At 53.0% G+C, this 82,863-nt stretch carries 80 protein-coding genes and 1 riboswitch; of the genes, 31 read left to right on the plus strand and 49 right to left on the minus strand.

Translation table 11 applies throughout. The features are described from left to right. Positions 1-443: 443 nt before the first annotated feature. A complete protein-coding gene (locus IFO68_RS20295) occupies positions 444-998 on the plus strand; it encodes a gamma carbonic anhydrase family protein (protein ID WP_192017611.1) in 555 nt (184 codons plus the stop codon). Here the strand turns inward: IFO68_RS20295 and IFO68_RS20300 are convergent. The 4 genes from IFO68_RS20300 to tsaC are packed head-to-tail and all read right to left on the minus strand — an operon-like array spanning position 985 to position 3,620. Next, positions 985-1,248: a DUF1488 family protein gene (locus tag IFO68_RS20300; RefSeq protein ID WP_192017612.1), complete on the minus strand. Its 264-nt coding sequence runs from the start codon at positions 1,246-1,248 to the stop codon at positions 985-987. The two genes, IFO68_RS20295 and IFO68_RS20300, sit on opposite strands and share 14 nt — an antisense overlap. A gap of 8 nt (positions 1,249-1,256) precedes the next feature. Beyond that, entirely contained in the window at positions 1,257-2,096 is an 840-nt protein-coding gene (aroE, locus tag IFO68_RS20305; protein WP_192017613.1) for a shikimate dehydrogenase, read from the minus strand. Between the two features lie 56 nt (positions 2,097-2,152). Further along, complete coding sequence (gene hemF, locus IFO68_RS20310; RefSeq protein ID WP_192017614.1) at positions 2,153-3,055, minus strand: oxygen-dependent coproporphyrinogen oxidase; 903 nt, start codon at positions 3,053-3,055, stop codon at positions 2,153-2,155. 7 nt (positions 3,056-3,062) lie between these two features. After that, complete coding sequence (gene tsaC / locus IFO68_RS20315; RefSeq protein ID WP_192017615.1) at positions 3,063-3,620, minus strand: L-threonylcarbamoyladenylate synthase type 1 TsaC; 558 nt, start codon at positions 3,618-3,620, stop codon at positions 3,063-3,065. Positions 3,621-3,819: 199 nt separating this feature from the next. On the opposite strand from tsaC, the gene purE reads away from it, so the two are divergent. Further along, positions 3,820-4,308 carry a 5-(carboxyamino)imidazole ribonucleotide mutase gene (gene purE / locus IFO68_RS20320; RefSeq protein ID WP_027251702.1) on the plus strand — a complete coding sequence of 163 codons (489 nt, stop codon included), beginning with the start codon at positions 3,820-3,822 and terminating at the stop codon, positions 4,306-4,308. Between the two features lie 2 nt (positions 4,309-4,310). After that, on the plus strand, positions 4,311-5,435 hold the full coding sequence (locus IFO68_RS20325; protein ID WP_192017616.1) for a 5-(carboxyamino)imidazole ribonucleotide synthase: 1,125 nt from the start codon (positions 4,311-4,313) through the stop codon (positions 5,433-5,435). A 91-nt stretch (positions 5,436-5,526) separates the two neighbouring features. Here the strand turns inward: IFO68_RS20325 and IFO68_RS20330 are convergent, their stop codons facing one another. The 4 genes from IFO68_RS20330 to IFO68_RS20345 are packed head-to-tail and all read right to left on the minus strand — an operon-like array spanning position 5,527 to position 8,365. Next, positions 5,527-6,087 (minus strand): DNA topoisomerase family protein, encoded by a 561-nt coding sequence (locus tag IFO68_RS20330; protein WP_192017617.1) that lies wholly within the window; start codon positions 6,085-6,087, stop codon positions 5,527-5,529. 31 nt (positions 6,088-6,118) lie between these two features. Further along, positions 6,119-6,592, minus strand: a complete 474-nt coding sequence (locus IFO68_RS20335; protein WP_027251705.1) for a DUF494 family protein — start codon at positions 6,590-6,592, stop codon at positions 6,119-6,121. Positions 6,593-6,594: 2 nt separating this feature from the next. Further along, entirely contained in the window at positions 6,595-7,689 is a 1,095-nt protein-coding gene (gene dprA, locus IFO68_RS20340; protein ID WP_192017618.1) for a DNA-processing protein DprA, read from the minus strand. Beyond that, the gene (locus tag IFO68_RS20345) at positions 7,682-8,365 is read right to left on the minus strand and encodes a hypothetical protein (RefSeq protein ID WP_192017619.1); all 684 of its coding nucleotides are present in this window, start codon (positions 8,363-8,365) and stop codon (positions 7,682-7,684) included. Before IFO68_RS20345 ends, dprA begins: the two co-directional genes overlap by 8 nt. Positions 8,366-8,629: 264 nt before the next feature. On the opposite strand from IFO68_RS20345, the gene def reads away from it, so the two are divergent. The 5 genes from def to IFO68_RS20370 all read left to right on the plus strand — a co-directional run bounded on the left by def (position 8,630) and on the right by IFO68_RS20370 (position 14,510). Beyond that, positions 8,630-9,139, plus strand: a complete 510-nt coding sequence (def, locus tag IFO68_RS20350; protein WP_046222118.1) for a peptide deformylase — start codon at positions 8,630-8,632, stop codon at positions 9,137-9,139. Between the two features lie 15 nt (positions 9,140-9,154). Next, positions 9,155-10,099 (plus strand): methionyl-tRNA formyltransferase, encoded by a 945-nt coding sequence (gene fmt / locus IFO68_RS20355; protein WP_192017620.1) that lies wholly within the window; start codon positions 9,155-9,157, stop codon positions 10,097-10,099. Between the two features lie 137 nt (positions 10,100-10,236). Continuing rightward, a complete protein-coding gene (gene rsmB, locus IFO68_RS20360) occupies positions 10,237-11,535 on the plus strand; it encodes a 16S rRNA (cytosine(967)-C(5))-methyltransferase RsmB (RefSeq protein ID WP_192017621.1) in 1,299 nt (432 codons plus the stop codon). A 146-nt stretch (positions 11,536-11,681) separates the two neighbouring features. Beyond that, the gene (gene trkA, locus IFO68_RS20365; protein WP_027251711.1) at positions 11,682-13,058 is read left to right on the plus strand and encodes a Trk system potassium transporter TrkA; all 1,377 of its coding nucleotides are present in this window, start codon (positions 11,682-11,684) and stop codon (positions 13,056-13,058) included. Positions 13,059-13,064: 6 nt separating this feature from the next. Then, entirely contained in the window at positions 13,065-14,510 is a 1,446-nt protein-coding gene (locus tag IFO68_RS20370) for a TrkH family potassium uptake protein (protein WP_192017622.1), read from the plus strand. 20 nt (positions 14,511-14,530) lie between these two features. Here IFO68_RS20370 and trhA read toward each other — a convergent pair whose 3' ends face one another. Beyond that, positions 14,531-15,199: a PAQR family membrane homeostasis protein TrhA gene (gene trhA / locus IFO68_RS20375; RefSeq protein WP_192017623.1), complete on the minus strand. Its 669-nt coding sequence runs from the start codon at positions 15,197-15,199 to the stop codon at positions 14,531-14,533. Between the two features lie 119 nt (positions 15,200-15,318). Continuing rightward, a complete protein-coding gene (locus IFO68_RS20380; protein WP_192017624.1) occupies positions 15,319-16,113 on the minus strand; it encodes a sporulation protein in 795 nt (264 codons plus the stop codon). Positions 16,114-16,276: 163 nt separating this feature from the next. Here IFO68_RS20380 and IFO68_RS20385 point away from each other — a divergent pair, with 163 nt between their 5' ends. The 4 genes from IFO68_RS20385 to IFO68_RS20400 all read left to right on the plus strand — a co-directional run bounded on the left by IFO68_RS20385 (position 16,277) and on the right by IFO68_RS20400 (position 19,912). Then, on the plus strand, positions 16,277-16,543 hold the full coding sequence (locus tag IFO68_RS20385; RefSeq protein WP_192017625.1) for a YihD family protein: 267 nt from the start codon (positions 16,277-16,279) through the stop codon (positions 16,541-16,543). Positions 16,544-16,721: 178 nt separating this feature from the next. Then, positions 16,722-18,152, plus strand: a complete 1,431-nt coding sequence (gene ccoG / locus IFO68_RS20390) for a cytochrome c oxidase accessory protein CcoG (RefSeq protein WP_192017626.1) — start codon at positions 16,722-16,724, stop codon at positions 18,150-18,152. Positions 18,153-18,247: 95 nt separating this feature from the next. Continuing rightward, the gene (locus IFO68_RS20395) at positions 18,248-19,237 is read left to right on the plus strand and encodes a serine/threonine protein kinase (protein ID WP_192017627.1); all 990 of its coding nucleotides are present in this window, start codon (positions 18,248-18,250) and stop codon (positions 19,235-19,237) included. A gap of 72 nt (positions 19,238-19,309) precedes the next feature. Next, positions 19,310-19,912, plus strand: coding sequence for a thiol:disulfide interchange protein DsbA/DsbL (locus tag IFO68_RS20400; RefSeq protein ID WP_192017628.1), 603 nt, complete (start codon positions 19,310-19,312; stop codon positions 19,910-19,912). 73 nt (positions 19,913-19,985) lie between these two features. On the opposite strand, the gene IFO68_RS20405 is transcribed toward IFO68_RS20400, so the two are convergent. From IFO68_RS20405 to IFO68_RS20420, 4 genes are all read right to left on the minus strand, one after another. Then, the gene (locus IFO68_RS20405; protein ID WP_192017629.1) at positions 19,986-20,297 is read right to left on the minus strand and encodes a hypothetical protein; all 312 of its coding nucleotides are present in this window, start codon (positions 20,295-20,297) and stop codon (positions 19,986-19,988) included. Positions 20,298-20,341: 44 nt separating this feature from the next. Then, positions 20,342-20,575, minus strand: a complete 234-nt coding sequence (locus IFO68_RS20410) for a DUF2059 domain-containing protein (protein WP_192017630.1) — start codon at positions 20,573-20,575, stop codon at positions 20,342-20,344. Further along, on the minus strand, positions 20,575-20,832 hold the full coding sequence (locus IFO68_RS20415) for a hypothetical protein (protein ID WP_192017631.1): 258 nt from the start codon (positions 20,830-20,832) through the stop codon (positions 20,575-20,577). Before IFO68_RS20415 ends, IFO68_RS20410 begins: the two co-directional genes overlap by 1 nt. A 99-nt stretch (positions 20,833-20,931) precedes the next feature. Next, positions 20,932-22,458 carry a YifB family Mg chelatase-like AAA ATPase gene (locus tag IFO68_RS20420; RefSeq protein ID WP_192017632.1) on the minus strand — a complete coding sequence of 509 codons (1,527 nt, stop codon included), beginning with the start codon at positions 22,456-22,458 and terminating at the stop codon, positions 20,932-20,934. Positions 22,459-22,871: 413 nt separating this feature from the next. Here IFO68_RS20420 and ilvG point away from each other — a divergent pair, with 413 nt between their 5' ends. The 5 genes from ilvG to ilvA all read left to right on the plus strand — a co-directional run bounded on the left by ilvG (position 22,872) and on the right by ilvA (position 29,205). Continuing rightward, a complete protein-coding gene (gene ilvG, locus IFO68_RS20425) occupies positions 22,872-24,521 on the plus strand; it encodes an acetolactate synthase 2 catalytic subunit (RefSeq protein WP_192017670.1) in 1,650 nt (549 codons plus the stop codon). Continuing rightward, complete coding sequence (ilvM, locus tag IFO68_RS20430) at positions 24,518-24,778, plus strand: acetolactate synthase 2 small subunit (protein ID WP_027251721.1); 261 nt, start codon at positions 24,518-24,520, stop codon at positions 24,776-24,778. Before ilvG ends, ilvM begins: the two co-directional genes overlap by 4 nt. A 15-nt stretch (positions 24,779-24,793) precedes the next feature. Beyond that, entirely contained in the window at positions 24,794-25,726 is a 933-nt protein-coding gene (locus tag IFO68_RS20435; RefSeq protein ID WP_120513865.1) for a branched-chain amino acid transaminase, read from the plus strand. Positions 25,727-25,804: 78 nt separating this feature from the next. Next, a complete protein-coding gene (ilvD, locus tag IFO68_RS20440) occupies positions 25,805-27,646 on the plus strand; it encodes a dihydroxy-acid dehydratase (protein ID WP_192017633.1) in 1,842 nt (613 codons plus the stop codon). A gap of 5 nt (positions 27,647-27,651) precedes the next feature. After that, a complete protein-coding gene (gene ilvA, locus IFO68_RS20445) occupies positions 27,652-29,205 on the plus strand; it encodes a threonine ammonia-lyase, biosynthetic (protein WP_192017671.1) in 1,554 nt (517 codons plus the stop codon). A gap of 108 nt (positions 29,206-29,313) precedes the next feature. Here the strand turns inward: ilvA and IFO68_RS20450 are convergent, their stop codons facing one another. From IFO68_RS20450 to IFO68_RS20575, 26 genes are all read right to left on the minus strand, one after another. Further along, complete coding sequence (locus IFO68_RS20450; protein ID WP_027251725.1) at positions 29,314-29,694, minus strand: helix-turn-helix transcriptional regulator; 381 nt, start codon at positions 29,692-29,694, stop codon at positions 29,314-29,316. Between the two features lie 286 nt (positions 29,695-29,980). Then, positions 29,981-31,813: a glutamine--fructose-6-phosphate transaminase (isomerizing) gene (gene glmS, locus IFO68_RS20455; protein ID WP_192017634.1), complete on the minus strand. Its 1,833-nt coding sequence runs from the start codon at positions 31,811-31,813 to the stop codon at positions 29,981-29,983. A gap of 27 nt (positions 31,814-31,840) precedes the next feature. After that, positions 31,841-32,614: a DeoR/GlpR family DNA-binding transcription regulator gene (locus IFO68_RS20460; RefSeq protein ID WP_192017635.1), complete on the minus strand. Its 774-nt coding sequence runs from the start codon at positions 32,612-32,614 to the stop codon at positions 31,841-31,843. Positions 32,615-32,782: 168 nt separating this feature from the next. Next, a complete protein-coding gene (gene glmU, locus IFO68_RS20465) occupies positions 32,783-34,144 on the minus strand; it encodes a bifunctional UDP-N-acetylglucosamine diphosphorylase/glucosamine-1-phosphate N-acetyltransferase GlmU (RefSeq protein ID WP_192017636.1) in 1,362 nt (453 codons plus the stop codon). A 224-nt stretch (positions 34,145-34,368) separates the two neighbouring features. After that, complete coding sequence (locus tag IFO68_RS20470; protein WP_192017637.1) at positions 34,369-34,791, minus strand: F0F1 ATP synthase subunit epsilon; 423 nt, start codon at positions 34,789-34,791, stop codon at positions 34,369-34,371. 17 nt (positions 34,792-34,808) lie between these two features. Beyond that, a complete protein-coding gene (gene atpD, locus IFO68_RS20475; RefSeq protein ID WP_192017638.1) occupies positions 34,809-36,215 on the minus strand; it encodes a F0F1 ATP synthase subunit beta in 1,407 nt (468 codons plus the stop codon). A gap of 32 nt (positions 36,216-36,247) precedes the next feature. Beyond that, positions 36,248-37,114 carry a F0F1 ATP synthase subunit gamma gene (atpG, locus tag IFO68_RS20480; RefSeq protein WP_192017639.1) on the minus strand — a complete coding sequence of 289 codons (867 nt, stop codon included), beginning with the start codon at positions 37,112-37,114 and terminating at the stop codon, positions 36,248-36,250. A 44-nt stretch (positions 37,115-37,158) separates the two neighbouring features. Continuing rightward, positions 37,159-38,700: a F0F1 ATP synthase subunit alpha gene (gene atpA, locus IFO68_RS20485; protein ID WP_027251732.1), complete on the minus strand. Its 1,542-nt coding sequence runs from the start codon at positions 38,698-38,700 to the stop codon at positions 37,159-37,161. Between the two features lie 16 nt (positions 38,701-38,716). Further along, entirely contained in the window at positions 38,717-39,250 is a 534-nt protein-coding gene (gene atpH / locus IFO68_RS20490) for a F0F1 ATP synthase subunit delta (protein WP_192017640.1), read from the minus strand. Positions 39,251-39,267: 17 nt separating this feature from the next. Further along, a complete protein-coding gene (gene atpF, locus IFO68_RS20495; RefSeq protein WP_192017641.1) occupies positions 39,268-39,738 on the minus strand; it encodes a F0F1 ATP synthase subunit B in 471 nt (156 codons plus the stop codon). A 49-nt stretch (positions 39,739-39,787) separates the two neighbouring features. Beyond that, positions 39,788-40,045 (minus strand): F0F1 ATP synthase subunit C, encoded by a 258-nt coding sequence (gene atpE / locus IFO68_RS20500; RefSeq protein ID WP_005302247.1) that lies wholly within the window; start codon positions 40,043-40,045, stop codon positions 39,788-39,790. 65 nt (positions 40,046-40,110) lie between these two features. Then, complete coding sequence (gene atpB, locus IFO68_RS20505) at positions 40,111-40,917, minus strand: F0F1 ATP synthase subunit A (protein ID WP_192017642.1); 807 nt, start codon at positions 40,915-40,917, stop codon at positions 40,111-40,113. An 8-nt stretch (positions 40,918-40,925) separates the two neighbouring features. Further along, positions 40,926-41,315 (minus strand): F0F1 ATP synthase subunit I, encoded by a 390-nt coding sequence (locus IFO68_RS20510; RefSeq protein ID WP_027251736.1) that lies wholly within the window; start codon positions 41,313-41,315, stop codon positions 40,926-40,928. Positions 41,316-41,492: 177 nt separating this feature from the next. Next, positions 41,493-42,389 (minus strand): ParB/RepB/Spo0J family partition protein, encoded by an 897-nt coding sequence (locus tag IFO68_RS20515; RefSeq protein ID WP_192017643.1) that lies wholly within the window; start codon positions 42,387-42,389, stop codon positions 41,493-41,495. A 12-nt stretch (positions 42,390-42,401) separates the two neighbouring features. Beyond that, on the minus strand, positions 42,402-43,196 hold the full coding sequence (locus IFO68_RS20520; protein ID WP_027251738.1) for a ParA family protein: 795 nt from the start codon (positions 43,194-43,196) through the stop codon (positions 42,402-42,404). 17 nt (positions 43,197-43,213) lie between these two features. Further along, positions 43,214-43,837, minus strand: coding sequence for a 16S rRNA (guanine(527)-N(7))-methyltransferase RsmG (gene rsmG, locus IFO68_RS20525; protein ID WP_120513851.1), 624 nt, complete (start codon positions 43,835-43,837; stop codon positions 43,214-43,216). Further along, entirely contained in the window at positions 43,834-45,738 is a 1,905-nt protein-coding gene (gene mnmG, locus IFO68_RS20530) for a tRNA uridine-5-carboxymethylaminomethyl(34) synthesis enzyme MnmG (protein ID WP_192017644.1), read from the minus strand. The genes rsmG and mnmG overlap by 4 nt, the downstream gene beginning before the upstream one ends. A 432-nt stretch (positions 45,739-46,170) precedes the next feature. Then, on the minus strand, positions 46,171-46,611 hold the full coding sequence (gene mioC / locus IFO68_RS20535) for an FMN-binding protein MioC (protein ID WP_192017645.1): 441 nt from the start codon (positions 46,609-46,611) through the stop codon (positions 46,171-46,173). Positions 46,612-47,006: 395 nt separating this feature from the next. Then, positions 47,007-48,374, minus strand: coding sequence for a tRNA uridine-5-carboxymethylaminomethyl(34) synthesis GTPase MnmE (mnmE, locus tag IFO68_RS20540; protein WP_192017672.1), 1,368 nt, complete (start codon positions 48,372-48,374; stop codon positions 47,007-47,009). A 130-nt stretch (positions 48,375-48,504) separates the two neighbouring features. Beyond that, positions 48,505-50,124, minus strand: coding sequence for a membrane protein insertase YidC (yidC, locus tag IFO68_RS20545; RefSeq protein ID WP_192017646.1), 1,620 nt, complete (start codon positions 50,122-50,124; stop codon positions 48,505-48,507). A 2-nt stretch (positions 50,125-50,126) separates the two neighbouring features. After that, complete coding sequence (gene yidD, locus IFO68_RS20550; RefSeq protein WP_081669217.1) at positions 50,127-50,384, minus strand: membrane protein insertion efficiency factor YidD; 258 nt, start codon at positions 50,382-50,384, stop codon at positions 50,127-50,129. Then, the gene (rnpA, locus tag IFO68_RS20555) at positions 50,351-50,707 is read right to left on the minus strand and encodes a ribonuclease P protein component (protein ID WP_027251744.1); all 357 of its coding nucleotides are present in this window, start codon (positions 50,705-50,707) and stop codon (positions 50,351-50,353) included. The genes yidD and rnpA overlap by 34 nt, the downstream gene beginning before the upstream one ends. 14 nt (positions 50,708-50,721) lie before the next feature. Then, on the minus strand, positions 50,722-50,856 hold the full coding sequence (rpmH, locus tag IFO68_RS20560) for a 50S ribosomal protein L34 (protein ID WP_075762025.1): 135 nt from the start codon (positions 50,854-50,856) through the stop codon (positions 50,722-50,724). A 235-nt stretch (positions 50,857-51,091) separates the two neighbouring features. After that, positions 51,092-51,829, minus strand: coding sequence for an amino acid ABC transporter ATP-binding protein (locus IFO68_RS20565; protein ID WP_192017647.1), 738 nt, complete (start codon positions 51,827-51,829; stop codon positions 51,092-51,094). After that, positions 51,826-52,497 carry an amino acid ABC transporter permease gene (locus IFO68_RS20570; protein WP_192017648.1) on the minus strand — a complete coding sequence of 224 codons (672 nt, stop codon included), beginning with the start codon at positions 52,495-52,497 and terminating at the stop codon, positions 51,826-51,828. The genes IFO68_RS20565 and IFO68_RS20570 overlap by 4 nt, the downstream gene beginning before the upstream one ends. Positions 52,498-52,620: 123 nt before the next feature. Continuing rightward, the gene (locus tag IFO68_RS20575; protein ID WP_192017649.1) at positions 52,621-53,376 is read right to left on the minus strand and encodes an amino acid ABC transporter substrate-binding protein; all 756 of its coding nucleotides are present in this window, start codon (positions 53,374-53,376) and stop codon (positions 52,621-52,623) included. A 411-nt stretch (positions 53,377-53,787) separates the two neighbouring features. Here IFO68_RS20575 and dnaA point away from each other — a divergent pair, with 411 nt between their 5' ends. The 4 genes from dnaA to gyrB are packed head-to-tail and all read left to right on the plus strand — an operon-like array spanning position 53,788 to position 59,798. Further along, positions 53,788-55,170, plus strand: coding sequence for a chromosomal replication initiator protein DnaA (gene dnaA, locus IFO68_RS20580; protein ID WP_192017650.1), 1,383 nt, complete (start codon positions 53,788-53,790; stop codon positions 55,168-55,170). 1 nt (position 55,171) lies between these two features. Continuing rightward, complete coding sequence (gene dnaN, locus IFO68_RS20585) at positions 55,172-56,272, plus strand: DNA polymerase III subunit beta (RefSeq protein ID WP_192017651.1); 1,101 nt, start codon at positions 55,172-55,174, stop codon at positions 56,270-56,272. Positions 56,273-56,275: 3 nt separating this feature from the next. Further along, positions 56,276-57,367 carry a DNA replication/repair protein RecF gene (recF, locus tag IFO68_RS20590; protein WP_192017652.1) on the plus strand — a complete coding sequence of 364 codons (1,092 nt, stop codon included), beginning with the start codon at positions 56,276-56,278 and terminating at the stop codon, positions 57,365-57,367. A gap of 19 nt (positions 57,368-57,386) precedes the next feature. Then, entirely contained in the window at positions 57,387-59,798 is a 2,412-nt protein-coding gene (gene gyrB / locus IFO68_RS20595; protein ID WP_192017653.1) for a DNA topoisomerase (ATP-hydrolyzing) subunit B, read from the plus strand. Positions 59,799-59,892: 94 nt separating this feature from the next. Here gyrB and IFO68_RS20600 read toward each other — a convergent pair whose 3' ends face one another. Together IFO68_RS20600 and IFO68_RS20605 are read right to left on the minus strand one after the other, a co-directional pair. Next, on the minus strand, positions 59,893-61,461 hold the full coding sequence (locus tag IFO68_RS20600) for an AMP-binding protein (RefSeq protein WP_192017654.1): 1,569 nt from the start codon (positions 61,459-61,461) through the stop codon (positions 59,893-59,895). A 76-nt stretch (positions 61,462-61,537) separates the two neighbouring features. Next, positions 61,538-63,196, minus strand: coding sequence for an acyl-CoA dehydrogenase family protein (locus IFO68_RS20605; RefSeq protein WP_192017655.1), 1,659 nt, complete (start codon positions 63,194-63,196; stop codon positions 61,538-61,540). Positions 63,197-63,430: 234 nt separating this feature from the next. Between IFO68_RS20605 and IFO68_RS20610 the strand changes: the two genes are divergently transcribed. The 3 genes from IFO68_RS20610 to IFO68_RS20620 all read left to right on the plus strand — a co-directional run bounded on the left by IFO68_RS20610 (position 63,431) and on the right by IFO68_RS20620 (position 65,940). Then, positions 63,431-64,456, plus strand: a complete 1,026-nt coding sequence (locus IFO68_RS20610) for an AraC family transcriptional regulator (protein ID WP_192017656.1) — start codon at positions 63,431-63,433, stop codon at positions 64,454-64,456. Between the two features lie 222 nt (positions 64,457-64,678). Next, a complete protein-coding gene (gene ibpA / locus IFO68_RS20615) occupies positions 64,679-65,152 on the plus strand; it encodes a small heat shock chaperone IbpA (protein ID WP_192017657.1) in 474 nt (157 codons plus the stop codon). 203 nt (positions 65,153-65,355) lie between these two features. Beyond that, entirely contained in the window at positions 65,356-65,940 is a 585-nt protein-coding gene (locus IFO68_RS20620; protein WP_336510292.1) for a GNAT family N-acetyltransferase, read from the plus strand. Between the two features lie 121 nt (positions 65,941-66,061). Here IFO68_RS20620 and IFO68_RS20625 read toward each other — a convergent pair whose 3' ends face one another. Then, on the minus strand, positions 66,062-67,312 hold the full coding sequence (locus IFO68_RS20625) for a valine--pyruvate transaminase (protein WP_192017658.1): 1,251 nt from the start codon (positions 67,310-67,312) through the stop codon (positions 66,062-66,064). 467 nt (positions 67,313-67,779) lie between these two features. Between IFO68_RS20625 and IFO68_RS20630 the strand changes: the two genes are divergently transcribed. Continuing rightward, positions 67,780-69,060 carry a DUF1835 domain-containing protein gene (locus IFO68_RS20630; protein WP_192017659.1) on the plus strand — a complete coding sequence of 427 codons (1,281 nt, stop codon included), beginning with the start codon at positions 67,780-67,782 and terminating at the stop codon, positions 69,058-69,060. 191 nt (positions 69,061-69,251) lie between these two features. On the opposite strand, the gene glyS is transcribed toward IFO68_RS20630, so the two are convergent. Then, a complete protein-coding gene (gene glyS, locus IFO68_RS20635) occupies positions 69,252-71,324 on the minus strand; it encodes a glycine--tRNA ligase subunit beta (RefSeq protein WP_192017660.1) in 2,073 nt (690 codons plus the stop codon). A 9-nt stretch (positions 71,325-71,333) separates the two neighbouring features. Next, on the minus strand, positions 71,334-72,245 hold the full coding sequence (glyQ, locus tag IFO68_RS20640; RefSeq protein WP_027251759.1) for a glycine--tRNA ligase subunit alpha: 912 nt from the start codon (positions 72,243-72,245) through the stop codon (positions 71,334-71,336). Positions 72,246-72,521: 276 nt separating this feature from the next. Between glyQ and IFO68_RS20645 the strand changes: the two genes are divergently transcribed. Next, positions 72,522-73,214 carry a YiaD family glycine zipper/OmpA-like lipoprotein gene (locus IFO68_RS20645; RefSeq protein ID WP_192017661.1) on the plus strand — a complete coding sequence of 231 codons (693 nt, stop codon included), beginning with the start codon at positions 72,522-72,524 and terminating at the stop codon, positions 73,212-73,214. A 94-nt stretch (positions 73,215-73,308) separates the two neighbouring features. After that, positions 73,309-73,457, plus strand: a riboswitch (yybP-ykoY riboswitch). Between the two features lie 42 nt (positions 73,458-73,499). Then, entirely contained in the window at positions 73,500-74,057 is a 558-nt protein-coding gene (locus tag IFO68_RS20650; protein WP_192017662.1) for a TMEM165/GDT1 family protein, read from the plus strand. A gap of 97 nt (positions 74,058-74,154) precedes the next feature. Here the strand turns inward: IFO68_RS20650 and tusA are convergent, their stop codons facing one another. Further along, positions 74,155-74,403, minus strand: coding sequence for a sulfurtransferase TusA (tusA, locus tag IFO68_RS20655; protein ID WP_192017663.1), 249 nt, complete (start codon positions 74,401-74,403; stop codon positions 74,155-74,157). Between the two features lie 136 nt (positions 74,404-74,539). Between tusA and IFO68_RS20660 the strand changes: the two genes are divergently transcribed. Beyond that, positions 74,540-74,722 carry a hypothetical protein gene (locus IFO68_RS20660; RefSeq protein WP_027251764.1) on the plus strand — a complete coding sequence of 61 codons (183 nt, stop codon included), beginning with the start codon at positions 74,540-74,542 and terminating at the stop codon, positions 74,720-74,722. Positions 74,723-74,849: 127 nt separating this feature from the next. Here the strand turns inward: IFO68_RS20660 and acuI are convergent, their stop codons facing one another. The 3 genes from acuI to fadB all read right to left on the minus strand — a co-directional run bounded on the left by acuI (position 74,850) and on the right by fadB (position 79,332). After that, entirely contained in the window at positions 74,850-75,833 is a 984-nt protein-coding gene (gene acuI / locus IFO68_RS20665; RefSeq protein ID WP_192017664.1) for an acrylyl-CoA reductase (NADPH), read from the minus strand. 149 nt (positions 75,834-75,982) lie between these two features. Further along, positions 75,983-77,152: an acetyl-CoA C-acyltransferase FadA gene (gene fadA / locus IFO68_RS20670; RefSeq protein ID WP_192017665.1), complete on the minus strand. Its 1,170-nt coding sequence runs from the start codon at positions 77,150-77,152 to the stop codon at positions 75,983-75,985. Between the two features lie 17 nt (positions 77,153-77,169). Beyond that, the gene (fadB, locus tag IFO68_RS20675) at positions 77,170-79,332 is read right to left on the minus strand and encodes a fatty acid oxidation complex subunit alpha FadB (RefSeq protein ID WP_192017666.1); all 2,163 of its coding nucleotides are present in this window, start codon (positions 79,330-79,332) and stop codon (positions 77,170-77,172) included. Positions 79,333-79,826: 494 nt separating this feature from the next. Here fadB and IFO68_RS20680 point away from each other — a divergent pair, with 494 nt between their 5' ends. Genes IFO68_RS20680 through hemG form a run of 3 tightly spaced genes read left to right on the plus strand, consistent with a single transcriptional unit; the run spans position 79,827 to position 82,472 of the window. Continuing rightward, positions 79,827-80,459 (plus strand): YigZ family protein, encoded by a 633-nt coding sequence (locus IFO68_RS20680; RefSeq protein WP_192017667.1) that lies wholly within the window; start codon positions 79,827-79,829, stop codon positions 80,457-80,459. Between the two features lie 20 nt (positions 80,460-80,479). After that, a complete protein-coding gene (locus IFO68_RS20685; protein WP_192017668.1) occupies positions 80,480-81,937 on the plus strand; it encodes a TrkH family potassium uptake protein in 1,458 nt (485 codons plus the stop codon). Between the two features lie 10 nt (positions 81,938-81,947). After that, on the plus strand, positions 81,948-82,472 hold the full coding sequence (gene hemG / locus IFO68_RS20690) for a menaquinone-dependent protoporphyrinogen IX dehydrogenase (RefSeq protein WP_192017669.1): 525 nt from the start codon (positions 81,948-81,950) through the stop codon (positions 82,470-82,472). Positions 82,473-82,863: the final 391 nt, after the last annotated feature.

Here is an 82,863-nt window from a genome sequence, read left to right on the forward strand (position 1 = left end):
CTGTGCCGGTAACTCTTTTATAAAAAGTGCTACCAATTGGTCACTCAGTTCACTGATAAATCTTTTATGACTGTATCATTGTCGAGTGCCCACACAGATTGCATGGTCAAATTGTTAAAGAGCTTGTTTCGATATAAATCTTTGTGATTAATCTCTCGAAACGGGCGGCCATTCTAACCAATCGAAGTGAAGTGTCAAACACTTTTTTCAATTTGTTTTTCTAACCGCTTACACTGCCTAGCGTTTCAGTTTTGCTGCTCTGCCGTGTCAGTGAGGCGGCATTATAGAGAGTTCGATCACGTTGGCAATAGCTAAGTTGAAATAATTTTGTCATTTTCGCCCAAGCGACCAAGATTCACACAACCCCCTGTGGTTTTGGTGGTATAAACACCGGAGAAGTTCCGAGACTCAGTAATCCTGCTCCAGATAATCGAGGTAACCAGATGCAAAACTCACTCCGGTCATATAAAGGAATCACTCCCACAATAGGCGAAGAAGTCTATATCGACCCATCAGCCGTACTGGTAGGAGATATTCACTTGGCCGACCACAGCAGTATCTGGCCATTGGTGGCAGCACGGGGTGACGTAAACCATATCAAGATAGGAGAGCGTACCAACGTACAGGATGGGACTGTCTTGCACGTCACCCGAAAAAGCAACAGCAACCCTGATGGCCATCCTCTTATTATTGGCGATGATGTGACAATTGGCCACAAAGCTATGCTCCATGGCTGCAGGGTGGGTAACCGGATCCTGATAGGGATGGGCGCTATTCTTCTTGATGGGGCAGTGATCGAAGATGATGTGATTATCGGGGCAGGGACTTTAGTGCCGCCAGGCAAGGTATTGCAAAGCGGTTATTTGTATGTCGGCAGCCCCGCCAAACAGGCGAGGCCATTAACCGATGCTGAATTAGCATTTCTTCCGCAATCAGCCGATAACTATGTCCGACTAAAAGACGAGTATCTGGAAGAGAATAAGATCAGCCAATTATGATTTCGCCGTCTTGATTGAAGTTTTCTTCGTCAATCGAAGATTCGGCGAGCTCTTCAAGATCAAAACGGTACTCGGCAAAGGCGGCTAAAATGGCCGCCTCATCGGTCAGTGCCATCTCGGCTTTCTTTTCTAACCAGTCCAACCTGACCCAGCAACGAATTAACGCTCCGGCCTGCTGTGCAGGGAAACACACCGCCTGGCGCTCACTGTCCCAGCTCTGCAAGTCGGCAAATAAAATATCTTGATTCATAGAATTCTCTACTTTGCCTGTAAAGTACGACGCAACTCGCGCAGTACCTGTTCGGTACCGGGCCGCATGCCTCGCCACAGCATAAAGCTCTCGGCAGCCTGACCCACCAGCATACCCAAGCCATCAATCACCTGGCGGGCTCCTAATGTCTCTGCCCACTGATTAAATGTCGTTTGCTCCTGGCCATAAACCATGTCGTAGCACACTACTTCAGGATGAATAAGGGAAGAAGGAATCCCCGGCAGCGACTGGCTCAGGCTGGCAGAGGTCGAATTGATGATCACATCGAAGTGCGGCGCATCAGCCAGATCACCCAATGCCATACCCGCAACCTCGCCATAAGCGGCAAACATGGCGACCAATTCTTCTGCTTTGGTAAAGGTTCGGTTGGTAATCACCAGATTGGCAGGGGCCTGTGCCAGCAAAGGCAGAATGACACCACGAGCCGCACCTCCTGCTCCTATAAGAAGGATGCGCTTCCCCTGGATTGCAACCTGATTTCGCAGTAAATCCTGCACCAGACCTTCACCATCCGTGTTATCCCCGAGAATACCGCCATCATCCAGTTTCTTCAGCGTATTCACGGCGCCGGCCAATTGCGCCCGTTCTGTCAGTTGTGTGGCATAGGTAAAAGCCAGCTCTTTAAAAGGCACAGTAATATTACAACCACGCCCTCCGGCAGAGAAAAACTGATCCGCGGCAGCCTGAAAACCCTCCACAGGTGCCAGCCGGGCTTCATACACCATGTCTTGTGCTGTTTGACGCGCAAACAGGGTATGAATCAACGGTGACTTGCTCTGAGCAATCGGATTACCGAATACGACATATTTATCCTTGGCCTGATTCATGGCTGCTGTGTCTTCCTTATCACTTAATCACTTACTTAATATTCACCGGCGCCGGACTACCAGTCTCGGGGAGTCAGGTAATCGCACAAGCGGGCTTCCTGTGAATCTGGCTCTGGCTGAAAGCAATACTCCCACCGTGCCAGAGGAGGCATAGACATCAAAATAGACTCAGTGCGCCCGCCACTTTGCAGGCCGAATAAGGTACCACGGTCATACACCAGGTTAAATTCGACATAACGGCCACGGCGATATAGCTGAAATTGACGTTCACGCTCACCGTAAGGGGTAGGGCAGCGTTTGTCCACTATAGGCAGATAAGCATCCAGAAAACCCATACCCACCGACTGCATATAAGCAAAGGACTTTTCAAATCCCCACTGATTGAGATCATCAAAGAATAAGCCGCCGACACCTCGGGTTTCCTGACGATGTGGCAGAAAGAAGTATTTATCACACCAGGCTTTATGATCGGCATAGACAGTATCGCCGAAAGGCGCACATATGTTTTTGGCCACCTGATGCCAGTGACGGCAGTCTTCGTCAAACGGATAAAAGGGAGTGAGGTCAAAGCCGCCGCCAAACCACCAGACCGGATCTTCGCCCTCTTTTTCGGCAATGAAGAAGCGGACATTGGCATGAGACGTCGGGATATAGGGATTCTTGGGATGGATCACCAGAGAAACTCCCATCGCCTCAAAGCGGCGTCCTGCCAATTCAGGCCGGTGAGCCGTTGCCGAAGCCGGCATCTGGGCGCCAAAAACATGGGAGAAATTGACGCCGCCTTGCTCAAAAACTGCACCATCACGCAACACCCGGCTGCGGCCGCCACCACCTTCTTCTCTTTCCCAGCTGTCTTCGACAAAGCTGGCCTGACCATCCTGCGCTTCAAGTGCCCGGCAGATGGTATCTTGCAGCTCCAGTAAGAACGCCTTCACGGCGTGTTTGTTAACGTCTTGCATGCGTAAGTTATCCCTGTCGAAAAATGTGCCCTGTGGCAGCATCGCGAATTTCAGACGGATTGTCACGGCCGCCCGTTTCACCGTGCAGGATGGTACTCAGGTGATCGCCCAACTGGGATACCACCTCATCAACTGTCCGGCAAGGCGGTTCGCCAGTCAGATTCGCACTGGTCGAGGTCAGCGGTTTACCAAATTCACGGCACAGCTGCTGCACCAGCGGATGGTCCGTCACCCGAACCGCAATGGTGGTGAATTGCCCGGTCAGAAAGGCCGGTACCTGGGGTTTGGTTGGCATAACCCAGGTCACCGGACCCGGCCAGGTGGCCAATATGCGCGCTTTCTGCTCATCGGTAAGCTGGCTGTCATCTATATAGGGCGCCAGCTGGGCATAATCGGCTGCGATCAAAATAAGCCCTTTTTCTATCGGCCGTTGCTTCAGAGCCAGCAGCCTGGCAACCGCTTCCGGATTATCGGGATCGCAGCCCACCCCAAAAACGGCTTCTGTCGGATAGGCTATCACTTCACCTTGCTGTAACGCGGTGACCACTTGGCTTAAATTATCCACACTGTCCTCAATGGCTTGATACCGCACCAGACCCGCTGGCGACGGCTGTTATTCTCTGGGTCGTTATTTTAACTCAATCTCAGCGAACTGCATCAATTACGCCCCAGACCGCGACGCAAACGTTTTCCTTAAGGAAAAATCTCCGTATAATGCGCGGCAAACCCTCTTGCCTGATTAACATAACCCTAAGGAGTTCGGGATGAAAGTCGGTATTATCATGGGCTCAAAATCTGACTGGCCAACCATGCAACATGCAGCTGAGATGCTGGATCGCTTCAATATTGCCTACGAAACCAGAGTTGTTTCCGCACACCGGACTCCGCACCTGTTGGCCGAATACGCCGAAACCGCTCACCAGCGAGGCATTTCAGTGATTATTGCAGGGGCTGGCGGTGCCGCCCACCTTCCGGGCATGACCGCCGCTTTCACCAGCCTGCCGGTGCTTGGCGTACCTGTGCAGTCACGTGCGCTGAAAGGCATGGACTCGCTGCTGTCGATTGTTCAGATGCCAAAAGGTGTTGCGGTAGGAACACTGGCCATTGGTGAAGCGGGCGCGGCCAATGCCGGTTTACTGGCAGCACAAATCATAGGCACTCAGGATGCCGGCGTGATGGCAGCGATAGATGCCTTCCGCAAAGAGCAGACTGACACAGTGCTGAGCCAGCCAGATCCGTCTGAGGACGCATGATAATGAAAAAGGTTCTGGTTTTAGGTGCCGGGCAGCTGGCCCGCATGATGTCACTGGCTGGTGCCCCGTTAAATATTGATGTTATCGCCTACGACGTAAACAGTGAAAACATAATGCACCCGCTGACGCAAACCGTGCTCGGCCACGGACTGGATAGCGCGATTGCCCAGTGCGACGTCATCACCGCAGAGTTCGAGCATATCCCGCATGATATCCTGGATACTTGCGAGAAAAGCGGAAAGTTCCTGCCGGCGACAGCGGCGATCAAAGCCGGTGGTGATCGACGCATTGAGAAAGCCTTGCTGGATAAGGCCGGCGTAAAAAATGCCCTATACACTGTGATTCAAAGCCGCGACGACTTAAACACCGCCATTGCACATGTCGGTGTCCCTATGGTGCTGAAAAGTGCCCTGGGCGGCTACGACGGCAAAGGCCAGTGGCGGCTGAAAGATTCCGCCGATGCTGATCTTATCTGGCCGGAAATGGCACAATGCATCGCCTCCACCCCGACTCAGGCAATTGTGGCTGAACAGTTCGTGCCTTTTGATCGCGAAGTCTCTTTAGTGGGTGTCCGTGGCAAAAACGGGGACATTGCTGTCTATCCGTTAGCAGAAAATGTGCACACCGATGGTGTACTGAGCCTGTCTACCGCAATCCATTGCCCTGAGCTGCAACAACAAGCCAAAGAGATGTTCACCGCAGTTGCGGACAGTCTGGATTATGTCGGCGTACTGGCGCTGGAGTTCTTTGATGTACAAGGCCAACTGCTGGTGAATGAAATTGCTCCCCGGGTGCACAATTCAGGACACTGGACCCAGCAGGGCGCGGAAACCTGTCAGTTCGAAAACCATTTACGGGCGGTGTGCGGCTTGCCACTGGGCAGCACGGATTTTATTCGTCACACTGCTATGATCAATATTCTGGGGGAAGACACCCTGCCTGAAGACCTGCTGGCCATGGCGGGCTGCCATATTCACTGGTATGGCAAGGAAAAACGCGCGGGGCGCAAGATGGGGCATATCAATGTCTGCGCCAACAACAACAGCCTGCTGGAATCGCGCCTTGCTTCGCTGGCAGAGATCTTAAACCCTCACACTTTCCCGGCCCTGCAGCAATACCGCAACTAAACCTTTATACGCAGGCGGCATGAGCTGTCTGCGTCCTTTCAACGAGTCATCCAGACTTAACAGCAGCTGTTCCAAAGGAAAGGCCGCCAGATCAGGACGACTGGATATGCTGGCACTTACGGTTAGCACACTGGTGTTTCTCACCGTTGGCGAGCTTTTTTTGTACCAGCAACGGATAGCCACAGGCTTCACATTCTCCGGCAACGGGCTGCGCATTGACGGCAAATTTACACTTGGGATAGCAATCACAGCCATAAAACGCCTTGCCGTAACGACTGTTACGCTTCACCAGATGGCCAGTGCCGCATTCAGGACATAACCAAGTATGCTGTTGCGGTTCTGCAGGTGGCGCATTTTGCGTTTCTATATGGTGACATTCTGGGTAATTGCTGCAGCCGATGAACATACCGTAGCGTCCCTGGCGCAGGACCAGCTCATGCTGACACTCGGGGCAAGGTACGCCCAGCTCTTTAACTATATGACCATCATTCTGATGCAGCGGTTTGATGTAATCGCAGACCGGATAGGCGCTGCAACCTAAAAAGGGACCGTGTTTTCCATGGCGCATTAACAGAGCCGCCCCGCATTGAGGGCAGGGCGTCTCTTGGTGAACCTGGTGGGAAAACAGCTCAGGGTTAATTTTACTGGCCATACCTCAGGCCTTCGCTTCTGTTATGTCGCAATTAATGAAGATAGCCGTCCTCTGCACCATAAAGTAGTTCTTCCATCTGGCTGTAAGCACTTTCATTGCCTGGCGCATTAAACAGCACCATCAGGATAATCCACTTCAGATCATCGAGTATAAATTCTGTCGTTTCCAGTTCCATAACTCTGTCTATCACCATCTCCCGAGTGTCAGAACTCAGTACATGGATCTGTTCCAGATAAGTCAGAAAACCACGACAAGTAACGTCCAGACGATTCATCTCATCCTGTGTATAAACACGGATCGAGGTTACCGCACTGGTGTTCATATAAGGGGTGTGGTCGGTATCTTGCAGCGCTGCAAGTTTCTCTAGCCAGTTCAGAGCCTTATAAATATCTTCTTGGTGAAATCCTGCGCGTAGCAATTCTTCGGACAGTTCGTCCTGATCTACCATTAATTCAGCGTCACTGTGAATATAGGTTTCAAACAGGTACATGAGTATATCCATCATGACTAGCCCCTCCTCGATCTGATATAGCCACCGGGCACTGAAGTGATAACCCCTTGCAATTCTAACTCCAGCAATTGCGTCATTACTTCATGGACAGGTTGATCACAACGTTCAGCAACCACATCTACGGGTGTTGCTTCATTGCCTACGTTAGCCAACACCGCATTAAATGGCAATTGCTCATTTTCAGGATGTGGCAGCGATACGCTCATTTGACTACTTTTTGCGCAGTGGGTGAGTGCGCCAACCTCCTCAAAGATGTCGACCGGGCTTTCCACCAGTTTAGCACCGGATTTGATCAGCGCGTTACAGCCTTTGCTGCCTGGTGCATAAATAGAGCCGGGGAGTGCAAACACATCGCGATCTTGCTCCAGCGCATAGCGTGCTGTGATAAGCGAGCCGCTCTTGAGTGCGGCCTCCACCACGAGAACGCCGACGGACAGTCCGCTGATAATGCGGTTGCGGCGGGGAAAATGCTGCGGTCTGGGGGATTCTGACGGCCAGAACTCGGAGACCAGGGCTCCCTGCTCCGCAATCAGACCCGCCAGTTCCCGATGGGCCGCGGGGTAGATGCGTCCCAGGCCAGAGCCCAGCACCGCCACAGTCGCACCGCCATTTTTCAGTGCGCTGTCATGGGCGTGACCATCGACCCCCAGCGCCAGGCCACTGGTCACCACATAATCCGCTGCCACCATAGCTGCGGCAAACTCCCGTGCCGCCTCACGGCCGTCAAGACTGGCATGCCGACTGCCGACAATCGCCAGTTGCGGTTCACAGAGCCAATGTGGTTCTCCACGAATAAAAAGGACAGGCGGCGGTGAGCTGATTTCCTTGAGCAAGCGAGGATAAGCCGGGTCACTTAATACTAATAGTTGTTGATTATCCTGCTCGCACCAGCGCAGAGCTTCTTGCAAGCGCTTGCTGTCCGGCTGGCGCAACAGGGAGATTTGCGACCCTTTGAGCCCCATTGCCATCAGGTGCGATTCGGGCATTTTGCGAATCTCAGTCACTGTGGCCTGATCTAACAATTGCTGGATCCGCTGTCCGCCCAAGCCGGGCACTGCCGCCAGTGCCAGCCAGTCTTCCCTGTCACTCATGTTCGCGATCAATGCGTTTAGCGATATCGCCGATTTTTATCGGACCCTGACTGCTAATGACCTGAGCGAGGCTGAACTGGTCAAGGGTGTCGCCAATTTCCACATCGGCCACCAGCCGCTGTCCCAGCAATTGATGCTCAATCCGCCAGCGCTGACCGGGCTCCAGACCGTGCTCCGCGCCGTGATCCAGCACCAGCCAGTCCTGCATATAATGGTGGTCCTGCAAACCTCCCAGCACTCTGACAGCCTTCGGAGGGACATCGGACTGCTCGGCTGAATGGGGAGCCGTGGGCCTGAGCAGGCGATCACCCGGGCGGATTTCCTGCATCCCTGCGGTAACGGCCAGCCGGCTGCCCTGATCATCATTGGTCACCACTGTGACGCTGGCCACCGGCAGCATACCCCACACATCGGCGGCGGAATGATAGGAAGGTTCAGTCGTGCTAAATGCCCGCGTCGGACGATAGATATGCCAGGTACTGCCATTCTCGAGCACTTCTTTGACCAGGAGTTCATCTTCGTGGGTCAAGTATTGACGCCCGTTCATCACAGGTATCACTCTCGGGGCTAATCCCAGTTGCTCGGCGGTTACTAAACGCCCCGGCAACCCGAATCCGGCAACGGCCGGCGTTAGCGTCGACAGCCACAACACACTCAGCCATACACACATACGCATCGTCAATAATCCCTTCTCGCTACACTCATACTGCAGCTTGTCAGGCAAAGACGTCTGTTACTATTTGATGATTGGATCTTTGCGGCAGAATTCTCGCTTTCAGATTCGGGTTTCATCGTACCGGTAATGGTACTGACGGCCGGTATCACAGCCGGTTGTCCGGCAGACAAAGGCGTCGAAAGCTGTTCTTTGATGATGAAAATGACTAGAATTAGAGCAAATAAGCTATTGTCCTTTTTTATACGTCAATATTTACGGGAATCTATGTCTGTTTTAAACGTGTTAACTTTCCCTGATGATCGCCTGCGTACTGTCGCCAAGCCAGTCGAAGCGGTCACGCCTGAAATCCAGAAAATCGTCGATGACATGCTGGACACTATGTATGACGAAGATGGTATCGGCCTGGCGGCCACACAGGTTGATATTCATCAGCGAATCGTTGTCATTGATATCTCGGAAGAACGCAACCAGCCCATGGTGCTGATCAACCCGGAAATCCTGGAAAAACGCGGCGAAGACGGCATCGAAGAAGGTTGCCTGTCGGTACCTGGCGCCCGTGCGCTGGTTCCCCGCGCCGCGGAAGTCACAGTGCGCGCACTGGACCGTGACGGCAAGGAATACACTTTTGAAGCCGACGATCTGCTGGCTATCTGTGTACAGCACGAGCTGGACCATCTGGCCGGTAAACTTTTCGTTGATTACCTGTCACCTCTCAAGCGCCAGCGTATCCAGAAAAAGCTGGAAAAAATGAAGCGCTACCAAGAGCAAGTCTAAGAAGCCGAGGTTATCTTGAGCCAACCTTTACGTATCGTATTTGCTGGTACGCCTGATTTCGCCGCCCGTCATCTGGCGGCGTTATTATCTTCACAGCACGAGGTTATAGCCGTTTACACCCGTCAGGATCAGCCTGCCGGTCGCGGTAAGAAACTCACCGCCAGCCCGGTCAAACACCTGGCGCTGGAACAGCATATCCCGGTTTACCAGCCGAAAACCCTGCGCGATGAAACCGCCCAGCAGGAACTGGCCGCCCTGAATGCCGACCTCATGGTAGTGGTGGCCTACGGCCTGATCCTGCCCAAAGTGGTACTGGATACCCCGCGTCTGGGCTGTATTAATGTCCATGGCTCGATTCTGCCGCGCTGGCGGGGAGCAGCGCCAATCCAGCGCTCTATCTGGGCGGGGGATGCCGAAACCGGTGTCACCATCATGCAGATGGATGAAGGTCTGGATACCGGCGACATGCTGAAAATCGCCTCACTGCCGATTGCCGCAACAGATACCAGCGCCAGCCTGTACGACAAACTGGCCGAACTGGGACCGGACACCCTGCTGAGCTGTCTGGACGATATCGCCGCAGGCCGCGCCGTGGCGGAAAAACAAAATGACGAGCGTGCCAATTACGCAGAAAAACTCAGCAAAGAAGAAGCGAAAATCGACTGGGCCATGGACGCCGAAACGATTGAGCGCTGTGTTCGCGCCTTCAATCCATGGCCGATGAGCTTTTTTACCGTGGCAGAGCAAAACGTCAAAGTCTGGCAGACCGAAGTGGAAGCCGATAACCAGGGCCAGGCGCCCGGCACCATTTTGTCAGCCGACAAACATGGCATAGTGGTTGCCACCGCAAAAGGCGCGTTGCGTCTGGTACAACTGCAACCGCCGGGCAAGAAAGCCATGGCAGCTCAGGATCTGCTGAACTCACGCCGCGAGTGGTTTACCCCGGGTGCCGTGCTGTAAACAGCCGTGCCCCTGCAAACGTTTTTTAGCCAGTGAACAGCAGATTTGCTGTTGCGCTGGCTTTTTCATTCGCCGCTCACGCGGCAACCATGGCAGTCAGTAAACTGCCATAAGCTCATCTAGTCAGGAATTCAATCATGAATGTAAGAGCTGCTGCGGCCGAGGTGATCTATCAGGTGGTGGATCAGGGCCAATCGCTTGCTACTGCTCTGCCGGCGGCGCAACAGGGTATCAAACCCCGTGACCACGCCCTGCTGCAGGAAATCTGCTACGGCGTGCTGCGCTGGCTACCGCGCCTGGAATCTGTCACTCAATCCTTGATGGACAAGCCGCTGAAGGGCAAACAACGTGTGTTTCATCATTTGATCCTGGTCGGTCTGTACCAGCTCGGGTATATGCGCATACCAGCGCATGCCGCCGTGGCCGAGACAGTCGATGCAACCAAGACACTGAAAAAGCCTCAGCTGCGTGGCCTGATCAACGCTATTTTGCGTAACTATCAGCGTCAGCAAGAAGAGCTGGATCAGCAAGCGATGAGCCATGATGCCGGTAAATACGGCCATCCAGGCTGGTTACTCAAGCTGTTGCGCGAGCACTACCCGACGCAACTGGACGCTGTGACCGCCGCCAACAACACCAAAGCCCCGATGTGGCTGCGGGTGAATCGCCGTCACCACAGCCGGGATCAGTACCTGGCCCTGCTGGACGGCACAGACATCAGAGCGACTGTACATCCACAGGCCGGCGATGCGCTGAAACTGGAGCGCGCCTGCGATGTTCAGCTGCTGCCGGGTTTTGCCGATGGCTGGGTATCAGTGCAGGATGCCGCCGCACAGCTGGCGGTCGATTACCTCAAGCCACAGGCCGGCGAGCTGATCCTTGACTGCTGCGCCGCGCCGGGCGGCAAAACCGCCCATATTCTGGAGCGCGAGCCGGGCGCCAGTGTCGTCGCCATCGACTGTGATGAGCAGCGCCTGCTGAGAATCAAAGACAACCTGCAGCGCTTGCAACTGGACGCAGAAGTATTGTGCGCCGATGCCCGTTACCCGCAGCAATGGTGGCAGGGCAGTGCCTTTGACCGGATTTTGCTCGACGCACCGTGTTCGGCAACCGGGGTGATCCGCCGCCATCCGGACATCAAATGGCTGCGCCGCGCCGACGATATTGCGGCACTGGCGACCCTGCAGGCAGAAATTCTGGATGCCATGTGGCAACAGCTGAAACCGGGCGGCACGCTGGTGTACGCAACCTGCTCCATCCTGCCGCAGGAAAACCGCGAGCAAGTGAAAGCCTTCCTGTCGCGCACGCCAGACGCTGTGCTGGCCGAAGGGACAGAGAACGGCACCGCTGATGCGCCAGGGCGCCAAATCCTGCCAGGTGAAGAGGACATGGACGGCTTCTATTACGCGGTGCTGGAGAAACGCCTGACGGTCTGATCCCGTGGTGAGAGAAGTCTCTGCGTATTCCGCAAAGCAAGGTTAAGTCTTTGTGCAAACGGGTTGAAATTGCTGCTTCTCTCGCCAACTCAGTGTACCCTAACGACAAACAGCAAGGATCTGAGAACACTCATCAGGCATCAGCTATGAAAATTATCATTCTTGGCGCAGGCCAGGTCGGCGGTACGCTGGCAGAAAACCTGGTTGGCGAGAACAATGACATCACTATTGTCGACTCCAACCCTGAACGCTTGCGCGAATTGCAGGACAAATACGATTTGCGGGTAGTGCAGGGGTATGCCAGCCATCCCCGCACCCTCAGGGATGCCGGCGCGCAGGACGCAGACATGCTGGTCGCAGTCACCAATTCTGACGAAACCAACATGATTGCCTGTCAAATCGCCTTTTCTCTGTTCAATACCCCGAACCGGGTGGCCCGTATCCGTTCACCGGAATACCTCAAAGAAAAACATCAGCTGTTCCATACCGACGCAGTGCCGGTCGATCACCTGATTGCGCCGGAAGAATTGGTGACAGGTTATATCGAACGCCTGATTGCCTATCCGGGGGCGCTGCAGGTGGTGGGCTTTGCCGATAATAAAGTTGGGCTGGTGGCGGTAAAAGCCTATTACGGCGGCCCACTGGTCGGTAATGCACTGTCCGCACTGCGTGAGCACATGCCGCACGTCGATACCCGTGTCGCGGCAATTTTCCGTCAGGGCCGGCCTATCCGTCCGCAGGGGACCACCATTATCGAAGCCGATGATGAAGTATTTTTTGTCGCCGCCAGCAACCATATCCGTTCAGTGATGAGTGAGCTGCAGCGACTGGAAAAACCCTACAAGCGGCTGATGATAGTCGGGGGCGGTAACATAGGTGCCGGTCTGGCGAAAAGGCTGGAGAACAGCTACAGCGTGAAGCTGATTGAGCACAACCCGCAGCGGGCGGAAAGCTTATCGGAAATGCTGACCAACACCATAGTCTTCTGTGGTGATGCCTCTGATCAGGAACTGCTGAGCGAAGAGCATATCGAGCAGATAGACGTCTTCATCGCCGTCACCAACGATGACGAAGCCAATATCATGTCGGCCATGCTGGCCAAACGCATGGGTGCCAAGAAGGTGATGGTGCTAATCCAGCGCGGCGCTTACGTCGATCTGGTGCAGGGCGGCACAATCGATATTGCGATTTCGCCGCAGCAGGCCACGATTTCTGCCTTGCTGACCCATGTGCGTAAAGCCGATATCGTCAACGTTTCCTCGCTGAGGCGCGGAGCGGCAGAAGCGATTGAGGCCATAGCGCACGGCGATGCCAGCACCTCGAAAGTGGTTGGCAAAGCCATAGGGGATATCAAGCTGCCGCCGGGCACCACTATTGGCGCCATAGTGCGCGGTGAAGAAGTACTGATTGCTCATGACCGTACCGTGATTGAACAGGACGACCACGTGGTCATGTTCCTGGTCGACAAGAAGTACATCCCGGATGTAGAACGTCTGTTCCAGCCCAGTCCTTTCTTCCTCTGAGCAGCTATGGTTAATCTTCGTCCGATCATCTTTGTCATAGGGCTGGTCTTGTCCAAGATCGCCCTCTTTATGTACCTGCCCACCATTCTGGCATTTTTGACCGGTTCGGGCGGTTTCATTGATTTTGCAACCGCAGTCATCATTACCCATGTCGTGGCATTTGCTTGCCTGACCTTCGGCAAAGTCACAGATTTCAAGCTCGGGGTCAGGGACATGTTCCTGCTGACCACTCTGGTCTGGACTGTCGCCAGTGCGTTTGCCGCGCTGCCCTTTATGCTGATTAACCACATCAGTTTTACCGACGCCTATTTCGAAACCATGTCGGGCATCACCACGACAGGGTCAACGGTACTGAGCGGGCTCGATGACATGGCCCCCAGCATTCTGCTGTGGCGTTCCACCTTACAATGGCTGGGCGGGATCGGCTTTATCGTGATGGGGGTGGCCATTTTGCCAATGCTCAACGTTGGCGGAATGCGCTTGTTCCAGACCGAGTCCTCGGACTGGTCAGAGAAAAGTTCCCCGCGTACCAAAAACGTAGCCTCCAACATAGTGACCGTCTATCTCAGTCTGACAGGGCTGTGTATTCTCGGCTATATGGCAGCGGGCATGAACACCTTCGATGCGGTCAACCATGCTTTCACCACCTTATCAACCGGTGGTTATTCCACCTCAGACGGCTCGATGAACCACTTCTCACCGGCAGCGCACTGGATAGCCGTTGTGTTTATGTTTGCCGGCGGGTTGCCGTTTCTGCTCTTTGTGCAGGTGCTGCGCAAAAAGCAGCCGGCTTCATTGCTGCGGGATGCGCAGGTCCGGGGATATACAGTCACTATACTGATCGTCAGCCTGATGGTCGCGCTCTGGCTGTGCTGGCAAAATGGGTATGATTTCAGTCATGCCATTCGGGTAGCCATGTTCAATATCGTTTCCGTGATCACCACGACAGGGTTCGGGCTGGAAGATTTTACCGCCTGGGGCGCATTTCCGACCGTGGTATTTGCCTTCATGATGCTGGTCGGCGGCTGCTCAGGATCGACTGCCGGCGGCTTCAAAGTGTTCCGTTTTCAGGTTGCCATCGCCTTGCTGCGCAAACAGCTGATGCAGCTGATCCACCCGTCAGGGGTGTTTATTCAGCGGTATAATCAACGGCCGGTCACAGATGCGATTGTCCGCTCTGTGGTGGCCTTCGCCCTGACCTTTATTATGACCATCATCATTATTGCCGCATTACTGGCGTTGCTGGGATTAGATCCGATCACCAGTATCAGCGGCTCAGTCACAGCTGTGGCCAATGTGGGGCCGGGCATGGGCACTATTATTGGCCCGACAGGTAATTTCGCCTCCCTGCCGGATGCCGCCAAATGGATCCTCAGCCTCGGCATGCTGATGGGTCGCCTGGAGATCCTGACGGTACTGGTACTGGCATTCCCGGCTTTCTGGAAAAACTGACCCGTTGCACATTGCCGGGTCTAACCCGGCAGCCCGGCCGTTGGCGCCACATACCAGTAAATAGCCAGAAAATGGCAGACCGTGCCGCCCAGCACAAACAGATGCCAGATGGCGTGATTGTAGGGAATCCGCTGATTGACGTAGAACACCACGCCAAGGGAATACACCACACCGCCTACGGCCAGCCATATCAGTCCGGCCGCCGACATGGCCATCGCCAGCGGATACACAGCCACCAGAGACAACCATCCCATCGCCAGATAGATCACCAGAGATAAACGCTTGAAGTGATAGATAAACACCACTTTGAACATGATCCCCAGCAAGGCTACCGCCCAGATCACGGCCATCAGCGTCACCGCCAGCGGCGTCCGCAGGGTAATCAACAGGAAAGGGGTGTAAGTGCCGGCTATCAGCAGGTAGATCGCACAGTGATCTAAGGTTTTCAGAACGCGCTTTGCCCGCTCAAACGGAATAGCGTGATACAGGGTGGAGGCGAGATACAATAAAATGATGCTGGCGCCATAAATGCTCAGGCTGGCCACACTGAGCGCATCGGCATTCACTTCCACTGCCCGCATCAGCAGCATCACCAGAGCGACTATGCCGAAAATCATCCCGGCGCCGTGACTGAGGCTGTTGGCGATTTCCTCAGCTACCGAGTACGCCATTTTTTGTTGCTTGCCCATCAATGCTATCCGTTGTCTCTGAACTTTCCAGCAGTATGGCACAGTTTAGCTTACACGTGTAAGCTGAATTTTATGACACCGCCGTGACAGCACAGTTAGCTGTATTCATGGTGCGTGACTCAGAGATCGTCGACCTGCTCCAGATACCTTATCACCCGCTCCCCGGCTTCTGACGGAGACAGCCCCAACGGCAAACGCAACTGGCGTTTGAGCTCACTGCTGCCGAGCAGGCCCGACAGCAATCCACCCACCCCGCGCTGACGACGATCAATCGAGAACCACAGCTTCAGGCAGTCATCTTCACGCTGAGTGATCAACTCCAGTTCACGCCAACGGCCATGAAAGGGGCCAGAAACAGGTACAAACTCAAACACCTGCACAAAGGGCAGATCAAAACCGCGCACCGCTTCACATTCCACCTGTAATATACGCAGTCCTGCTTGCTCAAGGGCAGTAAACACACCGTCAAGCAAAGGATCCGGCCGCACGGTCAGGGAGTCTTTATCTTTGGGATCCAAGGCCGATGGCACATCCAGGTGCGTTTCCAGCCACACACCCGAATAACCGATAGTGATTGGGGTGTTGAGCGGCAATTCAAACCGGCAGTCAAACTGGCGATCTTCACCGGCAGCCAGCGTAAAGGCCTGCGGCAAATGCCACTGTGCCAGAGTATGTGTTCGGGTGATTTTTTCCATCCGCCGTTCGCTGTCACCCCGGCTGACAGCCTGCTCATCTTCAAAGCTGCAGCACAGATACAAATGCACATTATCCACCGCCTGCGCAACTTTGCCGCCTTTGACCTCAACACGAACGGGCAGAGCCTGACCCGGGATCAGCACTTCGGTTTCCAATACTGTATCAACTCTGGCACCACCCAAACCGAAACTGGCCAGTGTTTTATGAAAAAGCGACATAATGGCTCCTTGTCCGTATTCATCCGTAACGAAGTATGAAACCAGTTTATATAGCCAATTCTGGTTGAGCAAGGCATGTACTGAAACTGACAGCGTTTGGGTTCAGGCAAAGCCGTCTGGTATAATCCCCACTAAAAGTAAGCTTAAGAAAAGGAGCCAGATAATGGCTGAGCACCGCATTGCTGAACTGCTGGCACTACTCAAGCCTTATTGGCAGCATTTCCCGGATTTAAACCTGGCAGAGATCATGGCACAGCTGGCAAACGAAGCCGGCTTCCAAGGATCACTGAGCGATGTGAGCGATGATATGTTGATTTATCAGCTGAAAATGCGGCAGGAAAAGCGAGAGGCCATGATTCCTGGCCTGGCTAAAGACTGCGAGCCAGATTTCAAAACCGCCATACTCCAAGCCAGAGGGATCATCAAATAACCCCAAAAACCTTAAGCGCATTATTTGAGCGAGGTAGAATATTCAACCAGTTAGATAATGTATAATCCGAGCTTATTACTATCAGGGCCAATAGCACCTGAATTTATGATTGCCCAGGCGATGCACCCGGGCACATCTGCCAGCGTACAGACTGGCTATGCCCAAGGAATGCAATGCCATGAATCAAGAGAGAATCAAAATTAAGGACGTCACTCCCAAAGAGTACAATCCTAAGACCCATAAAGGCGGCGACGACCGCTTCAACCCGAGTAACCGTATTTATGTGCGGGCCATGAAAGGGGTCTATCAGCAGCTGCGCCAGCGTATGGGGTGGTTAATGATGGGCCTGTTCCTGATACTGCCGTGGATCACCTACAATGGCAGGCAAGCAATTTTGCTTGATATCGGCCGCCAGCAGTTCAACATTTTTGGTACCACTTTCTGGCCTCAGGATCTGATGTTACTGGCCAGCCTGCTGATGGTCGCAGCCTTTGCGCTGTTTTTTGTCACTACCTTCCTCGGCCGGGTCTGGTGCGGTTATATGTGCCCGCAAACGGTCTGGACCTTCATTTACATCTGGTTTGAGGAAAAACTGGAAGGGCCGGCCAACAAGCGCCGCTCTCGGGACAACAAGGCACTGACCGCCGATCTTGTCGTGCGTAAAACACTCAAGCACATTGCCTGGCTGCTGGTTGCCCTGATCAGCGGCCTGACCTTCGTCGGCTATTTCCTGCCTATCCGTGAATTAGTCCCCGGCTTCTTCACCTTCAGTGCCAGCTTCCTGGCCGTGTTCTGGGTGCTGTTCTTCACCTTCTGCACCTATGGCAACGCTGGCTGGATGCGTTCAATCGTCTGTATTCACATGTGTCCGTATGCCAGATTCCAGTCTGCCATGTTCGACAAAGACACCTATATCGTCGGCTATGATGCTGCCCGAGGCGAAAAACGCGGCCCGCGCTCACGCAAAACCGATCATAAAGCGCAGGGGCTGGGTGACTGTATCGACTGTAACCTCTGCGTGCAGGTTTGCCCGACCGGGATCGATATCCGGGATGGCCTGCAGTATGAGTGCATTAACTGCGGTGCCTGTGTGGATGCCTGTAACCAAACGATGGACAAAATGGGCTACCCGCGCGATCTGATCACTTACACCACAGAGCACAAGCTGGAAGGCAAGAAAACCCATGTCATGCGGCCAAAACTGATCGGCTATGGCGCTGTGATGCTGGCGATGTTCGGCCTGATGGCCTATCTGGTGGTTTCCGTACAGCCTATGGGACTGGATGTGATCCGCGACCGTAACCAGCTGTTCCGTATCAATACCGAAGGGCTGGTCGAGAATACCTACACCCTGAAAATTCTCAATAAAACCCAGCAGGATGCCACTTATCAGCTGCAGGTTGAAGGTCTGGACAATGCCCAGTGGTATGGCCCTCAGCAGGTTAATGTCAATGCCGGTGAAGTATTTACCCTGCCGATAAGCCTGGGTGTTGACCCTTATGAGCTGGAACGACCAATTGTCGATATCCGGTTTATCATGGAACATCAGGGCAGCGAGGAAACAAAGCGTCTGGTGACCGACAGCCGCTTTATCGGCGAGTTACGATAGCCACCTCACGCCAATCAGGAAATAAAGGGCCGATTACGGCCCTTTTTCATTATGCTGTATACTGATGCGACATTTATAACCATGGCTGTACCACTATGACAGCACTTGATGATTTCAGCTTTGCTGATCTGACACCGGACTTACTGCTCAATGCGCTGGAGAGCACGGGCATCTATGCCTCATCGGGACTGTTGCCCCTCAACAGTTATGAAAACCGGGTCTACCAGTTCAGCAGTGATGACGGCCGCCGCTACGTCGCCAAATTCTACCGTCCGCAGCGATGGAGTGACGCCCAGATCCAGGAAGAACATGACTTCGCCGCCGAGCTGGCTGCGCAGGAAATTCCGCTGGCAGCGCCCCTGGTCATGAACGGCCAAACCCTGCACCACTATGAACACCACCGTTTCGCGCTGTTTCCCAGCGTCGGCGGCCGCCAGTTTGAAGTCGATAATGCAGACCAGCTTGAGCAGGTCGGCCGCTTCCTGGGCCGCATCCACAAAGTCGGTCAGCGCACCCTGTTCAGCCACAGACCGACCATCGGCCTGGAAGAATATCTGGTTCAGCCCCGGCTCGTTCTGGAGCAGTCCGGGTTTATCCCGACGCATCTGGAATCGGCTTTTTTCGGCGATCTGGACCGCCTTATCGCCTTATTGAGCGAACGCTGGCACAGCGACTGGCAGTCGCAACGTATTCACGGTGACTGCCATCCGGGCAACATACTGTGGCGCGACGGCCCACTGTTTGTCGACTTAGACGATGCGCGAAACGGCCCGGCGGTGCAGGATCTATGGATGCTGTTAAACGGCAGCCGCCAGGATCAGCTGATGCAGTTGGATACCCTGCTGGAAGCGTATGGCGAATTTGCCGATTTTGATCCGCGTGAATTGCAACTTATTGAACCATTACGTGGTCTTAGATTGGTGCATTACATGGCATGGCTAGCAAAACGCTGGCAGGATCCGGCTTTCCCGCGTGCATTCCCCTGGTTTGCTGATGCAAAATACTGGGAAGGTCAGGTACTGGCCATTAAAGAACAACTGGCTGCCCTTGAAGAGCCGCCACTGCAGCTGATGCCGCAATGGTAATCAGTCTGACTTGAATCCGAACAGCCGTACCTGTAAAAGGTATTGTATTGATTTTTCAGGGAGAACCCTTACATGTTTAAAACACTTTTTGCGCTGGCAACAGCAGCGCTGCTTTCTTTTTCCGCGCATGCCGCCAAGTTTAGCGAAGGCGATTACTATCAGGTGCTGGAACTGCCAAAATCATCCACACCGGTTGTGAACGAATTTTTCTCGTTTTACTGCCCGCACTGCTTTAACTTTGAACCGCTGATCCAACAGCTGAAAACCAAAATCCCGGACAACGCCAAGTTCCAGAAAAGCCATGTCTCCTTCATGGGCGGCAACATGGGCACCTCCATGAGCAAGGCTTACGCGACCTCGGTCACCCTGGGTATTGATGACAAAATGATCCCGGTACTGTTCAGCCAGATCCATCAGGCGAACAAACCGCCGCGCAACGATGAAGAGCTGCGCCAGATCTTTCTGGATAACGGCGTGAAAGCCGAAGACTTCGACGGCGCCTTCAACAGCTTCGCCGTCAACTCTATGGTCAACCGTTTCAACAAAGGTTTCCGCGACAGCGGCCTGACCGGTGTCCCAGCCGTGGTGGTCAACAACAAATACCTGGTGAAAACCGACAAAGTAAAATCAGCCGACGAATACTTCGAGCTGATCAACTTCCTGCTCAAGCAGTAAGTTTGCTTTCTCTGTGAAAAAGGGCCGAAAGGCCCTTTTTTGTATCTTGATGCATCATCAAAATAAACAACCACTAGATCCTGATTTTTTTGCAGAGCCAGTCACAGGCTCTTAATGAGTAATACATAAAAAAAACAAATCCCACGCCGATTAGTGCAATCAAACCAACCAAAAACCATTTATTTTCCATTTTCATTACTGGAGCATCAATATCAACACCGAACATACTCGGGATAACATTGATAACTATTGCGAGCAGGACACCATCAATCGCAAATGCAATATTCATCAGCGTAAAACGTAGAAAACGATGGAGTTTTGTCCGGCCTTCTGCTATTGAAAATGGGTGATCTTTTAGTTTCGATCTCTTCTCTCTATAAATCATCCACGCCAATATCCTTTATAACCTCAGTGGTTTTTATCACAGCATTAACGGTTACTGTCTCTCATTCTTTGTAATTCTTTCTTAAACTCGATCATAAGGTCATCCGTTACTGGCTGAAGTTGTTTCACTTCAGAAATCATCACTGGCTGCATCTTTTGTTGTATCCGAGGTAGTTCTTGGATTAGTTTTTTACCCGTAGAGGACATATAAAAATCAAAAATCTCATCCAGTTCCTCTTTTGTAAATGCTTCCTTATAAAGCGTAACAATTAAGTTCATTACTTTTTTGAATGATAAAACTCGGATAAAACTTGCTTATGCATATAACTATAACTAACCGCTAACGATGCTTCATCTTCATTATCAACATCAATAAACTGTGCATATTGGCTTAAGGCTACAGATCTGAGACCTTCCACTGTTACATCTATTGATTCATTAATATTCAGCACATCAACTAACTTTTCAGCAGATCTGATATGAGCAGCATCATCCGCCAATGTGGAAAAAGGAAAAAAAAAGAACAACCCATACAAACACGTACTTCATCAAATCAATACCAATATGAAATCAAAACCATATAAATTTAACCATAATTAGTCTGTTTTACACAGCGTTAATTCTCTCCCTGATAGTCACACCACCTGACTGGTGATCTGCTTCAGCAGCCGGTCCATGGCGCGGTAGCCTAAGGCTTCGGCCAGATGGACCCGTTCGATCTCAGGTTTGCCGGCCAGATCTGCGATGGTGCGGGCGACTTTGATGATGCGGTGATAGGCGCGGATCGACAGGCCGAGCTGATGCAGGGCGGTTTCGAGAAACTCGGCGTCGGCTTTGGTCAGCGCACAGTGCTTGTCCAGTTCGCGGGTACCCAGCAGGGCGTTGATCTTGCCGCCGCGGCTGTGCATCCGGCCCCGAGCTTCCTTCACCCGCTCTTTGATCACCCCAGTGGTTTCCCCTCTGTCGCCGCCCTGTGCCAGAGTGCCACGCGGCAGGGCGGGGATCTCAATAGACATATCAAACCGGTCCAGCAACGGGCCGGACAAACGCCCCAGATAACGCAGTATCGCCTGCGGATTGGTACGGGTCTGGCTGCCTTCGTAGTAACCGGTCGGGCTGGGATTGAGCGCGCCAATGAGCTGGAACCGCGCCGGAAAGGTGGTTTTGCTGGTGGCACGAGAAATCACGATCTCGCCAGATTCCAGCGGTTCACGTAAAGAATCCAGCACTTTTCGCTCAAACTCCGGCATTTCATCTAAAAACAGAATCCCGTTATGGGCCAGCGAAATTTCACCGGGGCGGGGGATGGAGCCGCCGCCCACCAGCGCTGCCATCGAGCTGGAATGATGCGGGGCGCGAAACGGACGGTTGCGCCAGTTGCCGGCATGGAGTGACTGCGCGGTCAGGGAAGTAATGGCGGCCGTTTCCAGTGCTTCCTCGACATCCATCTCAGGCAGCAAATCGCACAACCGTGAGGCCAGCATGGTCTTGCCGGTGCCGGGCGGGCCGACAAACAGCAAATTGTGACCGCCTGCCGCGGCGATCTCCAGCGCCCTTTTGCCCTGCTGCTGGCCTATGATGTCCTGCATGTCGCGGCCATTGACCATCGGCACTGCCTGACCGGGCGCGCGACAATGCAGCGACAGCGCTTCCTGACCACACAGGTAGGCACACACGGCCAGTAAGCTGGCCGCTGATTTGTGTATCTCTCTGCCCACCAGCGCCGCCTGATCGCCATTGGCATCGGGCAGCACCAGGCAGCGATTCTTCTGCTTGGCCGCCAGCGCCGCCGGCAGCGCGCCCTTGATGGAACGTAACTCGCCAGACAGGGCCAGTTCGCCCAAAAATTCATGATCGTGCAGCTTAGTGTCGGGGATCTGGCCGGATGCGGCCAAAATGCCCAGCGCGATGGGCAAGTCAAAGCGCCCGCCCTCTTTGGGCAGATCGGCCGGGGCCAGATTGACAGTGATCCGGCGCGACGGAAACTCGAAATTAGCATTCACTATCGCGCTTCTGACTCTGTCTCTGGCCTCCTTCACTGTGGTTTCAGGTAACCCCACCAGATTGACCGCCGGCAGGCCATTACTGAGGTGAACCTCTATCGTAACCGCCGGCGCATCCACCCCGACACAAGCCCTGCTGTGAACTATCGCCAACGTCATTTTCAACCTCTCAATAAATTAATTAACTGCCATATCACTGGATAAATACGTTTTATCAGCATAATGTACGCAAGATATCCAAGGCGGATTGAAAATAACCACAACAAATTTCTTGTCATGCGACGAATGTCTGTGTTAAGACTAAGGACGCACAACATATAAACAAGAATTTTGGACAGACAAGCCAATGCTATTAAACGTCAACCTACTGGTCCTCATTATTAACGTCATCGTGGTGATTATCTCACCGCGACGGGGGCTGGCAGGCGTAAAATAGCACATACGCAAACACACGCTAAAAAAGCCCCCGCACCGAAAGGTCCGGGGGCTTTTTTCATATCTGATGCCAGAAGACTGCACTATTCCAATAAACCGCAGCACTGGCAGAGGTCATCAAGAAACAGGGAGCCATGATGACAGGCGCAGAGTTAGTAGTAGAAGCCTTGAAACAACAGGGGGTGAGCACAGTCTTCGGATATCCGGGCGGTGCCATCATGCCAATTTACGATGCCTTGTACGATGGCGGCGTCAAGCATGTGCTGTGCCGCCACGAACAGGGGGCTGCCATCGCCGCTATCGGCTATGCCAGAGCCAGCAAAGGGATAGGCGTTTGCCTGGCCACCTCAGGGCCGGGGGCCACCAATCTGATCACCGGACTGGCCGACGCCATGCTGGATTCCATCCCGTTAGTGGCTATCACAGGTCAGGTCGCCAGCCCTATGATAGGCACTGACGCGTTTCAGGAAGTCGATGTCCTGGGGATGTCACTGTCGTGCACCAAGCACAGTTTTCTGGTAACAGACCCGGCAGAACTGCCCGCCGTACTGAGCGAGGCCTTTGAAGTGGCACTGAGCGGCCGCCCTGGCCCTGTGCTGGTGGATATCGCCAAAGACGTACAAGTCGCCGCCATCGAACACCCGCTTGCCCCACTGCATGAATTACCTGCGTTACCCGAAACCGACCCTGCACAGTTTGCTCTGGCTCAGCAGCTTATTGCCGACAGCCAGCGTCCTATTCTTTATGTCGGTGGCGGTGTACAGCTGGCAGATGCCGTCGCCAGTGTGCGCGAGTTTCTCGACATCACGCACATGCCGGCAGTGTCGACCCTGAAAGGGCTGGGCTGTGTTGAGAAAAACTATCCGTACCACCTGGGCATGCTGGGGATGCACGGCACCAAAGCCGCCAACCTGGCGGTACAGGAAGCCGATTTACTGATTGCGGTCGGCGCCCGTTTCGACGACAGGGTGACCGGCAAACTGGATACCTTCGCGCCTCATGCCAAAGTGGTCCATCTGGATATCGATACCGCCGAGCTGGGCAAGCTGCGTCAGGCCCATGCCGCTTTGCGCTGCGATATCAATGAGGTGCTGCTGCAACTGGCCCGTCCGATGGCGCTGGCGCCCTGGCAACAACACGTTACCCACCTGATGGCAGACAACGGCTGGCGTTATGACCATCCGGGCGAGCGTATTTTCGCGCCGCTGCTACTGAAACAACTGTCAGACAAAATGGATGACAACACTGTCATCAGCACAGATGTCGGCCAGCACCAGATGTGGGTGGCCCAGCATATGAGCCACAGACAACCGCAGAATCTGCTGACCTCGGCCGGACTCGGCACTATGGGCTTTGGTCTGCCGGCCGCGATCGGCGCCAAGCTGTCGCGCCCGGATGATCAGTCTATTCTGGTCTCGGGCGACGGCTCTTTCATGATGAATGTGCAGGAACTGGGCACCATCCGCCGTCTCGGCCTGCCGGTCAAGATTGTACTGCTGGACAACCAGCGTCTGGGCATGGTGCGTCAGTGGCAGGAGCTGTTCTTTGATGGCCGCTACAGCGAAACCAACCTGTCCGATAACCCGGATTTCGTCACCCTGGCCAGTGCCTTCGGCATCCCGGGCCAGACCATTACGCGCAAAGATCAGGTCGGTCCTGCGCTGGATACCCTGCTGGCGAGCGAGACAGCCTACCTGCTGCACGTTGCCATTTCTGAAGCTGATAACGTCTGGCCGCTGGTTCCACCCGGTGGTGCCAACCACGACATGATGGAGGAACCTGTATGACCCAGCACACCCTGACTATCCAAGCCACCAGCCGTCCGGAATTACTGGAACGTGTTCTAAGAATCACACGCCACCGCGGATTCATGGTAAAACAGTTTTCAATGGCGCATAGTGAAGATTGTCAGTCCGTCGACATTGAAGTCACGGTAGACAGCGAGCGTCCCATCAGTGCCCTCTATCACCAGCTGGACAAACTGTGGGATGTCAACGGCGTCACCATTTTAGAGCAACAACAAAAACAACAAATCAGCGCATAACGAAAGGATTACACAATGGCAAACACAGCAGATTACATTTGGTTTAATGGCGACATGGTGCCTTGGGCAGACGCGAAAGTACACGTACTGACTCACGCGATGCACTACGGTACTTCCGTGTTCGAAGGCATTCGCTGCTACGAGACGCCAAACGGACCTGTGGTCTTCCGTCACCGTGAGCACATGGCCCGACTGAAAGATTCTGCCAAGATCTACCGCTTCCCGATCCCATACACTGTTGATGAGCTGATGGAAGCCTGCCGCGAAACCCTGCGCGCCAACAAACTCAATTCTGCCTATATCCGTCCGCTGGGCTATGTGCCTAACGTGGGTCTGGGTGTCTGTCCGCCGAACGGTACGGAAATGGATCTGATCATCGCGGCGTTCTCCTGGGGCTCTTACCTGGGCGAAGAAGCACTGGCCAACGGGGTCGATGCCATGGTGTCGAGCTGGAACCGCGCCGCGCCGAATACCATTCCGACTGCTGCCAAAGCGGGCGGTAACTACCTGTCTTCGCTGTTAGTCGGTGGTGAAGCCCGTCGTCACGGTTATGCCGAAGGCATTGCGCTGGATGTGCGCGGCTACCTCTCTGAAGGGGCCGGTGAAAACATCTTTGTGATCCGCAACGGGGTGATTTCTACCCCACCGGCCACCAGCGCCATTCTGCCGGGCATTACCCGCGATGCCATAGTGACGCTGGCCAAAGACATGGGTTATGAGATCCGCGAAGAAAACATCGCCCGCGAGGCGCTGTATCTGGCCGATGAAGTCTTCATGACAGGTACCGCGGCGGAAATCGTCCCGGTACGCAGCGTTGATCAGATCACAGTCGGCGAAGGCAAACGCGGCCCGATCACCGAAAAGATTCAAGCGGCTTTCTTTGGCCTGTTCAACGGCCAGACTGAAGACAAGTGGGGCTGGCTGGATCCTGTATATCCGGCAAAATAAGCCACACTTATAAGCAAGAGAAGTAATGTCCCCGCTGGTGCTTTACGGCACCGGCGGCCAAAAAAGGAATTTCACGTTATGCCTAAGTACCGTTCAGCCACCACCACCCACGGCCGTAATATGGCGGGTGCCCGCGCCCTGTGGCGTGCCACCGGCGTCAAAGATGAAGATTTTGGCAAACCTATCATCGCTGTCGTTAACTCCTTCACCCAGTTCGTACCAGGTCATGTTCACCTGAAAGATCTGGGTCAGCTGGTTGCCGCTGAAATTGAAAAAGCCGGTGGGATTGCCAAAGAATTCAACACCATTGCCGTTGATGACGGGATTGCCATGGGCCACGGCGGCATGCTGTATTCCCTGCCGTCGCGCGAGCTGATTGCCGACTCGGTCGAATACATGGTCAATGCCCACTGTGCCGACGCCATGGTCTGTATCTCCAACTGCGATAAGATCACCCCGGGCATGCTGATGGCGTCCATGCGCCTCAATATTCCGGTGATCTTCGTCTCAGGCGGCCCGATGGAAGCCGGTAAGACCAAACTCTCTGATCAGATCCTGAAACTGGATCTGGTCGATGCCATGATCCAGGGCGCCGATCCCAAAGTCTCTGACGAGCAAAGCGAGCAGATCGAGCGTTCAGCCTGCCCGACCTGCGGATCCTGCTCAGGCATGTTCACCGCCAACTCGATGAACTGCCTGACCGAAGCCCTGGGCCTGAGTCAGCCGGGTAACGGTTCATGTCTGGCCACCCATGCCGATCGTAAAGAGCTGTTCATCACCGCCGGTCAGCGCATTGTCGGTCTGACCAAGCGTTATTATGAGCAGGACGACGACAGCGTGTTGCCGCGCAACATTGCCAGCAAGAAAGCCTTCGAAAATGCCATGGCACTGGATATTGCCATGGGCGGCTCAACCAATACCGTGCTCCACCTGCTGGCGGCGGCGCAGGAAGGCGAGATCGATTTCACCATGGAAGACATCGACCGCATGTCACGCCGGGTGCCTCACCTGTGTAAAGTGGCGCCGTCAACGCAGAAATACCACATGGAAGATGTCCACCGCGCCGGGGGCGTGTACGGCATTCTCGGTGAGCTGGACCGTGCCGGCCTGCTGCATTCAGACGTTCCCAACGTGCTGGGCATGACGCTGTCAGAAGCGCTGGCCCGCTACGACATCAAGCAAACCGATTCAGAAGAGGTCGCTTCCTTCTTCCGCGCCGGTCCGGCCGGTATCCGTACCACTCAGGCCTTCTCACAGGACTGCCGCTGGGACACTTTGGATGACGATCGCGAGAACGGCTGTATCCGCAACAAAGCCCACGCTTTCAGTCAGGATGGCGGATTGGCCGTGCTGTCGGGCAACATGGCGGTCGACGGCTGTATCGTGAAAACCGCAGGCGTCGATGAAAGCTGCCTGACCTTCAAAGGCCCGGCCGTGGTGTTCGAGAGCCAGGAAACCGCGGTTGAAGGCATACTCGGCGGTAAGGTCAAAGCCGGTGATGTGGTAGTGATTCGTTATGAAGGCCCTAAAGGCGGCCCGGGCATGCAGGAAATGCTGTATCCGACCACTTACCTCAAATCAATGGGGCTGGGTAAAGAGTGCGCCCTGATCACTGACGGCCGTTTCTCCGGCGGTACCAGCGGCCTGTCTATCGGCCACGTGTCACCGGAAGCAGCCAATGGCGGCACCATAGGCCTGATTGAAAACGGCGATCTGATCACTATCGACATCCCTAACCGCGGTATTGAGCTGAATGTGGACGATGCCACCCTGGCACAGCGCCGTGCCGCCGCCGATCAACGCGGCTGGAAACCGATCGACCGTCAGCGCAGCGTCTCTTTTGCCCTGCGTGCCTACGCCAACCTGGCGACCAGTGCCGATAAAGGCGCGGTCCGCGATAAATCCAAACTGGAAGGGTAAGTATGATGAGTGAGGTGACACAGGCCAGAGCTGCTGAGTTTCTCAGCGGCGCTGACTATTTAAGGGAAACACTGCGCGCCCCCGTATACGAGGTGGCGCAGGTCACCCCGCTTCAGGACATGGAAAGGTTATCCCAGCGTTTGGGTAACCGTATCCAGATCAAGCGCGAAGACCGCCAGCCAGTGCACTCATTCAAACTTCGTGGTGCCTACAACATGATGTCTCAGCTGACCGCAGCACAACGCCAGGCAGGTGTGATTGCCGCGTCAGCGGGCAATCATGCACAGGGTCTGGCATTGTCAGCCCGCCAGCTGGACGTCAAAGCTGTGATTGTCATGCCGCGCACCACCCCGGATATCAAAGTAGAAGCGGTCAAAAGCTTCGGCGGCGAAGTGGTGCTGCATGGCAGCAACTTTGATGAAGCCAAAACGTACGCGATTGAACTGGCTGAAAAGCACCAATTCACCTTTATTCCTCCGTTCGACCACCCGGCGGTGATTGCCGGGCAGGGCACAATCGGCATTGAGCTGGTCCAGCAAAACGGCCATCTCAACTATGTGTTCGTGCCTGTCGGCGGCGGCGGTCTGGCCGCCGGGGTGTCGGTACTGCTCAAACAGCTGATGCCGGAAATCAAGGTAATAGGTGTTGAAGCCGAGGATTCCGCCTGCCTGCGTGCCGCACTGGATGCCGGTGAGCCGGTTACTCTGGATCAGGTTGGCCAGTTTGCCGACGGGGTGGCGGTGAAGCGGATCGGCGACGAGACCTTCCGGCTGTGCCAGCAGTATCTCGATGATGTGATTACGGTCAGCAGTGACGAAATCTGCGCCGCCGTAAAAGACATTTTTGAAGATACCCGCGCGATCGCCGAGCCGTCAGGGGCACTGTCGCTGGCCGGTCTGAAGAAATACAGCGAGCAGCATCAGCTGCAAGGTCAGCAGCTGGCTTCGATTTTGTCGGGTGCCAACCTGAACTTTCACGGCTTGCGCTATGTGTCTGAACGTTGCGAACTGGGTGAAAAGCGCGAGGGTCTGCTGGCCGTCACTGTGCCGGAACGGCCGGGCGCGTTTCTCGATTTCTGTCACCTGCTGGGCGGCAGGGCAGTCACTGAGTTCAACTATCGCTACAACGACGACACACTGGCCAATGTCTTTGTCGGTGTCCGTTTGCTGCAGGGGCAGGAAGAGCTGGAAAGCATCATTACCGATCTGCGAAAAGGCGGCTATCCTGTGGTGGATCTGTCTGATGATGAAATGGCCAAGGTGCATGTGCGCTACATGATTGGCGGCCGCCCGTCCAAGCCGCTGCAGGAGCGCCTGTACAGCTTTGAGTTTCCGGAATATCCGGGGGCATTGCTGAAATTCCTGACCACATTAGGTACCCACTGGAACATCAGCCTGTTCAACTACCGTAACCACGGTGCCGACTACGGTCGTGTGCTATGCGGAATTGAACTCGAAGATCATGACCTGCTGTTCTTCACCAGCCATCTGCGTGAACTGGGTTACCAATGGAAAGACGAGACCGGCAATCCGGCCTACCAGTTCTTCCTCGCCCAGTAAGCAAATAGATCAGTAAACCGGTAGTAAACCGGCCAGAAAAACACAGCCCCGTATAAACGGGGCTGTTTTCTTTCACCTTTATCCTTTTCACTACCCTTATCGCTCCCGTCAGGATTTATCTTTCTGGGTCAGCGCCCGGGTGTATTCCGCCATGAAACCGGCCAGATTGATACTCTGCTGCAAAATCACATTCCGGGCCGAATGGGGCAGACGACTGAAATACTGGAGCAAGCGGTCAATTTCTTCTTTATATTCGCTTTCCAGAATTTCCAATCCTTCATCCCCGTACACGAACCAGGTCAGCGGCCGCTCAGTGATTTCTGAAATCGCCGACAGCAAACGCACTTTAGGCTCGGTTTTTCCTGTCTCCAGGTCCAGATAAGTTTGCCGGGCGACCCCCAGTTGCTGAGCCATATGTACCTGAGTCAGGCCTTTCCACTCTCGCGCTTCCTTGATCCGCGAGGCGATCTTCGCTTTAGGATCTGTCATCAATACCTCCACCACTGCAATATGTTCCGACCAAACAGGCCAGCATAAAATCAGCCAACTCAGGTGTTATTATTTTTATAAAAATATCAATATGTTATAGAAGGCGACATTTCGGGATTGCAAAGCGCAACGCAAAACAGGAAGAATTCAACCAAAGCATCTGATTTCGCAAACAAAAAACGTCACTTCTGTACTAAATCATAGACGCTGGGAGTAGGGGCGAAGGGTAAAACGAACAAAGGCGCCACAATTGACGCCTTTATCTCAGGGCTAAGACAGCCGTGTCTTATTCTACTGTCACCGATTTGGCAAGGTTGCGCGGCTGGTCAACATCCGTGCCTTTGATCAGCGCCACATAGTACGACAGTAACTGCAGCGGCAAGGTGTAGAGGATAGGTGCAATGAACTCGTCGCAATGCGGTACGTTCAGCACTGTCATAGTGTCGTCACTGGCGAAGTGGGCATTCACATCGGCAAACACATACATCAGGCCGCCACGGGCACGCACTTCTTCGACATTCGACTTCAGTTTTTCCAGCAGCTCGTTGTTCGGCGCCACCACTATCACAGGCATGTCGGCATCAATCAGGGCCAGCGGGCCGTGTTTCAGCTCACCCGCAGCATAGGCTTCAGCATGGATATAAGAGATCTCTTTCAGCTTGAGCGCACCTTCCATGGCAATCGGCGACTGCTCGCCGCGGCCCAGGAACAGGGCGTGGTGCTTGTCGGCGAAATCTTCTGCCAGGGCTTCAATGTCGTCCGCCATCGCCAGCGTCTGCTCAATTTTGGCCGGCAGACTTTGCAGTGCCGCCACCAGCTTGGCTTCCAGCGCATCATCGATGGTTTTACCGCGGCCAATCGCCGCCACCAGCATCAGCAAACCGGCCAGCTGCACGGTAAAGGCTTTGGTGGACGCCACACCGATTTCCGCCCCGGCTTTCATCATGTAGGCCAGGTCGGATTCACGCACCAGCGACGAGCCAGGCACGTTGCAGATGGTCAGACTGGCCATGTAACCCATTTCCTTGGCCAGACGCAGCGCGGCCAGGGTATCGGCAGTTTCACCAGACTGAGACAGGGTGACCAGCAGACTGTTCTCATACACATGTGATTTGCGGTAACGGAACTCAGAGGCAATCTCGACATTACAGGATACACCCGCCCATTGCTCCAGCCAGTAACGCGCCACCAGACCGGCGTGATAACTGGTTCCGCACGCAATGATCTGAACATGTTTCACTTTCTGCAGCAGGGCTTCGGCGTTATCACCAAAGGCTGATGCCAGCACTTTACCATTCGCCAGCCGGCCTTCCATGGTACGTTGCAGCGCTACCGGCTGTTCATAGATTTCTTTCAGCATGTAATGACGGTACTGACCTTTGTCACCGGCATCGTGCGACACTTCCGATTCTTTGATCTCGCGCTCAACCGGCTCACCCTGTTTATCGAAGATGTTCACTTCAAAACGGGTCACTTCCGCAACATCCCCTTCTTCCAGGAACGCAAAACGGCGGGTCACCGGCAGCAGGGCCAGCTGATCTGAGGCAACAAAATGCTCATCAACGCCATAGCCGATCACCAGCGGGCTGCCGGAGCGGGCCACCACAATCCGGTTCGGATCACGGCTGTCCATCACCACAGTGCCGTAGGCACCTTCCAGCTGAGACACTGTCTTCTGCACCGCTTGCAGCAGGCTGTCGGCGCTGCGCAGTTCCCAGTCCACCAAGTGAGCAATCACTTCGGTATCTGTCTGAGAAACGAAGGTATAGCCGCGTTCGGTGAGCACAGTACGCAGCGATTCGTGATTCTCAATAATGCCGTTATGAACAATCGCGATGTGCTCGCCGGACACATGGGGGTGAGCATTGGTTTCGGAAGGTTCACCGTGTGTCGCCCAGCGCGTATGGGCAATGCCGGTGCCGCCGGACAGCGGGTTGGTGGCTACGGCGTCAGCCAGCTCCTGCACCTTACCCAGACGGCGAACTCGCTGCAGGGCATTGTCGCTGTCCACCACAGCCACACCGGCAGAGTCGTAACCCCGGTATTCCAGCCGGCGCAAACCTTCAATCAGAATGCCAGCCACATCGCGTTGGGCCACCGCCCCGACGATTCCACACATAGAAAATACTCCTGAAAAAATTAAGATTTATACTTTGACGGCGGCGCAGATCACCTGCACCCCTTGCTGTTCGATTTCTGCCCTGGCAACCGGATCCAGACCTTGATCGGTGATCAGGGTGCTGATGCTGTTCCACGGCAGTTCAAGATTCGGGATTTTGCGTCCGATTTTGCTGGATTCGACCATCACCACCACTTCCCGTGAGACTTCTGCCATCACCCGGCTCAGGCCGATCAGTTCGTTGAAAGTAGTGGTACCGCGAGTGATATCAATGCCGTCGGCACCGATAAACAGCTGGTCAAAATCATAGGAACGCAGCACAGACTCGGCGACCTGGCCCTGAAACGCTTCGGAATGCGGATCCCAGGTGCCCCCCGTCATCAGCAGGGTCGGCTCGTTTTCCAGCTCATTGAGGGCATTAGCGACATTGAGTGAGTTAGTCATCACTATCAGGCCCTGCTTGTCACCCAGCAGGCCAATCAGTGCGGCCGTGGTACTGCCGCTGTCTATGATAATACGGTTATGATCGCGGATACGGGCCGCGGCAGCCTGGGCGATCGCTTGCTTTCGAATCGAAACTTCCGGTTCATGACCCGCCGCCACAATCTCTGAAGGCATGGCAATCGCTCCGCCATAGCGGCGCAGCAGCAGACCGGCTTTTTCCAGCGCAGCCAGATCTTTACGGATAGTCACTTCGGACGTAGCAAATTGCTGAGCCAGCGCATCGACACTGACCTCGCCCTGTTCATTGACCAGAGCGACAATGGCATGGCGTCTCTGCTGGGTGTTTCGTTTCGACATGTAAGTTTTACTTATTATTTAAGTTTCGAACTGAAACCAAATATAGCAAACCAAAAGAAGTAAGATCAAGAAAATACCAAGATGGCAGCCAATAAGCTGTGCGGCAAGCTGAGTTTACGGCAAAAAAAAGCAGCGCCTGAGCGCTGCCTGTCTGTTAGCCGTTCCGGGTTATTTTTGCTTTTCCGGTCGCTTCCAGCCTTTTATTGTCCTGGCCGGGGCGCGAGTGATCACTAACTCACCGTCACCCACATCGCGGTTAATGGTGGCGCCGGCTCCGATAGTGGCACCCTTACCAATTTTCACCGGGGCGATCAGCTGCGTATCTGAACCGACAAAAACATCGTCTTCGATTTCAGTCCGGAACTTATTCGCACCGTCATAATTGCAGGTGATGGTTCCGGCGCCGATATTGACCCGATCACCGATTTGCGCATCGCCCAGGTATGTCAGGTGGCTGGCCTTAGAGCCTTTACCGAGACGGGACTGCTTCATTTCGACAAAGTTACCGACATGGGAATCACCCACCAGCTCAGCGCCCGGGCGCAGGCGGGTAAACGGCCCCACAGTACAGTCTTCACCGACCGTCGCCCCTTCAATAATGCTGTAAGGGCGCACCAGAGTATTATCATCGATTTCGCAGTCAATCAGCACCGAACCCGCACCGATCACCACATTATCACCCAGGGTGACATGGCCTTCGATGATGACATTGACATCAATTTCGACATCCTGGCCACATTGCAGGGTACCGCGCAAGTCAAAACGAGCCGGGTCACGCAGCATTACGCCCTGTACCAGCAAACGCTCAGCCTGAAGGCTCTGGTAAGCACGTTCCAGACGCGCCAGTTGCAGGCGGTTGTTAACGCCTTCCACTTCGACCGCTAAGGCCGGGTGGACCGCCTGGATATAACGGCCTTCAGCATGGGCCATGGCAATCACGTCAGTCAGATAATATTCACCCTGCGCATTGTCGTTTTTCAGCTGGCTCAGCCAGCGCTTGAGATCACCGCCATTGGCGACCATTACACCTGTGTTGATCTCACAAATTTGCTGTTGTGCCTGCGTGGCGTCTTTTTGCTCTACGATGGCGACGACAGCATCATCTTCGCGCACGATGCGGCCATAACCGGTTGGATCATCCAGCACTACAGTCAGCAGACCTATGCCGCCTTCTGGCTGTGCATCCAGTAATTTTTCCAGCGTCTCACCACTGATCAGTGGCACATCGCCATAGAGAATCAGTACCTGCTCATCATCACCAAAATCACCCGATGCCTGATTCACAGCATGACCGGTACCAAGCTGCTCAGCCTGAAGTACCCAGTTCACAGATTCTTCCGCCAGACGCGCCTGCATCAGATCGCCGCCATGGCCATACACCAGATGAATATTCGCGGCACCCAAATCGCTACAGGTATCGATTACGTGTTTTACCATCGGCTTACCTGCCAGAGTATGCAAAACTTTAGGCAGAGCAGAATACATGCGGGTACCTTTACCCGCGGCCAGGATCACAGCGCTGAAGCTCATGAATCAGTGTCCCTTCTTATCAATGTGGTGGATATCTGGATGCATTGTATCGGCTCGCTGCATCCGATATAAGTCTTTGTCGATCATTATTGACACAGCATACACTGACAAACCACGGCTTTGTGAACTCATCCAAGACATTTCACTGCCAACCGGGAGCCGGGCAACTGCCTGCAGGCAAAAAAAAAGCGACCCTAAGGCCGCTTTTTTGCACAGATACCTGATTAACGCTTACGCCTTGTCAGCTCGATCACTCGAAGCTGGGCGATTGCTTTAGCCAGGTCACTGGCCGCTTGGGCGAAGTCGATGTCGCCATGCTGACTGTGGATACGCTCCTCAGCCTGACGTTTCGCTTCTTCAGCCTTGGCTGCGTCCAGATCAACACCACGGATTGCAGTATCAGCCAGTACAGTGACTGCACCTGGCTGCACTTCCAGCATACCACCGGAGAGGTAAATGACTTCCTCACCACCGTGTTGTTTAACGATCCGAACCATTCCTGGCGTGATAGCGGTCAGCAGCGGGGTGTGGCCTGCGTGAATACCCAGTTCACCTTCGCTACCGGTCACCTGGATATTTTCAGCACGACCAGAGAAAAGACTCTTTTCTGCGCTTACTACGTCCAGATGGAAAGTTATCGCTGCCATATCGCCTCCTGTTCAGCTTACAGCTTCTTCGCGTTTTCCAGTGCGTCTTCGATCGCGCCGCAGTACATGAATGCCTGCTCTGGAATATCATCGTATTCGCCAGCCAGCAGGCCTTTGAAGCTGCGCAGAGTATCTTTCAGAGGAACATAGATACCAGGGTCGCCAGTGAAGACCTGTGCTACGTGGTAAGGCTGAGTAAGGAAACGCTCAATCTTACGTGCGCGGGCAACAGTTTGCTTGTCGTCTTCAGACAGCTCGTCCATACCCAGAATGGCGATGATGTCTTTCAGTTCTTTATAACGCTGCAGGGTGCTTTGTACACCACGTGCAATGTCATAGTGCTCCTGACCAACAACCAGAGGATCCAGCATACGTGATGTAGAATCCAGTGGGTCGATCGCTGGGTACAGACCCAGAGAAGCGATCTGACGAGACAGTACAACCGTCGCATCCAAGTGGGCGAACGTAGTCGCTGGTGATGGGTCAGTCAAGTCATCCGCAGGAACGTAAACGGCCTGAACAGAAGTGATAGAACCCGTCTGAGTCGACGTGATACGCTCCTGAAGTACACCCATCTCCTCTGCCAGCGTAGGCTGATAACCTACTGCTGATGGCATACGACCCAGCAGTGCTGATACTTCAGTACCGGCCAGGGTATAACGATAGATGTTATCGATGAACAGCAGTACGTCACGGCCTTCATCACGGAACTTTTCAGCCATAGTCAGGCCAGTCAGTGCAACGCGCAGACGGTTACCCGGTGGCTCGTTCATCTGACCGTAAACCATTGCTACTTTTGATTCAGCTGGATTTTCCAGGTTTACAACCCCGGCTTCCTGCATCTCGTAGTAGAAGTCGTTACCTTCACGGGTACGCTCACCTACACCGGCAAATACCGACAGACCTGAGTGTTTCAGGGCGATGTTGTTGATAAGTTCCATCATGTTAACGGTCTTACCTACACCAGCACCACCGAACAGGCCGATTTTACCACCCTTAGCGAATGGGCAAACCAGGTCGATAACTTTTACGCCAGTTTCCAGCAGTTCAACCGCATTAGACTGCTCTTCATAGCTTGGTGCTGCACGGTGAATAGCGTAACGCTCTTGTTCACCGATCTCACCACATTCGTCAATAGGTTGACCCAGAACGTTCATGATACGTCCCAGAGTCGCTGTACCTACCGGTACTTCAATTGGTCGGCCTGTATTTTCAACAGTCAGACCACGACGCATACCATCAGAACTACCCATGGCGATACCACGAACTACGCCGCCACCCAGCTGCTGCTGAACTTCCAGTACAAGCGTACCTTTTTCTTTGGCATCAACGTGTAGGGCATCATATACCTGTGGTACAGAGTCCTGTGGAAACTCTACGTCGACTACCGCACCGATGATCTGTACGATCTTACCTGTAGCCATCGTTAATCCTCTAAACTTATTAATTCTTTGCCTTAAACAGCGGAAGCACCGGAGACGATTTCCGACAGCTCTTGTGTAATCGCAGCCTGACGGGCTTTGTTGTACACAAGTTGCAGTTCGTCAATCAGATCACCTGCGTTATCCGTTGCCGCTTTCATCGCAACCATTCGGGCCGCTTGCTCACAGGCAAGGTTTTCGACCACACCCTGATAGACCTGAGATTCGACATAGCGAACCAGCAAGGTATCCAGCAGAGGTTTAGGCTCAGGCTCATAAATGTAGTCCCAAGCATGGTTACGTTTCATTTCTTCGTCTTCTGACTTAGGCAAAGGCAGCAATTGATCGATCACTGGCTCTTGAACCATGGTGTTGACAAACTTGTTGTACACCAGATACAAACGGTCCAGTTGGCCCTCATCATATTTCTTCAGCATCACACCTACGGTACCGATCAGCTCATCAACAGAAGGCTTATCGCCTAAACCTGTTACCTGAGCCGCAACACGGCCACCGTAGCTGTTAAAGAAAGCAGTGGCTTTAGCACCAATCAGCGCCAGTTCAACCTCTGCTCCCTGATCTGACCATGACTTCATCCCTGCGATAGCTTGTTTGAACAGATTCACGTTCAAACCGCCACACAGACCACGGTCAGTTGAAACAATGATGTAACCTACGCGCTTGGCCTCACGCTCCTCTAAATAAGGATGCTTATATTCGAGGCTACCAAGGGCGATATGACCGATCACTTTGCGCATTGTTTGTGCGTATGGACGTGATGATTCCATAGCGTCTTGCGATTTACGCATTTTAGACGCAGCAACCATCTCCATCGCTTTAGTGATCTTCTGAGTGTTTTTAACACTACCGATCTTGTTACGTATCTCTTTTGCGCCGGCCATCGTTACTCTCCTTGAGCTGGTGATCGCATGCGATCACCAACCAATTACCAAGTCTGGGTCGCTTTGAAATCTTCAACCAGTTTCACGAACTGGGCTTCAATTTCATTGTTCCACGCACCCGTTTCATCAATTTGAGCTACCAGCTCAGCAAATTGACTCTTGGCGTAAGACAGTAACGCAGCTTCGAAATCTGCCAGCTTAGTCAGCTCAACATCTTTCAGGTAACCTTTCTCAGCAGAGAAAATCACCAGCGCCTGCTCGAAAACAGACATTGGCGAGTACTGCTTCTGCTTCATCAGTTCAGTTACTTTCTGACCGTGGTCCAGCTGACGCTTAGTCGCGTCGTCCAGATCAGAGGAGAACTGGGCAAAGGCCGCCAGTTCACGATACTGAGCCAGTGCAGTACGGATACCACCAGACAGTTTCTTGATGATCTTGGTCTGAGCAGCACCACCTACACGCGATACAGAGATACCTGGGTCAACCGCTGGACGAATACCAGAGTTGAACAGTTCTGTTTGCAGGAAGATCTGACCATCGGTGATCGAAATAACGTTAGTCGGTACGAACGCAGATACGTCACCCGCCTGAGTTTCGATGATTGGCAGAGCAGTCAAAGAACCAGTCTTACCTTTCACTTCACCGTTAGTGAACTTTTCTACGTACTCTTCGCTAACACGAGCAGCACGCTCCAGCAGACGGGAGTGGAGGTAGAAAACATCACCAGGGAAGGCTTCACGGCCTGGTGGACGGCGCAGCAGCAGAGAGATCTGACGGTAAGCAACAGCCTGCTTAGACAGGTCATCGTATACGATCAGTGCATCTTCACCGCGGTCACGGAAGTATTCACCCATAGCACAACCAGAGTATGGTGCCAGGTATTGCAGTGCTGCCGCTTCAGAAGCAGACGCCACTACAACGATAGTGTTCTTCAGTGCACCGTGCTCTTCCAGTTTACGTACCACGTTGGCGATAGTGGACGCTTTCTGGCCGATAGCGACATAGATAGAGTAAATACCAGAATTTTTCTGGTTGATGATGGCATCGATCGCCAGGGCAGTTTTACCAATCTGACGGTCACCGATGATCAGCTCACGCTGGCCACGGCCGATTGGAATCATTGAGTCAACCGCCTTGTAACCAGTCTGAACAGGCTGGTCAACAGATTTACGGTCGATTACACCCGGTGCGATCACTTCTACCGGAGAGAAAGTATCGGTCTCAATCGGACCTTTACCATCAATCGGCTCACCCAGAGTGTTGACAACACGACCCAGCAGGGCAGGGCCGACAGGCACTTCCAGGATACGACCGGTTGCGGTCACTTTCATGCCTTCCTGAAGGCTGGCATATGGACCCATTACAACAGCACCTACCGAGTCACGCTCAAGGTTCAGTGCCAGTGCGTACAGGCCGCCTGGTAGTTCAATCATTTCACCTTGCATGACATCTGCAAGGCCGTGGATACGAATGATACCGTCGCTTACAGAAACGATGGTGCCTTCGTTACGCGCTTCACTGGCAACATTGAAATTTTCAATCCGTTGCTTGATCAGTGCGCTAATTTCCGTGGAATTAAGTTGCATGCTCCAATTCCCCAAATCAAGACTGCAAAGTATCGTTCAGACGGGCAAGCTTGCCTCGTACTGACTGATCGATGACTAAGTCTCCGGCTCTAATTACAACCCCGGCAATCAGGGTCTCGTCTACACTGCAGTTCAGCTTAACCTTGCGCGCCAGACGCTGTTCCAGCTTACTGATGATTGCACTCATTTGACCTTCGTCCAGGGTGATCGCAGAGATCACACTGGCTTCGATGGTTTTTTCCAGTTCATCTTTCAAGAACAGGAACTGAGTACAGACTTCAGGAAGAATTTTCAGGCGTCCGTTTTCGGCCATGACCTTAATCAGGTTCTGGCCGGCGTCGTTGAGTTGCTCGCCGCAAACTGACAGAAAGATTTCCGTCAGTTTGTCTGCCGCAAAACCACCATCCAGTACATCCAGAATGGTATCGTTTTTAGCGACTTCCGAAGCAAAGGTGAGCATTTCTGACCACTGGGCCAGCTCACCTTTCTCAACCGCATAATCAAAGGCTGCTTTAGCGTAGGGGCGTGCGATAGTAGTCATTTCCGACATGGTGCTTGCCCCTTCTATTACAGTTCTGCAGTGACTTTGTTAAGAACATCAGCATGAGCGTCTTTATCGATAGTACGCCCAATGATTTTCTCAGCACCAATCACAGCCAGAGTTGCAACTTGTTTTCTTAGGTCATCGCGCGCGCGATTACGTTCTGCATCAATTTCAGCACGACCTTGAGTCAGAATTTTTTCACGCTCGGCCGTCGCTTCCGCTTTGGCCTCTTCGATGATTTGAGCTTTACGCTTGTTAGCTTGCTCAATCAGTTCAGTTGCAGTACGTTTTGCTTCTTTCAGTTGATCAGAAGCATTTGACTGCGCCAGGTTGAGATCTTTGGCAGCGCGATCCGCTGCTGCCAAACCGTCAGCAATTTTTTTCTGACGCTCTTCAATCGCTTCCATAATTGGTGGCCATACATATTTCATGCAGAAGACCACAAACAGGAAAAACGCGATAGCCTGACCCAGTAATGTTGCATTCATATTCACAACGGCATCTCCTTAAACAGGGTAGCTATGGGTCCGTTACGTTCGTGGATTAACCAGCCAGCTGTCCAACGAATGGGTTAGCGAATGTGAATAGCAAAGCGATAACGATACCGATCATTGGAACCGCATCCAGCAGGCCTGCGATGATGAACATCTTAACTTGCAGCATAGGAGCCATTTCAGGTTGGCGAGCAGCGCCTTCAAGGAACTTACCACCCAGCAGGGCGAAACCAATCGCAGTACCCAGGGCAGCAAGACCTACAATGATGCCCACGGCAATTGCAGAAAAGCTTAGTAAAGTTTCCATCACTATCTCCAGTTTATTGTTGTCGGCCTAAATGCCAGTAAATAAAAAATAAAATTGTTTACGTATTAATGATTGTCTTCGTGAGCCTGAGACAGGTACACGATAGTCAGCATCATAAAGACGAAAGATTGAATCGTAATGACCAGGACGTGGAAAATTGCCCACGGAACCGAGCCCAGCCATTGTGCCCACCACGGCATCAGCGCCGCGATAAGAATAAACACCACCTCACCGGCGAACATGTTACCGAACAGACGCATGCCGAGAGAAATAGGCTTCGCCAGCAGCGAAACTACTTCCAGTAGCAGGTTGAACGGAATCATAACCGGGTGATTGAACGGGTGCAGTGCCAGTTCTTTGGCAAAACCGCCCAGGCCTTTGATCTTGATGCTGTAGTAGATCATCAATGCAAAGACACCCAGCGCCATTGCCATGGTGATGTTAACATCAGCAGACGGTACGACCTTAAGATAAGGAATACCTAGCCAATGCTCCGCCGGATACGGAAGAAAGTCGATTGGAACCAGGTCCATGACGTTCATCAAGAAAATCCAGCAGAAAATCGTCAGAGCTAGCGGAGCTATCAGCGCGTTGCGGCCATGAAAGGTTTCTTTAACGCTGTTGTCAACGAATTCCACCATTATTTCCACAAAACACTGTAGCTTACCCGGCACCCCTGAGGTTGCCTTCTTCGCTGCCAGACGGAACAATCCCAGAAAGATCGCACCTGTCAACACAGAAAAGAAAAGGCTGTCGATGTGTACCGCCCAGAAACTTCCCTCGGCCACCAGACCCAGCTTATCGGTTGATAAGTTTGTCAGGTGGTGAGTGATGTAACTGGAAGGTGTAAGCGCTTCACCTGGCGCAGCCATAACTCATCCTATTTGTTGTTGTTAATGAATAAAACCGGCGCACAGATATTAATACCCAGAGCCAGCAAATAGGTCAGCTTGAGGGGAACAAGTTCCACCTCGACATACAGGTAGACAAGGGAAAACAAGATGACTGTAATGAGGATTTTCAGCACTTCTCCGCCGTAAAATGACGCCATTACCAGACGGGCCTTAGTGGCCCCGCCGAAGAGAAAAGCGCACACAGAAAAAGCGGCGTTAGCTATCACAAAGATGCCGCCACCGATAAGTGCAGAGATTCCCCAGTCAACATTGACAGCAAACACTGCCATGATTGCCGTTGTCAAAACGACGCCAGATTGTAGTAACAACAACCGCTTCGCCAATTGGCGTCCCGGCCTGACTAGCGTCGAAACCATGTATTCATTCCTCGAGTCCGTTCCACTACACATACGTCGTGCTGGGAAAACTGCGAAAATTATACGGTTCATTAGATTGAATGCAATCTAATCACAATAAAAAAACAGTTAGAATTTATAACACATTATCCCGATCACGCAGTGGTCATTTTTACGGCAAAAATAGTAAGAATCCGGTCACACTTCTGAACTTAACATTGCCAAAAGTTGCTGTAACTTCTGGGGCTCGTCAAAATTTATGATTATTTTACCTTTACCGCTTTTGCTTTGATTAATCGCAACCTGAGTGCCAAATTGCTCACTCAGACGATTTTCCATCGCTTCAACCTTGGGATCGACAGAGACAGGGGCGACCTCCGGGGCAGGGGTGAGCAGTTTTTTCACCAAACGCTCGGTATCCCTTACCGTCAGAGATTTCGCCACGACGGTGTGAGCCGCTTCCAGTTGCTGTTCAGCAACCAGTGACAGCAATGCACGGGCGTGACCCATTTCCAGCTGCCGCTGGGCCAGCAACCGCTTAACCTGTGGCTCCAGCTGGTTTAAACGCAGCAGGTTAGACACAGCAGCGCGGGACTTGCCGACCGCTTCGGCAATTTGCTGATGGGTGAGGGAGAATTCATTCTGCAATCGCTCCAGCGCCTGAGCTTCCTCAATAGCATTGAGATCTTCACGCTGGATGTTTTCAATCAGGGCAATCGCGACGGTGGCACGATCATCCACGTCTTTGACCAGACAGGGAACCTTAGACAGGCCTGCCTGGCGAGACGCCCGCCAGCGACGTTCGCCGGCAATGATTTCATACTGTTGCGGGGCCAGTTGGCGAACCACTATAGGCTGGATCACCCCCTGAGCACGGATAGAATCAGTCAGTTCCGCCAGCGCTTCTGCTGACATATCCTGACGTGGCTGATACTGACCCGGTTGCAGCTGACTGACCGGCAGTTCGCGCAGCGCGCCTTCTTCCGGTACCGTTTCTTCCTTGCTGACAGCCTCTGTGGCCTGTTGTCTTTCTCGGGCCACCGAACTGGTGGCCAGCAGTGCATCAAGGCCTTTTCCCAGGCCTCGTTTATTCATGGTCATGCTTGCTTACGCCTCTACCTGAGCAGGTTCCCGCGCGGTTTCCTCACGACGAATCATCTCTCCGGCCAGCGCCAGGTAGGCCTTGGCACCGCTGGAGGTCTTATCGTAGTACATGGCCGGACAGCCATGACTCGGGGCTTCGGCCAGACGCACATTACGTGGGATCACGGTGCGGTACACCTTATCACCAAAATGCTTCTTCAGTTGCTGGGACACTTCATTCGCCAGCCTGTTGCGCGGATCATACATGGTGCGGAGCAAGCCTTCTATCTTGAGATCGGCATTGACCACGGCAGCCAGCTTGCTGATGGTGTCCATCAGGGCCGTCAGACCTTCCAGAGCGAAATATTCGCACTGCATTGGCACCAGAACAGAATCCGCCGCTGTCATCGCATTGATGGTCAGCAGGTTGAGGGAAGGGGGACAGTCGATAAAAATAAAATCGTACTTATCCCGTACCGGTTCCAGCGCAGTACGTAACCGCACTTCGCGGGCAAACACTTCCATCAATTTGATTTCTGCAGCAGTCACATCACCGTTGGCGGCCACCAGATGGTATCCACCGGCATTTTCGGTGATCACGACTTCTGAAAACGGGGTTTCTTCGACCAGAAGCTCATAGGCAGTGGCATCAACCTGATACTTGTCGACACCGCTGGCCATGGTGGCATTCCCTTGCGGGTCGAGATCAATCACCAGCACTTTACGCTGGGTGGCGGCCAGTGACGCAGCTAAATTGACACAGGTTGTGGTTTTACCCACACCACCTTTTTGGTTGGCAACAGCTATGACTTTTCCCACGAAACACCCTCGTTAATTCATTCCTTTGCCGTCAAGAGTACTAAATGACGCGCCCCCTCCAAGTCGGGGACATGCAAAGATTTGACCTCACTCACAGAACACCAGCTTGGTAATTCTGTCAGTTCCTCTTCAGTAACCTGGCCTTTGAGCGCCATAAACTGACCTTCCGCAGCAGGCAGATGACGGCACCAGTTAACCATATCAGACATGGACGCAAATGCCCGGCTTAGTACAGCATCAAACCCCTGTTCTGGGATAAAGGCCTCGACCCGGCTTTGCACAGGTGTGACATTGTCAATCTTCAGTTCATGAATAACCTGACGGATAAAACGTATTCGCTTACCCAGACTGTCGAGCAGGGTAAATTGCTTCTCGGGCAGCATGATAGCCAGTGGAATACCCGGCAAGCCAGGCCCGGTACCGACATCAATAAACCGCGTTCCCTGTGACAGGTAAGGACTGACGGCCAGGCTGTCCATGATGTGCTTAACCAGCATCTCATTGGGGTCCCGTACTGACGTCAGATTATACGCTTTGTTCCACTTGTGCAGCAGGCTAACATAGCCCACCAGTTGCTCAAGTTGTTGTTCTGTGACCTTGAGTTCAGTTTTTGCAATCAGCTGTGCCAGACGCTCCTTCACGCTGCCACCTCCGAGTCGCCTTTTTTCAGCAGGCCGTGTTTTTTCAGGTACACCAGCAGCAGCGAAATGGCAGCCGGGGTTACGCCTGAGATACGTGACGCCATGCCGATAGTCGCAGGTTTTGCGTCGTTCAGCTTGGCAATCACTTCATTTGACAAGCCTTTCACTTGCTTGTAATCCAGATCAGCCGGCAGTTTGCTCTGCTCATGACGCAGAGATTTTTCCACCTCTTCTCTTTGGCGGTCGATATAGCCCTGGTATTTAACCTGGATCTCAACCTGCTCGCTGGCCTCGGCATCGGTGCTGGCCGGGCCAAACAGAGCCAGAGCCGTCAGTTGCTCATAGGTCACTTCCGGACGGCGCAGCAGATCCTCACCACTGGCTTCACGGGTCAGCGGGGTTTTCAAAATCTCATTGATCGTCGCCGCGTGCTCAGAAGCCGGGTGGATCCAGATGTCTTTCAGGCGCTGACGCTCCTGCTCGATGGTGTTCATTTTTTCATTAAAACGTGACCAGCGCTCGTCATCCACCAGACCAAACTGGCGACCCAGCTCGGTCAGACGAATATCGGCGTTGTCTTCACGCAGCAACAAACGATACTCAGCACGCGAGGTAAACATGCGGTACGGTTCTTTGGTACCCATGGTCGACAAATCGTCAATCAGTACGCCCAGGTAAGCCTGATCGCGGCGCGGGCTCCAACCTTCTTTATCCTGTGACTGCAAAGCGGCATTCATGCCCGCCAGCAGCCCCTGGGCAGCGGCTTCTTCATAACCTGTGGTGCCATTGATCTGGCCGGCAAAGAACAGACCGCTGATAAATTTGGTTTCCAGCGTGGGTTTCAAATCACGTGGATCGAAGAAATCGTATTCAATGGCGTAGCCTGGGCGAATAATACTGGCATTTTCAAAGCCTTTCATTGAACGGACGATTTGCATCTGCACATCAAACGGTAGGCTGGTGGAGATACCGTTCGGATACAGTTCGTGTGTCGTCAGGCCTTCCGGCTCAATGAAAATCTGGTGGCTGTTTTTGTCCGCAAAGCGCATCACCTTGTCTTCGATAGACGGACAATAACGTGGGCCAATACCTTCAATCACCCCAGAATACATAGGGCTGCGATCCAGATTATTGCGGATCACATCATGGGTCTTTTCATTGGTATGGGTAATAAAACACGGGATCTGGCGTGGATGATCCGAGTGTTTACCGAGGAAAGAAAACACCGGAGTCGGATTATCACCATGCTGAGCTTCCAGCTGGCTGAAATCCACCGTACGGGCATCGATTCGTGGCGGTGTACCGGTTTTCAGACGATCGACACGGAAAGGCAAGGCACGGAGACGATCCGCCAGGGCGATCGACGGAGGATCGCCGGCGCGGCCGCCGCTGTAATTTTCCAGGCCGATGTGGATCTTGCCGCCCAGGAAGGTGCCTACGGTTAATACCACGCTACGGGCACGGAATTTCAGACCCATTTCTGTCACCACGCCCACAGCACGATCCTGCTCGACGATCAGATCGTTAACCGCCTGCTGGAACAGCATCAGATTAGGCTGGTTTTCCAATGCTTCACGAACTGCAGCTTTGTAAAGCGCCCGGTCTGCCTGAGCACGGGTTGCACGTACGGCCGGGCCTTTTGATGAATTCAGGGTACGGAACTGAATTCCACCTTTATCAATGGCTTGCGCCATTAAACCACCCAAAGCATCCACTTCTTTTACCAGATGGCCTTTCCCGATCCCGCCAATCGCCGGGTTACAGGACATTTGACCCAGGGTATCGATATTATGGGTCAGCAACAGGGTTTTCTGACCCATGCGTGCTGCTGCCAATGCGGCTTCCGTTCCGGCATGACCGCCACCAACTACGATGACATCAAAATTTTCCTGGTAAAACATGAAATTACCTCAGGTGATCAATTAGCCATTCAATTTGCTTGAAGCAAAGGGGGTATATTCTACCTCGTTTCCAGGCAAGAAAGAATCACTCTTGGTGATCAAATGATCAGAGGCCGAGATCCTAAATATATATAAGATCTTTTTAAGAAGATCTCTTATTGGATCTACTATTAGGATCGCCCGATCGTGTGGATAAGTCGTTTTTGATCCTAATGATCATGCTGTTAGGGAGGATCACTTCTTGTTAGGTGTGTGGGATCTTCGTAAGGACTTCCTGGGATCTAAATGGCACTTTATCCACAGGTGGTTATTGGCGATCAAGTTGTTCATTGGATAACAAAGGGTTGATCACCGTTTAGATCTATAGTTATACACAGAAGAAAAATAAAAAACTGGCGTAATTGGGAGTAATTATCGCCAGTCAGAGAAGGCTTAAAGGAGCTTTTTCCAGCCGTCCAGCCAGATTTCGGCCGGGTCTTCCGGAACAGGATCCTGAGAAACGTCGATGTCGAGCCGTTCACCAAGACGCTGGGCGCCCAAATCGGCCAGCAGTTGATCCAGTTCTTTACCTGCCTGGCAGAAAGTGTCGTAACTGCTGTCGCCAATGGCCACCACACCATATTTCAGCCCGCCGAGATCGGGCTGCTGATCCTTCAGCTGGTTGACAAAGGGCTGAATATTGTCGGGGAACTCACCGGCACCATGGGTTGAGCAAATCAGCAGCCAGATATGCTCTGAATTAAGCTCATCCAGGGCGGCCTGGTTGAGAGTTTCGGTGTCGTGACCGGCGTCAGTAAGCAGTTCGGCTAAGTGATCGGCGACATATTCCGCGCCGCCGAGAGTGCTGCCTGTGATTAGGGTAATGGTCGCCATAGGGGCCTCTTTATATAGACAAATGTCAGAATGGCTGAATTGTACTCTGAGTTGGCGATAAGAAAACCCCTGGAAAAATGTGCCTGTTGTCCGCCTTTTGGGCACCAGGCAGAGGCGGGAAGGGGGTTGGCGATGGGTAATAACACCATTAATGCAACATTGTTATTAATTTCAGTCTATTAGAGCAGTTACCAACAGTTAATCCCAAGGATCCTCTGTGCTTGATCGTTCTTAAAGCGGCAGTTATCAACGGCTTTTGATCGCTGCCGATACCCAGGGATCGGGGGCTGGGTGAGCTGTTATGGTTGCCAAGCAGGATCACCCTGCTGATCATTACAGTAAGGTGAAAAAAAGCCCTGCCAGTCTGGCAGGGCTGTGTGGTTGGCGCGTCGGTTTTATTTGCCGATACAAAAGGAGGTAAAAATGCGGCCCAATAGATCATCGGAGGTAAATTCCCCGGTGATTTCGCTCAGGTGCTGCTGAGCCAGACGCAGTTCTTCGGCCAGGATTTCACCGGCCATGTAGCCTTCCAGCTGCGATTTTCCTGTGTCCAGGTGCATGGCGGCTCGTTCCAGTGCATCCAGATGGCGACGGCGGGCCATGAAGCCGCCCTCCGTGGTCCCGGCAAAGCCCATGCAGGCTTTGAGGTGTTCGCGCAGGGCTTCCACGCCGTCTCCGGTCCGGGCTGACAGGCGGATCAGGGTGGGCTGGCTGACATGGCAGATCCCGGTTGGTTCACCGGTCAGCTCCGCTTTGTTGCGGATCACGGTCAGGCCCATGGAGTCCGGCAGGCGTTCGATAAAATCGGGCCAGATCTCTGCCGGGTCGGTCGCGTCTGTGGTGGTGGCATCGACCATAAACAGCACGCGGTCAGCTTGACGGATTTCCTCCCAGGCCCGTTCAATCCCGATACGTTCGACTTCGTCGCTGGCGTCGCGCAGGCCGGCGGTATCTATGATGTGCAGTGGCATACCGTCGATGTGGATGTGCTCGCGCAGCACGTCACGGGTGGTGCCGGCAATGTCGGTGACTATGGCGCTGTCTTTGCCGGACAGGGCATTGAGCAGGCTGGATTTACCGGCATTCGGCCGCCCTGCAATCACCACTTTCATCCCCTCGCGCATGATGGCGCCCTGATTGGCTTCGCGGCGCACCGCATTGAGCTCTGCCATCACAGTATCCAGATCGGCGCTGACTTTGCCGTCACTGAGAAAATCAATTTCTTCTTCCGGGAAATCAATTGCAGCTTCAACGTAAATGCGCAGATGGATCAGGGCTTCCACCAGCGCATTGACGCGCTGGGAAAAAGCGCCCTGCAGCGACTGGAAGGCACTCTTGGCGGCTTCTTCACTGCTGGCATCAATCAGATCGGCAATGGCCTCGGCCTGCGCCAGATCCAGCTTGTCGTTCATGAAGGCCCGTTCGGAAAATTCGCCCGGGCGGGCAGGGCGTACCCCTTCAATCTGCAGTATGCGTTTGATAAGCATATCCATCAGCACCGGGCCACCGTGCCCCTGCAATTCCAGCACATCTTCACCGGTGAATGAATTCGGGTTCGGGAAATACAGGGCGATGCCCTGATCGAGTGCTGTGCCGTCTGCTGCCCGAAAGGGCAGATATTCAGCGTAACGTGGCTTGAGGCTGCGTCCGGTTATGGCTTCGGCCACCTGGCCGGCCAGCGGACCGGATACACGAATAATGCCGACTCCGCCACGGCCCGGAGGGGTGGCCTGAGCGACGATAGTGTCGGTTGTCTGAGTCATCATGATAGCTTTCGTCTTTGAGCGTGGGCGCTATTGTAATCAGTGTTGATCAGGATAGCCAACTCTGCGAGCGGGCAACAAAAAGGCGGCCATACAGGCCGCCTTGTCATCTTTATAGTCAGAAGCAGGCTTACGCTTTTTTGCTGTGCAGGCCTTTCTTCTCCAGTTGTTTGAAGATGATGTACTGCTGAATCAGGGTGACGATATTCGACACCAGCCAGTAGAGTACCAGACCTGCCGGGAAGAACAGGAAGAAACCGGTGAACAGCACAGGCATGAAGGTCATGATCTTCTGCTGCATAGGATCGGTCACTGTGGTCGGGCTCATCTTCTGGATCAGGAACATAGTGACACCCATCAGGATAGGCAGCACGTAGTACGGGTCCTGAGCTGACAGGTCATGAATCCAGCCGAAGAAAGGAGCGTGACGCAGTTCCACTGACTCCATCAGTGCCCAGTACAGGGCGATGAAGATTGGCATCTGCAGGATTAACGGCAGACAGCCACCCAGCGGGTTCACTTTCTCTTTCTTGTACATCTCCATCATTTCCTGGCTCATGCGCTGGCGGTCGTCGCCGAAGCGCTCACGCATCGCCTGCAGTTTTGGCTGCAGCATGCGCATTTTGGCCATGGAGGTGTATTGGGCTTTGGTCAGCGGGAACATCACACCACGGACGATAAACGTCAGGATGATGATGGCGATACCCCAGTTAGCCACGAAATCATGGATAATCGACAGCAGTTTGTGCAGCGGGCTGGCAATGAACCATAGCCAGCCGTAATCGGCGGTCAGATTCAGATTCGGTGCCGTTGCTTCCAGTTTGTCCTGCAGTTTAGGACCAGACCACAAGGTCGCCGTCAGCGTCTGCTCGGCACCCGGTGCCACAGTGGCACTTGGCAGGCGGACACCAATGTAACCCTGGCCCTGGCTGGTGCGGGAGAACAGGTTACTGGTGTCATCGGTACGCGGGATCCACGCCGAGACAAAGTAATGCTGCATCATGGCTGCCCAACCCTGTTCCATGCTCAGGTTCAGGTTCTTATCGGCCATGTCATCAAAGCTGTACTTTTTGTATTTCTCGTCGTCAGCCGAGTAAGCACCACCGCGGTAAGTCGGCATGGTCAGGCTGCCGCCGTCATCGAGCAGGGTTTGCTTCAGCTGGGCGTACATCTGCACTGTGGCAGGTGCGTCAGACTGGTTGTTGATGGTGTAGGACACGTCCACCGCGTAACTGTCACGGGTCAGGGTGAAGGTCTTGGTGTACTCGATACCGTCTTTGCTGTAGGTCAGTGGCACTTTAAGTTCGTCCTGACCATCGGCCAGTACAAAGTCAGTGCCTGCTGCTGTTAGTTGGGCACGGCCGGCGGTAGAGTCGATACCATTGGCGCCGATCAGACCTGACTGGGCAATGTACTGGTGCGCCGGTTCGTTTTTCAGCAGCACGAAGGGATCGCTGGAGTCCAGTTCGTTGTCGTAGGCCAGCAGTCTGGCTTCAACTATGTCACCACCCAGAGTATCAACAGTCAGATCCAGCACATCGGTGCGGATGTGGATCAGCTTGTCGGAACTGCTAGGCCCTGGGATTGTCTGACTCTCGCCACTGTGTGACGGGACATCGCCCTGGGTCGTCGCGCTTTGCGCAGCTGTCTGGTTCTGAGGTTGCGTGCTGGTGTCGGTATTCCACTGTTGAAACAGAAGAAAAGACACGAACAGCAGGGCAATTAACAGAATATTGCGTTGGGAATCCATCGTTAATGTTCTCTGTCGTTATCCTGGGTTGGCGGAACGGGGTCGTAGCCACCGTTGTTCAAAGGGTGACATCTTAATAGACGTTTCGCCGTGAACCAACAACCTTTTATTGCCCCATGAGTTTTTAGTGCTTCAATCGCATACTGGGAGCAGGTCGGGGTGAAACGACAACGTGGCCCGATCAGCGGGCTGATTGCCAGTTGGTAAAAGCGGACTAGTCCTACGACTAGCCACGCGAGGGGCGAGACAGGCGATGCCATAGCTTATCAAGCAACTTACACAGATCGGCGTTGCTCATTTCACTGGCACTTTTTTTAGCAATCACCACAAAGTCTTTAGCAGGCAGATCATGTTGCTTGAGACGGAAACGTTCCCGTGCCAGGCGTTTAAACCGATTGCGGCCTACCGCGGTTTTGATTTGTTTTTTAGGGACTGCCAGACCGAGCCGTGGATGGTTCAGGTCGTTGTTGCGGGCCAGAATGGTGAAGTGAGGAGAGCCAGCACTGTGAGCTTGCTGGAAGACATGTTTATAATCTTCGGGAGTTAACAGACGTAACTCCCGAGAAAAAGCGTACTTAGTCAAAATAATCGCAATGATTACTTAGACAGACGCTTGCGGCCTTTGGCGCGACGTGCATTGATTACAGCGCGACCGTTCTTAGTTGCCATGCGAGCACGGAAGCCGTGGCTACGCTTGCGCTTTAGAACTGAAGGTTGAAAAGTGCGTTTCATGGTTTTACCTTAAAATTACTGATCAGTTTTAAGTTTTTGTGTTAACCGGTTGCCCGAAGGACCCCTGGAAGGGCTTCAAAAAACCCATTACGTCCACAAAGAGGCGGAATTGTAATCACTGACCCGCTCGGAGTCAATCTTTACCCCCTGCCTGTGGGTCGGTTTTTATCCTGTTTTTGTCAGGATGCACCCGGGCGCTGAATTATACGTTTTGTTTGGCGGAGTGCAAGGATCCTTACTGGATCCCGACCTGGCGCAGGAACTTTTTCAGACGCGGATCCTGCGGATGGCTGAAGATCGCCTGCGGAGATCCCTGTTCGACAAACTCGCCGTCGGCCATAAAGATCACCCGGTCTGCCACTTCTCGGGCAAACTGCATCTCATGGGTCACCACCAGCATGGTCTGGTTACGTGTTGCCAGCATTTTCATCAGGTTAAGCACTTCGCCGACCCATTCCGGGTCCAGCGCGGAGGTCGGTTCATCAAACAACAGCAGCTCGGCTTCCAGCGCCATGGCCCGGCCGATCCCGACCCGTTGTTGCTGGCCGCCGGACAGCGCTGCCGGGTAGCTGTCACCTTTTTCACCCAGCCCTATGTCATCGAGAATTTGCTGGGCTTTATCGTTGGCGGCCTGCTTATCCCAGCCTTTGACTGTGATCAGACCTTCGGCGATGTTCTGACGTGCCGTCATATGGGCAAACAGGGCATAGTTCTGGAACACGAAGCCGGTTTTGCGCCGAATGGCCAGTATGTCTTTTTTGGTTGCTACCGGGGCTTCAACATGGATGCCGTCTATGGTCATATGGCCAGTGTTGGCGTGTTCGAGAAAATTGATACAGCGCAGCAGGGTGGATTTCCCTGTACCGGACGGGCCGATGATCACCACGATTTCGCCCTGACTGATCGACAGGTCAATCCCTGAGAAAATGGTGTTGTCACCGAAGCGTTTACTGAGGTTATGCAGCTCAATCATCGTACGTATGCCCTGTTAAGTTTTACTTCTGCCCAGTTTTGTATCCGGGTCAGCACCACCACTATCCCCCAGTAAATCAGGGCGACGGCCAGGAAAGCTTCGAAGAATTTGAAACTGGAGGAGGCTTCCATCTGTGCCTTGGCCATGATCTCAGCGACCCCTAAGGTAAATGCCAGCGAGGTGGATTTGATCATGTCAATGAAGTAGTTCATCAGTGACGGCAGGGCGACCCGGGTCGCCTGTGGCAGTATGATGCGGCGCATGGCCTGCATTTCAGTCATACCGATAGACAGGCTGGCTTCGCGCTGGCTGTGGTCGACACCTATGATGGCGGCGCGGATGCTTTCCGCCATGTAGGCGGCAAAGTGCAGGCTGAGTCCTATCACGGCAGCACTGAACGCATCCAGGCCGACCAGCGGAGGAAAGATTTGCGGCAAGCCGTAGTAGAGCAAAAACAGTTGTACCAGCAAAGGTGTGCCGCGAAAGAAGCTGATGTAAACCTGACTGAGCTGATCCAGTACGGGTAACCGGTAGACCCGAACCAAGGCCAGAGTAACGGAGATCACCAGCGCAAAAACCAGTCCCCATACCGCCATGCCCATGGTTGTGCCCAGATATTTGAGCAAAATAGGCATGAGTGACAGCATGTATTCAAAATCGAAGCCCATATGGATGCGTGTTCCGTGGAGTATTGATAACGAAAGTGACAAGACCCACCCTAAAGGTGAGTCTTGATATTACGTATTAGTATAAGGATGGTGACCTGAAATGGCAGGATTAATTACTGTCAATTAGCGGGTAATGTCAGTACCGAACCATTTTTGTGAGATTTCGGTCAGTGTACCGTCTTCACGCATGGCATTCAGCGCTTGGTTGACCTGGTCACGCAGTTGCTGGCCTTTTTCGTTGTTCTGGAAAGGCCATGCATTTTCGATGCGCTCAAAAGTCGCTCCCGCCAGCTGCAGCGGCAAGCCTGCTTTATTGATCAGTTCAACAGAAGACAAACGGTCCATCACGAAGGCGTCAGTACGGCCCAGCGCGACATCGTGTTCAATACCTGTGTCATAGGTTTTGATCGTAATCTCGTCGGCATTATCCAGGCCACGCAGCAGTTGCTCGTAGTTAGAGCCCAGATTCACGCCTACGGTTTTACCGTTCAGATCGTCTGTGCTCTTGATGTTTTCGTTACCTTTACGGACCACCAGTTGCGCGCCGTCAATCACATAAGGGTCGCTGAATACGTATTTGGCTTTACGCTCATCGGTAATAGTGATCTGGTTGGAAATGGTGTCAATACGGCCGGTTTCCAGCAAGCCAAACAGACCGGAGAAGTTCGCGGTGACATATTCCACTTTGTAATCGTTGCGTTTACCGATTTCATTCCACAGATCGACTTCAAAGCCCTGCAGCTGATCTTGTTTCACGAAAGTGAACGGGAAGTAGCGGCCAGACATGCCGACTTTAACGTCAGTAGCAGCAATCGCTGCCTGGCTGACGCTCAGACCAAGTGTAAGCGCGGTTAATGAAGCTTTAACCCAGTTTTTCATCTGTCTGCTCCTGAGATGATGTTGTTTTTGTAGGGTGATTCCTATCATCCTACTTGTCAGTAAGAACAATGCTTAAATAACCAAAAGTTATTTGTAATAACTATAGGGCTATTACCCGGCAAAGCGGAAAACTTTGTGCCGGTAAAAGCGGCTACCGCTTATATAAGACCTGAAATAATAGTGTTTTGACCGGCAAGCTGCTGTTTTTATCCTCAAGATCCTGTTGATTGTGCAAATAACTGTGGGTAAGGCTAGGCTAAACTGTGCTGATCTGGCCTTTGGTTGTGGGATCTGTGTGAATAACTTAGATCTTATTCACTGGATCTGGGATCTCTTTGCTGGAGATCCTAAGCCAGCAGGTATAAAATTGCGTCCCTTTTCGTATTTTCGTTATTCAATGTGGAGTCGAACTTGTCATCTTCGCTTTGGCTGCAGTGCCTTCAACGCCTTCAGGAAGAACTCCCTGCCACGGAATTCAGCATGTGGGTTCGTCCGCTACAGGCCGAGTTAAACGACAACACCTTGACCTTGTTCGCCCCGAACCGATTTGTGTTGGACTGGGTACGGGATAAGTACCTCAATAGTATCAACCGCCTGTTAAATGAATTCTGCGGTGCCGATACCCCAATGCTGCGTTTTGAAGTGGGCAGCAAACCTGTGACTGTGCCGCCGCCCCAGCCCGCTGCTGTGGTGAGCGGGAATAAGATCGATCCGCCGTCACCGACCTGGGAACCCGCACCGTCGCCGGTGCAGCCGGAATCGCAAAAGGGTTACCGCTCCAATGTTAACCCGAAACATAACTTCAACAATTTTGTGGAAGGTAAATCGAACCAGCTCGGGCTGGCCGCCTGTCGCCAGGTGGCGGATAACCCGGGAGCGGCGTACAACCCGCTGTTTCTTTATGGTGGTACCGGCCTGGGTAAAACCCACTTGCTGCATGCTGTGGGTAACGCCATTGCAGATCGCAAACCGAACGCCAAAGTGGTCTACATGCATTCTGAACGTTTTGTTCAGGACATGGTAAAAGCCCTGCAGAACAATGCGATTGAAGAATTTAAACGTTACTACCGCAGCGTCGATGCCCTGCTGATCGATGATATCCAGTTCTTTGCCAATAAAGAGCGCTCGCAGGAAGAATTTTTCCACACCTTCAATGCCCTGCTGGAAGGGAACCAACAGATCATCCTGACCTCAGACCGCTACCCGCGTGAAATCAGCGGGGTGGAAGATCGCCTGAAATCCCGCTTTGGCTGGGGGCTGACAGTGGCCATTGAGCCGCCTGAACTGGAAACCCGGGTGGCTATCCTGATGAAAAAGGCTGAAGACCACAATATTCGCCTGGCCGATGAAGTGGCTTTCTTTATTGCCAAGCGCCTGCGCTCGAACGTGCGTGAGCTGGAAGGGGCACTGAACCGGGTGATTGCCAACGCCAACTTTACCGGCCGGGCGATTACGATTGATTTTGTCCGCGAAGCGCTGCGTGACTTGCTGGCGCTGCAGGAAAAGCTGGTCACTATTGATAACATTCAAAAGACAGTGGCCGAGTACTATAAAATCAAGATGGCTGATATGCTCTCCAAGCGCCGTTCCCGTTCGGTGGCCCGCCCTCGTCAGATGGCGATGGCGCTGGCCAAAGAGCTGACCAACCACAGCCTGCCGGAAATCGGTGATGCGTTTGGCGGCCGCGACCATACCACTGTGCTTCACGCGTGTCGTAAAATCGAACAGCTGCGTGAAGAAAGCCATGATATTAAAGAAGATTACTCTAACCTGATCAGGACATTGTCGTCGTAATATGAAATTTTCCGTTGAACGAGAACATCTCATTAAACCTCTGCAGCAGGTAAACGGTGCACTGGGTGGCCGTCCGGCGCTGCCTATCCTCGGCAACCTGTTACTGCAGGTAGATGCGGGCAAGCTGTCTCTGACGGCTACCGATCTGGAAGTGGAGCTGGTGGCCGGTCTGGCACTGGACGGTGACTGGGAACCGGGGGCGACCACTGTACCTGCCCGCAAATTTCTCGATATCTGCCGCGGACTGCCAGACAGTGCGCAACTTAAGATTGAATTGCAGGGTGACAGGCTGCTGCTGCGCTCTGGCCGTAGTCGTTACTCACTGACGACTTTGCCGGCCAGTGACTTTCCCAATATTGAAGACTGGCAAAGCGATGTGGAACTGCATCTGGCGCAGGGGCAGTTACGCCAGTTGATCGAAAGTACCCAGTTTTCCATGGCCAATCAGGATGTGCGTTACTACCTGAACGGTATGCTGATGGAAACCGATGGCAAGCAGCTGCGCTCGGTGGCGACCGACGGGCACCGTATGGCGGTCTGTACTGTCGATACCGAGACTGATATGCCGGGCAAGCAAATTATCCTGCCGCGTAAAGGGGTGATGGAGTTAATGCGTCTGTTAGACAGCCCGGATGCCGAGGTCGTGCTGCAGATTGGCCAGTCTAACCTGCGGGCTGTGGTCAACAATTTCACCTTCACTTCCAAGCTGGTTGACGGCCGTTTTCCGGACTATCGCCGCGTGTTGCCGCAAAACAGCAGCAAGTTTCTGCAGGCCAGCTGTGAGGAACTGCGCCAGGCCTTTTCCCGTGCCGCCATTTTATCGAATGAGAAATTCCGCGGCGTGCGCGTGAATCTGATCAACAATGAAATGCGGATCACTGCCAACAACCCTGAACAGGAAGAAGCGGAAGAAGTGCTGGATGTCGACTTCCAGGGCGACGAGCTGGAGATTGGCTTTAATGTCAGCTACATCCTGGATGTGCTCAATACCCTGAAATGCGATCAGGTGCGGATTTCGATGACGGACGCGACAGCCAGTACCCTGATTGAAGATGTCGCTGACAGTGATGCGCTGTACGTGGTTATGCCGATCCGGCTGTAACCTATGGCGTTAACGCGATTCATTGTTAAAGATTTTCGTAATCTTGAGGCCTGTGATCTCACCTTCTCGGAGGGTTTCAATTTTCTGGTCGGTGCCAATGGCAGCGGTAAAACCAGTTTGCTGGAAGCCATCTATTTTCTCGGCCATGGCCGCTCCTTTCGCAGCCACCTGACCAGCCGGATTATCCGCCATGGTCAGGATGAACTGGTACTGCATGGCCGGGTGCATGCGGACAGCGCACTGAAAGGTGATCTGGAGCGACCGCTGGGGATCAGAAAGCAGCGGGATGGTACGACTCAGGTTAAAATAGCCGGCCAGACTGGCCAGAAAGTAGCACAGCTGGCGCAGATTCTGCCGCTGCAGCTGATCACCCCGGAAGGCTTTGAGCTGATGGTGGGCGGCCCCAAATTCCGTCGTGCGTTTATCGATTGGGGGGTGTTTCACGTGGAACCACGTTTTTATCAGGCCTGGAGCCGGGTAAAACGGCTGACCAGGCAGCGTAATGCGCTGCTGAAAACCGCGCGCAGCTACCGTGAACTCAGCTACTGGGATCAGGAACTGGCCCAACTGGCGGAAGTGATTGACGGCTGGCGCCGTGATTACATTGATGCCCTGCGAGAGCAGGCAACCGCCTTTTGTGGTGATTTTCTGCCGGAATACGATATTCAGCTCGGCTACTACCGTGGCTGGGAAAAAACGACCCCTTACAGCGAGCTGCTGGCCGCCAACTTTGAGCGCGATATGCAGCTCGGTTATACCGTCAGCGGCCCCAATAAAGCGGATCTGCGGCTCAAGGTGTCGGCTATGCCTGTGGACGATGTCCTGTCCCGCGGCCAGCTTAAATTACTGATGTGTGCGCTGCGATTGGCACAGGGTCAGCAGCTTCGTCAGGCAACAGGCAAGCAGTGTCTTTACCTGATTGACGACTTTGCCTCAGAGCTCGACAGCAGCAAACGCGCCCTGCTGGCAAAGGGATTACACGATACTCAGGCTCAGGTGGTCATCAGTGCCATCAGCGAGGAGCAACTGGGCGATATGAAGACCGAAAAGGGCAAGATGTTTCATGTCGAACAGGGTAAAATAACCGCAAGATAATTAAAGCGAGAGTAACTCAATGTCCAACAATTACGATTCATCAAGTATCAAGGTATTAAAGGGTCTTGATGCGGTACGTAAGCGTCCGGGTATGTACATCGGCGATACGGATGACGGTACAGGTTTGCACCACATGGTTTTTGAGGTCGTCGATAACTCTATCGACGAAGCTCTTGCTGGTCACTGTGAAGATATCGTAGTCACGATTCATGAGGATGGCTCGGTCTCTGTCAGCGATGATGGTCGTGGTATCCCGACAGACATGCACCCGGAAGAAGGGGTGTCCGCCGCTGAAGTTATCATGACAGTCCTGCACGCCGGCGGTAAGTTCGACGATAACTCCTATAAAGTGTCCGGCGGTCTGCATGGGGTAGGTGTGTCGGTCGTGAACGCCCTGTCTGACAAACTGGAACTGACGATTCATCGCCACGGTCATATTCACCAACAGATTTATCACCTGGGTGAACCTCAGGCACCGCTGGGTGTGGTGGGCGACTCGGATCGTACCGGTACCCGAATCCGCTTCTGGCCAAGTGATACAATCTTCACCGATACCACTTTCCATTATGAGATTCTGGCAAAGCGTCTGCGCGAATTGTCTTTCCTGAACTCAGGTGTCTCTATCAAGTTGAGCGATGAGCGTGACGGCAAGCAAGACCACTTTATGTATGAAGGTGGTATCCGTGCGTTCGTTGAGCACCTTAACCGTAATAAAACGCCTATCCACCCGAAAGCCTTCCACTTTGCGTTTGAACGTGAAGACGGCATTTCTGTTGAAGTGGCGATGCAGTGGAACGACAGCTTCCAGGAAAATATTTACTGCTTCACCAACAACATCCCGCAACGCGATGGTGGTAGCCACCTTGCCGGTTTCCGTGGTGCGTTGACCCGTACCCTGAACAATTTCATGGATGCCGAGGGCTACACCAAGAAAGCCAAAGTGGCGACTTCTGGGGACGATGCCCGTGAAGGTCTGACCGCTGTGGTGTCGGTGAAAGTGCCGGATCCTAAATTCTCCAGCCAGACCAAAGATAAGCTGGTTTCAAGCGAAGTGAAACCTGCTGTTGAATCGGCCATGGGTGAGAAGCTGAGCGAGTACCTGCTGGAAAACCCGGCTGACGCCAAGATTGTCTGCGGCAAGATTATTGACGCCTCCCGTGCCCGTGAAGCGGCGCGTCGTGCCCGTGAAATGACCCGCCGTAAAGGCGCACTCGATTTAGCCGGCCTGCCGGGCAAATTGGCCGACTGCCAGGAAAAAGACCCGGCACTGTCTGAACTCTACATAGTGGAGGGTGACTCGGCCGGTGGTTCCGCCAAGCAAGGCCGAAACCGTAAAAATCAGGCGATTCTGCCGCTGAAAGGTAAGATCCTGAACGTAGAAAAAGCCCGTTTCGACAAAATGCTGTCGTCACAGGAAGTTGCCACGCTGATCACGGCCATGGGCTGCGGTATCGGCCGCGACGAGTACAACCCGGACAAACTGCGTTACCACAGCATTATCATCATGACAGATGCCGACGTCGATGGTTCGCACATCCGTACGCTGCTGCTGACTTTCTTCTACCGTCAGATGCCTGAGCTGATTGAACGTGGTCACATCTACATTGCCCAGCCGCCACTGTACAAAGTGAAGAAAGGCAAACAAGAGCAGTACATTAAAGATGATGAAGACATGAACCAGTTCCAGGTAGCCCTGGCGCTGGAAAATGCTTCTTTGTTCACCAGCGACAGTGCACCGGCCATTTCGGGTCTGGCACTGGAAACCTTGGTGAAGCAATACAATGGCGCGGTGAAACTGATCGAGCGGATGAGCCGTCGTTACCCGACATTGCTGCTCAATGAGCTGACTTACCAGCCGCGTCTGGGTGAAGACAAACTGGCGGATCAGTCGCAGGTGGAAGCCTGGGTCAAAGGGGTGGTTGACGCCCTGAACAGCAAGCAAACCGGTGAAAGCCACTACGGTTATGAAGTGTTCCAGGACCCGGAACATAACGCCTGGCTGCCTAAGATTGTTGTGCGTACCCACGGTGTCGACTACCAGTATCCGCTGAGCTACGATCTGCTGCACTCGAAAGAGTACGCTAAGCTGGCTGACTTGTCTGAAGCACTGTGCGATCTGCTGGAAGAGACAGCCTATGTCCAGCGCGGAGAGCGTAAGCAGCCGGTTGACAGCTTTAAGACAGCGCTGGAGTGGCTGATTAAAGACTCGACCCGTGGTCTGAGCCGTCAGCGTTACAAAGGACTGGGTGAGATGAACCCGGATCAGCTGTGGGAAACCACCATGGATCCGAATTCGCGTCGCATGATGCAGGTCACTATCAATGATGCAGTCGCAGCTGATGAGCTGTTCACTACTCTGATGGGCGATCACGTCGAACCGCGTCGCCAGTTCATTGAAGAGAATGCCCTGAATGCGAACCTGGACGTGTAACCAGTCCGCCGTCAGTTGCTGATAATAACCGTGTACTGAATAAGAACGCCGCTCATCACTGAGCGGCGTTTTTTTATGCTGGTTATCCCCTTAATCAGGCCGTGCGCAGTTCACGGCGCAGAATTTTACCGACAGTGGATTTGGGTAATTCCTGATGAACTGAAATATGTTTGGGCACCTTGTAGCCCGTCAGGTGTTCGCGGCAGAAGGCGATGATGTCGGCTTGGTCTAACCGGGCGGAAGTGGTGATGTGCGCGTGCACCGCTTCGCCGGTTTTCTCATCCGTTTCACCCACCACAGCCGCTTCGACAATGTGTTCATGGCGACACAGCACTTCTTCAATCTCGTTTGGGTACACATTAAAGCCGGACACTATGATCATGTCTTTGAGTCTATCGACTATCTTGATGTAACCATCTGGCGCAATGAAACCCAGGTCGCCGGTTTTGACGAAACCGTCTACCAGCACCTTGGCGGTTTCATCCGGACGCTGCCAGTAACCCTGCATAACCTGCGGGCCTTTGATCACCAGTTCGCCCACTTCGCCCTGAGGCAGCGGCCGGTTATTCTCGTCCCAGACTTCAACCACAGTGTTAATCAGCGGCACTCCGACACTGTTGATTTGTTCGCAGTCGAAGTTGTTGAGTGTCGATACCGGCGAGGTTTCTGTCAGCCCCCAGCCCTCGGTGATGGTGCAGCCAGTGATGGATTGCCACAGCTCGAACGCTTTGCCTGTCAGGGCTGCGCCGCCGGAAAAGGTAATTTTCAGGGAGCTGAAATCCAGTTTTCTGAATTCCGGGTGCTGGCATAAGCCGACAAACAGGGTGTTGATACCGGCAAAACCGGTAAAGCGCTGGCTTTGCAGGGTGTTGATGAAGCCTTCTATGTCCCTTGGGTTCGGGATCAGCACGTTTTGCGCGCCCAGATAGAATAGTCCCATCATGTTCACCGTAAAGGCATAGATGTGGTAGAGCGGCAGCGGACAGATAAAACTTTCCTCGCCCGGGGTCCCTTTTTGCAGAATGCGGTGACTCATCTGCGCGGCATTGGCCAGAATGTTGCCATGGCTCAGGCAAGCCCCTTTAGCCACCCCGGTTGTGCCCCCTGTGTATTGCAGCACGGCAATGTCATCCGTGCCGGCCGTATTCGGGCGCAGGGCAGCTTGTTCTTTGCCGCTGGCGATTGCTGTGTTAAAGGCAATGTACTGATGACCTGCCTCGGCACTGTTTGTCAGCAGATCTGTTGCTGCGGTCACCAGGACGTTTTCCACCGGAACCTGCTTGCGGATGGCTTCATACTTGGGTAACAAATCTTCGAGAATAATCAGTGCTTTCACACCGGCATCACTGAACTGGTGCTGCATTTCCCTGGGCGTGTAGAGCGGGTTGGTATTAACCACTACCAGTCCGGCGCGGATCGCGGCATAGGCGGCAATCGGATACTGAATAATGTTAGGCAGCTGAATGGCAATGCGATCACCGGCCTGCAGCCCGCTCTGGTGCTGCAGCCACTGCGCCAGATGCCGCGAGCGCTGCTCAATATCGCTGTAGGTCAGGGTCTGCCCCAGACAGTTAAAGGCCGGGTTATCTGTATAGCGGGCAAAACCGTCTTCCAGAAAATCCGCCAGGTTGGTAAAGCTGTTCAGGTATTGGTATGCATCCATGATGTGCTCTCTTCTTGTTCCGTTCAGGGGGTGCCTCCGCGTCTTGACGGAGGCTTATTGTTATAGGGTGGGTGGTTCAGATTTTGGCCAGTGCCCGTTCCACGATGGATTTGGCATCGATGTCTGCCGGCAGAGTGCCGAACTGGAAATAATGATCGGATAAGCGCGCCTGGGTGAAGGCCTCGGCAATGTGAGGTTCGCCATAGCTGAACAGAGTCGCGGCCTGCCAGATCAGGGCCAGCTGCTCCATCATTTGCCGGGCACGGAGCTCAATGTTTTCCGTGCTGGCAAATTCGGCTTTCAGTTGTGCCAGCTTGCGGTCGAACAGCGGGTGCTTACCTTGTGCCTGGTCAAATTCGGCAAACAGGGCGCTGAAGGTATCGGGTTCACGCTGCAGCACGCGCAGCAGGTCGAGGCACTGCACATTGCCTGAGCCTTCCCAGATCGAATTGACCGGCGCTTCGCGATACAGCCGGCTGGCAATGTTCTCTTCGACGTAGCCTACACCGCCAATACACTCCATGGCCTCGGCGGTATGCTGAATCGCCCGCTTGCAGATCCAGTATTTACCGATGGCCGTTGCACTGCGGATCAGGGCTGCTTGTGTGTTGTCCTTGCTGTTATCCAGCGCATGAGCAATGCGCATGGTGATCGCCAGTGCCGCTTCTGCTTCCAGTGCCAGATCAGCCAGCACATTGATCATCAATGGCTGGTCATGAAGATTGCGGCCGAAGACGCTGCGGCCTGAGGTATGCCAGATCGCTTCTTTGGCGGCCTGAGCCATCAGTGCGCTGGACCCTATCATGCAGTCGAAGCGGGTGAGGGCGACCATGTCTATGATGGTACGGATACCGCGGCCTTCCTCGCCAAGCAGCCAACCGTGCGCGCCGCGAAACTCGATTTCAGAGCTGGCATTGGATTTATTGCCCAGCTTGTTTTTCAAGCGTTGAATTTGCATCGGGTTCTTACTGCCGTCTTCGCGCCAGCGTGGCACCAGAAAGCAGGACAGTGTCTCGCCGGTTTTGGCCAGGACAAGAAATGCATCGCACATAGGTGCGGAGCAGAACCATTTGTGACCGACCAGGCTGTAGAGTTTACCCGGCCCGGCGTCAGCGACCGGGGTTGCCCGTGTGCTGTTCGCCCGGACATCCGAGCCGCCCTGTTTTTCTGTCATCGCCATGCCTATGGTGACCCCGGCTTTGTCGAAATAGGGCTTGTTAGTGCCGTCATACACAGTGGCTGTGATTTTCGGCAGCCAGAGTGCTGCAACGTCAGGCTGGTGCTGCAGGGCTGGCACACAGGCAAAGGTCATGGTCAGCGGGCAGCCGGAGCCGGGATCGGCCTGGTTGTGCATAAAGGCCAGTGCCGCCCGGGCAACGTGGGCACCGGCTTTGGGCTGTGTCCACGGCAGGCTGGTATGGCCGTTTTCGATCGCGTGCGCCATGAGCTGGTGGTAAGCCGGATGGTAATCGACCTGATCAACCCGGTACCCGAAGCGGTTATGGGGCTGAAATTCCGGTAAATGTTTATTGGCCAGAAAACCGGCTTCCTGCAATTCATGGCCAATATGATGACCAAAACTCGACAATCGGCTGTTTGCCCAGTCCCCGGAAAACCGGGCTACCCAATATTTCAATATGCTGTCAGAGTCATATGTATTGTAGTGTTCTAAGGGTTTTGGCTGGTTCACTACTGTGTGAGTATCCTGGCTGGTGGTCGGGTTGAAAGGTTCCATATTCGGCTCTCCTTGGTTAGAAGGGGTCAGAGTGTCCTGTTGATCTGCTATGGGTTTGGCGAGCATGGCATTCGACATTCCCCGTCAATGCTATTAACATCGCCTTAACATGGACTTTATACGAGCAGCCATGTTTGGCTATGTCTGTTCACGCCAATTTATTGTTGATCTGCGCAATCGGCAGCTGTGATGACATTTCTGGGAGGCAAACCGCATTAGAGCGGGGCAGTATTGATGGAAGGCTATTACTCGACCCTGAGCAGTTGGATGATCCCCATCGCGAAAGCGATGCAACATTACGGACTGGATATGGAGCAGGCCCTGCACGAGTGCGGTCTCGACATCCGTGAACTGCAGAACCAGGAAGTGCGGGTCTCAATCCGTAAATTGTCGGCACTGATAGATTATTGTAATCGTTTTTTACCCGAGCAGGATTTTACTGTTCAGATTGCACGGTATTTTCATCCCGGTGTGTTTCATATTCTGGGCTACGCTATGATGTCGGCGGATACGCTGGAGGAGGCGCTGTTGCAGCTTGTCGCCTACAACAGTGTGGTCTGTGACATCAGTAATCTTCAATTAATCGAGAACCCGGATACTCTGGTACTGGATGTCGCTTTGGTGGCCAGGAATGAAGAACAGTCTGTGCTGATGCGGCGCCAGGAGCTGGAAGCTTTTATGGCGATGGTGGTCAGTTTTTCGCGTGATGTGGTTGATGCCGATTTGAAACCGGCTTATGTCACGTTCCAGTTTTCTCCGCCGGCAGATCAAGGGCACTACCTGACCGCATTCTTCCAGTGCCCGGTCAGCTTTGGTCAGGCGCGTAATTTGCTGGCGTTTGACAGTGGTGCCGCCAGGCAGCCATTGCTCAGTGGCAACCCGGCGATAAGGACAGGCCATGAAAAGATCCTCAACGAATTTCTGGCTCGTATCGATCGCCATGATCTGGTGCACCAGGTGAAGTGCAAAATTCTTGAACGGCTCTCACTGGGCGCACCGAGCCAAACCCAAGTGGCTGCTGCGTTAGGGATGAGTGTGCGTAATTTGCAGCGTAAACTCAGCGAGCTTGGCACCAGCTATACGCAGATACTGGAACACAGCCGCAAAACCTTGGCGCTTAACTATATGCGTCGGCAGGATTTCTCCTTAAGTGAAATCGGCTATCTGGTGGGCTTTGCCAGCGATGCCAATTTTCACCGCGCGTTCAAGCGCTGGACAGGGCAGGCACCGGGCGAATACCGTCGTCAGTTGCTGGCCTGACACCTTGTCATCTTCCTTGTCCTTGTCTAGGGGCGAGCTGTCGTTGTGAACCGGCCCCGACAATTTTTTTTCAATTCTCCCTTGAAGCCAATTTAGATGCCCTTATATCTATTGGTGAAGCAGGAGGTGCCAGACACTGGGCCTTCACAGGTTTGTCCACGAGGAAAACCCGCTTCATGACTGACTTTCGTAATAGTATTGCTTCATAGAAGGATAGTGATTATGCGTACCTTAGATTTTACTCCTCTGTACCGTTCTGCCATTGGTTTCGACCGTCTGTTCAACCAGATGGAGCAAAACCTCAATAACAGCAATGGCGGATATCCTCCATACAACATAGAGCAGCAGGATGAAAACCACTACCGTATTACCATGGCGGTGGCCGGTTTTTCTGAAGCCCAGATGGACATCAGTCAGCATCAAAACCGCCTGATTGTGACGGGTAAACGTGCTGATGCCGACAACAACCAGGAACAGCGTCATTATCTGTATCAGGGCATTGCTGAGCGCGATTTCGAGCGCAAGTTCCAGTTAGCGGATCACGTAAAAGTGGTGGGTGCCTCGATGGAAAACGGTTTGCTGCACATCGAACTGGAACGGGAAGTCCCAGAAGAAGAGAAACCGCGTCGCATTGCGATTAACGGACAACGTCTGTTGGGGCAAGAAGACTCGGTGGTGAGTCATTCCGCTGAATAAGGCTTGTGAAAGTATTGTATGGAAGGTCAGCCTGTGGGCTGGCCTTTTTTTTATGTGAACCAACCTGATGAGAAGCAGGCTATGTTTCACGTGAAACACAGGTGCTATCTCATGATGAAGGTTTCACGTGAAACAATACTTCATTGACGCTTTGGTTAGGATTATCCTCTTCAAGCTGTGATCTATTTTGAAGGAAGAAAAGTGTGGGTAAGGAAACCAAACCACAATTAAACCCGAAACGTCAGCGTGTCAGTGCAGCCTGCCTACAGCCGTTGTTGCCAGCGAATACACCTGACGGATTGTCCCTCGTTACGGCTGCAGACCACCATGAACGTTTTGTTTTCAAATTAAAGAAAGCCGCAGAACGAGAGGCTGTCACTCAGATCTTTGGATGGGATGAAACCTTACAGTACCAACTGCATCTGTCTGAGTGGCAGGATTGTAAACCCTTGGTGATTCTGATGGACGGAACCCCGATTGGCAGTGTGTTGCTGGAAATGATTACGCCCGAATGTCATTCGAATACCGAACAAGACAGTCGCGATCTCCCGCAAAGTTATTTCAGCCGTTTCTTTCTTTTACCGCAATGGCAGGGACGGGGGATTGGCAGTGCGGTACTACGGGCAGTGATTGCCTGGTCTGACAAAGCACATCGACCTTGTTGTTTAACGTATTTACAAGGCAATCCAGTGAGCGGTTTATATCGGCGGTTCGGGTTTGACAAGATCACTGAAGATTCTCAGTTTGTCACCATGGTTTACCATCCGTATACAAAGACAACCCTCTGAGCCGCCTGTATCTGTGACATAAATTGTGCTGCTTGCAGACGACTCTGTCTGGGTTCAGATGAACAAACAGGGCAGTGAATGCCCTGTGAATTGTCTTTCAACGCTGGGTTCAGTGACACTGTTAGCCTTGCTGATAGGCTTTTGCGATTTCTTCGGCAATGATAGCAATGCCGCGCTGCATCTTTTCATCTTCCTGCACATAGTTCATGCGCAAACATTCATGGCCGTGTTGCCAGTCTTGTTCCAAGCCAATGAAAAAATATTCACCGGGCACTATCAGTACCCCTCGTGCTTTCAGGCGCCGGTACAGTTCCATGGTGGTGATTGGCAGCTCTTTAAACCACAACCAAAGGAACATGGCACCTTCCGGTTTGTGGATCCGAAAACGCGGGTCTGGAATGGCTTGTTGCAGCCATTGCACCGCCTGCTGCGATTTTTTGTGATAGTAAGGTTTGATGACAGTTTCGCTCAAACGCAATAAGTCGCCTTGCTCAATCATCTTGTTGGCAATTGCAGGGCCGACACTGCCCGGCGCCAGGCTGAGCACACCGTTCATGTTGGCCAGCGCTGTGGTGATCTCTTCACTGGCAATAACGATGCCGCAACGCACCCCGGGTAACCCCAGTTTAGAGAGGCTCATGCACAGGATAGTGTTGCGGTTCCAAAAGGGAGTGACGTCTTCAAAAATGATGTCAGGGAACGGCATGCCATAAGCATTATCTATGATTAACGGGATGTTGTGCTGCTGAGCGAGCTGATCCAAATGACGAATTTCTTCGTCGGTCAGGACATTGCCGGTCGGGTTGGTTGGCCGCGACGCGCAGATAGCGCCCACACTGTCATCTAGGGTCAGGGCGTTGAAATCGACGTTGTACTTGAACAGGCCGTTATCCAGTAAGCTAATCTCCGGCCTATAAGAGATAAACATATCCGGGCTGACGCCGGCATCCCCGTAGCCGATATATTCTGGCGCAAGCGGTAGCAGGATTTTCTTGCGACGGCCATCGGGAAATTCACCAGCCAGCAGGTTGAACAAACTGAAGAAGGCGCTTTGGCTACCGTTGGTCAGGCTGATGTTTTTGCTGCTGATATCCCAGCCGTAACGTTCACTCAGCAGGGCGGCCAGCGCATTAATAAAGGTGTTTTTCCCTTGTGGCCCATCATAGTTTGTCATGGCTGCTGTCAGCTCGCCGCTTTGGTTCAAACTGTTATTGAGCTGGGTAAAGTACTCCACCATAGCCGGTATCTGTGCCGGGTTACCGCCACCTAGCATGATGGCTTCCGGATTACGCAGGCCATCATTCAAATCATCCATTAATTGGGTAATGCCTGAGTAGCGGGCAAATTTGTTACCGAATGTAGAAAACTCCATCTTGCTTCGACCTCAGTGTGTGTCTTGTTGTGATTTTTTTGTGGGTGAGCCAGACAACATACAACAATGATACATACAGTGAAAGTGGCTTTAGTCGCTGCAGTCCCACATAGTGTTCATCATATGTTCCACGTGAAACACAGTCGTAAATCAGGCGTGTCACTTTAAGTTTAGATGAAGCTATCCGGTGAACCGCTGTGGTGGCGACACGGCCCTCAAAGGTGCGAGATGGGAGGGTGATGAGTCGTGTAGTGATGAGTGCGATGCTGAATATTTAGGTGTGTTGATCCCGCGGTTGGTGCTTGCATAATGGGCCGGGTGTTGTAACCTTGAGTGGCGCTGCCTGCGCCTCCTGCTCGCGGAAAGGATAGTATCCAGGGTCACTGGCTTTTGTAACACAGCCGACAACGTATTTCTGCCTTCTCTTCTGTCAGGCGAGCACAGGAGCTAAAGAGAATGGGGAAATCATGAATTCAGACAATGCATTTTCGTTTAACCTGAACTACCTCAAATCCCAGGCTAAGCATCGCCTGAAAGCCATACGCCGCGGCGATCACGATGCCTTGCAATCTGTTAAGCAGTTACATCCGAAACAGGCACAGCTCAATCCGGACAATATTAAACTGGCAGATATCCAATTCGTGATGGCCAGGGAGTGTGGGCTACCCAGCTGGAGCCGCTTGAAACACCATGCTGAAATGCTTGAGCATCACAAACAGCAAATGGCGCAGGGTAGTGAAGCGCTGGATAGGGATCTCACCACATTACACATTCGCTGCGGCCATGATATTGCACAGCGCTTAGAGCTGGCGGGCTTTCATGGTGACTTCCTGCCATTTATCGATCCCTACTGCATGGGGCCGCTTTGCTCAGCGCCCGATTTCGAACGGGAACGCGCTGAATACATCCGGCAGTCTTTACTGAGTGAAATCGGCGATCCGCGCACGACGGATGACATCCTGACTGAGACGGCGGACAAGCTAGCGCAGCTCGCACAACCTGATTATCACCGGCTGGTATTCTGGGTCGAGCACGATAATTACGATCAACTTATGCTGATACGCCTGCTGACGCATGTGGCGACACTGCCGGGTGTGGCTGGCCGTCAGCTTGAGATCATAGAAGTGAATCATTTTCCGGGTAATACCCGTTTTATCGGGCTGGGCCAGTTACCCGCCGAAGGGTTGAGATCGCTCTGGCAGCACAGACGGCTAGTGGATGCCATTACCTTGGAGAGAGCAAGAGTACTGTGGCAGGGGTTCTGTTCCCCTGATCCTGCGGCGCTGCTTGCCTTGCTCGGTGCCTCCTGGCTGAGCCAGTTCGAAAACATGGCGCAGGTGATACACCGTCATTTGCAGGAGCTGCCGCATCAGCAATCCGGCTTAAGCCTGACTCAGTCGTTGGCACTGTCTGTGTTGTCGGCATCGGGCAAGATGACGGTTGCCGATCTGTTTTGTGGCTATCAAGCGCTTGAGCCGTTACCCTTTTTGGGCGATCTGATGTTCTGGGTATTGCTCAAGCCGTTGCTGCAAGGCAGTCAGCCTTTAATCTGTCTTGAATCATCACCCGGTTCTGCTTCGTGGCAGGAGCAGATTGTCAGTCTGACTGAGCAGGGAAGCTTATGCCTGTCACAGCAGCGCAAGATCGTGTGTAGTGCTTACTGGGTTGGGGGAATTAGAGTCAGCCCCGAACAACATTGGACCTGGGATCATGCATCGCTGTCTTCATTGCATCTGGTTCAAGGTTAGCCGGGTAAAGCAGACAGTATGGCTTGGGCGTTTCACGTGAAACACTCTGTGGCAGCGAGCCGGCTGTCAGGTGTCTGATTCTGGCTGGCAGCTAGTAGGACCTGACAAGACGGGACAAGCAGGTAAAAGAAAGCCCGCTGGTGCGGGCTTTGTGATCAGACTAGAGAGCCTGTGACGCTCATTAATGGCTATCAGTTCTGGAGCAGTGAAATATCTGCCACTTTTAGGAACTGATTACGTAGCTGGTTGAGCATTGTCAGCCGGTTCACTTTCAGGGCTTGGTCATCAGCCATTACCATCACGTTGTCGAAGAAGGCATCGACTGAATCGCGCAGGGTAGCCAGCTCTGAAAGGGCTTGCTGATAATCACCGGCAGCAAAAACAGGGGTCAGTTTAGCGGTAACTGCTTCCACGTTTTTCGCCAGAGCTTTTTCGGCTTCTTCAACCAGTAACTGGCTGTCGATTGCCGCAGGTAACTCACCATCAAATTTCGCCAGGATATTGCCGACACGCTTATTGGCCGCAGCCAGTGATTCCGCCGCGTCCAGAGAGCGGAAATGGCTGACCGCTTTAACGCGCTTATCAAAGTCAGCCGGTGAGGTCGGGCGACGAGCCAAAACGGCCTGAATCACATCAACCGTGTGGCCTTCATCCTGATACCAGGCACGGAAGCGGCCCAGCATGAAATCAATCACATCGGCTTCTACGTTATGGTTCGTCAGCTTATGGCCAAACAGCGCTTTGGCTTTGGCAATCATATCGACCAGATCCAGCTGATAGCCTTTTTCTACCATGATGCGCAGGGCACCCAGAGCGGCTCGGCGCAGCGCGAATGGGTCGTTGGCACCTTTAGGGTGCTGGCCGATACCGAAGATACCTACCAGGGTGTCCATTTTGTCAGCCAGTGCAACCGCCGCTGCGACATCGGAACCCGGCAGGCTGTCGCCGGCAAAACGTGGCATGTATTGCTCGTTGAGCGCCACTGCAACATCTTCGTGCTCACCGTCAAGCCGCGCATAGTGCATGCCCATTACGCCCTGAGTATCGGTAAACTCGAAGACCATGGATGTCATCAGATCGCATTTTGACAGCAGGCCAGCACGCTCTGCGTGTTCTATATCAGCACCAATTTGCTGAGCGATGTAACCGGACATCGCGGTAATACGATCTGTTTTGTCACGCAGGCTGCCCAGCTGTTTCTGGAACAGCACGCTGTCCAGCTCGTGCAGGCGATCAACCAGCGGGCGCTTACGGTCGGTGTTAAAGAAGAATTCAGCATCTGCCAGACGAGGGCGGACGACTTTCTCGTTCCCCTCGATAATGTGGCGCGGCTCTTTCGACACTATGTTAGTGACGAAGATAAATTTCGGCAGCAGCTTGCCCGCCGCGTCATAGACAGGGAAGTACTTCTGGTCACCTTTCATGGTGTACACCAGGGCTTCTGCCGGAACGTTCAGGAATTCTTCTTCAAAAGAGGCGGTCAGAACAACCGGCCACTCGACCAGAGAGGTGACTTCTTCTACCAGCTCGTCTTCCAGATCGGCGGTGCCGCCAACGGCAATGGCGGCTTCTTTGGCACCGGCAATGATATGCGCTTTACGGGTGTCGTAGTCAGCGATCACTTTACCGCGCTCTTCCAGGATAGCAGGGTACTGATCTGCATGTTCAATGCTGAACTCTGCTTCACCCATAAAACGGTGGCCACGAATGGTACGCGCCGATTCCACACCCAGAATCGTGCCGGGGATCAGCTCGTCATTAAGTAGCATGACCAGAGTTTTTACCGGGCGGATAAATTGTGTCTCTTTATCGCCCCAGCGCATAGGTTTCGGGATAGGCAGTTTTGCCAGTGCCGCCGCTGCCAGTTCGCACAGCAGTTCGGTTGCGGCTTTGCCTTTGACGGCTTCTTTGTACAGTAACCATTCTCCTTTGTCTGTCTGCAGGCGTTCAGCCTGCTCGACAGTAATGCCGTTACCGCGCGCCCAGCCCTGAGCGGCTTTGGTCGGGTTACCGTCAGCATCGAAAGCAACGCTGATCGCCGGACCGCGCTTCTCGACCACCTTATCAGCCTGGCCTTCTGCCAGTGCGGTGACTTTCAGAGCCAGCCGGCGTGGTGCGGCGTACCATTTGATATGGTCAAAGGCTAATTCAGCCGCGTTCAGTTCCGCCGTAAAGTTTTCGGCAAAGGCTTCTGCCAGGGTGCGCAAGGCTTTTGGTGGCAGCTCTTCCGTACCCAGTTCAATCAGAAAATTCTTGTCAGCCATGCGTGATCCTTACTTGTCTTTTTTACACATCGGGAAGCCAAGTGCTTCACGAGAGGCATAGTAGGCTTCAGCCACTTGCTTGGTCAGGTTACGGATGCGCAGGATATATCGCTGACGCTCAGTCACCGAGATCGCTTTACGGGCATCCAGCAGGTTGAAGGCATGGCCAGCTTTCAGAATACGCTCGTAAGCCGGCAGCGGGAGAGGCTGTTCCAGTTCAAGCAGTGACTTACACTCTTTCTCGCATTGATCAAAGAAGGTAAACAGGAAGTCGACATCAGCGTATTCAAAGTTGTAGGTCGATTGTTCTACTTCGTTCTGGTGGAAAATATCACCGTAGGTCACTTTTCCTAAAGGTCCGTCGGTCCATACCAGGTCATAAACAGAATCGACACCCTGAATGTACATGGCCAGACGCTCGATACCGTAAGTAATTTCACCGGTTACTGGTTTACATTCCAGGCCGCCGACTTGCTGGAAGTAGGTGAACTGGGTGACTTCCATACCATTCAGCCATACTTCCCAACCCAGACCCCAGGCACCCAGCGTCGGGTTTTCCCAGTTGTCTTCCACGAAGCGGATATCATGCACCTGCGTGTCTACGCCCAGCGCTTCCAGCGAGCCCAGGTAAAGTTCCTGAATGTTGTCTGGCGATGGTTTGATGATCACCTGAAACTGGTAATAGTGCTGCAGACGGTTAGGGTTTTCACCGTAGCGGCCGTCGGTCGGGCGGCGTGATGGCTGCACATAGGCGGCCGCAATAGGCTCTGGGCCCAGTGCACGCAGGCAGGTCATTGGATGCGAGGTACCGGCACCCACTTCCATATCCAGCGGCTGCACGATAGTACAACCTTGCTGGCCCCAGTAATCCTGAAGCGCCAGAATCATGCCCTGAAAGGTCTTGATGTCGTATTTTTGCATTGTCAGCTTCGCGAGATCCGTTGATATAAGTAGAAAAGATAACAATCCAGTATACCTTGGGTCGCCTTGAGGGAGTAGGGGCAGCGCACGTTTTTTGCGCATAACAGTATCGAATGTAAATTTTTGTCATCAGGCTTCCGCTATAAGCAGAAACAAGGTAAAAAAATTGACAGGTTTTTGATATCTGCAGTCTCTACTTGACTACAATGCAGCAGGATAATGCTAGCGGAAACGGGCGTTCCGTTCGGCAAACTTACAATTTATCGGGGAAAGAACATGCAACAACATCATTCAACAATGTCACGTAAGTGGGTACGCGCTATCCTTTTGGCCGGTGTTACTACTATGGTAGCTACGGGCTGTACCACAGTTAATCCCTACACACGTGAAGATCAGACAGCAAAATCAACCAGTGGTGCTCTGATAGGTGCCGTTGCTGGCGCGGCTATCGGTGTGGCCTCTTCGAGTAAAAGCGATCGAGGTAAAGGGGCGCTGATCGGCGCAGCTTCTGGCGCGGCGCTGGGCGGAGGTGTCGGCTATTACATGGATGTGCAGGAAGCAAAACTGCGTCAGCAACTGGAATCAACCGGTATCAGTGTGACGCGTGAAGGCGATCAGATTGTGCTGAACATGCCAAACTCGATCACTTTCGGTGTCGACCAGTCTAACCTGAGCCAGCAGGCGATGAATGCACTGCAAAACGTGGCTTTGGTGGTGAAGGAGTACGATAAAACCCAGCTGAATGTTTACGGTTTTACTGACAGTACAGGGTCTGAATCTTACAACCTGCGCTTGTCTCAGGTCCGTGCCAGTGAAGTCAGTAACTACCTGGTTCGTACGGGCGTAGCGGCGCAGCGTGTTCTGGCGAAAGGTATGGGTGAAGCTCATCCGGTAGCTTCCAATGGCAGCGATCAGGGGCGTGCTCAGAACCGCCGGGTGGAAATTGTCTTAAGCCCGACCGCGTCTTAATCACACCAACAGCATGAGTTCAGGAAGGAAGGGAAGATTGGCTTCCCTTTTTCGTCACTTGATTCCGGGTGCCATTCTGGCTATCATGCCGATTCCTTTGGGGAGTAGCCTGCCGTTCTGACGGCACAATCATCAACATAATTGAAGCAAAATCTTCATGGTGATTGTGACTGACCATTACTCCGGTCAGTTTGGCGAGACCATAGGCAAATCGACATGAACCGGGGTGGGGCGTGTCAGTTTGTCTTTGGTTAAAATTATAATCCTCGCCCCAATGAGCATGTCGTGAGCATTTTAGCTGTTTCTATTACCACGGTCGCCCTGGCTGAGATTGGGGACAAAACCCAATTGCTGTCATTGTTACTGGCCAGTCGGTACCGTAAGCCTGTTCCTATCATTCTGGCCATTTTCCTGGCGACTCTGGCCAACCATGCTTTAGCGGCCTGGTTGGGCGTGGTCGTTGCTGATTACTTATCGCCTGAGATTTTAAAATGGGTGCTGGTAGTGAGTTTTGTGGTGATGGCGGGTTGGATTCTGATCCCGGATAAACTGGATGACGATGAAACCATTTCAAACCGCGGCCCGTTTATTGCCAGCTTCATTGCCTTTTTTGTGGCGGAAATCGGTGATAAAACCCAGGTGGCAACCACCATGCTCGGGGCAAAATACCATGACGGCCTGATGCTGGTCGTGCTGGGCACCACTATTGGTATGCTACTGGCAAATGTGCCTGTAGTACTGATCGGTAAGCTGTCAGCTGACAAAATGCCATTAGGGTTAATCCGCAAAGTCACTGCTGCACTGTTTGCTGTACTGGCGCTGGGTGCCGCCTTTGGCCTGTAATCCGGTTCGAAGCAGGGAGCGGGCGTCTTATGCCTGCGATTAATGAGATTGTCATAAGGCAGCGTTAGGCTGCCTTACTTATTTTTGTAGCTTGTTGCTATGACTTGCCTTTGCGGATCAGGAAGCGGTATGGCAGTGAGTCTGTTTCCGCCGCCAGCAGCGTATGGTCCATAAACCGGCAAAAGCTGGGGATGTCTCTGGTTGTGGATGGGTCATCGGCCAGCACTAATAGTGTGTCGCCATCTGCCATCCTGCGAATAGTTTTACGCACCATCATGACAGGTTCCGGACAACGCAGTCCTTGTGCTTCCAGATTGTGAGTGGCGGATTCAAATTTCGTGATCATAGTGAAGCCATATCGTAAATGAGAGCCAGATCATACTCACGGATAATAAACAATCAACCGGGGGTTGGCAAAGGTAACAATTATGTGTAACTTAGTTAACAGCTTGTTAACCAATTTGTCATCGCGGGAGGTGGAGATGATTACTCAGATGGATAGACTGACTATTTACTGTGTGCTGTGCTTTATCGCTTTCTGCTCTATTGTACTGCGCAATGCAAATGACTTAACTCTCTTTTCGCTGGCAGGCTTAGTGGCCGCGGCGATCGGACTCTGGCTCGAGCTCTCTCATTCTCCTGAGCTTGAAGAAGAGGAAAGCTAACTTTCACATCTACTACACTCCCCAGTTTTCTTGGGCTTCCCCGCTTTTATAGCGGGATTTTTTTTATCCGGGGTACAGAAATAATCACCCGGCCCGTGTGGCAGACCGGGTGATGAGAGATGGTTTATCAGGACAGTTTTACGAGTGTACGCCCGGTGACCTGACCCTTAATAATGGCTTGGGCATATTCCGGTACTTGTTCCAGCGAAATGGTTTGTCCTGCTTGCTGATAAAAACTATCCGGCAGCAATTCGCTCAGACGCTGCCATGCCTGCTGGCGTTTTTCATATGGGCAATACACAGAATCGACCCCTAACAGCCGTACATTGCGCAGGATGAAAGGCATCACTGTGGTTGGTAAATCAAATCCGCCAGCCAATCCGCAGGCCGCGACCGCACCGTTATAATCCATTTGGGTCAGTACTTTGGCCAGGACTTTGCTGCCCACAGTGTCGACTGCGCCCGCCCAGCGCTGTTTCTCCAGCGGTTTGGCCGCTTCTTCCAGTTCACTGCGATCAAGAATGGAAGTCGCCCCCAGTTGTTTGAGCAGATCGCCATTTTGCGAAGCGCGACCGGTGACAGCGGCGATGCGATAACCCAGCTTAGCCAGGAGCGTTATCGCGACAGAGCCGACACCACCGCTGGCACCGGTGACCAGAATCTCGCCAGACTCAGGCGTGATACCCGCATCTTCCAGCGCCTGGATACAGAGCATAGCGGTTAAGCCGGCTGTACCGATAACCATTGCCTGTTCGGGGTTTAAACCTGCCGGGAGGGGAGCCAGCCAGTCGGCTTTCACACGGGCCTGCTGAGCCATGCCGCCCCAGTGGTTTTCACCGACGCCCCAGCCGGTCAGTACCACAGGATCGCCCGCCTGGTAGCGGTTATCACTGGAGGTGATGACAGTACCTGCAAAGTCGATACCCGGCACCATGGGGAATTGGCGGATAATTTTGCCAGCGCCCGTGATAGCCAGGCCATCTTTGTAATTGAGCGAGGAATAGTCGACAGCCACAGTGACATCGCCGTCTGGCAGCTGGCTGCTGTCAATGTCACCAACATGAGCTTGGGTGGTGTTATCTTGCTGGTTGAGGATCAGTGCCTTAAACATTACGGTTCTCCGTGCTGGGAATAAGCGTCTGTTTGTGATTGTAATGAGTCAGAGTGTCTCATATATGAACATAAAACAACTTTTTGTCTGATTATGGATATAAAAAAGCCCGCGACAGGTGCGGGCTTAATCGGTGTTGTGATAACGGATTAGTCGTCGACGCGCTCAAAGATGGTCGCAATGCCCTGACCCAGACCGATACACATGGTCGCTAGGCCGTATTTCACATTCTGATGTTCCATCAGGTTGATCAGTGTGGTTGAGATACGTGTACCGGAACAGCCCAGAGGGTGACCCAGTGCAATGGCACCGCCGTTGAGGTTCACTTTTTCATCCATCGCATCCAGCAGACCCAGGTCTTTGGCGCATGGCAGAGACTGAGCAGCAAAGGCTTCGTTCAGCTCGATCATGCCGATATCATCGATAGTCAGGCCGGCACGTTTCAGCGCTTTCTTCGACGCCGGCACCGGGCCGTAACCCATGATAGATGGATCACAACCGGCTACCGCCATCGACTTGATACGGGCACGAATACGCAGTCCCAATTCTTTGGCTTTGCTTTCGCTCATGATCAGCATAGCTGAAGCACCGTCAGACAGGGCAGATGATGTACCGGCTGTCACTGTGCCGTTAGCCGGGTCGAAAACAGGACGCAGACCTGCCAGACCTTCAACTGTGGTTTCAGGACGAATCACTTCATCAAAGTCGAATACTTTCAGTATGCCGTTCTCGTCATGACCTTCGGTGGGCAGAATTTCATTTTTGAAGCGGCCTTCAACGGTAGCGGCATAGGCGCGCTGGTGAGAGCGTGCAGCAAATGCATCCTGTTGTTCACGGCTGATGCCGTGCATACGGCCCAGCATTTCAGCAGTCAGGCCCATCATACCGGCAGCCTGAGCCACAGATTTTGACAGACCAGGGTGGAAATCCACACCATGGTTCATCGGCACGTGACCCATATGTTCCACACCGCCGACCAGGCAGATCTCGGCATCACCCACCATGATGGCACGGGTGGCGCTGTGCAGTGCGTCCATAGAAGAACCGCACAGGCGGTTAATTGTGGTGGCGCCTACAGTGTGCGGGATACCTGCCAGCAGTGCTGCGTTACGGGCAACGTTGAAGCCTTGCTCCAGGGTCTGCTGGACACAGCCCCAGTAGATATCTTCAATGGCCGTTGGGTCAACCTGAGGGTTACGCTCCAGCAGACCTTTCATCAGGTGTGCTGACAAATCTTCAGCACGTTTGTTACGGAAAGCACCGGCTTTTGAACGCCCCATAGGGGTACGGATGCAATCAACAATTACGACGTTATTCATGTGTGTGTTCCTCGTCCTTAAGCGTTTACTGGTGCGTTGTAATAGCTTTCGCCTTTAGCGGCTTTGTCACGAAGACCGGCAGGGACTTCGTAAACAGCACCCAGATGCGCGAATTTTTCTGCCATTGCGACATAGTTCGCCAGGCCGATTGAATCCAGGTAACGGAACACCCCGCCGCGGAATGGAGGGAAGCCCAGGCCGTAGACCAGCGCCATATCCGCTTCTGCCGGTGTGGCGATAATGCCTTCTTCCAGACAACGCACTACTTCGTTAATCATAGGAACCATGGTACGGGCGATGATGTCTTCATCACTGAAATCAGCGGCACGGCTGACAACAGGAGCCAGCAGCTCAGCCACTTCTGGCGCCAGATCTTTCTTCGGCTTGCCTTTTCTATCGACAGAGTAGGTATAGAAGCCTTTGCTGTTTTTCTGGCCCAGACGCTGACTTTCGAACATCACGTCGACCGCATCTTTGTAGTCTTTACCCATACGCTCCGGGAAGCCTTCTGCCATCACAGCCTGTGCATGGTGCGCGGTGTCGATACCGACAACATCCAGCAGGTAAGCCGGACCCATTGGCCAGCCGAACTTCTTCTCCATGACTTTATCAACTTTGGTGAAATCAGCGCCGTCACGCAGCAGCAGGCTGAATCCAGCAAAGTAAGGGAAAAGTACGCGGTTGACGAAGAACCCTGGGCAGTCGTTGACCACGATAGGGGATTTGCCCATTTTGGCCGCGTAAGCCACCACGCGAGAAATGGTCTCTTCCGAGGTGTGCTCACCGCGGATAATTTCAACCAGTGGCATGCGGTGTACAGGGTTGAAGAAGTGCATGCCGCAGAATTTTTCCGGGCGCTTCAGCGATTTCGCCAGCAGGTTGATTGGAATGGTAGAAGTGTTCGAGGTGATCACAGTGTCGTCGCCGACACGCTCCTCCACTTCCGCCAGCACTGCTGCTTTCACCTTCGGGTTTTCAACCACAGCTTCAACAATCACATCGGCTTCTTCAATGCCTGCGTAATGCAGCGTGGGCTGGATAGACGCCAGGATTTTGGCCATTTTCAGGCCGTTCAGCTTACCGCGCTCCAACTGCTTGTTCAGTAGTTTAGAGGCTTCATTCATTCCCAGATCCAGTGATGGCTGAGCGATGTCTTTCATGACAACCGGTACGCCTTTCAATGCAGACTGGTAGGCAATACCGCCGCCCATAATACCGGCACCCAGAACGGCTGCGCGTTGGGTGTCTTTGCCTTCTTTAGCAGCTTGCTTCGCTTTGCCTTTGATGTACTGATCATTGAGGAAGATACCGACAAGCGCTGGGGCGACGTCACTTTTTGCCAGTGCCACGAAACCTTTATTTTCAACTTGCAGGGCTTCATCACGGCTCATGCCAGCGGCTTTTTCAATACACTTAACGGCAGTGATTGGGGCAGGATAGTGAGGACCGGCAACTTGCATCACCATGCCTTTGGCCATAGTGAAGCTCATGGTCGCTTCAATTTTGTTCAGTTTTAGTGGCGCTTTTTTCTGCTCACGGCGTGCTCGCCATTCCAGCTTGCCGGCAATGGCATCTTTCAGCATGGTCAGCGCTGCGTCACGCAGGGTCTCAGGTGCCACAACGGCATCCACAATCCCAAGTTTTAAGGCTTCGTCGGCTTTTTTGGCTTTGCCGCCAGCGATGATGTCCATGGCCGGGTCGGCGCCAATCAGGCGAGGCAGGCGTACGGAGCCCCCCCAGCCAGGCATGATGCCCAATTTGGTTTCTGGCAGGCCTACCAGCGCAGTATTGTCTGCAACGCGCATGTCGGTTGCCAGCACGCACTCACAGCCGCCACCCAATGCAAAGCCGGTAATGGCGGCAATGGTCGGTACTGGGATATCTTCCAGGCGGTTAAAAATGACATTGGCTTCTGCCAGCCAGCTGGACAGAACATCCGCGTCTTGGGTCATGATGTCAGGAAACTCGGTGACGTCCGCACCAACAATAAAGGCGGATTTACCGGAAGTCAGGATTACGCCTTTCAGTTCATTTTGCTGATACAGCGCGTTGATAGCTTCACTGAGGTTTTCCAGGGTCTTGCGATCAAGCTTGTTGACGCTGCCTGGCGCATTGAAGTTGATTTCCGCAATACCATCTTCCAGATAGCTTACGGATAGGGTTTCACCTTGGTAAATCATGTTCTATCTCCGTGAATACCGGTTCATTGCCGGTTTGATTTTGACTGGTTTGGCCTCCAACCAGGTTAAAGATTAGTCTGAACCTGTTGCAAAGGGATTTCAACACCTATTTTAAACAATTGTTTAAACTTTGATATTGGTATGTAACTGAAGTTGTTTTACGTAGCTTGTGTTTGACTTCTCTGTAGATTCCCTGGCATCTGAATTGTTTTTTTATGTTTTATATCAATTATTTGTGTGATTGGTTAGCAGTGTGCCACCATGCCTTCTCGGTAAGCTTTCATCCATGTATAGCTCATGAAAGTGATAACAATGGCGTTACCTGTTGAAATTTGTGCGGGCTGTGGCGAGCGATCGGCCAAACTCACTTTCATCACCAGAATGGAAAAGCATGCTTGATAGACGGCGATTCGGCTCTTTGTTGTTCGCTGTGAATCTGTGAGCGCGTTTATGCTATTCTTGCGCCTTTGTATGGCGTGATGTGAGCAGGCAAAATGGATCAGGCTCCTTATCTAATACCAGCGGAACCCGTTGTTTTCGAACAAGAGATCAAAAAAAGCCGCTTCATTACCTATTTAGCCCACACATCTGGTGTGGAGGCGGCGAAAGCCTTTGTTCAGAGTATCAAATCACGGCATGCAGATGCTCGTCACAATTGCTGGGCTTTCGTGGCTGGTCGCCCTGAAGATTCCATGTCATGGGGGTTCAGTGATGACGGCGAGCCCTCCGGAACGGCGGGTAAACCTATGCTGGCCCAGCTCAGTGGCAGTGGGGTCGGTGAAATAACCGCTGTTGTCACGCGGTACTACGGCGGTATCCGGCTGGGTACGGGCGGATTAGTGAAGGCGTATGGCGGCGGGGTGCAGCAGGCGCTTGCTGTGCTCATCACCAAAGAAAAGGTCATTACTTCACCACTTTATGTCCGCTGTGCGTATAATCAGGTGCCTTTACTTGAGGCTGTGATCGCTGAGCATCATGCTGAAGTACAGCGCGCTGATTACGGGGTTGATGTCACTATGGACATTCTGCTTGATGCTCGCTTAGCCGAAACATTCAAGGCAGTGCTGATCAATCGCAGTGGCGGCCGGATTGTGATTCAGGACGCAGACAATATTTTGAAGAATTAAAAGTGAGCGCCCGCTAGATTATGCAAATTCGTTCCATTATCCGTATCGTTGGCCTGTTACTGGCGCTATTTAGTGTCACTATGCTGGTACCGGCCCTTATCGCCTTGCTGTACCGTGATGGTGCGGGTTTCCCTTTCGTGGTGACTTTCTTTATTTTGCTGGCGGGTGGGGCGGCACTCTGGCTGCCTAATCGCCATCAAAGGCGAGAACTGAAAGCCCGTGACGGATTTTTGATTGTTGTGCTGTTCTGGACAGTTATCGGCAGCGCCGGTGCTGTGCCCTTTATTTTGTCTAAGACACCGGATCTTTCTTTTACTGATTCTTTTTTTGAGTCGTTTTCCGCACTGACTACCACGGGTGCCACCGTCATTGTGGGGCTTGATGAATTACCTAAAGCCATCTTGTTCTACCGACAAATGCTACAGTGGTTTGGTGGTATGGGGATCATTGTGCTGGCCGTGGCCATCTTGCCTGTCTTAGGCATCGGTGGTATGCAGCTTTACCGGGCTGAAATCCCGGGACCGGTCAAGGACAGTAAGATGACGCCCCGTATTGCTGAAACGGCCAAGACACTCTGGTATATCTATCTGACACTGACTGTTGCCTGCGCCGGGGCTTTCTGGGTGGCAGGGATGGATCTCTTCGATGCCATAGCACACAGCTTTTCGACCGTCGCTATTGGTGGCTTTTCGACGCACGATGCCAGTATCGGTTATTACAACAGTACTGCCATTAATATGGTCACTGTGGTCTTTCTATTGATCTCCGCCTGTAACTTTTCATTGCACTTTGCGGCGTTTTCCAACCGTGGCCATAACCTGCGGACCTATTGGCGGGATCCCGAGTTCAAGGCTTTTCTCGTGATACAGCTGATCCTGCTGTTGATTTGCTATGGCATGCTAATGAAGCACCAAACCTATGACACCTGGTGGGCAACGCTGGATCAGGCGCTGTTTCAAACTGTGTCTATCTCAACGACAGCCGGTTTTACCACAACCGGTTTTTCTGAATGGCCGCTTTTTCTGCCTGTATTGCTTCTGTTTTCTTCCTTTATAGGGGGGTGTGCAGGATCGACGGGGGGCGGGATTAAAGTGATTCGTATACTGCTGTTGTTTTTGCAAGGCGTCAGGGAGCTCAAGCGCCTGGTGCATCCCCGTGCTGTGTATACCATCAAAGTAGGCAACAAGGCCTTGCCGCAGCGTGTGGTAGATGCGGTTTGGGGATTCTTCTCCGCCTATGCTTTGGTGTTTGTTATTTGCATGCTGGTTCTGGTCGGGACGGGAATGGATGAGCTGACGGCATTTTCGGCAGTCGCTGCCACCCTCAATAACCTGGGCCCGGGGTTAGGGCAAGTTGCCGTTCATTTCGGGGAGGTGAACGACGCAGCGAAGTGGACATTAATCGTGGCCATGCTGTTTGGGCGTCTTGAAGTTTTTACTTTACTGGTGTTATTCACCCCGACATTCTGGCGAAACTAAGGAGAAGTGTGTGGAGAAGGTTTTATTGCTGCACTCCAGTTGTGACGGTCAAACCATCAAAATCTTACGCTATATAGAGCAGCAGTTAGGTGGGCACTATCTGTGTGAGACCCAGGATATTCATCAGTCACCTGAGATTGACTTCACTCGCTATGATCGAGTGTTGATTGGTGCTTCCGTTCGATATGGCCATTTAAATAAAAAGCTGTACCAGTTTGTAGAGCAGAATCAGCAAGCTCTGGATAAACATATAACGGCTTTCTTCTGCGTAAACCTGACCGCGCGTAAATCTGGTAAGGATACGCCGGAGACCAGCGTCTATGTGCAGAAGTTCCTGCAAAAATCGCCTTGGCACCCCAAACTCTTGGAGGTATTCGCCGGAGCGCTGCGTTATCCGCGCTACAACTGGTTTGACCGAACCATGATTCAACTCATTATGCGGATGACAGGCGGGGAAACCGATACGACAAAAGAAGTTGAATATACGGATTGGGACAGGGTTAGTGCTTTTAGCCGGGCATTCAAGCAACTTTAGTGGCTAAAAAGAGGTGCTTTTGGTGAGCTTTTGTTCGAAAAATAATAAAATCAAAAAAAACCTGAAAATGCGCTTGCGCCCTGAATTAAAGTCCCTATAATGCCGCCTCACTGAACGGGGTTACGGCAGAGAAAGCTGAAAACCAGAGGTTCACAGGAAAGTTGTTCTGAAATAGATTGAAAAAAGTGTTTGACACTGTTTTTCATTTCGATAGAATGGCCGCCCTGTCCACGACAAGCCAATGGCAAGTCTGGCAACGCTCTTTAATAATTTGACCATGCAATCTGTGTGGGCACTCGACAATGATACAGTCATAAAAGATTTATCAGTGAACTGAGTGACCAATTGGTAGCACTTTTTATAAAAGAGTTACCGGCACAGTCAATTCGTT

Origin of the sequence: Photobacterium arenosum, from assembly GCF_014841115.1 — a bacterium.
GTDB lineage: Bacteria > Pseudomonadota > Gammaproteobacteria > Enterobacterales > Vibrionaceae > Photobacterium > Photobacterium arenosum.

Excerpts from the sequence above, each read along its gene's own strand:
- ccoG (WP_192017626.1), top strand. The coding sequence starts at position 16,722 with ATGAATCAAGAGAGAATCAAAATTAAGGACGTCACTCCCAAAGAGTAC.
- IFO68_RS20645 (WP_192017661.1), top strand. The coding sequence starts at position 72,522 with ATGCAACAACATCATTCAACAATGTCACGTAAGTGGGTACGCGCTATC.
- ilvM (WP_027251721.1), top strand. The coding sequence starts at position 24,518 with ATGACCCAGCACACCCTGACTATCCAAGCCACCAGCCGTCCGGAATTA.
- IFO68_RS20450 (WP_027251725.1), bottom strand. The coding sequence starts at position 29,694 with ATGACAGATCCTAAAGCGAAGATCGCCTCGCGGATCAAGGAAGCGCGA.
- rsmB (WP_192017621.1), top strand. The coding sequence starts at position 10,237 with ATGAATGTAAGAGCTGCTGCGGCCGAGGTGATCTATCAGGTGGTGGAT.
- fadB (WP_192017666.1), bottom strand. The coding sequence starts at position 79,332 with ATGATTTACCAAGGTGAAACCCTATCCGTAAGCTATCTGGAAGATGGT.
- purE (WP_027251702.1), top strand. The coding sequence starts at position 3,820 with ATGAAAGTCGGTATTATCATGGGCTCAAAATCTGACTGGCCAACCATG.
- atpH (WP_192017640.1), bottom strand. The coding sequence starts at position 39,250 with ATGTCGGAAATGACTACTATCGCACGCCCCTACGCTAAAGCAGCCTTT.
- IFO68_RS20295 (WP_192017611.1), top strand. The coding sequence starts at position 444 with ATGCAAAACTCACTCCGGTCATATAAAGGAATCACTCCCACAATAGGC.
- glyS (WP_192017660.1), bottom strand. The coding sequence starts at position 71,324 with ATGGCTGACAAGAATTTTCTGATTGAACTGGGTACGGAAGAGCTGCCA.
- IFO68_RS20345 (WP_192017619.1), bottom strand. The coding sequence starts at position 8,365 with ATGCGTATGTGTGTATGGCTGAGTGTGTTGTGGCTGTCGACGCTAACG.
- ilvD (WP_192017633.1), top strand. The coding sequence starts at position 25,805 with ATGCCTAAGTACCGTTCAGCCACCACCACCCACGGCCGTAATATGGCG.
- IFO68_RS20370 (WP_192017622.1), top strand. The coding sequence starts at position 13,065 with ATGGTTAATCTTCGTCCGATCATCTTTGTCATAGGGCTGGTCTTGTCC.
- mnmG (WP_192017644.1), bottom strand. The coding sequence starts at position 45,738 with ATGTTTTACCAGGAAAATTTTGATGTCATCGTAGTTGGTGGCGGTCAT.
- yidD (WP_081669217.1), bottom strand. The coding sequence starts at position 50,384 with ATGGCATCGCCTGTCTCGCCCCTCGCGTGGCTAGTCGTAGGACTAGTC.
- IFO68_RS20625 (WP_192017658.1), bottom strand. The coding sequence starts at position 67,312 with ATGGAGTTTTCTACATTCGGTAACAAATTTGCCCGCTACTCAGGCATT.
- IFO68_RS20515 (WP_192017643.1), bottom strand. The coding sequence starts at position 42,389 with ATGAATAAACGAGGCCTGGGAAAAGGCCTTGATGCACTGCTGGCCACC.
- ibpA (WP_192017657.1), top strand. The coding sequence starts at position 64,679 with ATGCGTACCTTAGATTTTACTCCTCTGTACCGTTCTGCCATTGGTTTC.
- glmS (WP_192017634.1), bottom strand. The coding sequence starts at position 31,813 with ATGTGTGGAATCGTCGGGGCGGTGGCCCAACGCGATGTGGCTGGCATT.
- ilvG (WP_192017670.1), top strand. The coding sequence starts at position 22,872 with ATGACAGGCGCAGAGTTAGTAGTAGAAGCCTTGAAACAACAGGGGGTG.
- IFO68_RS20400 (WP_192017628.1), top strand. The coding sequence starts at position 19,310 with ATGTTTAAAACACTTTTTGCGCTGGCAACAGCAGCGCTGCTTTCTTTT.
- mnmE (WP_192017672.1), bottom strand. The coding sequence starts at position 48,374 with ATGACTCAGACAACCGACACTATCGTCGCTCAGGCCACCCCTCCGGGC.
- IFO68_RS20420 (WP_192017632.1), bottom strand. The coding sequence starts at position 22,458 with ATGACGTTGGCGATAGTTCACAGCAGGGCTTGTGTCGGGGTGGATGCG.
- gyrB (WP_192017653.1), top strand. The coding sequence starts at position 57,387 with ATGTCCAACAATTACGATTCATCAAGTATCAAGGTATTAAAGGGTCTT.
- IFO68_RS20570 (WP_192017648.1), bottom strand. The coding sequence starts at position 52,497 with ATGGGCTTCGATTTTGAATACATGCTGTCACTCATGCCTATTTTGCTC.
- IFO68_RS20510 (WP_027251736.1), bottom strand. The coding sequence starts at position 41,315 with ATGGTTTCGACGCTAGTCAGGCCGGGACGCCAATTGGCGAAGCGGTTG.
- IFO68_RS20600 (WP_192017654.1), bottom strand. The coding sequence starts at position 61,461 with ATGGATGCATACCAATACCTGAACAGCTTTACCAACCTGGCGGATTTT.
- IFO68_RS20460 (WP_192017635.1), bottom strand. The coding sequence starts at position 32,614 with ATGTCGAAACGAAACACCCAGCAGAGACGCCATGCCATTGTCGCTCTG.
- IFO68_RS20435 (WP_120513865.1), top strand. The coding sequence starts at position 24,794 with ATGGCAAACACAGCAGATTACATTTGGTTTAATGGCGACATGGTGCCT.
- acuI (WP_192017664.1), bottom strand. The coding sequence starts at position 75,833 with ATGTTTAAGGCACTGATCCTCAACCAGCAAGATAACACCACCCAAGCT.
- IFO68_RS20575 (WP_192017649.1), bottom strand. The coding sequence starts at position 53,376 with ATGAAAAACTGGGTTAAAGCTTCATTAACCGCGCTTACACTTGGTCTG.
- fadA (WP_192017665.1), bottom strand. The coding sequence starts at position 77,152 with ATGAATAACGTCGTAATTGTTGATTGCATCCGTACCCCTATGGGGCGT.
- recF (WP_192017652.1), top strand. The coding sequence starts at position 56,276 with ATGGCGTTAACGCGATTCATTGTTAAAGATTTTCGTAATCTTGAGGCC.
- IFO68_RS20300 (WP_192017612.1), bottom strand. The coding sequence starts at position 1,248 with ATGAATCAAGATATTTTATTTGCCGACTTGCAGAGCTGGGACAGTGAG.
- atpE (WP_005302247.1), bottom strand. The coding sequence starts at position 40,045 with ATGGAAACTTTACTAAGCTTTTCTGCAATTGCCGTGGGCATCATTGTA.
- def (WP_046222118.1), top strand. The coding sequence starts at position 8,630 with ATGTCTGTTTTAAACGTGTTAACTTTCCCTGATGATCGCCTGCGTACT.
- ilvA (WP_192017671.1), top strand. The coding sequence starts at position 27,652 with ATGAGTGAGGTGACACAGGCCAGAGCTGCTGAGTTTCTCAGCGGCGCT.
- IFO68_RS20660 (WP_027251764.1), top strand. The coding sequence starts at position 74,540 with ATGATTACTCAGATGGATAGACTGACTATTTACTGTGTGCTGTGCTTT.
- mioC (WP_192017645.1), bottom strand. The coding sequence starts at position 46,611 with ATGGCGACCATTACCCTAATCACAGGCAGCACTCTCGGCGGCGCGGAA.
- tusA (WP_192017663.1), bottom strand. The coding sequence starts at position 74,403 with ATGATCACGAAATTTGAATCCGCCACTCACAATCTGGAAGCACAAGGA.
- aroE (WP_192017613.1), bottom strand. The coding sequence starts at position 2,096 with ATGAATCAGGCCAAGGATAAATATGTCGTATTCGGTAATCCGATTGCT.
- trhA (WP_192017623.1), bottom strand. The coding sequence starts at position 15,199 with ATGGGCAAGCAACAAAAAATGGCGTACTCGGTAGCTGAGGAAATCGCC.
- IFO68_RS20565 (WP_192017647.1), bottom strand. The coding sequence starts at position 51,829 with ATGATTGAGCTGCATAACCTCAGTAAACGCTTCGGTGACAACACCATT.
- dprA (WP_192017618.1), bottom strand. The coding sequence starts at position 7,689 with ATGAGTGACAGGGAAGACTGGCTGGCACTGGCGGCAGTGCCCGGCTTG.
- trkA (WP_027251711.1), top strand. The coding sequence starts at position 11,682 with ATGAAAATTATCATTCTTGGCGCAGGCCAGGTCGGCGGTACGCTGGCA.
- IFO68_RS20410 (WP_192017630.1), bottom strand. The coding sequence starts at position 20,575 with ATGAACTTAATTGTTACGCTTTATAAGGAAGCATTTACAAAAGAGGAA.
- IFO68_RS20405 (WP_192017629.1), bottom strand. The coding sequence starts at position 20,297 with ATGATTTATAGAGAGAAGAGATCGAAACTAAAAGATCACCCATTTTCA.
- IFO68_RS20605 (WP_192017655.1), bottom strand. The coding sequence starts at position 63,196 with ATGGAACCTTTCAACCCGACCACCAGCCAGGATACTCACACAGTAGTG.
- IFO68_RS20685 (WP_192017668.1), top strand. The coding sequence starts at position 80,480 with ATGCAAATTCGTTCCATTATCCGTATCGTTGGCCTGTTACTGGCGCTA.
- atpD (WP_192017638.1), bottom strand. The coding sequence starts at position 36,215 with ATGGCTACAGGTAAGATCGTACAGATCATCGGTGCGGTAGTCGACGTA.
- IFO68_RS20325 (WP_192017616.1), top strand. The coding sequence starts at position 4,311 with ATGAAAAAGGTTCTGGTTTTAGGTGCCGGGCAGCTGGCCCGCATGATG.
- glyQ (WP_027251759.1), bottom strand. The coding sequence starts at position 72,245 with ATGCAAAAATACGACATCAAGACCTTTCAGGGCATGATTCTGGCGCTT.
- IFO68_RS20610 (WP_192017656.1), top strand. The coding sequence starts at position 63,431 with ATGGAAGGCTATTACTCGACCCTGAGCAGTTGGATGATCCCCATCGCG.
- IFO68_RS20330 (WP_192017617.1), bottom strand. The coding sequence starts at position 6,087 with ATGGCCAGTAAAATTAACCCTGAGCTGTTTTCCCACCAGGTTCACCAA.
- IFO68_RS20470 (WP_192017637.1), bottom strand. The coding sequence starts at position 34,791 with ATGGCAGCGATAACTTTCCATCTGGACGTAGTAAGCGCAGAAAAGAGT.
- yidC (WP_192017646.1), bottom strand. The coding sequence starts at position 50,124 with ATGGATTCCCAACGCAATATTCTGTTAATTGCCCTGCTGTTCGTGTCT.
- IFO68_RS20380 (WP_192017624.1), bottom strand. The coding sequence starts at position 16,113 with ATGTCGCTTTTTCATAAAACACTGGCCAGTTTCGGTTTGGGTGGTGCC.
- IFO68_RS20395 (WP_192017627.1), top strand. The coding sequence starts at position 18,248 with ATGACAGCACTTGATGATTTCAGCTTTGCTGATCTGACACCGGACTTA.
- IFO68_RS20335 (WP_027251705.1), bottom strand. The coding sequence starts at position 6,592 with ATGATGGATATACTCATGTACCTGTTTGAAACCTATATTCACAGTGAC.
- atpA (WP_027251732.1), bottom strand. The coding sequence starts at position 38,700 with ATGCAACTTAATTCCACGGAAATTAGCGCACTGATCAAGCAACGGATT.
- dnaN (WP_192017651.1), top strand. The coding sequence starts at position 55,172 with ATGAAATTTTCCGTTGAACGAGAACATCTCATTAAACCTCTGCAGCAG.
- rpmH (WP_075762025.1), bottom strand. The coding sequence starts at position 50,856 with ATGAAACGCACTTTTCAACCTTCAGTTCTAAAGCGCAAGCGTAGCCAC.
- hemF (WP_192017614.1), bottom strand. The coding sequence starts at position 3,055 with ATGCAAGACGTTAACAAACACGCCGTGAAGGCGTTCTTACTGGAGCTG.
- IFO68_RS20680 (WP_192017667.1), top strand. The coding sequence starts at position 79,827 with ATGGATCAGGCTCCTTATCTAATACCAGCGGAACCCGTTGTTTTCGAA.
- IFO68_RS20385 (WP_192017625.1), top strand. The coding sequence starts at position 16,277 with ATGGCTGAGCACCGCATTGCTGAACTGCTGGCACTACTCAAGCCTTAT.
- glmU (WP_192017636.1), bottom strand. The coding sequence starts at position 34,144 with ATGAGCTTCAGCGCTGTGATCCTGGCCGCGGGTAAAGGTACCCGCATG.
- IFO68_RS20630 (WP_192017659.1), top strand. The coding sequence starts at position 67,780 with ATGAATTCAGACAATGCATTTTCGTTTAACCTGAACTACCTCAAATCC.
- atpG (WP_192017639.1), bottom strand. The coding sequence starts at position 37,114 with ATGGCCGGCGCAAAAGAGATACGTAACAAGATCGGTAGTGTTAAAAAC.
- atpB (WP_192017642.1), bottom strand. The coding sequence starts at position 40,917 with ATGGCTGCGCCAGGTGAAGCGCTTACACCTTCCAGTTACATCACTCAC.